The organism is Paucilactobacillus salsurae (genome assembly GCF_054784995.1).
Genome location: NZ_BAAHWX010000003.1, coordinates 1 through 115343 on the forward strand (window position 1 = coordinate 1; position 115343 = coordinate 115343).

96 protein-coding genes, 1 tRNA gene, 1 pseudogene and 1 other annotated feature (1 of these 99 running past the window's edge) are annotated in these 115343 nt (G+C 39.0%); of the genes and pseudogenes, 56 read left to right on the forward strand and 42 right to left on the reverse strand.

Annotation, left to right across the window (positions count from 1 at the left end; translation table 11 throughout):
- Positions 1-147: 147 nt before the first annotated feature.
- From ACYVQZ_RS03645 to ACYVQZ_RS03685, 9 genes are all read right to left on the reverse strand, one after another.
- Positions 148-702, reverse strand: coding sequence for a hypothetical protein (locus ACYVQZ_RS03645; RefSeq protein ID WP_461240041.1), 555 nt, complete (start codon positions 700-702; stop codon positions 148-150).
- Positions 703-892: 190 nt separating this feature from the next.
- Positions 893-1324, reverse strand: a complete 432-nt coding sequence (locus tag ACYVQZ_RS03650) for a hypothetical protein (protein WP_461240042.1) — start codon at positions 1322-1324, stop codon at positions 893-895.
- Positions 1325-1804: 480 nt separating this feature from the next.
- Positions 1805-3325 carry an ABC transporter substrate-binding protein/permease gene (locus ACYVQZ_RS03655; RefSeq protein WP_461240043.1) on the reverse strand — a complete coding sequence of 507 codons (1521 nt, stop codon included), beginning with the start codon at positions 3323-3325 and terminating at the stop codon, positions 1805-1807.
- A 159-nt stretch (positions 3326-3484) separates the two neighbouring features.
- Positions 3485-4786 (reverse strand): ammonium transporter, encoded by a 1302-nt coding sequence (locus tag ACYVQZ_RS03660; RefSeq protein ID WP_461240044.1) that lies wholly within the window; start codon positions 4784-4786, stop codon positions 3485-3487.
- Positions 4787-5020: 234 nt separating this feature from the next.
- Positions 5021-5764 carry an antiholin-like protein LrgB gene (gene lrgB, locus ACYVQZ_RS03665; protein WP_461240045.1) on the reverse strand — a complete coding sequence of 248 codons (744 nt, stop codon included), beginning with the start codon at positions 5762-5764 and terminating at the stop codon, positions 5021-5023.
- 1 nt (position 5765) lies between these two features.
- Positions 5766-6212 (reverse strand): CidA/LrgA family protein, encoded by a 447-nt coding sequence (locus ACYVQZ_RS03670; RefSeq protein WP_461240046.1) that lies wholly within the window; start codon positions 6210-6212, stop codon positions 5766-5768.
- 137 nt (positions 6213-6349) lie between these two features.
- A complete protein-coding gene (locus tag ACYVQZ_RS03675) occupies positions 6350-7060 on the reverse strand; it encodes a LytR/AlgR family response regulator transcription factor (protein ID WP_461240047.1) in 711 nt (236 codons plus the stop codon).
- A 1-nt stretch (position 7061) separates the two neighbouring features.
- Complete coding sequence (locus ACYVQZ_RS03680; RefSeq protein WP_461240288.1) at positions 7062-8804, reverse strand: LytS/YhcK type 5TM receptor domain-containing protein; 1743 nt, start codon at positions 8802-8804, stop codon at positions 7062-7064.
- A gap of 102 nt (positions 8805-8906) precedes the next feature.
- Complete coding sequence (locus ACYVQZ_RS03685) at positions 8907-9533, reverse strand: LVIS_2131 family protein (RefSeq protein WP_461240048.1); 627 nt, start codon at positions 9531-9533, stop codon at positions 8907-8909.
- A 154-nt stretch (positions 9534-9687) separates the two neighbouring features.
- On the opposite strand from ACYVQZ_RS03685, the gene ACYVQZ_RS03690 reads away from it, so the two are divergent.
- From ACYVQZ_RS03690 to ACYVQZ_RS03700, 3 genes are all read left to right on the forward strand, one after another.
- Positions 9688-9873, forward strand: coding sequence for an LBP_cg2779 family protein (locus ACYVQZ_RS03690; protein ID WP_461240049.1), 186 nt, complete (start codon positions 9688-9690; stop codon positions 9871-9873).
- Between the two features lie 246 nt (positions 9874-10119).
- The gene (locus ACYVQZ_RS03695) at positions 10120-11898 is read left to right on the forward strand and encodes a glycerophosphoryl diester phosphodiesterase membrane domain-containing protein (RefSeq protein ID WP_461240050.1); all 1779 of its coding nucleotides are present in this window, start codon (positions 10120-10122) and stop codon (positions 11896-11898) included.
- A 377-nt stretch (positions 11899-12275) separates the two neighbouring features.
- A complete protein-coding gene (locus ACYVQZ_RS03700) occupies positions 12276-14426 on the forward strand; it encodes a LysM peptidoglycan-binding domain-containing protein (protein ID WP_461240051.1) in 2151 nt (716 codons plus the stop codon).
- A 242-nt stretch (positions 14427-14668) separates the two neighbouring features.
- Here the strand turns inward: ACYVQZ_RS03700 and ACYVQZ_RS03705 are convergent, their stop codons facing one another.
- The 3 genes from ACYVQZ_RS03705 to ACYVQZ_RS03715 form a co-directional block, all read right to left on the reverse strand.
- Positions 14669-15883 carry an NAD(P)/FAD-dependent oxidoreductase gene (locus ACYVQZ_RS03705; protein WP_461240052.1) on the reverse strand — a complete coding sequence of 405 codons (1215 nt, stop codon included), beginning with the start codon at positions 15881-15883 and terminating at the stop codon, positions 14669-14671.
- 171 nt (positions 15884-16054) lie between these two features.
- Positions 16055-19759 (reverse strand): helicase-exonuclease AddAB subunit AddA, encoded by a 3705-nt coding sequence (gene addA, locus ACYVQZ_RS03710; protein WP_461240053.1) that lies wholly within the window; start codon positions 19757-19759, stop codon positions 16055-16057.
- Positions 19752-23267, reverse strand: coding sequence for a PD-(D/E)XK nuclease family protein (locus tag ACYVQZ_RS03715; RefSeq protein WP_461240054.1), 3516 nt, complete (start codon positions 23265-23267; stop codon positions 19752-19754). Before ACYVQZ_RS03715 ends, addA begins: the two co-directional genes overlap by 8 nt.
- Before the next feature lie 128 nt (positions 23268-23395).
- Here ACYVQZ_RS03715 and ACYVQZ_RS03720 point away from each other — a divergent pair, with 128 nt between their 5' ends.
- Positions 23396-23917, forward strand: a complete 522-nt coding sequence (locus ACYVQZ_RS03720) for a QueT transporter family protein (protein ID WP_461240055.1) — start codon at positions 23396-23398, stop codon at positions 23915-23917.
- Positions 23918-23985: 68 nt separating this feature from the next.
- On the opposite strand, the gene cls is transcribed toward ACYVQZ_RS03720, so the two are convergent.
- Together cls and ACYVQZ_RS03730 are read right to left on the reverse strand one after the other, a co-directional pair.
- On the reverse strand, positions 23986-25440 hold the full coding sequence (gene cls / locus ACYVQZ_RS03725) for a cardiolipin synthase (protein ID WP_461240056.1): 1455 nt from the start codon (positions 25438-25440) through the stop codon (positions 23986-23988).
- Between the two features lie 232 nt (positions 25441-25672).
- Positions 25673-27253, reverse strand: coding sequence for a helix-turn-helix domain-containing protein (locus tag ACYVQZ_RS03730; RefSeq protein ID WP_461240057.1), 1581 nt, complete (start codon positions 27251-27253; stop codon positions 25673-25675).
- A gap of 121 nt (positions 27254-27374) precedes the next feature.
- Between ACYVQZ_RS03730 and bcaP the strand changes: the two genes are divergently transcribed.
- Entirely contained in the window at positions 27375-28823 is a 1449-nt protein-coding gene (gene bcaP, locus ACYVQZ_RS03735) for a branched-chain amino acid transporter BcaP (protein WP_461240058.1), read from the forward strand.
- A 24-nt stretch (positions 28824-28847) separates the two neighbouring features.
- Here bcaP and ACYVQZ_RS03740 read toward each other — a convergent pair whose 3' ends face one another.
- Positions 28848-29597: a DNA/RNA non-specific endonuclease gene (locus tag ACYVQZ_RS03740; RefSeq protein ID WP_461240059.1), complete on the reverse strand. Its 750-nt coding sequence runs from the start codon at positions 29595-29597 to the stop codon at positions 28848-28850.
- A 332-nt stretch (positions 29598-29929) separates the two neighbouring features.
- Positions 29930-30170, reverse strand: a binding site (T-box leader).
- A gap of 146 nt (positions 30171-30316) precedes the next feature.
- On the opposite strand from ACYVQZ_RS03740, the gene ACYVQZ_RS03745 reads away from it, so the two are divergent.
- From ACYVQZ_RS03745 to ACYVQZ_RS03765, 5 genes are all read left to right on the forward strand, one after another.
- Positions 30317-31036 carry an SDR family oxidoreductase gene (locus ACYVQZ_RS03745; RefSeq protein WP_461240060.1) on the forward strand — a complete coding sequence of 240 codons (720 nt, stop codon included), beginning with the start codon at positions 30317-30319 and terminating at the stop codon, positions 31034-31036.
- 313 nt (positions 31037-31349) lie between these two features.
- On the forward strand, positions 31350-32021 hold the full coding sequence (locus tag ACYVQZ_RS03750) for an MmcQ/YjbR family DNA-binding protein (RefSeq protein ID WP_461240061.1): 672 nt from the start codon (positions 31350-31352) through the stop codon (positions 32019-32021).
- Positions 32022-32046: 25 nt separating this feature from the next.
- Positions 32047-32520 (forward strand): YbaK/EbsC family protein, encoded by a 474-nt coding sequence (locus tag ACYVQZ_RS03755; protein ID WP_461240062.1) that lies wholly within the window; start codon positions 32047-32049, stop codon positions 32518-32520.
- A 171-nt stretch (positions 32521-32691) separates the two neighbouring features.
- Positions 32692-33108, forward strand: coding sequence for a helix-turn-helix domain-containing protein (locus ACYVQZ_RS03760; RefSeq protein ID WP_461240063.1), 417 nt, complete (start codon positions 32692-32694; stop codon positions 33106-33108).
- A 184-nt stretch (positions 33109-33292) separates the two neighbouring features.
- On the forward strand, positions 33293-33847 hold the full coding sequence (locus ACYVQZ_RS03765; RefSeq protein ID WP_461240064.1) for a hypothetical protein: 555 nt from the start codon (positions 33293-33295) through the stop codon (positions 33845-33847).
- A 55-nt stretch (positions 33848-33902) separates the two neighbouring features.
- On the opposite strand, the gene ACYVQZ_RS03770 is transcribed toward ACYVQZ_RS03765, so the two are convergent.
- Complete coding sequence (locus ACYVQZ_RS03770) at positions 33903-35225, reverse strand: C1 family peptidase (protein ID WP_461240065.1); 1323 nt, start codon at positions 35223-35225, stop codon at positions 33903-33905.
- Between the two features lie 103 nt (positions 35226-35328).
- The gene (gene lepB, locus ACYVQZ_RS03775) at positions 35329-35937 is read right to left on the reverse strand and encodes a signal peptidase I (RefSeq protein ID WP_461240066.1); all 609 of its coding nucleotides are present in this window, start codon (positions 35935-35937) and stop codon (positions 35329-35331) included.
- Positions 35938-36084: 147 nt separating this feature from the next.
- On the opposite strand from lepB, the gene ACYVQZ_RS03780 reads away from it, so the two are divergent.
- Both ACYVQZ_RS03780 and ACYVQZ_RS03785 read left to right on the forward strand, forming a co-directional pair.
- On the forward strand, positions 36085-36801 hold the full coding sequence (locus ACYVQZ_RS03780) for an aspartate/glutamate racemase family protein (RefSeq protein WP_461240067.1): 717 nt from the start codon (positions 36085-36087) through the stop codon (positions 36799-36801).
- A 199-nt stretch (positions 36802-37000) separates the two neighbouring features.
- Complete coding sequence (locus tag ACYVQZ_RS03785) at positions 37001-37906, forward strand: YdcF family protein (protein ID WP_461240068.1); 906 nt, start codon at positions 37001-37003, stop codon at positions 37904-37906.
- Positions 37907-37976: 70 nt separating this feature from the next.
- Here the strand turns inward: ACYVQZ_RS03785 and ACYVQZ_RS03790 are convergent, their stop codons facing one another.
- Genes ACYVQZ_RS03790 through murE form a run of 3 tightly spaced genes read right to left on the reverse strand, consistent with a single transcriptional unit; the run spans position 37977 to position 42670 of the window.
- Entirely contained in the window at positions 37977-39218 is a 1242-nt protein-coding gene (locus ACYVQZ_RS03790; RefSeq protein WP_461240069.1) for a carboxylate--amine ligase, read from the reverse strand.
- Positions 39219-39222: 4 nt separating this feature from the next.
- Positions 39223-41121 (reverse strand): asparagine synthase (glutamine-hydrolyzing), encoded by a 1899-nt coding sequence (gene asnB, locus ACYVQZ_RS03795; protein WP_461240070.1) that lies wholly within the window; start codon positions 41119-41121, stop codon positions 39223-39225.
- 40 nt (positions 41122-41161) lie between these two features.
- Positions 41162-42670 carry a UDP-N-acetylmuramyl-tripeptide synthetase gene (murE, locus tag ACYVQZ_RS03800; protein ID WP_461240071.1) on the reverse strand — a complete coding sequence of 503 codons (1509 nt, stop codon included), beginning with the start codon at positions 42668-42670 and terminating at the stop codon, positions 41162-41164.
- Between the two features lie 242 nt (positions 42671-42912).
- Between murE and ACYVQZ_RS03805 the strand changes: the two genes are divergently transcribed.
- Complete coding sequence (locus tag ACYVQZ_RS03805; protein ID WP_461240072.1) at positions 42913-44400, forward strand: UDP-N-acetylmuramoyl-L-alanyl-D-glutamate--2,6-diaminopimelate ligase; 1488 nt, start codon at positions 42913-42915, stop codon at positions 44398-44400.
- Between the two features lie 148 nt (positions 44401-44548).
- The gene (locus ACYVQZ_RS03810) at positions 44549-45799 is read left to right on the forward strand and encodes a dicarboxylate/amino acid:cation symporter (protein WP_461240073.1); all 1251 of its coding nucleotides are present in this window, start codon (positions 44549-44551) and stop codon (positions 45797-45799) included.
- A gap of 94 nt (positions 45800-45893) precedes the next feature.
- Here ACYVQZ_RS03810 and mnmG read toward each other — a convergent pair whose 3' ends face one another.
- The 6 genes from mnmG to rpmH all read right to left on the reverse strand — a co-directional run bounded on the left by mnmG (position 45894) and on the right by rpmH (position 51650).
- Complete coding sequence (gene mnmG, locus ACYVQZ_RS03815; RefSeq protein ID WP_461240074.1) at positions 45894-47822, reverse strand: tRNA uridine-5-carboxymethylaminomethyl(34) synthesis enzyme MnmG; 1929 nt, start codon at positions 47820-47822, stop codon at positions 45894-45896.
- Between the two features lie 19 nt (positions 47823-47841).
- Positions 47842-49230 (reverse strand): tRNA uridine-5-carboxymethylaminomethyl(34) synthesis GTPase MnmE, encoded by a 1389-nt coding sequence (gene mnmE / locus ACYVQZ_RS03820; protein ID WP_461240075.1) that lies wholly within the window; start codon positions 49228-49230, stop codon positions 47842-47844.
- A gap of 147 nt (positions 49231-49377) precedes the next feature.
- Positions 49378-50178, reverse strand: a complete 801-nt coding sequence (jag, locus tag ACYVQZ_RS03825) for an RNA-binding cell elongation regulator Jag/EloR (protein WP_461240076.1) — start codon at positions 50176-50178, stop codon at positions 49378-49380.
- Between the two features lie 89 nt (positions 50179-50267).
- Positions 50268-51101: a membrane protein insertase YidC gene (gene yidC, locus ACYVQZ_RS03830; protein ID WP_461240077.1), complete on the reverse strand. Its 834-nt coding sequence runs from the start codon at positions 51099-51101 to the stop codon at positions 50268-50270.
- A gap of 15 nt (positions 51102-51116) precedes the next feature.
- Positions 51117-51461 carry a ribonuclease P protein component gene (rnpA, locus tag ACYVQZ_RS03835; protein WP_461240078.1) on the reverse strand — a complete coding sequence of 115 codons (345 nt, stop codon included), beginning with the start codon at positions 51459-51461 and terminating at the stop codon, positions 51117-51119.
- Positions 51462-51515: 54 nt separating this feature from the next.
- Positions 51516-51650, reverse strand: coding sequence for a 50S ribosomal protein L34 (rpmH, locus tag ACYVQZ_RS03840; RefSeq protein WP_461240079.1), 135 nt, complete (start codon positions 51648-51650; stop codon positions 51516-51518).
- Positions 51651-52142: 492 nt separating this feature from the next.
- Between rpmH and dnaA the strand changes: the two genes are divergently transcribed.
- The 13 genes from dnaA (at position 52143) to ACYVQZ_RS03905 (ending at position 67707) form a co-directional block, all read left to right on the forward strand.
- Positions 52143-53465: a chromosomal replication initiator protein DnaA gene (gene dnaA / locus ACYVQZ_RS03845; RefSeq protein WP_461240080.1), complete on the forward strand. Its 1323-nt coding sequence runs from the start codon at positions 52143-52145 to the stop codon at positions 53463-53465.
- Positions 53466-53642: 177 nt separating this feature from the next.
- Positions 53643-54782, forward strand: coding sequence for a DNA polymerase III subunit beta (gene dnaN, locus ACYVQZ_RS03850; RefSeq protein ID WP_461240081.1), 1140 nt, complete (start codon positions 53643-53645; stop codon positions 54780-54782).
- A gap of 333 nt (positions 54783-55115) precedes the next feature.
- On the forward strand, positions 55116-55322 hold the full coding sequence (yaaA, locus tag ACYVQZ_RS03855; RefSeq protein WP_461240289.1) for a S4 domain-containing protein YaaA: 207 nt from the start codon (positions 55116-55118) through the stop codon (positions 55320-55322).
- Between the two features lie 8 nt (positions 55323-55330).
- Positions 55331-56449 (forward strand): DNA replication/repair protein RecF, encoded by a 1119-nt coding sequence (gene recF, locus ACYVQZ_RS03860; RefSeq protein WP_461240082.1) that lies wholly within the window; start codon positions 55331-55333, stop codon positions 56447-56449.
- Positions 56450-56451: 2 nt separating this feature from the next.
- On the forward strand, positions 56452-58395 hold the full coding sequence (gene gyrB / locus ACYVQZ_RS03865; RefSeq protein ID WP_461240083.1) for a DNA topoisomerase (ATP-hydrolyzing) subunit B: 1944 nt from the start codon (positions 56452-56454) through the stop codon (positions 58393-58395).
- A gap of 85 nt (positions 58396-58480) precedes the next feature.
- Positions 58481-60964: a DNA gyrase subunit A gene (gyrA, locus tag ACYVQZ_RS03870; RefSeq protein WP_461240290.1), complete on the forward strand. Its 2484-nt coding sequence runs from the start codon at positions 58481-58483 to the stop codon at positions 60962-60964.
- Between the two features lie 189 nt (positions 60965-61153).
- A complete protein-coding gene (rpsF, locus tag ACYVQZ_RS03875; RefSeq protein WP_461240084.1) occupies positions 61154-61450 on the forward strand; it encodes a 30S ribosomal protein S6 in 297 nt (98 codons plus the stop codon).
- Positions 61451-61486: 36 nt separating this feature from the next.
- Positions 61487-62020 carry a single-stranded DNA-binding protein gene (ssb, locus tag ACYVQZ_RS03880; RefSeq protein WP_461240085.1) on the forward strand — a complete coding sequence of 178 codons (534 nt, stop codon included), beginning with the start codon at positions 61487-61489 and terminating at the stop codon, positions 62018-62020.
- Between the two features lie 27 nt (positions 62021-62047).
- Positions 62048-62284 (forward strand): 30S ribosomal protein S18, encoded by a 237-nt coding sequence (gene rpsR / locus ACYVQZ_RS03885; RefSeq protein WP_461240086.1) that lies wholly within the window; start codon positions 62048-62050, stop codon positions 62282-62284.
- A 138-nt stretch (positions 62285-62422) separates the two neighbouring features.
- Positions 62423-64450, forward strand: coding sequence for a DHH family phosphoesterase (locus ACYVQZ_RS03890; RefSeq protein ID WP_461240087.1), 2028 nt, complete (start codon positions 62423-62425; stop codon positions 64448-64450).
- 5 nt (positions 64451-64455) lie between these two features.
- Positions 64456-64908, forward strand: a complete 453-nt coding sequence (gene rplI / locus ACYVQZ_RS03895) for a 50S ribosomal protein L9 (RefSeq protein ID WP_461240088.1) — start codon at positions 64456-64458, stop codon at positions 64906-64908.
- 23 nt (positions 64909-64931) lie between these two features.
- Positions 64932-66308: a replicative DNA helicase gene (gene dnaB, locus ACYVQZ_RS03900; protein ID WP_461240089.1), complete on the forward strand. Its 1377-nt coding sequence runs from the start codon at positions 64932-64934 to the stop codon at positions 66306-66308.
- Between the two features lie 220 nt (positions 66309-66528).
- Positions 66529-67707 (forward strand): MDR family MFS transporter, encoded by a 1179-nt coding sequence (locus ACYVQZ_RS03905; RefSeq protein ID WP_461240090.1) that lies wholly within the window; start codon positions 66529-66531, stop codon positions 67705-67707.
- Positions 67708-67730: 23 nt separating this feature from the next.
- Here the strand turns inward: ACYVQZ_RS03905 and ACYVQZ_RS03910 are convergent, their stop codons facing one another.
- On the reverse strand, positions 67731-70277 hold the full coding sequence (locus ACYVQZ_RS03910; RefSeq protein ID WP_461240091.1) for an ABC transporter permease: 2547 nt from the start codon (positions 70275-70277) through the stop codon (positions 67731-67733).
- A 5-nt stretch (positions 70278-70282) separates the two neighbouring features.
- The gene (locus ACYVQZ_RS03915) at positions 70283-70984 is read right to left on the reverse strand and encodes an ABC transporter ATP-binding protein (protein WP_461240092.1); all 702 of its coding nucleotides are present in this window, start codon (positions 70982-70984) and stop codon (positions 70283-70285) included.
- Positions 70985-71168: 184 nt separating this feature from the next.
- On the opposite strand from ACYVQZ_RS03915, the gene spxB reads away from it, so the two are divergent.
- The 6 genes from spxB (at position 71169) to ACYVQZ_RS03945 (ending at position 78779) form a co-directional block, all read left to right on the forward strand.
- Positions 71169-72914 (forward strand): pyruvate oxidase, encoded by a 1746-nt coding sequence (gene spxB / locus ACYVQZ_RS03920; RefSeq protein WP_461240093.1) that lies wholly within the window; start codon positions 71169-71171, stop codon positions 72912-72914.
- Between the two features lie 20 nt (positions 72915-72934).
- A complete protein-coding gene (locus ACYVQZ_RS03925; RefSeq protein WP_461240094.1) occupies positions 72935-73858 on the forward strand; it encodes an NADP-dependent oxidoreductase in 924 nt (307 codons plus the stop codon).
- Between the two features lie 72 nt (positions 73859-73930).
- The gene (locus ACYVQZ_RS03930; protein ID WP_461240095.1) at positions 73931-74389 is read left to right on the forward strand and encodes an NUDIX hydrolase; all 459 of its coding nucleotides are present in this window, start codon (positions 73931-73933) and stop codon (positions 74387-74389) included.
- A gap of 109 nt (positions 74390-74498) precedes the next feature.
- Positions 74499-75053 (forward strand): PadR family transcriptional regulator, encoded by a 555-nt coding sequence (locus ACYVQZ_RS03935; protein ID WP_461240096.1) that lies wholly within the window; start codon positions 74499-74501, stop codon positions 75051-75053.
- Positions 75043-76605 (forward strand): MFS transporter, encoded by a 1563-nt coding sequence (locus tag ACYVQZ_RS03940; protein ID WP_461240097.1) that lies wholly within the window; start codon positions 75043-75045, stop codon positions 76603-76605. The genes ACYVQZ_RS03935 and ACYVQZ_RS03940 overlap by 11 nt, the downstream gene beginning before the upstream one ends.
- Positions 76606-76706: 101 nt before the next feature.
- Positions 76707-78779 carry a DUF2207 family protein gene (locus ACYVQZ_RS03945; protein ID WP_461240098.1) on the forward strand — a complete coding sequence of 691 codons (2073 nt, stop codon included), beginning with the start codon at positions 76707-76709 and terminating at the stop codon, positions 78777-78779.
- A 104-nt stretch (positions 78780-78883) separates the two neighbouring features.
- Here ACYVQZ_RS03945 and ACYVQZ_RS03950 read toward each other — a convergent pair whose 3' ends face one another.
- Genes ACYVQZ_RS03950 through ACYVQZ_RS03960 form a run of 3 tightly spaced genes read right to left on the reverse strand, consistent with a single transcriptional unit; the run spans position 78884 to position 80264 of the window.
- Complete coding sequence (locus ACYVQZ_RS03950) at positions 78884-79324, reverse strand: GNAT family N-acetyltransferase (protein ID WP_461240099.1); 441 nt, start codon at positions 79322-79324, stop codon at positions 78884-78886.
- Positions 79325-79335: 11 nt separating this feature from the next.
- A complete protein-coding gene (locus ACYVQZ_RS03955; protein WP_461240100.1) occupies positions 79336-79746 on the reverse strand; it encodes a peptide deformylase in 411 nt (136 codons plus the stop codon).
- Between the two features lie 11 nt (positions 79747-79757).
- Positions 79758-80264: a hypothetical protein gene (locus ACYVQZ_RS03960; RefSeq protein ID WP_461240101.1), complete on the reverse strand. Its 507-nt coding sequence runs from the start codon at positions 80262-80264 to the stop codon at positions 79758-79760.
- 138 nt (positions 80265-80402) lie between these two features.
- On the opposite strand from ACYVQZ_RS03960, the gene ACYVQZ_RS03965 reads away from it, so the two are divergent.
- From ACYVQZ_RS03965 to ACYVQZ_RS03975, 3 genes are all read left to right on the forward strand, one after another.
- Positions 80403-80678 carry a hypothetical protein gene (locus ACYVQZ_RS03965; RefSeq protein WP_461240102.1) on the forward strand — a complete coding sequence of 92 codons (276 nt, stop codon included), beginning with the start codon at positions 80403-80405 and terminating at the stop codon, positions 80676-80678.
- Between the two features lie 56 nt (positions 80679-80734).
- Positions 80735-80980, forward strand: a complete 246-nt coding sequence (locus tag ACYVQZ_RS03970; protein WP_461240103.1) for a hypothetical protein — start codon at positions 80735-80737, stop codon at positions 80978-80980.
- A gap of 75 nt (positions 80981-81055) precedes the next feature.
- Positions 81056-81496 carry a hypothetical protein gene (locus ACYVQZ_RS03975; protein ID WP_461240104.1) on the forward strand — a complete coding sequence of 147 codons (441 nt, stop codon included), beginning with the start codon at positions 81056-81058 and terminating at the stop codon, positions 81494-81496.
- 173 nt (positions 81497-81669) lie between these two features.
- On the opposite strand, the gene ACYVQZ_RS03980 is transcribed toward ACYVQZ_RS03975, so the two are convergent.
- Complete coding sequence (locus ACYVQZ_RS03980) at positions 81670-82113, reverse strand: PH domain-containing protein (RefSeq protein WP_461240105.1); 444 nt, start codon at positions 82111-82113, stop codon at positions 81670-81672.
- 160 nt (positions 82114-82273) lie between these two features.
- Positions 82274-82346 (reverse strand) — tRNA-Lys (locus tag ACYVQZ_RS03985).
- A 215-nt stretch (positions 82347-82561) separates the two neighbouring features.
- On the opposite strand from ACYVQZ_RS03985, the gene yycF reads away from it, so the two are divergent.
- From yycF to ACYVQZ_RS04020, 7 genes are all read left to right on the forward strand, one after another.
- Complete coding sequence (gene yycF / locus ACYVQZ_RS03990; RefSeq protein WP_461240106.1) at positions 82562-83263, forward strand: response regulator YycF; 702 nt, start codon at positions 82562-82564, stop codon at positions 83261-83263.
- A 14-nt stretch (positions 83264-83277) separates the two neighbouring features.
- Complete coding sequence (gene walK / locus ACYVQZ_RS03995; protein WP_461240107.1) at positions 83278-85140, forward strand: cell wall metabolism sensor histidine kinase WalK; 1863 nt, start codon at positions 83278-83280, stop codon at positions 85138-85140.
- On the forward strand, positions 85121-86440 hold the full coding sequence (locus tag ACYVQZ_RS04000) for a YycH family regulatory protein (protein WP_461240108.1): 1320 nt from the start codon (positions 85121-85123) through the stop codon (positions 86438-86440). Before walK ends, ACYVQZ_RS04000 begins: the two co-directional genes overlap by 20 nt.
- 18 nt (positions 86441-86458) lie before the next feature.
- Positions 86459-87292: a two-component system regulatory protein YycI gene (locus ACYVQZ_RS04005; RefSeq protein WP_461240109.1), complete on the forward strand. Its 834-nt coding sequence runs from the start codon at positions 86459-86461 to the stop codon at positions 87290-87292.
- Between the two features lie 15 nt (positions 87293-87307).
- Positions 87308-88114 (forward strand): MBL fold metallo-hydrolase, encoded by an 807-nt coding sequence (locus ACYVQZ_RS04010; RefSeq protein WP_461240110.1) that lies wholly within the window; start codon positions 87308-87310, stop codon positions 88112-88114.
- Positions 88115-88212: 98 nt separating this feature from the next.
- Positions 88213-89487 (forward strand): S1C family serine protease, encoded by a 1275-nt coding sequence (locus ACYVQZ_RS04015; protein WP_461240111.1) that lies wholly within the window; start codon positions 88213-88215, stop codon positions 89485-89487.
- 396 nt (positions 89488-89883) lie between these two features.
- Positions 89884-92511: an SEC10/PgrA surface exclusion domain-containing protein gene (locus ACYVQZ_RS04020; RefSeq protein WP_461240112.1), complete on the forward strand. Its 2628-nt coding sequence runs from the start codon at positions 89884-89886 to the stop codon at positions 92509-92511.
- Positions 92512-92664: 153 nt separating this feature from the next.
- Here the strand turns inward: ACYVQZ_RS04020 and ACYVQZ_RS04025 are convergent, their stop codons facing one another.
- Positions 92665-93255, reverse strand: a complete 591-nt coding sequence (locus ACYVQZ_RS04025) for a TMEM175 family protein (RefSeq protein WP_461240113.1) — start codon at positions 93253-93255, stop codon at positions 92665-92667.
- A gap of 527 nt (positions 93256-93782) precedes the next feature.
- Here ACYVQZ_RS04025 and rlmH point away from each other — a divergent pair.
- From rlmH to ACYVQZ_RS04050, 5 genes are all read left to right on the forward strand, one after another.
- Positions 93783-94262: a 23S rRNA (pseudouridine(1915)-N(3))-methyltransferase RlmH gene (rlmH, locus tag ACYVQZ_RS04030; protein ID WP_461240114.1), complete on the forward strand. Its 480-nt coding sequence runs from the start codon at positions 93783-93785 to the stop codon at positions 94260-94262.
- A 256-nt stretch (positions 94263-94518) separates the two neighbouring features.
- The gene (locus ACYVQZ_RS04035) at positions 94519-95424 is read left to right on the forward strand and encodes a restriction endonuclease (RefSeq protein ID WP_461240115.1); all 906 of its coding nucleotides are present in this window, start codon (positions 94519-94521) and stop codon (positions 95422-95424) included.
- A 1-nt stretch (position 95425) separates the two neighbouring features.
- A complete protein-coding gene (locus tag ACYVQZ_RS04040; protein WP_461240116.1) occupies positions 95426-98707 on the forward strand; it encodes a DEAD/DEAH box helicase family protein in 3282 nt (1093 codons plus the stop codon).
- Positions 98707-99729 carry an Eco57I restriction-modification methylase domain-containing protein gene (locus ACYVQZ_RS04045; protein WP_461240117.1) on the forward strand — a complete coding sequence of 341 codons (1023 nt, stop codon included), beginning with the start codon at positions 98707-98709 and terminating at the stop codon, positions 99727-99729. Before ACYVQZ_RS04040 ends, ACYVQZ_RS04045 begins: the two co-directional genes overlap by 1 nt.
- Positions 99730-99995: 266 nt before the next feature.
- Complete coding sequence (locus ACYVQZ_RS04050) at positions 99996-101966, forward strand: DUF262 domain-containing protein (protein WP_461240118.1); 1971 nt, start codon at positions 99996-99998, stop codon at positions 101964-101966.
- Between the two features lie 636 nt (positions 101967-102602).
- On the opposite strand, the pseudogene ACYVQZ_RS04055 reads toward ACYVQZ_RS04050, so the two are convergent.
- Positions 102603-103160, reverse strand: a pseudogene (locus ACYVQZ_RS04055) (NAD(P)H-dependent oxidoreductase); the annotation flags it as partial.
- Positions 103161-103294: 134 nt separating this feature from the next.
- Between ACYVQZ_RS04055 and ACYVQZ_RS04060 the strand changes: the two are divergent.
- The 5 genes from ACYVQZ_RS04060 to ACYVQZ_RS04080 all read left to right on the forward strand — a co-directional run bounded on the left by ACYVQZ_RS04060 (position 103295) and on the right by ACYVQZ_RS04080 (position 107010).
- Positions 103295-103642, forward strand: a complete 348-nt coding sequence (locus ACYVQZ_RS04060) for a winged helix-turn-helix transcriptional regulator (RefSeq protein ID WP_461240119.1) — start codon at positions 103295-103297, stop codon at positions 103640-103642.
- Positions 103643-104073: 431 nt separating this feature from the next.
- A complete protein-coding gene (locus ACYVQZ_RS04065; protein WP_461240120.1) occupies positions 104074-104532 on the forward strand; it encodes a MerR family transcriptional regulator in 459 nt (152 codons plus the stop codon).
- A gap of 56 nt (positions 104533-104588) precedes the next feature.
- On the forward strand, positions 104589-105263 hold the full coding sequence (locus ACYVQZ_RS04070; protein WP_461240121.1) for an NAD(P)-dependent oxidoreductase: 675 nt from the start codon (positions 104589-104591) through the stop codon (positions 105261-105263).
- 127 nt (positions 105264-105390) lie between these two features.
- A complete protein-coding gene (locus ACYVQZ_RS04075; protein WP_461240122.1) occupies positions 105391-106338 on the forward strand; it encodes a DMT family transporter in 948 nt (315 codons plus the stop codon).
- A gap of 12 nt (positions 106339-106350) precedes the next feature.
- Positions 106351-107010: an NAD(P)H-binding protein gene (locus ACYVQZ_RS04080; RefSeq protein WP_461240123.1), complete on the forward strand. Its 660-nt coding sequence runs from the start codon at positions 106351-106353 to the stop codon at positions 107008-107010.
- Between the two features lie 95 nt (positions 107011-107105).
- Here ACYVQZ_RS04080 and ACYVQZ_RS04085 read toward each other — a convergent pair whose 3' ends face one another.
- Positions 107106-107540 (reverse strand): Rrf2 family transcriptional regulator, encoded by a 435-nt coding sequence (locus tag ACYVQZ_RS04085; protein WP_461240124.1) that lies wholly within the window; start codon positions 107538-107540, stop codon positions 107106-107108.
- Positions 107541-107593: 53 nt separating this feature from the next.
- Positions 107594-108460, reverse strand: a complete 867-nt coding sequence (locus tag ACYVQZ_RS04090) for an SDR family oxidoreductase (RefSeq protein ID WP_461240125.1) — start codon at positions 108458-108460, stop codon at positions 107594-107596.
- A 270-nt stretch (positions 108461-108730) separates the two neighbouring features.
- Here ACYVQZ_RS04090 and rsgA point away from each other — a divergent pair, with 270 nt between their 5' ends.
- Both rsgA and nfsA read left to right on the forward strand, forming a co-directional pair.
- Positions 108731-109783: a ribosome small subunit-dependent GTPase A gene (rsgA, locus tag ACYVQZ_RS04095; protein WP_461240126.1), complete on the forward strand. Its 1053-nt coding sequence runs from the start codon at positions 108731-108733 to the stop codon at positions 109781-109783.
- A gap of 204 nt (positions 109784-109987) precedes the next feature.
- Complete coding sequence (gene nfsA, locus ACYVQZ_RS04100) at positions 109988-110728, forward strand: oxygen-insensitive NADPH nitroreductase (protein WP_461240127.1); 741 nt, start codon at positions 109988-109990, stop codon at positions 110726-110728.
- 44 nt (positions 110729-110772) lie between these two features.
- On the opposite strand, the gene ACYVQZ_RS04105 is transcribed toward nfsA, so the two are convergent.
- Both ACYVQZ_RS04105 and ACYVQZ_RS04110 read right to left on the reverse strand, forming a co-directional pair.
- The gene (locus ACYVQZ_RS04105) at positions 110773-111927 is read right to left on the reverse strand and encodes an MFS transporter (protein WP_461240128.1); all 1155 of its coding nucleotides are present in this window, start codon (positions 111925-111927) and stop codon (positions 110773-110775) included.
- 6 nt (positions 111928-111933) lie between these two features.
- Complete coding sequence (locus tag ACYVQZ_RS04110) at positions 111934-112359, reverse strand: MarR family winged helix-turn-helix transcriptional regulator (protein WP_461240129.1); 426 nt, start codon at positions 112357-112359, stop codon at positions 111934-111936.
- 193 nt (positions 112360-112552) lie between these two features.
- Here ACYVQZ_RS04110 and ACYVQZ_RS04115 point away from each other — a divergent pair, with 193 nt between their 5' ends.
- Positions 112553-113047, forward strand: a complete 495-nt coding sequence (locus tag ACYVQZ_RS04115; RefSeq protein ID WP_461240130.1) for a GNAT family N-acetyltransferase — start codon at positions 112553-112555, stop codon at positions 113045-113047.
- Positions 113048-113227: 180 nt separating this feature from the next.
- On the opposite strand, the gene ACYVQZ_RS04120 is transcribed toward ACYVQZ_RS04115, so the two are convergent.
- From ACYVQZ_RS04120 to ACYVQZ_RS04130, 3 genes are all read right to left on the reverse strand, one after another.
- Entirely contained in the window at positions 113228-113794 is a 567-nt protein-coding gene (locus tag ACYVQZ_RS04120) for a TetR/AcrR family transcriptional regulator (RefSeq protein WP_461240131.1), read from the reverse strand.
- A gap of 21 nt (positions 113795-113815) precedes the next feature.
- Positions 113816-114700: an SDR family NAD(P)-dependent oxidoreductase gene (locus ACYVQZ_RS04125; RefSeq protein WP_461240132.1), complete on the reverse strand. Its 885-nt coding sequence runs from the start codon at positions 114698-114700 to the stop codon at positions 113816-113818.
- 337 nt (positions 114701-115037) lie between these two features.
- A protein-coding gene (locus ACYVQZ_RS04130) for an NAD(P)H-dependent oxidoreductase (RefSeq protein ID WP_461240133.1) crosses the window boundary here: on the reverse strand, positions 115038-115343 show its 3' portion. 285 nt of this gene lie beyond the right edge of the window; 306 of the gene's 591 nt are visible here — the last part of the coding sequence; the start codon falls outside the window, past its right edge; its stop codon occupies positions 115038-115040.

The following is a 115343-nucleotide window of genomic DNA, read 5'->3' on the forward strand; positions in this document are numbered from 1 at the left end:
CCTGATTTAATGCTTTCCATGGTTCAAATAAGTTATTAATCACGATTAATGATTTATTTGAGCTGTGGAAGGTAAACGCGGTTCTGAATGTCTCTTAAAACCTGTCTCAAATATTGACTTCAATCCATAATTTAGTCGTAACTTTACTTACTCATCGCTATTCATTTTTTTGTCATATATTTTTTGTAAATTAACAGCTGGTTTTTTTGACGATTTTTTTAACAACCTAGTTAATCTGTTTAATACTTTGATGGCATTTTTCGAATTGGCTTCGCTCTTATTTGTATGGTGATATTCAATTTTTTGAACCTCATAGTCATTATTAAAACTGATCATGACATATTTTGAATATCCCTGTTTAGTTGTGGGGTAATAAACAATTGTCTGCTGTGTCAAATTCCAATGATCACCCGATTTCAATACATTTTCTGAATCAATGTTGCCAACATTCATATTTGCATACATGCCATCGCTGTTTTGAGACGAGTTGATACTGCTTTTAAACTTCTTATTAACCGATTTTGGTAGTGCATAATTATTTAGAGCATAGATTATTGGATAACTTTTGTTATCATGTTTCGTATGTGTAGCATAATAAAATGCATTTTCTGAAATATTTATACCTACATAGATACGGCATCCCACAAACACTAATAAGATAGCAACCACCATCCCAACAGATAATAATAATTTCTTTTTCATTAATGTTTCCTCCGACAAGAATGCTCATCCGGTCTCTTCTATCTTTTACATAGTTTCGTCAATTATTTATCTTCGTATTTTTTATCATATATTCTCTGTAAATTAATGACTGGTTTTTGGGCTGTATCTTTAATCTTTTTCGTAAACTTATCTAAGACATCCAACCCCATTTTTTTATTTTTTCGTTTATTCATTCCGTCACTATAATAAATCTTTGATTGCTTATAATTTTTGTCCATCCAGATTTCAACACCATCAGTATTTTTTTGTAAGTTGGAAAATAAACTGCAACATTATCTGTTAATAGCCATTTGTCGCCATCTTGTAAAACATTACGCGCAGACACATTACCGTCAGACCTCATAAAACCATTTCTTCCTGCTTTTTCGTCACTGTTAATATAACTTGGAAATTCTTGGTCGACTTTATTTGGAAGTCTTTTACGATTTACTTCTCGTAAAACCGGATACTGATTTTTTGAAGTAAGCATATGTGTCGCATAATAAAATGAATTTTTCCCTAAATTATAATTTATATATATTAGTAAACATGCAATAGCCACTATGATTCCTAAGGTGGAAAGCATTATATATTTTAACTTTTTCACAAATGGACTTTTCATTTATGTTTACTCCCAAAAAACTTCTTAATCTTACTGGCAACTTTTTTAACTGATCTCTTTACTTTTTTGGCTACTTTATGTGTATTCCCCAATTATATTTCCCCGTTTTTAGCTGTAATTATGGTTATCGCTCGATAACAACAGATATAATTGTTGCATATTATATATACATTATCAATAGTTAGCACATATAAATAATTGCTTAGGTTAATTACTCTTGTTTTGACAAATCTATATATTTAATTATGCTTAGGGAGACGTTCTTTTGTCATGCACTCTATCATTACAATTAAAGTGCAATTATTTATAATCAAAATATAAAAATACACGTCCAAATAGATTCTATTGTAATCTTTAAAAACGAGAGTCTATCCACTAGTCTGTGGTCTTTCAAAACCATAATAAATACCCCTAAAGTTAAAATGATTTTCATTTTAACTTTAGGGGTATCCCTCATACTAGAAACAACGCTATTTAAATCTAACTTTGTTTAGCATTCATTTTAATTTCATAATGACGCAAGATTCTTGAAATCACAAACGTCAAAATAAAGTACAGGATCATCGTAATCACAATTGGAATAACCCCGCGATACGTATCGGCTTGGACAATTTTTAATTGGTAGATCATGTCAGAAACACCGATAATTGAGACAATTGACGTTTCCTTAATCAGCGAAACAAATTCGTTCCCTAACGCTGGCCAAATATTCTTGATTGCTTGTGGTAACACAACGCTATACATCGTGTCATGGGCTGTTAAGCCTAAACTTCGCGCAGCTTCATGTTGCCCTTTATCAACGGACAAAATCCCCCCACGAATTACTTCACAGACATAGGCGCCACTGTTTAAAGAAACCGCAATAATTCCAGATACAACCGCTGGAATATTGACAATTGCGCCTAATCCAAAGTAGACGAACAAGATTTGGACCATTAGTGGCGTTCCTCGAACAAATTCAACGTAGGCGGTTGCTAACCACTTAAAAGGTTTGAATTTTGCTAAGCGCATAAAGGCTAGTAAAATACCAATCAAGAAACCAGCAACGACAGAAATGGCACTAATACCGATCGTGTATTCAACACCTAAGGCAAAGTACTTCCAGTAATGCCACATTGAAGTGTTGGCAGTGTTAACTTTCATATATGAACCGGCTGTTTTTAAATATCCCGGAATGAGGTTTTGCGATTTAATTTCGCTAATTGACTTGTTCACTTGTGTTCGTAAACTAGTTGATCCCTTGGCTAGGGCAACGACATCATTAGTTTGCGATGACCCTAAATTAAATTTACCGTCAATAGCGACAATATCAGAATCGTTTTCAGCGTAGGCTTTAGCAGTTGGTTCGTCTACCACAACCCCATCTACTTTGTGCGTCTTCAAGGCAATAATCAGGTCAGATACCTGATCCATTCCTTTAACTGTCGCATTTTTAACTTGCTTTTGCGCTAAATTATATGGTAACGAACCAGTTTGGGCACCCATTTTTTTGTCTGTAAAGGATTTACGGTCCTGATAAACCTTCTTATCAGTTTTGTTAATCAAAATATATTGGCCGGCCTTGTAGTATGAATTTGAAAAATCAACACTCTTAGCTCGTTTAGCTGTTGGGTTCACACCAGAAATCACCATATCCACCTTGCCAGTTTCCAGCGCCACTAGTAGTGAATCAAATGTCATTTTTTTAATAACTAATTTGACGCCCATATCCTTGGCAATTTTTTTGGCAATTTGAATATCCATCCCGACAACTTTACCCTTGGCCATAAATTCATATGGTGGGTAATCCGGACTGGTTCCTAAGACAATCGTGCCTTTTTGCTTAATTTTTTGCAGCGAATCGTCTTGTCCTGTCTGGACGTTAGCAGTCGCAGACGAAGAACTCGCTGAACTAGAACTTGATTGGGTCGTAGCAGCTGTCGCCACACTACCTAAAATTGGCGTCACTAAAAATGCACCAATGACCATTAGGCAAATTGCTCGTGTAATTTTTTTAAACATAATAATAGCCTCCGCTTTTTTTCACCGCTTTTAATTATACCTAGTCCTGTTTTTTTATGCAATAAAATCAGCAAAGATGCATATTTTTCTTATGAATAACCCAAATTATCACGAAAAAAAGTGACCATGTTTCCACGGTCACTGCTAAAATTCTATTTTTTATTCTTGATGTCGTTGATTTAATCGTGCTAACTGCCCTTGAAATTCATGTTGGTACTTATGAACATCGGCATCTAAAGCAATTCCGTAGTCCACCGTCTCACCATGTTCTGCGATATCAAGGCCAATCTGTTCTTCGGATTGTGATACCCGCATTTTAACTACCCGCTTGAGCACTACGACAATCACACAAACCATTATTGATACAAAAGCAATTGTCGCGACCGTGGCGATCAACTGAATCAAAAGTAATTGCCAACCACCGCCATAAAAAAGACCATTATGAGCAATCGTTGAATTAACCTTTTTACTTGCCAATAGCCCAGTTGCCAAACTGCCAACAATGCCACTAACGCCGTGACACCCAAAGGCATCCAACGCATCATCTACATGTAATTTCGGTTTTAAAATAGTAATAAAAAAGTAACTCGCACACGTTGCCGCCACACCGATCCAAAACGCACCTGCAATCGTGACAAACCCTGCTGCCGGTGTAATCCCAACTAATCCACACAAAGTGCCCGTGCAGATGCCCACTAAAGTTGGTTTACCCGTCTTAACCACATCAATTAATAACCAGGTGACCATGGCGCTAGCAGTCGCTACTGTCGTTGTGCTTGTCGCCTGTACCGCAATATTATTAATGGCTAATGCACTACCTGCATTAAAACCATACCAACCAATCCATAAAATCGTTGTTCCGAGGAGTACCCAGGGTAAATTATAATGGCCATGATCTCGATCATAATCGATCCGTTTACCCAAGAAAATGGATAACACCAATGCAGTAACGCCCGCGTTGATATGCACTACCGTTCCACCGGCAAAATCTAACGTACCAATTTTAGCAAGCAGGCCACTTGGACTCCATACCATATGCACCATTGGATAATAGATCAAAAGTGACCATAAAATAATAAACCAAAACAAAAAACTAAATCGCATTCGACCAACAATTGCGCCCACAAACAATGCTGGTGTGATGATGGCAAACATCATCTGAAATAACGAATATAACCCAATTGGAATTTTCGTGGCAGTCAGTTGTGTCAAATTAAGGCCGTTCAGAAAAAAATGCTTTAAATTCCCGATAACTCCAACTTCATTGCCACTAAATGACAAGCTATACCCTGCCACAATCCATAACACGATTGCTAATCCACAAATAAAAAAGACAGATAGCATCGTATTAACCACGTTTCTTTGTGAAACTAAACCACCGTAGAAAAATGCTAACCCCGGTGTCATAAAAAGTACCAAAATACTTGAAATTACCAAAAATGATGTGTTTGCGCCATCCATAATCAAGCCCCTTTCTTCTCTCTATGTCAGAAAACATAACATCATTTTTAATTAACTACAAGTATTTTGAGAAAATCAATTCCTATTTTTCGTTTTATTAAGTTAAAACGTTGATTTACTTTGATTTATTTACATGTAATAAAACATTACATACAAAAAAGACCTTCGTTTGACAACGAAAGTCTCTTTGGTTGATACCCATTCTTCACTTTTGTAACAAGGTGAAGCTGCGCGCTACATAATTCCAATGAAGTGAGCAAATGTCGGCACAACCAAGTCAATAACAACACCGATAATAACCACGGCAATTGAGGCCATTGACCCTTCTACAGATCCCATTTCTAAGGCTTTAGCTGAACCAACGGTATGTCCGGCAGTTCCTAAACCAAGACCAGCACCGATCTTTGATTTATCAAGCTTAAAGACTTTAACTAACCAACCACCTAAAGCGTAAATGATAACGGCGTTCAAAATAACGGCCATGGCGGTGATTGAGAAGTTTCCACCAATTGCAGTTGAGATTGGTAATGCGATGGCAGTCGTAGCAGCTTGTGGCAACATTGCGGCTGTGGCAGCAGTATTCAAGCCTAATGCACGTGAGATAAAGTAGATTAAGAATAATGAAATAACTGATCCAATAATTAATGATAATAGAATTTCAAACCAATACTTTTTAACGATATCGTTACGTTTGTACAATGGAACGGCAAACGCAATCGTAGCTGGGTTCAAGAACCAGAAAATAATATCTCCACCTGGCTTGTAGAACTTAGTATAAACGGCAACTGTGGTGGAACCCATCATTTTTGCCATTACGATTAAGACAACAATACCAAGAACCATACCAACGAACAGTGGTTGGAATAAGAAGAATCCTTTGCCAATCTTGAACAACCATTGTCCAAATAAGAATGTGGCTAATGATAGAAAAATCCCGAAAAATGGTTGTGCTAATGCAGCAGTCATTGCAGTTGACATATTATTCCACTCCCCCATCTTCTTCAATGTCTGATTCTGAACGATGACGAATCTTGTTACTAATCGAAATCAATACCCAAGCGGTATAAGCGGTAACAACTAACATAACAACCGTTGAAATAATAACAACAGTAACGATTTGGACCCCTGACTTAGCCATAATATCCAAACTAGTTGCTAACGAAACACCTGAAGGAACGAATAAGAATCCAATCAAACTGATCATGAATCCGGCAAAATTATCGACCCATTCAACCTTGATAATATGAAGTGTTAAAAGTAAATATAATAGCACTAAACCAATAACTGGGGTTGGAACGGGGAAACTCTTTGGAAAGAGTGGCGAAATTAGACTTGAGACAAATAACACCGTGGCAAAAATGCCTAATTGAATTAAAATTGGTGCTGCCTTCTTTTCTTTCTTTACTGCTTCTTTTTGCTTATCCATTAGTAAATCCTCCAATCTTGACTACATTGACCAACGATTCACTAATATTATACGAAATATCAATCAATTAAAGTGCTGTTTTGTAGCTAAATAACCCAATTTTTAGTTGAACAACCCTAGCAAGTGGGTGAAAAACCTCACATTTCTAAAGCAGTTTTCATGTCTGCCACAAACGCTCGCCCGACTGGTACTTTGTCACCATTTGACATGGTTAGCTCGTAAGTATGATTAAAACTGGGTTCTGCTTGACCAACTTTATTTAGATTAACCAAAAAACTACGGTGAGTTTGCATAAATGTCTTTGGATCCATACTCTCCATGAAACTTGTTAGTGTTTGTCTTGTGTGGTAACGCTGCTCTTCAGTCACAATCACCAATTCACCTTGTTCAACGAACACATAGATGATCTCTGCTTTATTGATCACTTTAATTTTATCTTCTTCAGTAACTGAAATTCGAGGATTATTACTGTGAGGTTTACCAACATTCGGATTAATCATCAATCCTTTTTCAATTGCCTCGTCGACACGACTTTGTTCAAAAGGCTTTAAAATGTAGTCTAAGGCATTGGCATTAAATGCATCGAGAGCATACTGATCGTAAGCTGTTGCAAAAATAATACGCGGGCGTGACGATAATTCCTTAAGTTGATTGGCAAGTTCAAGGCCATTTTCATCACCTAATTGGATATCTAAAAACACTAAATCAATGGTTTCTTTAATCAACCAATTTTTGGCTTCACTAATATTTTCAGCCTCAGCAATTTCATCGACGTGTTTGTTTTGTTCTAATAAAAAACTTAATTCTTCGCGTGCTAAAGGTTCATCGTCGACGACTAATACTTTCATTTTATTGCACCTCCTTGAGCGGCAGATAGGTCGTCACAATTGTTCCATCATCATTAGAAATAAACTTAAGGGCGCTATCTTCACCATACAAGCCAACCAAGCGTTGATTTAGGTTTTGTAGCGCCGTACCACTACCTGCCTCAGAATCAACTTGTTGTTTACCAAGTTGCAATAATTTTGTTCGTTCAATACCGATTCCATTATCAATCACTTGAATTTTCAAACGACCATTCTGGCCCTCAACGTTGATCTTAACTTGGTTTCCTGTTTTTTTACCTACGAAAGCATGTTTAATGGCGTTTTCCACCAGTACTTGAATAGTAAACGGCGGTAATAAAACACGGTCGTTAACGCGACTTTCAAAATCAATTTCATATTTATCTGGAAAACGAGTTTGTTCCAAAACTAAGTATGCATTCACGTGCTCACGCTCTTGGCGAAGTGTGATTTCAGTTTCACGAACACCCATCAAATTTGAACGAAAATACGTGCTTAATTGAAGTAACAATCCACGTGCCTGTTCACTATTTTTACGCATCATAGCAGAAATCGTATTTATCGCATTGAAAAAAAAGTGTGGGTTAATTTGTGCTTGTAACGATTTAATTTCAGCATCCTTGACTAGTTTTGATTGAGTCTCTGCTGCCCCCAAAGCAATTTGGCTTGAAAAAATAGAGGCTAGCCCTTGAGCTAATTGTTCTTCAACTGGCGTTAACTCACCAGCATCCGTATAATACATTTTCAGCGTTCCAACAACGGCGCCGTCAACATGCAACGGGATTACTACCGCTGCTGCCAATGGACACTTAGGATTGGAGCATCCAATTTCTGCCTTACTGTGCGCAATCTTAATTTGATTAGTCGCAATTGCCTCTTGTGATAATCGCGTTACCATAGCATTCCTGGCAACATGGTGATCACTACCTGCCCCAACATGTGCCAGAATTTCTGTTTGTGACGTTAAGCTAATTGCAGAAAAATTCGTATATTTTTTAATAATTTCAGCCACCGTGGTCGCTGACTCTGTGTTTAAGCCCGAACGAAAATAAGGGAGCGTGCGATCTGCCAATTCCAAAACATCATGCGTTTGCATTGCTTTGGTTTCTTCTTCCTGGCTCAATGTCATTTGAATAATTTTCAAAAAGATATACGTTCCCACCGCATTAATAGTAATCATTGGAATTGCAATGAATTTAACCAGGACCCACCCGGTTGGACTAAATAAGAGAATAAACAGCATTTGGACCGTTTCCATTAACAAACCAACAACTGTTCCCTGCATCGGATTCATAATTAACATTTTTTTACGACTACTATCATCTTTAAATGCCACACCGGACAATGCCCCAATGATAATAGAACTTGGAATGTAAAAGAGGGCAGAAGCGCCACCTTGTAACACCCGGTGTGCACCAGCAATTAAACCAACAACACTGCCGACATATGGGCCACCAATAATGCCTGAAACTGTCACCGCTAATAGTCGTGTATTCGCAATCGAATACTGTGACGGAATATTTAACAAAATTCCCGTTGAAATTAAATGATTATTTTGGTCAATTTCAATCCCTGTTAAATTGGAAATAATAGCAAAAAAACCAAACAAAAAAATAAGTTGAACCTTGCTACCATGTGTATGGTTATCAAATAATAATTTACGAAATGGCCGCACATTCACCATCAAAAACGCTAAGATAATCACAATTCCCACTCGTTCTAGCATGAGCAGTGATAAATTTAGCATTTGCATTAAAATTCACCTGCATTTCTCATTTTCTTATCATCTAAAATATCATCTGAAAATAAAAATAGCTAGCTTTTTTACGCTAGCTACTTTTTATTTTATTTATTTTTGATAGATAAATTGTCCCGACGGAATGCGAATTAACGTATAGCGATTGGCAACATGTCCACCTCTAACCCCTAAACCATTCAAAAATGTAGGTTTGTATCGGGTCGTCATGACTGCCACAAACGCCTTACCATTTTTTTGATCTTGTTTCTTCAACTGTTGTTTATTCCATGGGTAAACAGATGCCGCAGCATTTACAGGATTGACACCAGCCGCAATGGTTGCACTGTGGCCACTAACAGTGTACTTATTACTGTCTGACCAATAAGTATATGACGCAACTGGTTTTTCACCACCAGAAGCACGATCAACTTTAGTGTAGTAGAAGTCCCCCTTAATTGGGGTAATGACCAATGGTTTGTATTCCGTTTTAATCGCAATTTGTTGGTGATCGTTCATGTTCACGTCTCTAAAGAATGACAAATAAGCCATCCCCGCCAGTGCGGCAAACGAAATTGCCAATAAAATAATATAAGTAATCATATTTTTCCAGGCAAATGCTTTTTTTGTTTTGACGATTAACATCAACTGTTTAACTCGAATATAGTGAATCACATAGATTAAAAAGGCGATCGCAATCAACCAAAGTAAAATCCCAATAAAATTCCAACCAGTGAACATGTTGTGTACTCCCATCTCAAATCATTTCTATTGATTATGCCATAAATCCGTTGAAAAATCTCACGTCCTAACTTACCTATCTATTTTAACTAAAAAAAGATACAATAGGAATAAATAATTGTTTTGTTTAACAAAATCTAAAGGAGCGAGTATTTTGGATGATTTAAGTAAATTAGCACAAGAAATTATTGCTTTCGAAAAAAAGAAACATTTAACAGACAACGACATCGCATTCGGCAGCCAACTATCAGTAGAACGCGTGCATAACATTAAATCAATGGAAAGCGCTCCTAGTGACGATGAAGTTCGGTTGTTGAGGAGATTTATGAAAAACTCATAGAGTGCGGAGAGCAGCCGGTTAGACCACGAGGAGCACGTTTCAGCAACAGAACAGTAACAAAAAGAATAAAAACCTTAAAAAAACGACCCAAAAATTCTAAAAAAAATAGAATTTCGGGTCGTTTCTTCTATTTACTAAACCGTTATCTAATGCACTAACAGTACTAATTATCCTATATACGCCCGCCAATCTGTTTGTTACAATCAAGCAGAAAACCTCACTAAACTTTACAAAGGAAGTTATCTTTTGACTCATTTTCACCTCACTAATCGCATTTGGCACCAATTTCGACAAAACTGGGTCCCTTATTCCCTGCTCATTTTCGGTACAAATCTTGTCATTTCATTAATTGTCATTCCACTATTAAATTGGTTAGTCGAGGCGGCACTCAAACTCGGCCACATTGATTACGTTTCTTATAATAATCTTAACGTCCTTGTTCAACATCCAATCGTTTCACTGCTGTTGTTTGGTTTGCTTGTCATTGCCTTACTCTTAGTGTATTGGCAATTCTCGTTTATCATGCGTGGCATCTATCAGATTAACGTCCAGGGTCATTTACGTCCTGGCGTAGTTTTCTTGCAAACTATTCATCAGCGTCTAGAACTTTCAATCACATCATTTTTCTTTTTTCTCGGTTATTTTGTATTAGTATTGCCATTTGCCGGAATCGGCTTTCATACCGCTTTATTGGCTAAAGTAAAAATACCGGCCTTTGTTTTATCCGATCTAATTACTAAACCATGGGCTGCCGTTACTATAGCAATTACTTACATTATCGTTTTGTACCTTGGACTTCGTCTACTTTTCGTATTACCTAAATTGGTAATTAAAAAATTTCCAGTTAAACAAGCCATCCGTGACACTTGGAACCAAACGAAGGGGCATATCATTAGCCTGTTTCTAGATATTTTAGTTTTATCACTGTGCATTGCACTGATTACAATCATTTCCTATGTTTTAATCATCGCTGGGCAAACCTTGTTTGATCATTATTTAATTAAAGCATCATTTCTATTGGCGGTCATTAACCTGGCATTAATTCAGTTTGTGACACAAATGATGGTGATTTTTTCAACCTTTGGCATCATGTCAATTTTATTAACGGAAGTGAAAGTCACTCCCGTTGAACCTCAATTACTTCGCCACCGCCGTTTTTCTCGAACGCTCACCGTTATTGCACTGGGCGCAGTGGCTATCGGCTTTGCGACTTTCAATGCCATTTATCTAAAAGGCATGCTGGTCACCCGACCACTCGAAATTTCACACCGTGGGGTCGATAATGGAAACGGCGTTCAAAATACGCTCCAGTCACTACGCAAAACCAGTCGTGAACATCCCGACCTCATCGAAATGGATCTTCACGAAACTAAAGATCATCAATTTGTGGTCATGCATGATGAGAACCTTAAAAAATTAACTGGTGTTAATAAGGCCCCATATCAACTCACTTTGGCACAATTGAAACGATTAACGGCTCATGAAAATGGCTATCATGCCAAAGTTACGTCATTTGACGACTACCTTCATACCGCCATTAAGCTTCATCAACGGCTATTGATTGAAATTAAAACCACGCCTCACGATTCCAGCAATATGCTCCAATTATTTGTAAACCGCTATGGTACTACATTGTTAACTCATCACGAACAAGTACACTCATTAGACTACCACGTCATTACAGGACTGAAACGTACAGACCCAAAGCAGTTTGTCAGCTTTATTTTGCCTTATAATTTAGCCTTTCCGCATACCAAAGCTAATGCCTACACCATGGAAGCTACAACGCTCAATGATAGCTTCGTAGATCAATCACAAAGCAGGCGGCAAAAAGTTTACGCCTGGACAGTTAACAATGATCAGGAGATGCAATCGATGTTATTTAACAATGTTAACGGCATTATCACAGATCAACTTGGCGAACTACAACAGACAGTCAGTGATAATATGAACCATCCCAGTTACGCAACACGGTTGGTAGATTACGTCATTGATTTACCGACAACAAATATGCCTTTAAATTAACGCACACAAAAGTGGTTAGTAAAAAAATTACTAACCACTTTGTTTTTGCTATACACAACTTTCTCCAACAAAAAAATTCTTAAATTTAATAATTATAAAGCTACCAATCTGTTACTTTCATTAAAACACTGTCATCAATTTCATTAACATTTCGCTATTTTTATAGAAAATTGCACCACGGATTGTTACTTTTTGTCACAAAAATTAAACTAATTTGTATTGTGCAAGGTGTTGACATAACGGCATTATGATGATATCGTGATATTAAATCTTAATAATCTTAGTTAAATTTTAAGAATTATAACTATTTCTTTAAAAGCCTATAGATATGAGCTGTGAAGATTATTAATACAAAAAATAAGGGAGCGTTTATCATTATGAAGAAAAGCAATCAAGTGATTGATCATACCTTACATTACAAGATGTATAAGCAAGGTCGTAAATGGGTTTTCGCCAGTGTTGCCGCTTTTTCAATCGGCTTAGGAGTTGCTGGTGTCTCTGCCCATGCAGATAGCCAACCAAATAAGTCTGACAAGGAAAGCAGTACAACTAACGATGCTGCTACGGATTCAAGTGCAACCACCGCTGTCCTTTCAGCTACCTCATCAAGTGCCACTGCTACAATTGATACTGTCAGTGATGCTGCAAATACTTCAAGTGCTGCCGACAGTGCTAATAGTAGTGCAGCCGATGAAACGGCTTCTGCTGCCAGTGCAGTATCAGCTGTAACCAGCGAAGTTGCTCAAGAAAGTGCTGTTGCCGCAACCAGTGCCAATAGTGCACCAGCCAGCCAAGCAAGTGCTGCTTCGTCAACCGCAACCAGTGCTACTCCAGCATCTTCATCAAGTGCCACATCAAGCTCAGCAGTGTCTTCATCAGCTGCACAATCAGTTAACGTCATTACGATCAACTCAGACGATGCTAGCGCCTTAGCTGCTGCTAAGCAAGAAGCTGCCGCTAATTATGCTGCTACCGGTCAAACACAAAAGATCGTTGCTGTGGCTGCCTCAGCCAGTGCCACACAACCAAAATTTAGTTCAAACGCTTCACTTCAAGCCTTCATTGAAAGTGTCCAAGCTGGCGCTATTAATGGCTGGAAGAAGTATGGTGTCTTACCATCTATCACAGTAGCTCAAGCCATTCTTGAAAGTGGTTGGGGAAAATCTTCATTATCAGTTCAAGCTCATAACCTCTTTGGGATTAAGGGCAGTTATAACGGCAACAGCGTCAACTACCCAACGCAAGAATACATTAACGGCCGTTACGTCACGATTTACGATGCTTTTAGAGCTTATTCTAATAACTCACAAAGTGTTGAAGACCACGGTAACTTCCTATATGTTAACTCACGTTACCATAACTTATTAGGCCAAACCAACTACGTAACAGTTGCTAACATGCTTCATTCAGACGGTTATGCAACAGCACCAAACTACGCTAGTTCATTAATTAATATCGTTCAGACATACAATTTGACGCAATTAGATCAAATTGCGTTCGCCGGTGCGAGCGTTAACACAAGTAATACTGGCTCTGGCAGTTCAACCAGTACAAACATTAGTGGGTCTACCTACTATACCGTTAAGAGCGGTGACACCCTTTCTGGGATTGCTAACAAGTACAGCACAAGTGCTGCTACTTTGGCTTCAATTAACGGCATTAGTAACCCTAACAAAATTTATATTGGTCAAAATATCTTAGTTAGCAAGGGGAGCTCATCTTCAAGTAGTGCCTCAAACACAAATAAGACGACTACAACGACAACACCATCAAAAACTACTTCAACTGCTACTTATACAGTTAAAAGTGGTGATACACTATCTGCCATTGCCAACAGTCATAGCACTAGTGTTTCAGCTTTAACTTCACTCAATAAGATCAGTAATCCAAACAAAATCTATGTTGGCCAAGTATTGAAACTAAAGGCTGCTTCAACCTCTTCAACAACTACGAAGCCAACCACTACAACATCAACAACAAGTTCAAGTAGTGCTTCATACACAGTTAAGAGTGGTGATACCCTTTCAGCTATTGCGAATAAATTGGGTACTTCTGTAGCTAACTTAGTTAAAGTCAACAACATTAGCAATGCCAACTTAATCATGGTGGGTCAGGTTTTGAAAACTACTAGTACATCGGTTTCTTCTGCTAAAACTGTGCAGATAACGACAAGTACTAAGACTACTTCAAACACCAAGTCAGCTGGTTCATATACAGTTAAGAGTGGTGATTCATTATCATCAATTGCGGCTAAATATGGCACTAGCTATTCAACATTGGCTTCTATTAATGGCATTGCCAATCCTAACAAGATTTATGTTGGACAAACCATTAAATTAGCTGGTGGCTCAAGCTCAGCAACAACAAAGGCTACCTCAACAAACGCTGCCGGTTCATATACAGTTAAGAGCGGTGATTCATTGTCAGCAATCGCTGCTAAGTTTGGTACTAGCTATTCAGCTTTAGCAAGTAAGAATGGAATTGCTAATCCTAATAAGATTTATGTTGGACAAGTGATTAAGTTCTAATTTAGTGAATAAATTTAAACAACCACTCCATTGTTGAGTGGTTGTTTTTTTATCACTTATATTAAAAGGCAAGCTATTCAATCAAAAGAATAGCTTGCCTTTTTTCTTTTTTATTGCTGAAACGTGCTCCGAGCACCCAGACCATTCCGGTTAACCCGCTAAAAGCAAAATCCCAAGTTCAGGGATTTCACTTTTAGCACGTTAATCCTCGTGGTCTACCCGGGCGCTCTCCGCACTCTATTTTAATGCCAAATATCAAACCGACCATGCTTCAAGATACCCTTAACACCATTATCAAAGAATAATGAGCGGTCTGTGATGACCTTCTTCATTGCTGAAGCTGGGTAACCCTTTAATTTGACGTCCTTGCCGCCCATTAAGACTTGGCCAATTGCTTGGGTTCTTCCTAATGATGCAACTGTTCCTAATGAATGGAAGGCAAATGGAACACTTGAGCCGCCTTTTGCTAAGTTAGCAACGTTTTGAGCTGCTTGGGCAGCAGACTTCAATGCGATTTGAGCTGTTGTTGGCCATGGACGATCATTTTCAGGGTTCATGATTGCGGCCACATCCCCAGCAACAAAGGCTTCTGGATGTTCTTCACTTAAACTTAAGTCTTCGCGAGGAATTACACGTCCACGACGAGCACTAAATTGTGGATCGTCCATAACGTGACTACCACTAACACCGACTGTCCAAATAATGGTGTTAGCATTTAATTCTTGGGTTTCATCGTCTTTATCGTAGACCACTTTTCCAGGTTCAACACCGGAAATCTTAGCGCCTAAAACAAATTGAACACCATTGCGTTTCAAGTAGTCAACGGCAAAGTCAGCTAGACCTTGATCAAACATTGGTAAGATATTGGTTGCTGCTTCAGCACAATATAATTCCACGTTTGGCGTGTCATACATCTTAGCCCATTTCTTTGTTGAATGAATTAATTCTCCTAATAATTCGATTCCAGTAAAGCCGGCACCACAAACGACAACTTTTAAGTCGTTAGGATCTTGTGATTCTTGGAAACGTTGAATTTGAGCTTCAATATGTGCAGAAACTGCCTTAGCTTGTTCCAAATTAGTTAATGGGAGCGCATTTTCTTCAGCGCCCTTAATGCCAAAGGTTTCTGATCTGAATCCTAACCCGATGATGACATAATCATAGGTTAAAGGTTCACTATCATTTTTTAATGCGATTTCTTTTTTATCTAAATCGATACCAGTCACAGTATCTTGAACGTATTTAACACGTGAAGGTTTCGCTACTTCAGAAACATCAAATGAAATTTCTTCGGGCTTTGTTGTCCCGGCAGCCACTTCATGAATGTTTGTTTTTTCTGTATGCACTCTTGTGTCACTTACTAACACTAATTGTGCGTCCTTTGGTGCTTGTTCCAATAAAACTTTGATAGCACGCATACCTGCGTAGCCACCACCTAAAACAACTATTTTTGCCATGTCGCGATGCTCCTTTTTTAGTATATTGAATCCGCTTACTCAAGTATCATTCTACACGAACAATCCTGTTATGACAACGAAATGCCGTTATTTTTTAATTAATTATTTATCGAAAGATAAGAACGAATTGAAATTATTTTGTATTTTTTTCACAAGCATTGGTTAATTCATCTAATCTAGCTCAACTAAACGTTTTATCGCCATTAAATAAAGGTACTTATGACCGACTTTGTGATTAGTCATTTTTTGTAAAGCTTGCGTGTATAAGTTCACTTGTCCACGGTACTTACTAATCACTTGATTAACATCATTTTGTGGTGTAATTCGATCTGTCTTATAATCAACCAATTGAATTTCTTGGTCCGTTTCTAGATAACCATCAATAATTCCGTGAATCAAAACTTTTTCTTGATCAGTTTCAATTTCTTTAAATAGTTGATTTCCATTTAAGAGCATCGAAAATGGGATTTCTCGATGCCACTGAGTTGGATTTGCCAAAATTGATTGGCCTAAAGTAGTTTCAAAGAAGGCAAGCACGTCTTCGACATTAATTCGCTCTGCAATGGCCGGTGAAATTAATTTGGCTGCGGTCAACCGCGCAATTGTTTGATTAATTTGTTGGACATCTGGTTGGGTGGTGACATCAATCATCTGTAAAACCAGATGAGTGGCCGTTCCAATTGCTGTGGGACTGGGTGCTATTTCTTCTTGTAAAAACTGCGGTTGGGCAAATTCTTGATTTAAATAACGGCCTGTTTGCTTAGCTTCCGGTGCAAATGTCAGCTGTCCCAGTTGGGTATTATCTGGATCTTCAAACAATCGTTTAATTTCTGAAACAGACTGATAAGCTGTCGTTTTAGTGGCGGCCACGTGTTGGTAATTAAACGTTAAAATCTGCTGAATGGCCTGTTTAACATTTGCCGGTAACTCATCTGTATTCGCCGTTAAAATCTCTTTCGTATTCATGACAGTTTCATCTTGAGCAGCTTGATTTCCGGCAAGGTCTTCAGGTGTGACCCAGCGCATGTCAAACTTAGTTTCATCGCCTTGTAAAACGGTTGAATAAACGCCATCTGATAAATCTGTTTGCTCAAATTGTTGATGCCGAATCAAGCTCATGCCAATCCAATCCATAAAATTATTGGTAGTTAATCGTACTTGATCGGGAAGTGTTAATTGCTCACTTTGAAAGGCCTTTTCCCATTTGGCAAATGCCTTTTGCCGATCTGGATACGCACCAGTAATGATTAATCGTTGCTCCGCACGCGTGAGCGCTACATATAAAAGCCGCATTTGTTCGGCTTTGATCTTTTGATCGACCGTGTTAATTAACACCTGTTTTGGTAAAGTTGGAATTTTGATCCGATCACGATTCAAATAAGTAATCCCAAGACCTTCATGTGCATCAAGAAGATAGTCTTGTCGTAATTGCGTTAAGTTAAACGCATGCGTGGCATTCATTAAAAAGACAACCGGGAATTCTAGTCCTTTACTGCCATGAATAGTCATAACAGAGACCGTATTATTATCTTGTTGGATGGGTGCTTGACCTAAATCTTGATCTTGTTGTTGCATTTGTTCAATGAAGCGCACGAATTGAAATAGGCCCTTAAAACTACTTTGTTCATAGTCGTAGGCACGTTGATACAAGGCGTGTAAATTAGCTTGTCGTTGTTGACCTCCCGGCATCCCGCCGACATAATCTAAAAAGCCAGTTTCTTCATAAATGGTCCAAATCAAGTTCACCAGTTGGTTTTGTGTAGCCAGTGTTTGAAAAGTTTTTAATTGCTGTAAAAAATGATCTATTTTTGAAAAAACAGTCTGCCCAAATGTGTCACCTTCAGCTAGTTGTGGTGATGCTTGGAACTGTTTGAGCGCTTGATAATAGTCATCCGTCTTATCTTGAATGCGGAGGTAAGCTAATTGATTTTCATCTAAACCGACCATCGGCGAACGCAACACCGCCACCAGTGGAATATCTTGATATGGATTATCAATTACTTTCAAAAGCGCCATCATGATGCGTACTTCTGTGGCTTGAAAATAATTTTGGGCGTCGCTAACCGTAACTGGAATATTCAAACGAGCAAACTGATCCACAATCAAATTATTATTGTTGCGTGTCGGTGCCAAAATGGTAATGTCACCGTATTCTACCGGCCGGTGCTCGCCTGTTTGGCGATCGTAAATCAGTTCTTGGTTTTGAACCATTTGTAAAATACGTTGCCCGATCATCTGTACTTCGCCGGCATTTTTATCCGCCACATCAAAAGTTAGGTTTTCAGCGTCTAAATCGTCATCAGTTTGACCCTCGTACAATAAAATTTCTGCTGGGAAATTATCTTCACTAGGATAATCCGTCGCACCATATTGCAGATGGGCAGCCTCATCATAAGCCATTTCACCAACTTTTTGATCCATTAATTGTTCAAAAATGAGATTCGTAAATGCGGTCACGTTTTTCATGGACCGGAAATTTTCGGCTAAAATAATGGCTTGACCATCCGTATTTTGTGCTTGGCGATAGGTTTGATATTTGTGTAAAAACAGCCGTGGATCCGCCTGCCGAAATTGATAAATCGACTGTTTCACATCACCCACCATAAACATATTGCCAGGATCAAGTTGAACGATTTTTTGCAAGATGCTTTCCTGCAACTGGTTCGTATCTTGATATTCATCCACCATCACTTCACGATACTGTTGCTGTAAGTGCGCTAGAACCGCTTGACCATCTTCAGACTGATTATTCAAAATTGCTAACGCAAAATGCTCCAGATCACTAAAATCAAGTACATGGCGGCGCCGCTTTTCAGCTTGGTATGCTTCTTGATAAGCACTAGTAAATGTCACTAATTCCTGAATAACAGCTTGTGCCTCAGCCATCACCGTGAGTGTTTGTTGTTCCGGTAGACTAAAGTAATTTTGTAGGTCTTGTAAACTCGCTTTGCTGCTATCTCGTAACGCTTTGATATTGGTATAAATTGGTTTTAATTCTTCATCTCTTGGACCCGTCATTCTGGCAAAATTTAGTGCTAATAACTGTTCGCGAATGGTATCAAATGCCCCCGTTTGAACAGTTGTCATTAATTGCTGAGCCTGAGCTAATTCATCTTTTAATACGCCAACTAATTTTTGAAATTTATCCCCAACAGCAAGGTTAATGGCTGTCTGCAAATCATTTTCAACTTGTTGAATCACTGAAACCAGCATGGGTTGCAGTTCATCTGTAAAAATCGGAAGTTCTGTAATGGCATGATTGCCCACTTCATAATGATTAGCCAGTGTTTGCATCCACTGCTGTGGATCTGGGGTGGCGGTTGCAAAACGATCCAAATCATTCACGATGTCGACCAGTCCTTGATCACCACGATCATTCGAAAAATTTTGAACGAGTTGTTCGAAAGCAGGATTATTGAGCGAATAGAATTGTTCAGCTGTATCTTGAAAAACTTCGTCCCGCAATAATAGTTGTTCTGCTTGATCCGTTAATAGTCGAAATTGAGGATCCAAATCAATTAAATAATAATATCGTTTGATTAGACTCAAGCAAAATGCATGTAACGTGCTGATATTGGCCACACCTAGTAAGTTAATTTGCCGTTTTAATCGTTTTTTTGTGGTCTCATTAACTGCCGGATTTTTGATTTGTTGGCGCAGTGCTTTAGCAATTCGATCGTGCATCCCTTTCGCCGCGGCATCGGTAAACGTCACAATCAGAAGTTGGTCAACATCCACGCCTTCTAAAATTTCTTGAATCACTCGTTCAACCAAGACCGACGTCTTACCAGAACCGGCAGAAGCAGAAACCAAGATATTATGATGGCGCTCACTAATTGCTTGTTGCTGTTGTGGCGTGTAGTTTGTTTTAGTCATCTTGGTCTCCTTTCAATAAATTAAAGACGTCTTTTTCCGAGAGTGATTTCAATTGATGATAATTATTTTCCGGTAGCATTGCATCAAATTGAAAAATATCTTTAAACGGTGAATATTGCAATGCGGTGGTCGTTTGATTCCATTTAGCTGGATTCAATTGATCGGCACCACTAAAAATTTGGGTGGCCGCATTTTTAATCCGTTCTAGATTGCGTTGCATTAATAACGCCAGGTTTTCTTGGGTATATAAATGACCACCGCTGGTTTTTTTATAACCCGTTTTACCTTCTTTAAAGGGATACAAAAGTGATGTTGATTGTGTTTGTAAATGTGCATCTAAGTTTTCAAGTAAATCTGGCTGTGCTAACAAAATACCCTGGTATTCATTAGCCAACAATTGGACGCTTTCTAGCTGATTATCAGCTTTTTGCAAATCAGCCAGGTTGATTTTGGGATTATTGATATGCATGTAGAGGGCACCACCAAGTTGACCGTCGGGTGTACCTCCCAGTTGTTGCCAATTGAGCTTCACTGCATTTAAATACGTCAACATCTGCATTGCAATACCGTAATACGCATCCGTAATATCAAATTTCTTGTTGCCTGATTTGTAATCCACCACACTCAAGTAATGGGTCTTGTCAGTCGTCAATTGATCGATGCGATCAATTTTCCCTCGAACTCGTACTTGTCGGCCACCTGGTAAATCAAAGACTAGTGGTTGCAAGCCACTTTGATCTTGGACCTGGCCAAATAAGACTTCTGTTTGCATGGGTCGCATCTTGGTGTACTTACTTTGCTTGGCCAGAGTTGTCCCCATTGCATGAATTGTCTGCGTTAATTGCCGACCAATGTATTGCATTCGTGCCGAACTCGCTAAAATCATAAATTGCGGCGCACTAGCTACTTGATCCACAACTTGATCGATTAATTGCGATAGCTCACTCTCGCTAAACTCGCTCATATCTTTACCACTGGCGTTGATTTGTTTAACCAGTTGATCTAGTGACGCATGGAAAAATTCACCCGTATTGGCAGGTGACAGTTCAAACATGTCACGTTCTTTTAGTTTCAGACCAAATTTCAAGAAATAGGCATATTCATTTTCGTAGAATTCTTCTAGTTTTGAGACCGACGTATTGATGGCATTGCCATACAAACCGGTAACAATTTCTGGTTTTAATGGCACAGGAATATTGGTGTAATCCAGACTTTGCCAAGCAGCTATCAATCGCTTGTTAACGTTAGCCATTGCACTCAACTGTTGATAAACAAACCGCCAATTTGTTGGTAATATGGTTTGTTGATCTTTACTCTGTCGGCCAATTTGAATCAAATAACTAATGGTCGCTTGCGGTGCACTAATATAAGCCGCAATTTTATCATCATGAACATCTGGCGATTGATGATATTGGGTGACTGAAAGATCAAAATACCGTTGTAAGGCTGTTACATATGGAGACAGATCCAATTCATTACCGTTATTATCCAATCGTGGAGCGGAAATAATTAATCGTTGTTGGCCACTCATAAATCCCAAATAATTTAAAAATGGATCGCTAGCCAGTTGTTCCATGCGATTACTTGGTAAAAATTGATTATCAGCTAATTGTGGGGTCAACTGTTCTTTATCTGGGTCAGTTAGAAGTCCACTTTCAGCCGGTAAGTCTGGCATAACGGCGTCTGTCGCACCAATCACAAAAACAACTTTACGATTATTATTTTGTACAATTCCCGTTTCAGAAATTGTCACTTGATCCATTGTTGATGGAATTTGTGAATACGTGGCACTGGCAAAGCCTGTTTGTAAAATCGTTTGAAAATCGTCAACATTAAATGTTTGATCACCCAAGATATTGACGTATTCATCGAGCAATCCACAAAAAGTCTGCCAAACTTGCTGCTGTTGTCCAGTTTCGTCTTCAGTTTGGGCCAAGGTTTCTAAAACATGTTGATTTACCAAAAATTGATATAAGATCGTCGCCGCTTGTTGCCCCGTCGTTGCCTGTTCTAAGGCTGTAAAAAACGGTGGTAAATTATCCTTCACAAAATGACGAATCAGATTAATTTTTTGCGTTTCTCGTTCAACTTTATCAGTTTGAATGCCAATGTCTGATTGTGAGAATTGATAATATTGCCAATCTTTTTCACGTAACCAATCATCACCATGCAAGCCCGTTTTCAACAACCAATTTTCTGTCACAGACAAGGCATCTTTATAGTCTTCTAGACTCATCTGTTCGCCATCAATTTCAGGTAGTAATAATTGTGTTTTCAGCAAGCGCATCATGTCAGCGTAGCGATAATAATGTTTCTGCACCTCAAATAACGCATTAATCAATTCCACCAACGGATGATCATCCATTTGTTTTTCATGATCATTAAAAATTGGAATGTTATTCTGGGCAAAAATCGGTTCCAGTCCTGCATGATATAAATCTAAGTGACGCGTTAAGATTAAGAAATCACGGTAACGGTACTTCCCGCTAGCGACCAGTTGGTGAATTTGCCGCGCTACTTGGGTTAATTCGGTTAACCGATTATCCGTAGTGAATACTTGTAAATTAGCACGCGTAGTTAATTCCTGTGGTTGAATTTGGGCCATTTTCGTATCGGCAATCATAAAGCGATCAACGGCTGCGAGTTCCGGACTCGTTCGATCTTGTTTGGCATACTGATCGACGACTAATTTCACCTGATGCGCTTTAGCATCTTGAAATAAACGATGATAAAGTTTGCCCGATTCAAAAAACAAATCATTTTGATCTGGCATTTGTTGTTGGTATGGCTGATCTAACACCACCGAAACATACACGTTTTGGGCGTGACAAATAAGAGCAGACACAATGGCCTGTTCACTAGCTGTAAATGATGAAAAACGATCCAGATAAAAATGCATTTGGCTCAAATCATGTTGGTTCAGATATGTGGCTAGTTGCGCATAAACATCAGTATTACCAATATAACGGCCGATTAATTGCTGCTCATATAGCGGATAAATGACATTGAGATCTTGTAATTTAGCGTTCAAGTCGCTATTTTCATCAACTTGACTAGCTAAGTTTTTTAAATCATCAGCACTGATATTGGCTTGCCGTAGCTCTTCTAATTGCCGGGTGATTTGATTAATAAACCCTGGTTGATTAATCTCCCCAGCAAATAAGCGCAGTTGTCCTTGGTGTTGTTTCAAAATACTAAGCACCAGCATGTTAAGTCCTGTCGTACTAATTTTTGGAACTTGATAGGCTGCCGTATTTTTTAAGAGATACCATGCTAACCGGCTAAATGAAAACACTTGCAGTTTTGATTGGGTATAGCCACTAACTTCTTGATTGGTCTTGTGCGCCAATGCTTCTAAAACTTGAATTTCGGTTTCAAATTTAATGTGGTTGGGCACTAAATAAAAAAATTGATCATTGGGGTTTTGTTGCATGTCTGCTGCCATTTGATCAACAAGTTTTGCTTGGTGATCTTTAGCCGCTGTTCCTAAAATAAATCCTAAACTCATGGTGCACCCCCAGTTGAAATATCGTTAGTAAAATTATAACACGTTGCCCGGTTGCGATTATGGATATAAAGCGGTATTCTATTATGGCGTTAAAAAACTAAATACAGCAAAGGAAGGAATTTATTAACATGAATTCTAAGACTCATTTTTTTGGCATCCAAAACGTTGCTGATCTAGCAAAAGTTGCGGTTGTTGCTGCACTCTATGTCGTTGTTACGATAGTCTTGGCACCCTTTAGCTTCGGCGCATATCAACTGCGTTTGTCAGAAACATTTAATCATCTGGCATTATTTAACAAACGATATGTGATTGCCGTTACGCTGGGCGTTGCCATTGCTAATATTGCATCTCCACTGGGCGTGATTGATATTGTTTGGGGTAGTTTCCAAACATTTGTCATGCTTGCACTTGTTCGATTCTTGACTAAGCACGTTTCTAATCTCGCCGTGAAAATGGTGATTGCCATCTTAGTCACAACTTTCATGATGTGGATGATTGCTCTTGAACTAGCAATCGTTGGTAATCATGCCTTTTGGCCTACTTTTTGGGCAGCTTGGTTATCGACTGGCGTCGGTGAACTTTTATCAATGAGTGTTGGTGCCATTTTGGTTTATCTGATTAATCAAAAATTAGATCTATCAAAACTTTAAGATCATCATCGTAAACAACAAGATATAACAAGGACGAAGCTAATAATAGCTTCGTCCTTCTTTATTGATTATAAAATTGGTGATAATAAACGTGAAAATGTCTGTTTAAACCGTAACCACAACGATTGTTCGCTGAACTTTTGCGTTGTCATTTCAATACTTTGTTTCATATCAGCTTCAAAGATTTTCTCCAAATCATTCGTCACTTTCGGATCATAAATGAACGTATTAATTTCGAAATTTAACTTAAAACTACGAAAGTCCATATTCGCTGAACCAACCGAGGCCATTTTACCATCGACGACCATTGTTTTAGCGTGAATAAAGCCATTCGTGTAGAAATAAATTTTTATGCCTTCATGGGCCAGCTGTTTGGCATAATACTGCGTTGCGCGATACACAAACGCATGATCAGGCATATTGGGGACCATAATGCGGACATCTACGCCTGATAAAGCCGCGACACGCAATGCATCCAGCACACTGTCATCGGGAATTAAATAAGGTGACTGAATCCATAAATTATGACGCGCAGAGTTGATGAGTTTCAAATACCCAAGCTTAATTTTTTCCATATCATTATCCGGGCCACTCGCCACAATCTGTAAACTCGTTTCACCCTTAACATGATTGATGGGAAAATATTGACGATAATTGGTGATTTTATTGCGTGAAATAGTTGCATTCCAGTCACGAATAAAGCGTTGTTGCAGTGAAAAAACACCACCGCCGACAATTCTTAAGTGTGTATCGCGCCAGTGACCAAATTTCTCTGAGCGGCCTAAATATTGATCACCAATATTAAAACCACCTACGTAACCAATGCGACCATCAACGACCACAATCTTACGGTGATCACGGAAGTTCAACCGAAAATCCATAAAATTAGAATGAGTCCCCAAGAATGGTTCAGCATGTCCGCCATTTTCACGCAGCGTATTAAAGAAACTACGCTTGGTTCCCATTGATCCCCAAGAATCGTAGATCACACGAACTTCCACACCAGATTTTGCTTTGCGTTCCAATAAATGCAAAATCTCGTTGCCAATTTTGTCATTGTAAAAAGTATAAAACTCAATGTGCACACTAGCGGTTGCAGCTTCGATATCTTCAAGCATGTCATGAAATAAGGCGTTACCTTCTGTAAAAATTTTGATGCGATTTTGGCGCGTTAAAAACGCATGATCGGCATTTTGAAAGAGTGTCACCATCCCCTTGGCCGCAGAAGTAATATCATCAGCATCTGTATGCATCTGACTAAGTTCTTTTTTCTGTGCGGTCAGTGCTTCACTTAATTCCAAACGCTGCTCATTTTGAATTTTTGCTAATCGTTTGTGTGGTAGTTTACGGCCTAAAAATGCGTAGGCAATAAACCCACCGACAGGAATAAAGACGAGCACTAATAACCATGCCCATGTTGCAGCAATATCGCGTTTTTCTCTAAAAACAGTAAAAAACGCAATCACCGCATTGATGATAATAATCCAATAAATAATTGTTTTAACCAATTCCCAACTCAGCATTAGTTTCCCCTTTTAAATCCTCATTTGATTCCATCATACAAGACTTCATTTGATTTAGAAACAAGTTCGTTTGAGAGTGTTGTATAATGAAAAATAAAAAATTAAGGTGATTATATGTTAACGACTCCCAATTTGCTTCTGGGCCAAATTCACGCATTTCGTGTTTTATTTCGCGAAAATCCGGGTTTAGCTCTGATTATTCTCTTAATATTGATTGCACTAGCCTTTTACTTTAATCAGCGACGTTAAGCAACAAGGCAAATTGAAGATTTTGAGCGACCTGTGGATCATTGAGATCCACATCCAAAATGACTTGCGCCTTTTTGAGACGATACAAAACGGTATTACGGTGCAAAAACATGCTTTTAGCAGTCTGCGAAACTTGTTGACCAAAATAAAAATAACGTTTCAGTGTTTCTAACAGCTCTTGTGCTTCGTCCTGGTGTTCATAATTTAGTAGTGCATCCAGCTGGGCATGATAAAAAGTTTGCGCTTCATCACTTGGAATCAATGAAACTAATTCATTCACCAGCTTGGGCTGGTAGCGGGACACGCTGTGCTGCGGGTCTTGCAGGCTTGTCCGATTAGCTTCCTGCGCCTCTTGAAAAATTTGTTTTAAATTGCCTAATAACTCATAACTTTGACTATACCCAACAACGAAGCGAAACGTTGTTGGGATTTTTTCTTGGATAAATTGTTGCAAAGCTGAAACAACATGCTGGGCGTTTTCAGTTTCATCAATTAGCAACACTAGTTGCTGGTGCCAAGAAAATACTTGCACTGTTTGCGCGGTAAATTCATTAATAAACCACATCACTAGTTGTTGTACTTGATCTAATAACTGATAGTGAACCATTCTGTTAGGATCATCGGTGACGACGTCGGTAATTGCACACACAAATTTAGTTGTCGGTGCAATACTCATGTCTGACAAACGATGCTCAAGCAAATCTTGCGATATGCCCCCATCTAGGACACTTAAAAAGAAGCCTGAACGATTGCGAAAATTACTTTCATTGACCATATCAATGCGGCTATTAACAAAACTCATTGTATTCATAATCAACTGTCGTAAAATGACAACGTATTCATTTTGATCATCATAATTTTGAATTCCCACAAACGCTTTATTTTCTTTATAAGCCGGAAATAGGGGAAACAACGTAAATGAATAATCGTCTGCATCAACCGTCATTTCTTCTTCTAGTTGAAAATAATTGATACCACTATTCCTGAAGAAGCTCGTTAAAAGATCCTGCTGATTAATCAGTGCGCGAGATGTAAAGATTGCCTTAAAATGACTGTCTAACAAAATAATTGGTGTACCCATAATTTGAGCACCAAGTTCTAAAACGCGATTTACATCATGTGTATCGAGCACTAAATCAGCCAACCGTTGATTATTTTGAATGACTTGGCGTAACTGCAATGTATGATAGTTGATCATTGCCTCAAAAAAAAGTTGCATACCATCACTAAATGAAGGCATTTGAGGCATCACAATAATGGGTAGTGCCAATTGCTGAGCTAACCGCTGAACCGTTTGCGTCATGTATTGCATTTGATTGGGCATAATTGCCAAACCAGCCGCATTTGTATCCGCCAATTGGTGCAACAGTAGCTGCAATTGATGACTGCTCTGAATTAAGTTTTGATTATCCAAAATGTACAGCATCGCTGGTTGATGATAACGACCAATGATTTGAGTTTCAATTGTTTGGACTGTTTCAATGGTGCGACTCGCCCCGACTTGACCTGCTAAAATTGTCATGCCAGCCAAATCTGGTTCGCTTAATAATTCTTCAATTGTCATTTTTTACCCTTTCAATGTGCATAATGCATATGAATTCTATCTTTTTTGTCGTTTTGCATAATGATTAAATTTTGATTATAGAATACACTAAAAGCGACCACTTGAAAAGGAGGGCACTTGAATGGATCTCTTAAGAAAAAAAGATCTCACCACGATGATTACGAGTAGTTACACTAGCCCACTGAAAAAAGAACTTACGACATTTGATTTAACGATGCTTGGCATCGGCGCCATTATTGGAACGGGAATTTTTGTACTGACCGGTACTGGTGCACTCACAGCCGGCCCCGGACTCATGTTTTCATTTGTCATTGCTGCGATGGCATGCTTATTCGCCTCGTTATGTTATGCCGAATTTTCTTCACTTGTGCCTGTGGCTGGTTCTGCCTATACCTATTCCTACACAACGCTCGGTGAAATTATTGCTTTTATTATCGGTTGGGATCTGATGCTTGAATATTTACTAACTGTATCAACCGTGTCGGCTGGTTGGTCAGGTTACTTTCAGTCCCTACTAGCTGGTTTCGGTCTTAATTTGCCAAAGGTCCTCACTGCCGCCCCGGGCTCTTTACCAAACGGTGGTATCTCTTACTTTAATCTACCAGCATTTGCCATTATTATTGTCATCACCGGTCTAATTTCGATTGGCGTGAAGGAAACCAAGCGAGTAAATAATGTGATGGTGATCGTCAAAATTGCAGTCGTACTGTTGTTCATTGCGGTTGCCGTCAAATACGTCAAACCTAGCAATTGGTCACCAATGATGCCTTTTGGCTTTCATGGGGTCTTTACTGCCGCTTCAACTGTTTTCTTTGCCTTTATTGGGTTTGATGCCATTTCATCGTCCGCCGAAGAAACAATTAATCCTTCGAAAACAATTCCACGAGCAATGCTTCTATCACTTGGTATCTGTACCATTTTATATGTTGTTGTCACAGCAATTATGACAGGTGTTGTTCATTATCCTTTATTTGCAAACTTCATTGATCGTCCTGTTTCAGCAGTGCTCAAATTATCGGGACAAAACTGGATGGCGGGGATTGTTGATCTGGGAGCCATCCTCGGAATGAGTACCGTCATGTTAGTCATGTTATATGGACAAACACGGATTACGTTCTCCATGTCACGTGACGGCTTGATGCCACCTATTTTCAGTAAAGTTAATGAAAAAACGGGCACACCAATGATTGCCACCTGGTTATTTGGTAGCATTGCCGCCATTATTGGTGGCTTTATTCCTCTGGCTGAACTTGCTGAACTGGTTAACATCGGTACGCTAACTGCTTTTGTTTTAGTCTCATACTCAGTGATGCGTTTGCGAAAAACCAAACCAGACGTCAAACGAGCTTTTAAAACACCATGGGTGCCGTTTGTTCCCATTATGGCCATTTTAAGTTGTTTGTTTTTAATTGCTAATTTAAAGCCGCTAACGTGGATTCGTTTTGTGGTTTGGCTTGCCATTGGTATGGTAATTTACTTCAGTTACTCCGCTAAACATTCTAAAGTTGGTATCGAAGAATTGACTAAAGATGCCTACGTTGTCAAAAAAGAAATTGATACGAAACGTTAAAAAAATGATCTAGCTTTTGCTAGATCATTTTTGCTCTATTCGACTTGTCCCATCATTGTAGTTAAGTGTCACGCCTTTTTGTACATTAAAAATATAAATATTAAAGCTAATCTTTGGCGTTTCTACTGATTGTGCCATCATATGCACGCCACGGGCCAACAGTTCATGATCACGAAAGACCGGTTGCACTTCATAACGCACATGATGATTGGTATCGCGAATATAATCAGCAATTTGGTTCTCATATACTTCCATTCCCGGTGAATTAAGACTCTGCGTGCCAGTCATTAAATTCTTTGGATTATTATTTTGCCCAGTTAATTGGTATCCCAATAAGTGGCTCCGATTGTAAATCCACAGCGTTTCCCCATCAACTGTGACTTGTTTATTATGCCAACCAGTTGGGTCTACATATAATGGATCACGTTTTTGCGTGGGCATTAAGTCACGACCCAGCATTGCATTTGCAGTCCCAACCCGATTTTGAGAATCTAAATCATGATACGATTGCCAGCTACCGTGAGCGACGCTTAAATCTTGTTTTGAAAATGTTGGCTTATTATGGTGCACCTGGATAATCTGCAGACCTTTATAATCTAGTTTTGCCAGCTGTGCTTCAGACACCGATTCTTTTGTTCGTGTGGTTTGCGTTGTTCGCTGTCCTTGGTCATTATCGTGATCAAATTGGGTGTACAATCCGCCCGCGACAATGATGAGTGAAGCAATTACCGAAATCACTGAAATCTTTTGTCTGCGCCGTCTACGTCTTGCCATTAAATTGTTCCTCCCAGATTAATGCTCATTATATTGTAGCAAACTTCAGCGCAATCAAAAAATCCAACTCCTGACTAAAGAGTTGGATTGGCTTAATGATGTCTATGTGCTACTTGGTATGTTGGAACTATGTGTTGAAATCTTACTTCATTAAAACTATGTGTTTTCCTATATGTGTGTGGTGAGAAATTGATGCTATGTGTTTGGTTATTGCCCACTTGTTTAAACTATTAATCTGACTAATGTCAGAAATGTCCGATTTCATCGCCACCACCTCTTTTTTGATTTATTTGGATAAAAAAACGCCCTATCATAACTTATCGCTAAGTTATTGATAGGACGGAGTGACCGTGTTACCACCTAAATTTACTAATTCATCGCTGAATTAGTCTTAACGCGTACAAACATACGCTGGCACTGTAATGGGTGCACCCAATTTGTTTTACTAGACGGACAGTCGTTCAAGCAATCACTCAAGGACGATGTTCACTTTCATAATTACGATTCCATCTCACCACACTGGAACTCTCTGACTAAATTATGAAACCTACTGTTTCCTCTCAACGTGTTTAATTTTCTCATCCAAATTTAATTATGTTGCCATCTTAATCTCATTTTGTGATAATGTCAACATCTTTTTTAAATTTTACTAGAAAACTATTTTTAAAATGTTTATGATAAATGCATCTTATTTATTACTTAAAGGAAGTCGCCAATCAATGTCAATTTCACAACAAAAAATTTTAATTATCGGTGGAACGTCAGGGTTTGGTTTTGAAATTGCCAGACAAAGCTTACAACAGAAGGCTAATGTAACCATCACTGGCCGTCATCAGGAGACTTTGACCCAAGCAGTGACAACTTTAAGTCAGTTTGGTACTGTGGCCGGAACATGTCTCGATGCTCACGATGAATACTCAATTACTCACTTTTTTGCTGATCAAGAAAAATTTGATCATATTATTTCAATGCTTGGTGGTGCCATGGGTGGTGGCTTTCTAGATAATACCAATGAGGCAATCAAAACGGCCATTGAAACGAAATTTTACTTAGACTTATATCTCGCTAAAAGTGCCCCAGCCCATCTGGCTGATAATGGCAGTTTAATCCTCACTAGTGGAGCTGGTCGCCGCTATGACCAGGCCGCGGGTGCCATAATTGGTAATCAAGCTATTAATGGCTTGGTTCAAGGGCTAGCTTTAGAACTGGCACCTAGGTTACGCGTAAACTCTGTTGCCCCCACTTGGACACCAACAAAATTATGGCGAGATGTTGATCAAGATCAACTTACCGCGCTAAAAAAACAACAGGCAGCTGCCAGTCCACTACAACGACTTTCATCTCCTACGGAAGTTGCCAAAACCTATCTTTTCTTGATGGATTGCACCTTCATTACTGGTCAAACAATTACTGTCGATGGTGGATCGACACTTCGTTAATAAATTATTAATAAATACTAATCGTTCTTATTAACAAAGTACTAAATTTAGCTTACTTTCGTCATATTTTCTTCACAACTTATGGTTATTATAAAATCATACCTAACAAACCTCTTTCATATACTCCTCCAAGTTATGAAAAGTAAGCTGCAACTACAAACGGCTTATGATGAACTCACTCCTTAAAAAAATCGCTTAGCCCACCCAAGCTAAGCGATTTTTTTGTGTTTGGTACTTGTGAAACCACAACTGTACAACTTCTATGTTTTCGCGTATATTAATGGCAATCATTATTTTAAAAAGCTGGTGTATTATGAATTCTTTCGACCAATCTCTATTTAAAAATAAATTGCCTAATAACAAGGCACTCATTAATTATGGCTTTAAACTTACAAACAAAAACTATCAATACCAGACAACTTTACCAACTAGTAATTTTAAAGTTGATATCACCATTGATGCAAAAAATGCTATCTCTGTTCAGCTCACAGACCCAGTTTCTAAAGATCCCTACGTTTTACATACAGTTGAAGGTGCTTCGGGTGATTTTATAAACAACGTTCGTTCTGAGCTTCATGAAGTTTTAACTGATATTGTGAATCACTGCTTCGATGCCGCGATTTTTAAAGCACCTCAAACAAAGCGATTAATTGACCAAATTAATTCGACTTATCAAGTCGAATTAGAATTTTTATGGAAAAAGTTCCCAAATAACGCGGTTTACCGCCGTGCCGATACTCATAAGTGGTTCGGTGCCATTCTGACAACCTCTACAACTAAATTAGGACTTGAAAAAGATCAACAAGTTGAGATTATTGATCTTCGGGCACCAGTTGCTGAACTTCCAGACTTACTAACAACCCCACATTTTTACCCTGGTTATCACATGAATAAAAAACATTGGTACTCGATTATTTTAGATGACTCACTATCAGATGAAAAAGTGATGAAAAGAGTCGCAGCAAGTTTTTCACTAGCCACCTAAATTTTAAAAGAAAGAAGCTGATCAAATGTCATTTACAAAAGTACAAACTTACCTTAAAGAATTAGGTCTCGAGGACCGTATCAAAGTGTTAGATTCTTCCAGCGCCACCGTTGAAGATGCCGCTGCCGCAATCGGGTGTGAGCCCGAACATATTGCAAAAAGTATGTCATTTCTAGTTAACGATAATCCGTTGTTGGTAGTTTTCGCCGGCGATGCGCGTGTTGACAATCGCAAATTTAAACAAGAATTTATCAAAAAACCAAAAATGATTTCTGCAGATCAAGTTGAAAAATATATCGGCCATAAACCAGGTGGCGTTTGTCCATTTGCCTTAAATGACGGTGTTCCCGTTTATTTAGATAATTCCCTGAAACGGTTTGAAACGGTTTATCCAGCAGCAGGTGACGCTCATAGTGTCGTTAAATTATCCTTAGCAGAATTAGAAACTGCTTCACATCCCCAAAAATGGGTTGATGTCGGTAAAGATTGGCAAGAGTAATCACTATATTCGTTCCCATCAAAACAAAATAGTGAATGCATATGAATGCTGTTATATCAGTATTTGCAACTCTCAGTTGCGCAAATGCAACGTTCAATTGAGCAACAAGTGCTAGCATGCAACTGGTCAACTCGCTTTAATGAGACTAACAACGATAAAGGAGATTTCATCATGACAAATTACGAAACCAAATTTTCGCAGCAGTTAGTCAATTTGCGAAAAGAACGGCACTTATCTCAAGAAGAATTAGCACAAAAACTTTATTTAACACGACAATCCATTTCAAAGTGGGAAAATGGAGATTCAGTTCCCGATATGAATAACTTGGTTCAACTAGCTGAAATCCTAGATGTTAGCTTAGATGAATTGGTCCTCGGCATTACACCCAAACAGAGTATGAAAGCCAACCAACTGTTTTCGAAACTGTTAGAACAAGACGAAGCTGATAAGGACTGGCATCAAAATCACCGTTGGCGTGAATGGCAGTACAAACCAATTAACAATGGTTGGGAGTGGTTGGCTCGCTACTGGTGGATTATCTTTGCATTAATTGGAATGATTTCAGCATTATTTTTTCATAAATGGTAAAGCTAAAGCGATTCTCTTTTTTGAGAACCGCTTTATTGATTATTTCTTAAATTTCTCTCATATAAATCCGGTAAACTTTTGTAAAAACGCATTTCAGTGTATACTACCAAAGGTGTAATTATTTAAATTTCGGTGGTCAAACGACTACAATCAAAGATGTAAAACTCATTTTGAGGTGATTTTTTTGAACAACAAACCTGAACCAAATACGCGAATGGCGCGCTATGATCAACCAAAACCGAAGAAAAAAAGTAAGTTATTTAAACGTAATGAGAATAAGCAAGCACCAAAACCCGGCAAAAAGGGCCCTAAACAGCCAAAAAAACGCCGTAAATTACGAATTGTGATCTTTTCTTTACTTGCCTTGTTAGTGGTCATGATTATTATTTTTGCGGTTAAACAGCACGATCCTGTGGATACTAATGACAATGATACGACTGTTTCTTCCAGTTCTTCTAGTCATAAGCATAAGAAGTCTAGTAGTTCTTCTGATGAAGATGATACTGACTATCAGTCACAGTATAGTACAAATGCCAACACAGCCCAGACAAATCCGGACACTGGTGGGAATAATAATACCGCTACACAGAATCCGAATGACAATCAAAATCAAGATACCAACAATGCTAACAATAAAACCAGTGAAGATCAAAAAGCACCAAGTACTGGTAGTCAAGGAACTACATCAAGTGGTAACGGTGCCCAAGCACCTCAACCAAATGCATCTGGATCCAATTAACTAAAAAAGAACGGTTTTAACTAAATAAAGTTAAAACCGTTCTTTTTTATAATTCTCACGCCAAAGAATCCCAAGCAGGCAATACCGTAGGTTTCGATTCACTAACCTGCTGTAATTGATCACTCAAATACTTCTTATTCACAACAACCTCATAAGTAAAATCATCAAACCAATCATTACTCATCACAAAATAGCCTTTTTCACCATTCGCCTCACCCCAGCTGTTCTCAATCTTCCAACGGTTAGGTTCGCCGTCAACTAGATTGACTCCAGTAATGGTCATGGAGTGAGTCACTTCTGCCTGTCGATACTCTAGACGTTGCGCTTTTGTCATAGTTAAATCTACACCCAACAAACTACCTTGATCAAAGAGTTTTGAGTCTAATAAACCTCGTTTTCGATCCATTTGCTGCAAGACATCATTCCCAAACCAGACCGTCTGTCCATCTTGTAATTGGGAAAGAGTTGTCTGCTTCAAGACATCCATTTCAACGTTCAAAAATTGAATTGGCAATCCGCCCGCCACATTATCTTGACTAGGCAGTGAATACAATTGATTGTAATCGTGATCCGGTGCATTCGTTACCACCACATAATCACTGAGATTCATCTCAAAATAATCTTGATAGAATTGTTGTGGGGTTAAATCACCAACACGATGTGCCTTCTGATCGTCATCTTGATATTCAAGATCAAAGGTTTGTATGGGTTGGCCAAACGCATAAACAGCTAATTGATAAATTTCACTGACCATGTATTCTTTAATTGCCATTATTTCAGCATCTTGCGCGCCATTTTGAACCATTTCACGTAATTGCATAGCATCCTTGCGCAGTAATAAATTCATGACGTGGTCAATTTCTGTTGTGTCATTGGTGTTATAAGTTTCAGGCATGGCGTAAGATGGCACAACCCCATACTTTTGCACAAGACTGGCAGCCATCTGCCATTGCCCACCGTCTGTGCCAGCCATGCTTAAATAAAATTCAACCTCGCGATCATCCACGGGACGATCAGCCGTATTTAAAATGTTCTGCAAAAAAGTATTGGCGCGCTCGACACGATCCCAAAAGAACAAATAATTTTGCGACAATTCAAAATCGGCAACATTGTGTTTTTGGGCAAATTCATGACGTAATGTATTTAAGGTCGCAAACAACCAGCAACGCCCACTGTGTTTTTGATTGGTGACCTTCCCTGTTTTGACTTCCAGTGAAAAGACCCGATTGAGTCGTTGACTCGCTGTTTGATCTTCACTGCTAGCATTAATCCCATTTTTCATCACGGCACGACTAATGACAGCAGCGTCTGTTCGCTTATCATAGTCTGCTTGAAATTGATTAATTAATTCTGGTGTAATTTCTTGGTTAAAATTCATGTTTGCCCTCCATATCAGTTAAATCATTATTTCTATTCTAGCAGGAAATACAGGTTAACAAAAAGCATTTACCTTACTGGTAAATGCTTTAATTTGATTTAATTTAGTTCTCGAAATAACTCTTCCATTCTGTATTAACATTATTGCGTTTTGTTTTGTCGCGATTCCAGAATGGTACTTTGACAACGCCCAGAATTTTCTTCTTCGGAACAAAGCCCCAATAACGACCATCATTAGAAACACTCCGGTGATCTCCAAGCACAAAGTATTCGCCACTTGGCACTTTCTTAGCACCGGCATTTTTTTGCCACTGATTTTGTAGTGACACACTTTGCATCGTCCAATTACCGGTTCCTGTGCTTCGTTCAGTACCCGAAATATAGTTTTGCTTAACTTTCTTGCCATTGACATAGAGATTGCCGTTTTTTGAAGATACTGTATCTCCTGGCAAGGCAATTACACGCTTGACGTAGTCTGTTTTCTTTTGTGTAGCGCCAGGATCAACACCAAAAGCGTCAAAAACCACCACACTGCCGCGATGGATCGTTGATTGTTTATACACAAAAACCCGTTCGTTATTTTCAAGGTTGGGTTGCATGGATGGTCCATCAACACGTACTAATTGAAATACGAATGTTTTGACAAGTAACGCCACTAACAAACCTAAAGCAATTGGTACAATCCAACTCATGATTTCTTTCAATGCTTTCATAAGTCCACTCCAATTTCTTTTCCTAATATAATTGATTCAATTGTAATACAAGTACTTTGATATTCAAACAATTATATTTTTCATTAACGAATCTTCATCTTTTTTGGTATGATGTTCATATCATTAGCCGGAAAGGAACGTTTATCAATGCAACAATTTTTTACTGTTCTGGGTGGCATGGGTTCTCTTGCCACAGAAAGTTATGTCCGCTTATTAAACGAATTAACACCAACTACTAAAGATCAAGATTATTTAAATTATCTCGTAGTTAATCATGCCACTGTTCCAGACCGTTCCGCTTATATTTTAGATCATAACACCATCGATCCTTTACCAGCATTGCTGGAGGATATTGAACAACAAAGTCAATTGCACCCGGCTTTTTTTGTGCTAGCTTGTAACTCAGCTCATTATTTTTATGACGTTTTGCAACAAGCTACTGAAATACCAATCCTACATATGCCCAAACTGGCAATTGAAGAAATTAGCCATCTGAAACCAGCTGCTAAACGTGTTGGTGTTTTAGGAACCCCTGGTACAATTAAGATCGGTCTGTATAATCAACTCATCGAAGATCATGGTTACGTGTTGGTCACGCCCAGTGAAACAATTATTGCAGATACTGAGGATCTAATTTTTACGGACATTAAACAAAACGGTCATGTAAATCCACAAAAATATCATACACTTCTGCATAAAATGGTTGAAGATATGCACTGCGACATTGTAGTTTTGGGATGCACTGAATTGTCACTTGCACAAGAACAGGCACCTAACCATGATTTTCCCATCATAGATGCCCAAGCAATTTTAGTGCAACATTCTATCACTCGTGCATTACAACTACGTCAAAGGCTTAATTAGTTTTTTATTGACGTATTTAGAGAAAGGATTCAATTAGATAATGATCCCGCAACTTTTAACAATCAGTTCCTGGGGGCTCGCTCTTGTGTTTGGATTCATCTTTATGATGAGCTATCACCAGGAAAAAAGGCGCTTAATTAATGGTATTTTTTTCAATTTATTTTTATTTAGTACACTTACTGCCATTGCCTTTTCTATTTTGCAAAGTAATAATAAAATACTGATTTTTAGCTTATTTGCACTTCTCATTATTTTATTTATCATCATTCTTGCATTCTACTTATTACAATCGCTTCTCCTACTCTGGAATGCTTGGATTGTTTGGCACAAAGAAAGTCACTCACTCGCAAATATGCTGACATTAGTCTTAGGCCTTGCCGTACTTTTGATACCCATCATTAGCAACCTCTTTGCAAATTATCTACCAAAATCTCTTTTTATTTGGATAAATTCATTTTCTTACCTGCTTATCTTTTATGTTCTGTTTTGGTTTTACAATTATCTAACAATGCTAGTTATTTACCAATTCAACCGACCAAAATTTAATCAAGATTTTATTATCGTGTTAGGGAGTGGATTGTTAAATGGTAGCGAAGTGCCTCCTCTTTTACAGGCCCGCATTAATCGCGCACTTCAATTTCAACAAAAGCAATTACAAAAAAACGGAAAACCGGCAACAATCATCTTTTCAGGGGGACAAGGCGCTGATGAGACACTTCCCGAAGGACAAGCAATGCTGCAATACGCGCTTCATCAGGGACTTTCTCCAGTGTTCGGGGTTGCTGAGACTAAATCCAAAACAACACTAGAAAATATGCAATTTTCAAAACGATTAATTGATCAATCAAAAATTGCTAGCCCAAATGTCATTTTTGTCACAAATAATTACCATACCTTTCGAGCGAGTTTGTTCGCAAAACAAGTAGGTTTAGCTGCAGATGGTATTGGCGCAAGAACAGCTAAATTTTTCTTACCCAACGCCGTTATTCGCGAATATATTGCGATTTTTGTCCGTCAAAAAAAATGGCATTTTGTGGCGATCTGCCTTTTATTAATTGTTTCAGTATCACTAAGTATTCTGGAAACTTATTTTGTTGGACAATAGTATCTAACTATATTTTAGCTTTTTGAGATATCAAAAGGATCATCAGTATAATACTGATGACCCTTTTTTCTTAAACTTTTTCTTTAAAGTTTTTCACAAACGATTTTGCATAATTATGATCGATGTATTTTTCCATTACGAGGCGTTTGAGATTCCAATCAGCTGCATAATGAAATGTAGTACCATATCTTTTTTCATTAATTAATTTAACTGCTTCTTGTTTCGCCTCATTATTTTTTGCGTACTTCTTAAATGTTGCTTTACCAACGCCTAGCCAAAGTTGGTATTTTTCCGAATCTTTATTGGCATAGATCGTTGGTTGATCTTTTAACGTTTGGGTGATGTAATCTTCAACTGGGTACGAAGCTAAATTATAGCCATTCAGTGTCACAAAGAAACTACTTCGTCCTTGTCGAGGATTCAAATCAAAAACTTTATAAGTTTGATCACGCGAATCAAACTTTAAATCAAAATTGACAAATCCTGTAAATCCGACTTTTTCTAAAAAGTTTTGAATATTATCATAAATTTCCTGATTATATTCCGGCATAATTGCAACATAGTTACCGACTGCTGTTGGGGCCGGATCTTCCAATAGTGGGTGTCCCAAACACATCATCTTAACTTTATGATACTGGTCAACATAGACGTTGATTGTTCTCATATTACTATCGTCACCTGGAATGTAGTCTTGTAAAATCATGTCTCCTTGGTACGGACTAGTATCATAGATTTGCGTTAACACTGTCTTAAGACGAGCTTCGTCATCAATGATATAAGCCTTTTCGTAGCCTTCAAAATTCCCTTTGTGCCACTCTACTGCATCGGCCGCTTTCAACGCCACCGGGTAGCCAAATGGAGATTTGAAGTTGTGATAGTCGGAGTCTCGATTGACAATTTCTGTTTTGGGATATGGCATTCCCACTCTTTCACAAACCTGATAAAAGCTTTCCTTATCAGTTAATTCAGCTACCATATCATAATTGGCATATGGACATATAAAGTGTTCAGACAATGCGTCATAATTTTTAGAAACCAGCTCTGTATAATCATCACCACAGCTAATTAGTAGCAACGCAATCCCTTTTTCTTCATATGGTTCGGCAATTTTAAGCAGTGTGGGGGCAAAAATAGCAGGGTCTTGAAAATTATCCACAAAATGCGTTTCAAGAATTGCAGAAAATCTTGTTGGTGCTAATTCTGCCATTGCATAACACTGTGACTTAACACCATATTTTTCATGCAATGCTCTGGCCATGCCATATGCATTAAAGTCACTACCTAAAATAATGGGAACAAATTGTTGCGTCATTGTATCACTCCTTAACAAATTCTGTTTCTGGGATTGTAATTTTTTCTAATAAATTCTCTTCAACATCCTCAGGAAAATACACCGCATACCAAATAATAAAGGTATAAATACTGAATAACTTTTGCATGCTCGATTGACCGGCGCGATGTTTATCTAATACTTCCATCAGATAATCAGCATTAAAGAATTTTTTGGCTGTCGCACTAGTGAAAGTTGTTTTCAAAATATCGTAGTATTTATCTTCTTTCATCCAGTTTGCTAATGGAGATGGAAAGCCCATTTTTTCTTTTTCGGCCACTTCTTTTGGCAGGCTTTCTTGCGCAGCTTGACGAAAGGCATACTTAGTTTCAGTGCCATTAAAGCGTGTATTAACTGGCAAGGTATGGGCAAACTTAGCTACTTCTTTATCAACCAGTGGCATCCGAACCTCTAATGAATTGGCCATACTCATGCGGTCTGCCTTATGCAGAATATCATATGGCAACCAGGTATTAATATCGAAATACTCCATTTGCGTTTTTTCATCCAGATCCTTCACGTTATCAAACAAGTATTTGGTCATTTTGCCACTATCAACAACCATATTAGGATCATTAAATAGTTTTTTTCGTTCATCTTCGTTATAGACATAGTTAACACGGTAATACCGTTCACTAATTGGTTGCGCTCCTCGAAGCAAAAATTTTCGACCATGAAAACGTGGCAGTGGTTTTACTAATGCCGCCAGAGCACTTCTAATAAATCCAGGCACCATTTTTTGATATTTATGGAAGGTATCTCCCTCAAGATACGTATTATAACCACCAAAAAATTCGTCAGCTCCTTCACCCGATAAGGCTACTTTGACGTGTCTGCTGGTTGCTTTAGTAAGAAAATAAAGTTGGATAGCAGACGGATTGGAAAGTGGTTCATCCATGTAATACATCACCTTAGGAATACTACTAAAATAGTCATCTTCAGTAATTTTAATTTGTGTATTTTTTTGATGAATCGTTTTAGCAAACTTCGTTGACCAATCTAGTTCACTATATTTTGAATTATCAAATCCTAGTGAAAATGACTGGATATCTTTAATTTTACTGGCCTCATTTAATACATAGCTGGAATCCACACCACTTGAAAGAAAACTACCAACTTCCACATCCGCGATCATATGTGCATCTACAGATTCGTGTACCAAATTTTTGATTGTCTCACTTGCTTCTTCCGGCGTTTCCTGCGAATTGATTTCATATTTAAATTGATAATACCGTTCATGAGTTAAATTTTTAGTTTTGATGTCATAAAACATGTATTCACCAGGAAGCAACTTATAGACATGTTTAAATAAGGTCTCTCGTCCTGGAATGAATTCAAAGCTCATGTGATATGGCAATAATTTCAAATTAAATTCTTTTTTAAATTTAGGATTGTCCAAAAATGCTTTAATTTCAGAACCATACATAAACGTTTGACCATCGTCATAATAATAAAATGGCTTCATGCCGAAATGATCACGTGCCGCAAATATTTTTTGTTCGCTTCGGTCATAAATTGCAAACGCAAACATCCCTCTAACGTGCTCTAACAATTTTTCATGCCAGGCATCATAACCATGCAATAAAACCTCAGAATCAACGTTAGTTCTGAAAACATAACCAAGGTCTTCTAAATCTTTTCGGACTTCTTTAAAATTATAAATCTCTCCATTAAAGGTTAAGACAGTCGTTTGTTCATCATTAGCCATTGGCTGTTTGCCATGTGCCAAATCAATGATCGATAATCGCCTAAAACCCATTAACACATTATCATCTTTGAAATACGCCTCATCATCTGGTCCTCGGTGTTTAATTCGATTCGCCATTTTAACAATTATATTATCATCCAAATCTGAATGATTAATGCATCCTACAAAACCACACATATAACTATTTCCCCTTCATTTATACCTAGTATTTAATTTCCTAATTAATTGTCTCTTCAACGACAGTCGCGTCACCCTTGTACGGATATAACTTGCCGTTTAACTTTTGTGATTGGTCTTCACCCTTGCCTGCAATCACAACCGCATCCAATGGATGATTAACCATTTTCAGAGCCTCTTTGATTGCTTGCTCACGGTCTTCAATAAAACTAATACGAACATTTGGATTTTCGATAGCTCCAGCAATGTCATGTGCAATAGCTGCTGGTTTTTCCGTATCTGCATCGTCAGTTGTCAAAACAGCAACATCTGCGTAGTTAGAAATTGCCTTACCTAATCCAAATCTCCGATTTAAGCCTTTTTTGCCGGTACTTCCTGTTACAACGACTACTTGGCCATTCGGATGTTCTTCACGTACTGTTTTCAATAGGCGATTCAAACTGTCAAAATTATGAGCATAATCCACATAAATTTGTACACCATCTGTCCGGGTAAATTCTTCCATACGTCCTGGCACTGTTGTTTGTTTGATTCCCGCAACACACTGACTAATGGATGCACCTAACTGCAAACATGCTGTAACTGCCGCTGCCGCATCTTCTTCATTGAAATCACCATCTAGCTTGGTATCAAATGCCGTTTGCTGTGATTCTTGATCAATATTAAATGCATAACGTTTAACATGCTGCAGCACAACGTCGGCATTTTCTTGTCGACCATAAGAAATGACTGGCACTTCTTTTTGTTGACATACCGCACTCAAAAAAGAAAAATATTTTGAATCATGATTGATTACCATCTTCTTTGCATGATCGATGATCTGCCGTTTGCAGAAAAGATAGTCATCGAAGCTAGGATGTTCAATTGCGCTGATATGGTCAGGAGAAATATTCAAAAACACGCCAACTTCAAATGGCACGCCATAAACACGATGTTTTTTAAAAGCTTGAGATGACGCTTCCATCACAAGATGTGTCATATGGTTATCTAGTGCCTGCCTCATCATCTTGAAAAGCTCTAATGATTCTGGCGTTGATAGTTGAGATTTAAAATAGTTTTTTCCATCTAAGGTGGTATCCACCGTTGAGAGCAACGCCACCTTTTGATCGGTGACCTGGTCTAAAATATTCTTTGCGAAATAAGCGGTAGTTGTTTTCCCTTTTGTTCCAGTGATACCTAGTATTGTTAACTGCTGTTCAGGATGTCCATAAAAAGCACTTGCTAACACAGCCATTGCAATTTGTACATCAGTCACGATAATGCCAACAACCTCTTCATCAACTGTATCCACTGTTTTTTGTGAAACGTAAAATCTCACACCTTTTTTAATGGCTTGTTCTAAATAAACATCTTTGAAATTAATTCCCTTACAAAAAAATAAGGTCTCTTTCTGCTGTTCAACTTTTTGAGAATTATATTCTAAGTCATCAATTGAAACATCAGCAAATTTTGCACTGTAATCGTAATACCATTTATCAGCTACTTGGAATTCTTTTAGTAAATCATACTGTTTCAATATTTTTTCAATGTCATAGATCGAAAAAGACATTTTAATTGTCCCTCCAAATAGTTTAAGTTCGTTGCAATTCATTAATATTCTATCACCAAACTTATGACTGTCCTACACAAATAGGTAAAGTTAGTCAGATTATTGAAAAAAATTACCATGTTCCCACCAAACTTTAATATTACTTAATAAAATGACACTATATTTTCATAGTTTATTCCATATTTAATTCACATTCTCATACTAGAGTTACTTCATTACCTTATATGAAAGGGTGAATGAATATGTACTTTAGTCAATTAACAAATCTTATTCCGATGAAACCGACTTTGGCAAATGAACTTACGCGCCATAACCAAAAAATTCAAAATGTGACAAGTGACATTCGTAAAATCATTCCTGGCAGTTGTTTTGTCGCCATCAAAGGTTTTACTTTTGATGGCCATCAGCATCTTGATGAAGCCGTTAAAAAAGGTGCCATTGTTCTGATAGTTGATCAACCTGTTAAAGAAAAGTATATTGTACCAATAATTCGCGTCACAAATTCCAAGAAGACATTCGCACAACTGGTTACTTGTTTTTTTGGAAATCCTAGTAAAGATCTTTTTATGGTTGGTGTTACAGGTACAAATGGAAAAACGACAGTCACTAATCTTGTAAAAACTATTTTAACTGACCACCACGTTGCCACAGGCCTGATCGGTACAATTGGTAATGAATTAGGTAACAAAAATGTGAAAAGCATTAATACAACTCCTGACGTCGGCACTATTCAATCCTCACTAGCTTTGTTAAAAGAACAGCAGTATCAAGCTTGCGCCATGGAAGTTTCTTCAATTGGTTTGGAGCAAGGTCGAACCTGGGGAACCGATTTTGATGTGGCCGTATTCACAAATTTAACAGAAGATCATTTAGATTATCATAAAACAATGGAAAACTACTTTGATGCTAAATCTCTTCTATTTTCTCAGTTAGGAAATAACTATACTAGCAATGGATGGCCCAAAACGGCAGTTATTAATATTGATGACTCATATGGTCGCCGATTACTAAATAAAACCTCTGCCTATACCATTACTTACGCAATTGATAATCCAAGTGCTTTATTAAATGCCAAAAATATTAAAATGAATCCTAATCATACAGACTTTGATATTATATTTGACCATCAAGAATACCATGTGAAAACTAAACTAGTCGGTAAATTTAATGTCTACAACGTCTTAGCAGCATTTGGTGTTGGTATTGCATACCATCTGCAACCCCAGGAAATAATTTCTTCACTAACAAAAGCAACTTCAGTCACTGGTCGTTTTCAAAGCATTAGCAATGATAGTGGCATAACAGCAATTGTTGACTATGCTCATACGCCAGATGGACTTAAACAAGTTTTAAAAACTATAGATACACTACACCATCATCGTGTCTTTTGTGTTGTCGGTGCAGGCGGTAATCGTGATAATAATAAGCGGCACATAATGGGTGAAATTGCACTTGCTAATGCAACAAACGTGATCTTCACCTCAGACAATCCCCGAACCGAAAATCCACAAACCATTATTGAAGATCTTACCAAAACACTCCCCAAGCAAGCCGATTATGAAAGTATTGTGGATCGAAAAACAGCAATTGAATCCGCCTTAACTCAGGCTCAAAAAGGGGATGTTGTTCTGGTAGCCGGTAAAGGTCACGAAGATTACCAAATTATTGGTACAACTAAACACCATTTCAGTGATATCGAAATTATTAATAATTTTCTTAAAAAAAGATGAGATAATAGTTTTAATTCAACAGTCTTTTAATTGATGAGTACTGACAGATCCTTATTGACGAATGAATCATTATCGATTATCCTTTAATGCAATATCTTTAATGTTTTTCTCATTTTTTGATATAGATAAATAGTTAGGAGACTGGAGAATGATTAAGTTTTGGAAAAATTACCGCGGCACAATATTTCTGTTCTGCGGATTGATCTTAGGTGGTTTAGCTGGTGCGCTTTGGGGTACAAAAGTAAACGTGGTCAAACCATTTGGTGATCTTTTTTTAAATCTCATGTATATGATTTTAATTCCTTTAGTTTTCTTCAGTATCTCCTCAGCAATTGCCAACATGACAGAAATGAAACGATTAGGCAAAATTTTAGTTACCACCTTGATTGTCTTTTTAGCAACTTCGTTAGTTGCTGCAATTTTAGGCTATGTTGCCGTAGTTATTTTCCGACCAATTAATAATGTCGACATGGCTAGTGTCAAACATCTCATGGGTAACGTTAAAGGCGCTAGCAGTCACATTTCTGGTCTTCAACAATTAGTGAACACTTTTACGGTTGATGACTTTGACAAAATTTTATCAAAAGATCATATGCTACCTTTAATTGTCGTGTCAATTTTAACCGGAATTGCCACATCAACAGCTGGTGAAATTGGTCGTCCGTTTGCTAAAGTCCTTTCTTCTGCCAATGTGGTCACAATGACGATCGTTAAATATATTATGTACTATGCCCCAGTTGGATTGGGCTGTTTTTTCGCAACTGTGATTGGTAGCCTTGGATCAGAGATGGTGGGAACCTATCTACGGACATTACTTGTCTATATCGGTTTTTCTGCTTTCTACTTCTTCGTGGTCATGAGTGGCTATGCTCTGGTCGCTGGCGGCAAACAAGGGTTTAAGATTTTCTGGAAAAACATTAGTGGTCCTGCCATTACAGCAATTGCCACAAGTTCATCTGCCGCAACCATCCCCGTAAACTTACAATACACAAAACGCATGGGTGTTACAGATGATATCGCCGAAACAGTGATTCCTCTGGGTGCTAACACGCATAAGGATGGCTCAGTTGTTGGTGGTATCTTGAAAGCCACGTTCTTATTCGTCTTATTTGGCCGTAATATCACCACCCCTGAAAATGCCTTCCTCATTATTTGTGTCGGCTTCTTAGTTGGCGTGGTCATGAGTGCCATTCCTGGTGGTGGTTTCGTGGCTGAAACAGTGATTATTACTGTCTTCGGTTTCCCAATGGCCGCCTTGCCATTGATTTTAATTATTAGTGAAATTATTGATATTCCTGCAACATTATTAAACTCTTCAAGTAATACGAGTGCCGGCATGTTGGTTGCCCGCTTTGTTGAAGGAAAAGATTGGTTGAAAAATTATTTATCAGCCAAATAGTGCTTTAATTGTTAACAAAAGAGAACTTTGACCAATATCGTCAAAGTTCTCTTTTTTGTTATGGCAAATTAATCTAAATCAGCTCTAAAATGAACTACCCAGCTTCTTCTGCACTACCAACCTTAGCAATCCGCCCTTGTTGAATGTAAACACTCAAAATGGCAATGTCAGCAGGATTAACCCCACTAATTCTTGATGCTTGGGCAATTGTTTCTGGTTGAATTTTCTTTAATTTTTGATGAGCTTCAGTTGCCAGACCGTCGATGGCGTCGTAATCAATTCGCTCTGGAATTTTCTTTGCTTCCATCTTCTTTAAACGATCCACTTTTTGCTCAGCTTTTTTGATATAACCGGCATACTTCACTTGTATCTCGATTTGTTCAATAATGCGATGATCCAGTTCGTGTTCGGGGGCAGGAATAAACTGCAATAAATCAGCGTAAGTCACTTCGGGACGACGCAAAAACTCACTGGCGATCACACCATCTTTTAATGGCTTCTCACCCCGTTTTTCAACAAACGCATTAATTTCTGCAGATGGCTTGATACGAATACTATCTAAACGTTGCTCTTCAGCTTCAATTTTAGCTTTTTTAGTTAAAAAGGCTTGATAACGATCTTCATCAATCAATCCCAATTCGTAACCCTTCTGAGTTAAACGTAAATCAGCATTATCATGTCTTAAAATCAAACGATATTCGGCTCGACTCGTCAACAGACGATAGGGTTCCTTGGTTCCCTTGGTGACAAGATCATCAATCATCACACCAATGTAGGCATCTGAACGCTTCAACGTAAATTGGCCGCGATCTAAAGCACGCAACCCAGCATTGATACCAGCAATCAAACCTTGTCCAGCTGCTTCTTCGTAGCCAGATGTGCCGTTTGTTTGGCCGGCGGTGTACAAATTCTTGATTCGTTTTGTTTCTAATGTTGGTCGTAATTGATAAGGGGCAACGACGTCGTATTCAATCGCATAGCCTGGACGCATCATTTCTGCGTTTTCGAGGCCCTTAATTGAATGAACAACTTGTTGTTGAATTTCTTCTGGTAATGACGTTGAAAGGCCTTGGACATACCATTCTTCAGTCCGGCGACCTTCTGGTTCCAAGAACAATTGATGGCGTGGCTTGTCAGCAAACCGCACGATTTTATCTTCAATTGAAGGGCAATAACGTGGTCCGACACCCTCAATGGTTCCAGAAAACATGGGTGCACGATCTAAGTTTTCGCGAATCAAACTATGCGTACCTTCGTTGGTATACGTTAACCAACAAGATAACTGCTCTGATAGTGGCAGATACTTGCTATCGGGCGTTTCAAAACTAAAATGATTAGGTTCTTCATCACCCGGTTGTTCTTCTGTTTCATCGTAATTAATGGTTGTACCATCCACACGTGGCGGTGTTCCTGTCTTAAAGCGTTCCAAATCAAAGCCGAGTTCTTCCAAATTCTCTGACAACTTTGTGGCAGTTTGTGAGTTATTGGGACCAGATTCGTATTGCAATTCACCAATAATAATCTTGCCGCGTGCCGCCGTTCCGACGGTTAATACGACACTTTTAGCGCTGTAATGTGCGCCTGTATTGGTAACAACCCCAACACATTTGCCATCTTCAACTAAGAGTTGATCAACTGTTGCTTGACGCAGCGTTAAATTAGGTTCTTGTTCCAGTGTCTTTTTCATTTGTTCGTGGTAAGAATACTTATCAGCCTGTGCTCGTAATGCCCGCACAGCGGGTCCTTTGCCTGTATTTAACATTCTCATCTGTACGTAGGTTTGATCAATATTTTTACCCATTTGACCACCTAATGCATCGATTTCCCGTACAACGATGCCTTTAGCTGGACCGCCAATTGATGGATTACATGGCATAAAGGCCACCATGTCTAAACTAATGGTAACTAATAACGTTTTATTGCCCATTCGTGCAGCAGCAAGGGCTGCTTCGCTACCGGCATGACCGGCGCCAACGACAATAACGTCATAATCAGAACCTTGATATGGTAATGCTTGATTCATTTCTCAAACTCCTCACTAATTACTTTCCTAAACAAAATTGACTAAACAATTGATCTAATAATTCGTCCTGATAGCTATCACCGGTAATTTCGCCGAGTAGGTCCCAGCAGCGCGTCATATCGATTTGGACTAGGTCAACAGGCATGTTAGCCTTGATTCCTGCTAGAACATCATTTAAAGCATCTTTCGCTTGATTTAACAGGCCAATGTGCCGTGCATTTGTAACCATGACACTATTTTGATTACTTTCAATACCTTCATTAAAGAATAAATGGTTAATGCGTGTTGATAATTGATCCATCCCCGCGTTATTAACAATGGACGTTTCAATCAATTGATTTTGATCAACGTATTCATGTAATACGTCAACGTTTAACTGGTTCGGTAAATCAGTCTTATTTAAAATCACAATGCGCGGCATGTCTTTAGTAGCCTCAATTAAGGCTAAATCCTCATCCGTTAATGGTTGTGAACTATCTAAGAGAAGCAATACTAAATCAGCGGTTTCAAGTGCTTGACGACTCCGTTCGACCCCAATTTTTTCAATTTGGTCATCTGTTTCGCGAATTCCGGCTGTATCGATTAACTTTAATGGCACGCCATTGACATTAACGTACTCTTCAATCACATCTCGAGTAGTACCGGCAATATTAGTCACGATGGCCTTATCTTCATTTAATAACCGATTTAACAGGCTTGATTTACCAACGTTCGGCCGACCAATAATAGCAGTTGCAATACCATCACGTAAAACTTTACCTTGTTGCGCGGTTTTTAGAACTTCTTCAATGCGTTGCTTAACCTCGGTTGCCTTTTCTTGCAATAACTTAGTTGTCATCGTTTCAACGTCATCATATTCTGGATAATCAATGTTAACCTCAACTTGCGCCAGCACTTCGAGAATATCTTGGCGTAAATGCTTGATTAAACGCGATAAATTACCGTCTAATTGATTCAATGCAACTTTCATCGATTTATCAGTCTTAGCCCGGATTAAATCCATCACTGCTTCAGCTTGAGATAAATCAATGCGCCCATTTAAAAAGGCCCGTTTTGTATATTCCCCTGGTTCTGCCAGCCGAGCACCATGACTTAATACCAATTGTAAAATCTTATTAGTCGCCACTAAACCACCATGACAATTAATTTCAATGATATCTTCTCGTGTATACGTTTTAGGTGCTCGCATCACGGACACCATGACTTCATCAATTTCAGAATTGGTCTGTGGATCAATCACGTGACCATAGTTAATCGTGTGGCTGGCTACTTTAGCAAGGTCCTTGCCATGAAAAACTTTTTTAGCCACATCAATTGCGTCCTCGCCACTAATGCGAACAATTGAAATACCACCCTCACCCACTGGCGTTGAAATTGCGGCAATTGTATCGAATTCTGTTACTGCCATGATTGTGCTCCTCTCAATATTTTTCCACAAAAAAAGTGCCACTCCGCGCCTGACAATTGTCAAAACGGGAATAAAGCACTTTCACTACTTTACTCGATCTATTCAAATCCTAGTCATTTTAAAATGAACCTTTGTAAATGTCAACTATTAAATCTCGCTGGCGGGCGCAATCACAATACTTCGTTTCGGTTCTTGCCCCTTTGAATAAGTTCTAACAAACTTATTATCAGCTAAAATATTATGAATCTGTTTACGCTCTTGTGCTGGCATGGGATCAAGGTAGACGGCTTGATGCGAGGCAATCACTTCACGCGCGGTTTGTTTAGCTAAATTGGAAACAATTTCTTGGCGTTTTTCACGATAACCATCACTATCAAGGGTAACTCTAACATGTTGAAAACCATGTTGGTTTAAAAAGACTAATGCCATTTCTTGAAGCGCATTAATCACCCGACCATGGTGACCAATGACCAACCCTTGCGTATCTGTTTTTAAATTAATATCAATAGCGTGATCATTTGTGGTGACTTCTAACGTGGTATCAATGCCCATCACGGTTAAAATATCACCCAGATATGCTTCTAGTTGTTCACCCGCAATTTGGATTTTCTTCACATTTTGTTCGTGGCGTTGCCGCCGTTGTAGGTCTGATAATCCAGCTTGCTCATCATCTTCTAAAACTGAATCTGTTTCCACACTTCCTAAATTATTCAATTCATCTTTATCATGATGGATTTTATCCAATAATTCCGGATGTAAAAGTGCCCCGCCTGAATGCTGTGGCAAAATAGACGTTACTTCCACCTCAGCTTCTTTTTTATTAAGTCCTAATAATCCTTTTTTGGGACTACTAATCACTTCAATATTTGCTTCGTCTCGTGTTAAATGAAGGGTTTTTAATCCATTTTCAATTGCTTGGGCGATTGTTTCACCAGTAAATAGCGGCATATGTCCTTAACCTCTTTCAATAATCTTTACATATATTATGCTTTTTTTTACAAAAAAAGCAATCAGTGCTTTAACTGATTGCTCATCACTTATTTACGTTTACTACGAACGGCGCGGCGTTTAGCCTTTTCAATGGCCTTACGTTTCGCTTTTTCAGCTGCCTGTTTTTCAGCACGTTCACGATTAATCACAAATGGATTTTGAATCACTAATGTTTGCCCCGCTTGGAAAGCGTTGGTAACCACCCAATATAGTGAAATCGCTGATGATAAGTTCAAGGCCATGAAGAAAATCATGATTGGCATGAACCACGTCATCGAAGTCGTCATCATATTTTTCTCAGGTTGAGAAGCCATTGACAACCATGAACTAATAAAAGTAAAGACGGCTGCTAAAATTGGCAAAATGAAATATGGATCTGGATGTCCTAATTTTAACCACAAAAATGAACCTGCCCGCAAGACGTGTGTGCGCCAAATAGCTGCATACAACGCATAGATAACGGGTAATTGGACTAACATTGGCAACATTGAAGCAAACGGATTAACGCCAGCTTCGGCATATAATTTACGCTGCTCTTCTTGTAAAGTCCGCACAGTATCCATATCTTTTGATGAATACTTTTTTTGCAAAGCCTTTAATTGCGGCTGCAATTCTTGTGTTTTACGCATTGCCCGTGTTTGATAAACCATTAATGGTAAAATAATGATTCGCACGATAATGGTAAAGATGATAATTCCCATCCCATAACCACCAAACGTATGGGAAAGCCAGATAATGGCCCGCGAGAAATTATAAACAATCCAATGATCCCAAATGCCAGTACTGTGACTATTAACTGGTTTGTTGGAACATGCCGCTAAAAATAGCACTAATGATAAAACACTAACAATTGTTAGAATTTTTTTGAGATGCTTTTTCACTCTTTCGTCCTCACTTTAATTTTCATCAAACAGGTTAGCTAGTTTCATGACATGAGTTAACTGCTGTTTGGTTTCCGCCATACTCATTTTTCTGGCACTTGGTCTAGCAATGACCAAAAAATCACATTGAGACTTAATTTGTGGTTTTAGTTCTAAAATTGATTGCCGAATTCGGCGCTTCACCCAATTACGATTAACCGCATTGCCAATTTTCTTACCAACTGAAATCCCAACACGAAAATGTTTTTGCCCCGTCTTTTCCATTACATAGATAATGAACTTACGATTGGCAACTGAATTGTGTGTCTCAAACACTTGTTGAAACTCACTTTCCTTTTTAACCCGGTATGATTTTCGCATTTACTGTTCTCTCCAAAACTTTTCAGAAAAAAAGACCACTGTTCATCAGCGGCCTTATGCAGACAATACTTTTCTGCCTTTTTGACGTCTACGTGCTAATACCTTGCGGCCATTGCTTGTACTCATACGCTTACGGAAGCCATGAACACGTGAACGATGGCGTTTCTTTGGTTGAAATGTGCGTTTCATAATTTAGCACCTCCTATTTAGATATTATTTTCTTTTCTATAGTCGAAAAGTTCATCTTTTCAAACAATACCCTACTATCTTAGCATAGAGTCCGCCAATAATAAATACCCAAAAAACGAAAAAAATTTTTTAATTATCCACAAAATTTTAAGAATATTCCACAGCGTTGTGTACAAAAAGAATTCAATTTGAATCTTTCCACAGCTTTTTCCCGTGTTTTTACACATATCTACAGCCTGTTTATAAAGTTATCCACACATCCTTGTTTGCCTGTGGAAAAGTTTGCAAAATGCCGTCATTATTGCTTTTGATTCCCACAGGAATTTGTGGATAACTGTAAAATTCCTTAATATTTCAGGTGTTTTTCACACCTTGTGGATAATTTACACACAGCGTTGTGTAATATTACAAATTTGTTTCAACAACCCTGTGGAAAACTCTGCTTTTGCATGCTAAACTATTTGGAGTAGTTTTAATTAGGAGGAGTCGCTCGTGACTGATTTACAGACACTTTGGGATACTATTAAAGAATCTTTTAAGAATGATGTATCCGACGTTACATATGATAATTTAATTGCACCGGCGAAAGCTATTTCACTCGCCAACAATCAATTAACTATCGAATTACCAACCAAGTTCCACCAAGATTACTGGCGCGATTCACTCACCAAAAAGCTGGATCAATACGTTTTTGATGCCACAGCAGAAAAAATTGAGCCCCGCTATATTTTAGAAACCGATGAAACGTTCGCAACAGGTCCATCAATGCCCGTTAAGCCATCATTCAAAGTTAATACCGCATTGAACCCCCGGTACACCTTTGATTCATTTGTGATCGGTAAAGGCAACCAAATGGCCCATGCAGCCGCATTAGTCGTTTCTGAAGAACCCGGCAAGATGTACAACCCGCTCTTCTTTTATGGAGGCGTTGGCCTTGGCAAAACGCATTTAATGCATGCAATAGGTAATAAATTAATTGCTGCAAATCCGAGTATTCGCGTTAAGTACGTCACTAGCGAAGCATTTACAAATGACTTTATCAATGCCATTCAAACTGGGACACAGGAACAATTTCGTCAGGAATATCGCAATTTAGATCTTCTATTAGTTGATGATATCCAGTTCTTTGCGGATAAGGAAGGAACCCAAGAAGAGTTCTTCCATACATTTAATGCATTGTATGAAGAAAATAAACAAATCGTTCTAACTTCTGATCGCTTACCTAACGAAATTCCTAAGTTGCAAGACCGACTGGTTTCACGCTTTAAATGGGGCTTATCAGTTGATATTACACCACCAGATTTGGAAACGCGGATTGCTATTTTACGCAGTAAGGCACAAGCCGATGAAATCGATATTCCAACCGATACGTTAACCTATATTGCCGGTCAAATTGATTCCAACGTCCGTGAACTGGAAGGCGCTTTGTCTCGTGTTCAAGCATTTTCGCGATTGAATAAGACACCAATTACCACAAGTCTTGCCTCTGATGCGCTAAAGGGCCTAAAACTATCAGGCGGTAGTAGTATTCTAACCATTCCGTTAATTCAAACGCGCGTTGCCGAATATTATCACATCACCGAAAGCGATCTAAAAGGCAAAAAACGGGTGAAGCAAATCGTGGTTCCACGCCAGGTAGCCATGTACCTTGCCCGTGAACTCACCGATACATCATTACCCAAAATTGGTTCTGAATTTGGTGGCAAAGATCACACAACTGTCTTGCACTCAATTGAAAAAATTGAACTAGAACTAAAAACAGATGCCGATTTGCAAGAAGATGTGCAAAACCTTAAAATGGATTTAAAACCTTAGCTGTGGAAAACTATTGAAATCTACTATGAGTTATCCACAAGTTATCCACAGGACACTTTCCGTAGTTTTATTAGGTGCAGCGTTGTTTTCCACTCAATACACAGGGCCTACTACTACGACTTTATCTTTATTTAATTAAAGTAATACAATTCCAACCAAACAGGAGAGACTTCAGTTATGAAATTTTCGATTAACAGATCCGCTTTTATTAGTGAATTAAATAATGTCTTACGGGCAATTTCTTCTAAAACCACGATTCCAATCTTAACGGGACTTAAAGTAACCGTTAGTGATGAAGACATCAGGTTAACAGGTAGTGACGCTGATATCACAATCGAAACGGTGTTGGCAATGACAGATGATAAATTTGATTTGCACATTGAAAACACAGGGGCCATCGTGTTACCTGCACGTTTCTTTAGTGAAATCATTAAAAAGCTGCCTGATAAAGAAGTAACAATTGAAGTTAGTGATGGTTTCCAAGCTGAAATTACATCAGGAAGTGCTTCATTTACGATTAATGGGCAAGATGCGAATAACTATCCTCATTTACCAGAAATTGAAGCTGCTGATGCGATTACACTGAATGCTGACGTTTTTAAAGAAATTATTGGTCAAACAGTGTTAGCTGTTTCAACCCAAGAAAGTCGGCCTATTTTAACGGGTGTCCATGTTCTCTTAGATGACACACAACTCACGGCTGTTGCAACTGATAGCCATCGGTTAGCACAACGTAAAATTACGTTGCCAAAAGCGAGTGGACATTCGTATGATGTCATTATTCCTGGTAAAAGTTTGACGGAATTATCACGAATGATTGATGACTCACAAGATGAAATCCAAATGCGGATTGCTGAAAATCAGGTTCTTTTCTTATTTGGTGACACAATGTTTTATTCACGGTTACTGGAAGGAAATTATCCTGAAACAAACCGCTTAATTCCAGAAACTTCTGACACGACTATTCAAATTAATGCGTCACAATTATTGGCAGCGATTGAACGGGCTTCCTTGTTATCACATGAAAGTCGTAATAACGTGGTTAAATTAAGCCTCGATACAGACACTAAGGCTGCCAAGTTAAGTGGTAATTCACCTGATGTCGGTAATGTTGAAGAAGAAATTAATGGCGAAACGCTTAATGGGGCAGATCTAGAAATTTCATTTAACCCTGACTATATGAAAGATGCACTACGCTCATTTGGTCAAACTGATATCACAATTTCATTTACATCAGCGTTACGACCATTTACTTTGGTGCCAACGCAAGATCAAGAAAACTTCGTCCAATTAATCACGCCGGTTCGAACATTCTAGGCTGTGATGTAAATTAAAATAATTGAGAAGACATTCAAAAAAGAAACCAAATAATGGTTTCTTTTTTTTGTTTTTATTGAAAAAATTTTTTCTAAAACGTTCAGTTGCTTTATTACTCAGCTTAATCAGATTTTAAACCCCTAAATCAAAATAAAACGCGAAAATTGAAAAATAAAGCCAGTTGCCCTTTTTTTGATACACGGTACTACAAAAGGATAAAAAAGCTTAAAACGGCAAAATGAGCCATATAGCGTTGTTTTTCTTCATTTATAACGGTATAATGGAAAGGTACAAATAAAAGTAGGTGATGATGTGTCTGAACCAAAAATTGTCATGATTGACAGACCCTTTATTACATTAGGGCAGTTACTAAAAGAAGAAGATATTATCCCTTCAGGCGGAGCAGCAAAGTGGTTTTTGGCTGAAAATACCGTACAGATCAATGGCGAAGTTGATCAAAGAAGAGGAAAGAAGCTATATCCAGACGATGTAGTCGATATTCAAACAGTCGGACAATTTAAAATTGCAACACCAAAGTAGGACGAAAAATGATTTTAAAAGAATTGCAGTTGAAAAATTTTCGCAACTACAAACAGTTATCAGTTGATTTTGCACCGGGCGTCAATGTCTTAATTGGCGAAAATGCGCAGGGTAAGACCAACTTATTAGAGGCAATCTATGTTTTAGCGTTAACGCGCAGTCATCGGAGTGCTAATGATCGCGAATTGATTGGGTGGCAAAGTAGTGAAGCCAGCGTCAGCGGGCGGGTCAAAAAACAAGTTGATGAAGTGCCGTTAGAGCTTCAGTTTAGTAAAAATGGCAAACAGGCCAAGGTTAATCACCTTGAACAAGCCCGTTTGTCACAGTATGTTGGGCAATTCAATGTCATCTTGTTTGCACCAGAAGACCTGTCGCTTGTTAAAGGTGCACCAACATTGCGGCGGCATTTTATGGATATGGAATTTGGCCAGATGAGTAGCAAATATTTATATAACTCAGGCCAATATCGCCAGATTTTAAAACAGCGTAATCAGTACTTAAAACAACTACAGACACATAAAGCTCATGATCGTGTGTTACTTCAGGTTTTGTCGGATCAATTGGCCGCATACGGCGCTGAGGTTATGGTTGCGCGGGCAGAATTTTTGGTCAAACTTGAGCATTGGGCGAACGAAGTCCATCAAGTTATTTCTAATCAACAAGAACAGCTCACATTTCGGTATGTCAATCAACTGAAGAATAATGAGGAACTAACTGTTGATGGGGTTTACAAAGAACTCATGGAACTATATGCCAAAAATGAAACGCGAGAAATTGAACAAGGATCCACACAATACGGGCCACAACGTGATGATTTACATTTTTTAGTCAATGATAAAAATGTCCAGACATATGGCTCACAAGGCCAACAGCGCACGACTGCGTTATCCGTGAAGTTAGCCGAAATTGATTTGATGAAGGAGCAGACAGGCGAGTATCCAGTCTTGTTACTCGATGATGTGCTTTCAGAATTGGATGACACCAGGCAAACGCAATTATTAGCGGCAATTCAAGATAAAGTCCAAACATTTTTAACCACGACGAGTTTAAGTGGAATTGCACGACAACTCATTAACGAACCAGCAATTTTTAATATCGCAAATGGAACACTTTCAAGGGAGGAATAGCTGTGAGCGACCAAGAAGAAACAAAAGAACAACAGGCACGCGAATATGATGCCAGCCAGATTCAGGTGCTAGAAGGCCTAGAAGCTGTTAGAAAACGGCCCGGAATGTATATCGGAACCACCACGTCACAAGGACTCCATCATTTAGTATGGGAAATTGTCGATAATGGTATTGATGAGGCTCTTGCTGGGTTTAGTGATGAAATTAACGTAGTCGTTGAAAAAGACAATAGTATTACCGTGACTGATAACGGTCGTGGAATTCCAGTTGATATTCAAAAGAAAACTGGTAAACCAGCATTGGAAACTGTCTTTACAATCTTGCATGCCGGTGGAAAATTCGGTGGCGGCGGATATAAAGTTTCTGGTGGTCTTCATGGTGTCGGAGCATCAGTTGTTAACGCCTTATCAACTGAACTTGATGCACGCGTTATTCGTGATGGTAAAGAATACTACATTGATTTCGAACGTGGCCATGTCAAAACACCAATGAAGGTCATTGGTACACGGCCAGAGCATGAACACGGCACGATTGTGCATTTCTTGCCGGATCCAGAAATTTTCCGTGAAACAACCACGTACGATATTAAAATTTTAACCACTCGTATTCGTGAACTAGCATTCTTAAACAAAGGTTTGCGAATTACGATTGAAGATAAACGACCAGCGACACCAACCAAGGAAGAATTTCATTATGAAGGTGGAATTCGGCATTACGTGGAATATTTGAATGAAAATAAAGATGTCTTATTTGACCCACCAATTTACGTCGAAGGCCAAGAAAAGGGCATTACCGTTGAAGTTTCTTTACAATATACGGATGATTTTCACAATAATTTGATGACTTTCACCAATAATATTCACACGTATGAAGGTGGAACGCACGAAACTGGGTTTAAGACCGCATTGACCCGTGTCATCAATGATTATGGTCGCAAAAATGGTATCTTGAAGGCCAACGATGATGCTTTATCCGGAGAAGATGTTCGTGAAGGTTTAACTGCCGTTGTTTCTATAAAGCATCCAGATCCACAATTTGAAGGTCAAACCAAGACTAAATTGGGAAACTCAGATGCACGTACAGCAACTGACCATCTCTTCTCTGAAACATTTAATCGCTTCATGATGGAAAATCCAGACGTGGCACGCAAGATTGTTGATAAAGGGATCTTGGCTTCTAAAGCCCGGGTTGCTGCCAAACGTGCTCGTGAAGTGACACGAAAGAAGAGTGGCCTTGAAATTAGTAATTTACCTGGTAAGTTAGCCGATAATACTAGTAAAGATCCTGAAATTTCAGAATTATTTATTGTCGAGGGTGATTCTGCCGGTGGTTCAGCTAAACAGGGACGCTCACGGTTAACACAAGCCATTTTGCCAATTCGTGGTAAGATTTTGAACGTTGAAAAAGCTAGTTTAGATAAGATTCTAGCTAATGAAGAAATTCGATCACTCTTTACAGCCATGGGTACAGGTTTTGGTGATGAATTTGATATTTCCAAAGCTAATTATCATAAATTAATCATCATGACGGATGCCGATGTCGATGGTGCTCATATTCGGACACTCTTGTTAACCTTGTTCTATCGCTTTATGCGACCAATTGTCGATGCTGGCTATGTCTACATTGCTCAGCCACCGCTGTATCAAGTGCGCCAAGGTAAGTTCGTGCGCTACATTGATTCTGATGAAGAATTAGAGCAAGTGGTAACGTCATTGCAACCTTCACCAAAACCAGTTATTCAACGATACAAAGGACTGGGTGAAATGGATGCAGAACAACTATGGGAAACAACCATGGATCCAGAAAATCGTCGCTTGTTGCGCGTCAACACTGATGATGCAATTGAAGCAGACAAAACATTTTCAATGTTGATGGGTGATAAAGTGTTACCACGCCGAAACTTCATCGAAGAAAATGCTACCTACGTTGAAAATCTAGACTTATAAAAACGAGTTCACTTTTTAAGGAGGAGTCGCATTGGCAAACGAAGAGTTACCAAGTCGAATTACAGATGTCAATTTGACTAAAGAAATGCGGACATCATTTTTAGACTACGCGATGAGTGTTATTGTCTCGCGGGCCTTGCCTGATGTTCGTGATGGGTTAAAGCCAGTTCACCGCCGGATTTTATATGGGATGAGTGAATTAGGTGTGACACCCGATAAACCGTACAAGAAATCTGCCAGAATTGTTGGGGATGTCATGGGAAAATTCCATCCACATGGTGATTCAGCTATTTATGAATCAATGGTGCGGATGGCACAAGATTTTAGTTATCGCTACATGCTTGTCGACGGCCACGGAAACTTTGGTTCCGTCGATGGTGATGGCGCCGCTGCGATGCGGTATACCGAAGCCAAAATGAGTAAAATTGCGGTAGAAATGTTGCGTGATATCAACAAAGATACTGTTGATTTTATGGACAACTATGATGGAACTGAAAAAGAACCTGTCGTTTTACCATCTCGTTTTCCTAACTTATTGGTTAACGGAGCGACAGGGATCGCGGTTGGGATGGCCACTAATATTCCAACCCATAATCTAGCTGAAGTGATTAGTGCCATCCATATTTTGATGGATAATCCTGATGCAACCACCGCAGATCTGATGGAAGCAGTTCCCGGACCTGATTTTCCAACTGGCGCAATTGTCATGGGTAAATCTGGGATTCGTAAGGCTTATGAAACGGGTCGTGGGACGGTTACAATCCGTGCCAAAGTTGATATTGAAGAACAAAAAAATGGTAAGCAACGTATTATCGTTACTGAAATTCCATACATGGTTAACAAAGCTAAATTGATTGAACGAATCGCTGAATTGGCTCGTGATAAACGAATCGAAGGCGTTACAGATATCAATGATGAATCAGACCGTGATGGAATGCGGATTGTGATTGATGTCCGCCGCGATACCAGTGCTGAAGTCCTACTTAACAACTTGTACAAGATGACGTTGTTGCAAACATCATATAGTTTCAATATGTTGGCAATCGTCAATGGCACACCGCGTGTCTTGAGTTTGAAAGAAATTCTCCAATATTATTTGGAACATCAAGAACACGTGGTTCGTCGCCGGACTGAGTTTGAACTGAAAAAGGCTCAAGCACGGGCCCATATTCTCGAAGGTTTACGGATTGCCTTAGACCATATTGATGCCATCATCAGTATTATTCGCGGCTCACAAACTAGTGACATTGCTAAGCAACAATTGATGGCTAATTACGGCTTATCAGATCGCCAAGCGCAAGCTATTTTGGACATGCGCTTGGTTCGTCTGACCGGTTTGGAACGCGAAAAGATTGAAAACGAATATAATGGCTTGATGGATGATATTGCCGATTATAAAGATATTTTGGCCAATAAAGATCGTATCAACAAGATCATTTATGACGAATTATTAGAAATTCAATCTAAATTTGGTGACAAACGTCGGACTGAATTACAAGTCGGCGATGTAACCAACATTGAAGATGAAGATTTGATCGAAGAAGAAGACGTGATTGTGTCATTAACCCATAACGGGTATATCAAGCGTTTGCCAATTGATGAATTCAAAGCGCAACATCGTGGTGGCCGTGGCGTGCAAGGAATGGGTGTTCATGATGATGATTTCATCGAACAGTTGATTTCAACGTCAACACATGATGTCCTATTATTCTTCACGAGTGCTGGTAAAGTCTTCAGAATGAAAGGCTATGAAGTTCCTGAATATGGACGAACAGCCAAAGGAATTCCAATTATTAACTTATTAGGCATTGGGTCAGATGAAAAAATTTCAGCTGTCATTAATGTTTCACGTGAAAACGACGATCATGATAAAGACTTATTCTTTACGACATTGAATGGTCGTGTGAAACGAACAGCCGTTGCTGAATTTGAAAATATTCGAAGCAATGGTTTGAAGGCAATTACGCTTAAAGATGATGACGAATTAATTGGTGTTTCAATCGTGGCTAACGATCAAAACATGATTATTGGAACTCATCTGGGTTATGCCGTTAGCTTTAAAGCTCAAGACGTGCGTTCAATGGGACGTTCAGCTGCCGGGGTTCGTGGAATCCGTCTGCGTGATCACGATTACGTGATTGGCGTTGATATCTTAGCACCTGACAGTAATGTCTTTATCATTAGTGAACGTGGATTTGGTAAGCAAACACCTGCTGATCAATATCCAATCAAAGGTCGTGGTGGTAAGGGAATTAAGACCGCTAATGTTTCCGAGAAGAACGGACCATTAGTTGGGTTAACCACCGTTACTGGCGACGAAGATATTATGCTGGTGACTGATAAAGGCGTTATTATTCGCTTTGGTGTTGAGACCGTTTCTCAAACTGGACGAGCTACATTAGGAGTTCACTTGATCAGGATGGCAGACGACACTAAGGTTGCAACAATGGCCAAAGTCGACAAAGAAGAAGATGAACCAGAAGAAACCACTGCAGCAGATAATGCGGCTGAAACCAATTCAGCAGGACCATCTGCACAGACGGATACTGATTCAACTGACGAAAATTAATTAAAATAAAAATCCTAAGATTGCGTATTTATTAAATGTATCGCAACTTAGGATTTTTGTTTTGCGTCCTTGTTTTATCTGTAGTAGCATGCTATAATTTTTGTTTGTGAGTATACGTTGAATACGTCTGCTCTCCTTGCTTCTTTCATGAGGAAAGGGGCCAAAGTCCATAAGGAGGTGTAACAGTTAATGGAACCAACAAAATATGAAATCACATATATTATCCGTCCAGATCTTGAAGAATCAGCTAAGAGCGATTTAGTTGACCGTTTCGACAAGATTTTGACTGACAATGGTGCAACGATTGTTGATTCAAAAGACTGGTCAAGCCGTCGTTTTGCATACGAAATTGGTGGTTACAATGAAGGAATCTACCATATCGTTAATATGACAGCGACAGATGACCAAGCTTTAAATGAATTCGATCGTTTATCAAAGTTCAGTGACGACATTTTACGTCACATGATCGTCAAACGCGAAGATTAAGACACTATTTTTAATTTTAGAAAGGAGTAATCATTTATGATTAATCGGACAACACTTGTTGGACGCTTGACCAGAGATCCCGAGTTGCGATACACAACGAGCGGGACTGCCGTTGCAACATTTACTGTTGCTGTAAATCGTCAGTTTACCAACCAAGCTGGTGAACGGGAAGCAGATTTTATTAGCTGTGTTATTTGGCGTAAATCTGCGGAAAACTTTACCAATTTTACGCATAAAGGTTCTTTGGTGGGTATTGATGGTCGTATTCAAACACGAAATTACGAAAATCAACAAGGTCAACGTGTTTATGTGACAGAAGTTGTAGTTGAGAACTTCTCACTACTTGAACCTAAGTCACAAAACCAAAACCGCAATAACAATGCGTCAAACTTCAATAATGATCAATCAATGAATGCTCCTCAATCATCTAACCCTGAAAACCCATTTGGGGCACCAGCAGCAAATAACAATGCACAAAGCAATGCTGATAATTCTAACAGTAATGCAAGTGATCCATTTGCTAGTAATGGTGAACCAATTGATATTTCGGATGATGATTTACCGTTCTAACGTTAATTGTCAGAGGAGGGAAATTCAATGGCTCAACAAAGAAGAGGCGGACGCCGTCGTCGTAAAGTAGATTTTATCGCTGCAAATCATATCGAATATATCGATTATAAAGATACTGATTTATTGAAGCGATTTGTCTCAGAACGAGGCAAGATCTTGCCACGTCGAGTTACTGGAACAAGTGCTAAGAACCAACGTCGTTTAACGATTGCTATTAAACGCGCACGTATCATGGGTCTCTTACCATTCGTTGCAGAAGACTAATTCTAATCGAATAAAAATTATATGCATATCAACGCAGTTTAGTTATTAACTAGACTGCGTTTTAATTTGTCTGTTTAAATGTGATAAAATAGACTTACTATATGCTAACAATTGGCTACAGAAAATAGGCGGAGAATTATGAAACGATTTTTTGAGAGGGAAAATTTACCATTCTTTTTACGTAATCCCAATTTACGTTGGATTGCGCTCTTTTTGTTTGTTGTTTCAGCACTAGGGATTGTCTTTTCGATGCTGATCAGCTGGGTCTTTGGGGTCATCATGCTGATTTTGGTTGGCATTGGCCTTGTTTTTGTGTTGAATTCACTACAAGAAGTCGTTTCCGACACGAACGAATACATTTCCGATTTAACCTATCGCATTAATCGTGGTGAACAAGAAGCATTGGCTCGGATGCCAGTTGGTGTGATCTTATTCAACGACAAACAAGAAATTGAATGGATTAATCCGTATATGGCAACATATTTTGTTGATCAACAAGTGATTGGCAAATCGCTCACAGAAGTGGCACCAGAGCTTGCTACGGCTTTAGCTGACAATAAAGAATCAGTTGATCCGGTCACCATTAAATGGCAAGATAATCAGTTTACAGCATTGATTCAACAACCTTTCAATACGGTTTATTTAATGGATATTACCCATTATGCTCAAATTGACGAACGCTATGAAAATGAGCAAGTCATTTTTGGTAACATTTATTTAGATAACTATGCTGAAATCACCTCATCAATGAATGATTCAGAAGTTTCTAATTTGCATAATTATGTGACGTCTCAAATTAGTGATTGGGCCAATCAGTACAATTTGTTTATGAAAGTTTTAGATGACGATGATTATCTGATCATTGGACATCAACGAGCATTAGACGAAATTGAACGCGATAAGTTTAATATTCTAGATGTGATTCGTGAACAAACCTCGAAGCAAAATTCACCCGTAACACTCAGTATTGGCGTGGCTTATGGGGATGTTAATTTAAATCGGTTAGCTGATCTAGCGCAAAGTAACTTAGATTTGGCCCTTGGTCGTGGTGGTGATCAGGTCGTTGTTAAAGCTGAAGATCAACAAGCTCGGTTCTATGGTGGGAAGACTAACCCAATGGAAAAACGGACACGAGTTCGTGCTCGCATGATTAGCCAAGCCTTACAAGAACTCATGAATGGCTCTGATCAAATTTTTGTTCAAGGACACCGTGTCCCTGATATGGATTCGATTGGTGCTTGTTTAGGAATTCGGCGCATTGCTAAGATGAACGGTCACGAATGTTGGATTGTGCTCGATGAAGATCATTTACATTCTGATATTTTGCGCTTGTTGCACGAAATTGATGGATATCAAGACATTAAAGACCATATCATTACGCCACAAGAGGTCCTTGAAAAAGCGACCGATCAAAGTTTATTAATTATGGTTGACCATTCTAAACCAAGTATCTCAATGTCTGAAGACTTATTCACGCGTCTACAAAATAAAGTCATGATTATTGATCATCATCGTCGCGGAGAAGAGTTCCCAGATAACCCTATTCTGGTGTATATTGAACCATATGCTTCATCAACATGTGAGTTAATTACTGAAATGTTTGAGTATCAATCCCGCGACAGTGAACCAATCAATAAGATTGAAGCAACTGCGATGTTAACTGGTATTCAGGTGGATACGAAGTCCTTCACATTACGTGCTGGAACGAGAACCTTTGATGCTGCTAGTTATCTTCGAGCTGCGGGAGCCGATGGCCTATTAATTCAACAATTTATGAAAGAAAATGTTGATAGCTATCTACAACGCAATCACTTAATCGCGACTGTGTCATTTATTAACAATAACATGGCGCTGTGTGCTGGTGAAGATACGCAAGTGTATGATTCAGTAACAGCTGCGCAAACCGCCGATTCGCTCTTACAAATGGACGGGATTGACGCCTCGTTTGTCATTACGTTACGTGATGATGATCGTGTTGGTATTTCTGCCCGCTCGATGGGAGATTACAACGTTCAAGTCATCATGGAACAAATGGGTGGTGGCGGTCACTTATCAAATGCAGCTACGCAAATTGCTGATAAGACGGTATCAGAAGTTAAACAAGACTTAGTCGACCTATTACAAAAAGAACAAAATGATGAAACCAAAGAAACTACTGAGGAGTGAATCAAATGAAAGTTATTTTTACACAAGATGTCAGAGGACGCGGCAAACGCGGCGAGGTAAAGGAAGTCCCAGATGGCTTTGCGCAAAACTTTTTGATTAAACAAGGTAAAGCTAAGGAAGCTACCAAAGCAGCTATGAGCCAACTAAAAGGGCAACAAAAAGCAGAAGCAAAGAAACAAGCTGATGAACTCGCTCAAGCACAAGAATTGAAACAAGTTCTAGAAGATGATAAAACAGTTGTTGAACTAAAAGCTAAAGCAGGGACAGATGGGCGCTTATTTGGCTCAATTCCAAGTAAGCAAATTGCACAAGCACTCAATGATCAATTCAATTTGAAAATTGATAAGCGTAAAATTGAACTGGCAGAACCAATCCGTGTCATGGGTTACACGAACGTACCAGTTAAACTATTCCCACAAGTAACAGCGACTATTCGTGTGCACGTTGCTGAAAAATAATTAGGTTAGAGGACAATGTCGATATGAATAACGATGTGATCAATGATCAAACACCACCACAAAATATTGAGGCAGAAAAATCCATTTTGGGTTCTGTCTTATTTAGTGGTGATGCGTTGGTTGAAGCAATGGAATATGTGACAGCGCAAGATTTTTATCGACGGGCGCATCAAATCATCTTTCAAAAGATGGTGGACTTAAACGACAGAGATATTAATATTGATGTTGTGACACTATCAGATGAGTTACGCAATAGCGATCAATTAGAAGATGTCGGCGGTATCAGCTATCTGGCTGAATTGGCAGAAGCAGTGCCGACAGCGGCTAATGTGGTTTACTATGCCAAAATTGTCCAAGAAAAATCACTGTTACGCCGTTTAATTAAAACAGCAACAGATATTGTCACGCGGAGTTATTCCGGTGACGATGACGTTTCTAGTCTGCTAGATGAAGCAGAACGTGAGATTTTAAATGTTTCTGAAACCAAGAACCAAGAAGGGTTTCGCGCTATTAAAGACGTGTTAAACCAAACTTTTGAAGAAATTGATAAACTAGCTAAAAATGGCTCTGACGTTACGGGGCTATCGACTGGTTATCCACAATTAGATAAAATGACGACCGGCCTACATTCTGATGAATTAATGATTTTGGCAGCTCGTCCAGCTGTTGGTAAAACTGCCTTTGCATTGAATATTGCGCAAAATGTCGGAACGAAAACAGATGAAACGGTCGTTATTTTCAGTTTGGAAATGAGCGCTGAATCACTGGTTAACCGGATGTTGTGTGCAGAAGGTAGTATTGACGCTAACCACTTACGAACAGGTCAGTTAAGTGAAGAAGAATGGCGTAATTTAGTGATTGCGATGGGTAGTTTGTCAAAGGCGAAGATCTTTATTGACGACACACCAGGTATTCGAGTTGCTGAAATTCGTGCTAAATGCCGTCGTTTATATAAAGAACAAGGTGGTTTAGGATTAATTCTAATTGATTATTTACAATTGATTGAAGGAACTAATCATGAAAATCGGCAACAAGAAGTTTCTGATATTTCACGGCAATTGAAGAAGTTAGCCAAAGAGCTAAGTGTACCTGTCATTGCCTTATCGCAATTGTCACGTGGTGTGGAACAACGTCAAGATAAGCGACCAGTTCTTTCAGACATCCGTGAATCAGGATCAATTGAACAAGACGCCGATATTGTTGCATTTTTGTACCGTGACGATTACTATGAACGTGATAACGATGATACGGAAAACCAACAGGACCCACGAGATGATGATCAAAACGTGGGCGAAGTGGAAGTCATCATCGAAAAAAACAGAAGCGGTCCGCGTGGGACTGTGAAATTGTTATTTGTGAAGTCTTATAATAAATTTTCTTCGATTTCTTATATGGAGTAGAGTGCGGAGAGCGACGGGTTGTTTCTGAGGATTAACGGAATAATTATTAAATCCCTGGTTTTGGGATTTGATAATTATTGTGTTAACCGGAAGAAGCAGTCGCTCGGAGCACGTTTCAGCAATAAAAGAATTAACGACAAAAAAACAAAAAAGGCCAAAGGCACCCAGCCCAGCGGTCTTTTGTTATCTAAACAAGTATTAAACCCAAACAGGAGATCCAATGAAACGAGAAATAAAATTACGCTGGTTAATCTTTGGTGCCTTCCTAAGTAGTATTGGTACCAGCTTTATCTGGCCGTTAACAACGATCTACTTGCACAACGAACTGCACAAATCACTAACCGTGATTGGGGTAGTTTTATTAGGCTACTCTGGTACAAACGTTGTTGGAAGTTACTTGGGCGGTATTTTATTTGATAAAATTAATCCACGTAAATTAATTATTTGGGGTATTTTAATCGATACTGTGGCAATGGCGACGCTGATTTTTATTAACCATTGGCCTGCATATCCACTATTGCTTGGCATAGTTGGCTTCTTTAATGGTTGGTTAACGACATTAGTAAACTCGTTAGGAACATTAATTGTCAGCAAAGATGGCCGTTATGTCTTTAATATGCTATATTTTGCGGCTAATTTAGGAATTGTGATTGGAACCTCGGTCGTTGGTTTTCTTTATAACGGTAGTGTCGCAATCATGTTTGCCATTACGGCAGTTTTGTACCTGTTGTATTTAATTGTGGCCATTTTACACTATTATGTGGATACCACCGCAATTCGGAAAAAGAGTAAAGCGCAGACTGGCAAGATTAAAATTAATTCTGCCAATATGATGATCATGTGGACGCTATTTATTTCCCTGGGAATAATTTGGATCATGTATGAACAATGGGTCAGCAATATGTCTGTGTATGTCACTGATATGGGCATTTCAATGCCATTGTACAGTTTTTTATGGACCATTAATGCCGGTTTAATTGTTGTGATTCAGGCATTATTGAGTTGGTTAGGGCATCACATCAAAAATATTTACCATCAAGTTTATGTTGGTGTATTTTTCTGCGCACTATCCTTTTTCATCTTAATTTTTGCCCATAGTTATCCCATGTTTGTTTTAGCCATGGTCGTCTTGACAATCGGTGAAGCGACGGCGTTTCCATCGATGCCAGCCATTGTTAATGATTTATCACCAGTTGAAGTTAAAGGAAAATATCAAGGCTTAACCAATGCATTTTCATCAATCGGAAAAGCCCTCGGACCACTTTTTGGTGGACTAATCATCGAGGGCTTCTCCTATCGAACACTATTTATTACTTGTAGTGCTTCAATTGTGATTGTGGATGTCTTGATTTTACTGGTAGTCAGTTTGAAAGCAAAACAAGTTAAATTTTATCGCTAAACAACCTATTCAGGGTTGTTTTTTTATTCATTAGATTTTAAGGCATCAATCATGTTAATTTGGCGCAATTTATGATGAGTGACCAACATGACAATCAACGTAAAAATCACCATTAATAGAGTGGAAAATAGGTAACCCTGCCAACTGATAATAATTGGGAAAATAACCAGGGGCGTGGATGCTTGTTTTAAGATAAATGCCAGCAATCCCCTGCCAATGCCATAACCTAAAACGATGCCAATCACCGTTAAAATGACATTTTCACGAACCACATAGGTTGTTACTTCACGGTCGTAAAAACCAAGCACTTTGATGGTTGATAGTTCGCGAACGCGTTCGGAAATATTGATGTTAGTTAAATTATATAAAACAACAAACGACAAAACGCCTGATAATAAAATAAAAATTAAAACAATTGAGTTCATAGACTGCGACATGGTGTGGACGCTGGTGATTTGTGCGGATGAGAAGCTAGTGCCTTGAGCATCCCCGTGACTCAGCAGCTGTTTAGCGAGTTGATTTTGTTGGGATTTAGTCATGTGTTTTAAACGAACTAGCAGCGTGTTCACAGGCGCTTTAGTCTTAAAGGCAGTTTGGTAGGCCTGGGGACTCATATAGGCAAAAACGCCCATATAATTTGGTGCTACGGCTTTAATTTTCAAATGTGCTGTTTTACCCGCAGTTGTTGTTAATGTTAGTGAATCGCCAGTTTTAACCTTAAGTTGATCCGCGATCTTTTGACTGATAATGATGCCATTTTTGGGTAATTTTTGACCAAGATTAACGTATTTTTGGAATGCCTGCGGCTGTTGCGGTGTATATACATGAACGTCGCTAACATGCTGGCCGTGTTTTTTGACAGTGCCAGTTGTTGCATTAATTTGAGCTGCACTTTGGTAGTGCGCATTGGTTTTTAGTACTTGTTGCGCCTCAGTAGCTTGGTTACTGTGATTGAGCGCGACGGTCGCATCGTAATGAGTGACCTCACTAAATTGTTTGTCAGCAGTGCCGCTAATTGAATCACGTAACCCAAAGCCTGTGAGCAGAAGTGCGGTGCCGCCAGCAATACCGATAATGGTCATGATGACTCGACTTTTATAACGAAAGAGGTTACGATAGGAAACTTTTTGATTAAAACTCAATTTTTGCCATAACGGCGTGATTTTTTCGAGAAAAATTCGCTTAGCAGATTTAGGGGCCCGTGGTCGCATTAAAGCGGCTGGTTTTTCATGTAATTGTTGAATAGTCACAATGACAGCAGCACCAACTGTTGCCAACAACGAAAAGACAATGGCAATGGCAAAAATTGACCACATAAATGGCACGTCCGAGATCAGTGGAATACTCATTTGATACAGACTGATTACCAGTTGCGGCAGGGTTAGATTACCGATGATCCCACCTGCCAGTGCGCCGATTAGGCCGGCGAGCAAGGCATAGGTGATAAAGTTTTTGGCAATGGTTGTTTTCGCATAGCCAAGTGCTTTGAAAGTACCAATCTGTTGGCGTGATTCTTCGACCATTCTGGTGATAGTGGTGAACGTAATTAAGGCTGCAATCAAAAAGAAGAAGACGGGGAAAACATTCGCAATTGCGGCAATTCGGTCTGAAGAGTCACCAAAATCGGAGAACCCTGGTAAGTCAGAGCGCGTTTGCCAGGTGTAGGTCGTGGTTAATTTCTTTTTGGCAGCTGATAATTGTGCTTGTTGGGCAGTAAGCTGCTTTTTTTGTGCACTGGCTAGGTTAGGATCAAGCTGTATCTGATTTGCATTGAATTGCTGTTTAGCCTGTGTTAATTGCGCCTGTTGCTCGCGAAGTGGTTGTTGTAAAGCCTGGTCACGATCTTTAGCACGGGTTTTAAAAACGGCTTTCAGTTTAGTAATTTTGTGATCGACTGCGTTTTGGTATTGGTGACTGTAAGTATTCATTTTTTGCAATGAAGCAAAGCGAATATTTAACAAAGTCGCACTGGGTAAATTGAGTTGGTTACTAGGCAGATAAGCAAAAAATCTAACGGTTCCATCCCCGACGTTAGCAACCCCACGACTAGCATAATCAATATAAGCCGGTGAATCGGCAAAGCCAACGACCGTATAAGTCTGTTGTTTTAAATCAGCAGATTTTTTAAAAGTGAATTGATCACCCAAATGATAGCCATAATCTTTTTTGGCAAGTTGATCTAAGACGATTTGATGGTCGGTTTTTGGTAAATGACCACTGCGTAATTTCAGTTTGTTTTGAGTGGTCTGTGGTTGATAACCATACAAGGCGACAACACTATCATTTTTACCACCGATAGCGTATTTAAACTTTATGGCTTCAGCTTTGGCACCCGCAACTTTTTGTGCTGTTTTGACATCGGTCTTATCAAAGCCAGTCGTTGACAGAAGCTGGACGTCACTGAGATGTTGCTGCTTAACCGTAGTGTCTAGTGAATCATTTAATCCGGGGCCAGCAGCTTTGACACCCACGAAAATGAGGGTCCCTAGTAATATAATGAGGATAATGGCGATAAAGCGGCCTAAATTGTCTTTAATATCGCGCCACATATTTTTAGTCATTGGTTTCATAACAATCACCACTCAATATCTTCAATTGGTAACGGATGAGCATTGTCTTCAATCGAACGAATTTTGGCGTCATTGATATGAATGACCCGGTCAGCCATTTTAGCGAGTTCAGCATTATGCGTAATAATGAGAACAGTTTTATGATCCCGCCGGCTAGCGTTTTGAAGTAAGGTTAAGACTTGTTTACCCGTTTCATAATCCAGTGCGCCAGTGGGTTCATCACACAATAATAGTTTGGGATTTTTTGCTAAAGCACGGGCAATCGCCACACGTTGTTGTTCACCACCAGATAATTGTGATGGGAAATTATTTAAGCGTTCACCAAGTCCCACATCAATTAAAGTTTGTTTAGCATCCAGAGCATCATTAACAATGGAATTAGCCATCTCGACATTCTCAAGCGCCGTTAAATTTGGAATTAAATTATAAAATTGAAACACAAAACCAACCGCATTGCGGCGGTATTGTGTCAGTTCCCGTTCGTTAAATTGGGCAATATCGACACCATCCACGATGACTTGGCCGCTTGTCGGAGTATCCATGCCGCCTAAGATATTAAGAACAGTTGATTTACCCGCACCACTAGGTCCTAAAAAGACCGTTAATTGGCCTTCTTCACAGTTAAAGGTTAACTCATGATTGGCAATAATTTGCGTTTCGCCCATTTGATAGCGTTTGGATTCATTTTTGACTTCGATATAACTCATATTAGCCTCCGCCATTGTTCATTTTAATATAGATTATGCGAGTTATTTTTGGAGAAAACAACTGTTAAATTGGATTTGGAAAGGGTTTCAAAAAAGTTGAACAAAATGCTTGCTTATTTTTTGTAAGTGAATTAAAGTAGACCTGTTTGAAAAAAAGATACAAGTTTGAAGGAGGAAATTTTTCATGAGTACAATTAATGCGGCAGATGCAATGATTAAAGTTTTAGAGGATTGGGGCGTTGATCATATCTTTGGGTTACCAGGTGGTTCTTTTGACTCAACGATGAATGCGCTACACGATCGTCAAAGTACAATGAAATATATTCAAGTGCGTCACGAAGAAACAGGTGCGATTGCTGCTTCTGGTGAAGCAAAATTAACTGGTAAGATTGCGGTAACATTTGGTTCAGCTGGCCCAGGGGCTGCTCACCTATTAAATGGTCTCTACGATGCTAAGCATGACCATGCACCAGTTCTTGCTTTGGTTGGTCAAGTACCAACAAGTGCGATGAATACTGATTTCTTCCAAGAACTCAATGAAAATCCAATGTTTGAAGATGTTTCAGTTTATAACCGTACAGTCATGACTGCAGAACAATTACCATTGGTTGTTGATCAAGCAATTCGCCAAGCCTACGAGCATTCTGGTGTTGCTGTGGTTACTATTCCTAAGGATTTGGGTTGGGCAGAAATTGAAGACAACTATGTTTCAGATGCCAACAATTTTGTGACAACTAATAACTATCAATTACCTGATAGTGATGCAGTAAAGAAGGCTGTTGAAATTTTAACCAATGCCAAAAAGCCATTGATCTACTTTGGTTTAGGTGCCAAAAATGCTGCTAAGGAATTGAAGCAATTATCTGATCAATTAAAGATTCCAATGATGTCATCTGCACTTGCTAAGGGTGTGATTGGTGACGATGACGAAGCTTACATGGTCAGCGCTGGTCGTGTCGCTACTAAGCCTGGTGTCGATGCTGCTTCAAACGCCGATGCTGTGTTATTTATCGGAACTAACATGCCATTTGCACCATTCTTTATTAGCCCAAACGCTAAGTTCATTCAAGTTGATGTTAAACCAACTAATATGGGTAAGCGTCACAAGGTTGACGTTGGTATTTTGGCAGATGCTAAGACTACTTTGCAAGCTATGATTGATGCTAGTCAACCAGTTGCTTCACGTCCATTTTATGATGCCTTAGTAGCTGACAAGAAGAACTGGAACGAATGGTTAACGAAGTTTGTTGACGAAGACAAGACACCACTTAATGTTGATTCTGTGATTGATCAAATTAACCGCATTGCCAAAGACGATGCAATTTTCTCAGTTGATGTTGGTAACGTGACAATTGACGCCGTTCGTCTCTTGAAGATGAAGCCAAGTCAAAAATTCACCACATCTGGCTGGTACGCAACCATGGGCTATGGTTTACCAACTGCTATTGGTGCCAAAGCCGCTTATCCTGATCGCCAAGTCTTTTCAATCAGTGGTGATGGTGGTTATGCCATGAATATGCAAGATATTTTGACACAGGTTAAATATCACCAACCAATCATTAACGTTGTGTTAACCAATGAATCACTAGGCTTTATCGAAGCTGAACAAGATGATACTGGTCAGGCACATTCAGGAATTGATTTAATTGATGCTAACTTTGGGGATGCTTCAACTGCTTTAGGTGCTAAAGGTTATGAAGTTCATACTTTAGCTGAATTGAAGCAAGCCTTTGATGAAGCACAACATGCTGATGGTCCTGTTGTGATCGATGTTAAGATTGCTAACGATCGCCCATTACCAGTTGAACAACTTGTTTTGGAAACAGATGCTAACCATACTCAAGCAGATGTTGATCAATTTACTAAGACGTACCGCACAGAAGGCTTAAGCCCTATTAGTCATTTTCTGAAGGAATTTAATGTAGAATAGGCTTTATAGGAGGTGGACTGATGAAAGCATTTGGATATCAGCAATTTGGTGGTCCAGAGGTGTTTCGCGACATTGAAACACCAGATCTTCAAATTGAAAAAGACAATCAGGTCCTCATTGAAACACTTGCAGTTGGTTTGAATAATTTTGAACGTAGTCAGCGAGCTGGAACATTTGGTGGGAAACTACCCATTATTCCGGGTCGAGATGTTGTCGGTCGAGTTGTTGAAGTTGGTGCTGGTGTGACAAGTGTTGGCTCTGGTGATATCGTGATTGCCAGTGCACCTCATGCGTATGCGCCGATGGTTCGTGCGATTGAACCAAATGTGGTGTTAAAGCCACAGAATGTTTCTGTTGAACAGGCGGCCACGATTGTTACTTCTGGAATTGCAGCCTATAACGCAGTCAGCGAATTTACCCACGTTCGCCGTGGTGACCATGTTTTAGTCAATGGCGCGACGGGTGGCGTTGGTTCGATTGCGGCACAAGTTGCCAAAAAATTAGGTGCGTTTGTTATCGGAACCGGGTCTTCGAAAAATAAAGACGTGCTAGATGAACTCAATTTAGATGCCATTGGCTTTTATGATCAAGAAGATATTGCGGCAAAATTTGCTAACCAGGCTGATGTGGTGATTAATGCTGCATTGAATGGTAACAATGATCAATTAATCGGTGCCGCTATTAAAGATGGCGGGCGAGCCGCTTCAGTGGGAACAAAAGTTGATTTAAGTGCCAAGCCGGATGCTGTTTTTGAACACATTCGACCACTCGATAGCGCCCATAATCATATGGCCCTTGAAGCGCTTGCTAAAATGTTGGATCATGATGAATTATTGGTTCGCGTCTTTAAGACGCTGCCATTAACGCTTGATGGTGTGACGCAAGGCCATCGGTTATTAGAAACCAAACATGCGCCTGGCCGAATCATTTTAATCAAAGAATAATTGTAAAACGTATCTTAGGATAACTAAGGTACGTTTTTTGTTTGTGCTAAAATGTGACTGAGGTGATTCAACATGGCAGATTATGTTCATGAAGTACGTCGCTTAGTGGGGCATAAACCGATGATTATGTGCACGGCAGCGGGTGTACTAGTCAATAATCAAAATGAAGTTTTATTGAATGAACGCGTCGATACGCATAATTGGAGTTTACCGGGCGGCTTTTTAGAATATGGTGAAACATTCGCTCAGGCGTGCGTGCGCGAATATAAAGAAGATAGTGGCTTAGATGTTGAAATTATAGATCGAATCGATATTTTTGATCAGGGTGAAATTCATTATCCGAACGGTGATATTGTACAGTCAATTAGTGGATTGTTTCATGTGAAACAAACTGGTGGTGAATTATTAGCTAGTCAAACAGATGAGACAATTAGTGTGGCCTACTGGCCGTTTGACCAGTTACCACCGTTATTGAATCAGCAGACCAAAGATATGCTGGCTGCAGCACAAACATTTTTAGCACAGAAATAGTTTTGAAAACACGTTTCCAAACGAAACGTGTTTTTTTATTGATTAAAGGTTGCAAGATATGTCAAAAAGACCTATAATTTATCAGTCGCTACGACCTACGGAGGAAAAGATGTACGAATTATTAATTCTATCAATGCTAGCTTCACGAGATATGTCCGGATACAAGTTGCGAGTTGTACTTGGTAACACCTTAGTTCCAAGACGGGCTATTTCTAATGGGGTCATGTATCCACTGTTAAACAAGTTAGCACAGGATGGGTATATTACGTTACGTGAAGAAACGGATGGCAAACGCAGTAAAAAAATTGCGCATTTAACGGATGCGGGATTAGTTCGATTAAAAGAGTTAATGAAAGCACCAGTTGCTAATGATTCAAAACGTGAGTCTAATTTCCGATTTAAATTGCGTGGCATGGAAGTGTTGAGCCGTGAAGAACAGGTTGAAATTTTGGCGGACTATGAAGTGGCGACGCTGGAAGATTTAAATGCCTACCGTACGAGTAAAAAGCACTTAAGTGAACGCCAAGATGATCCAGCAAGACCATTTTTACAATGGAGTATTCGCTCACTGGAGTTGAGTATTTCGATGTGTCAGGCCAAATTGCAATGGATCGGCAAACAACAAATGAGATTAGAAAAGGATATTACAAGTAATGAAAAATAAAACAAGTTCAGCCAAGCAGTGGATTGCACTGACGGCGATGGGACTAGGCGTCTTTATGGGTCTTCTAGATGTCACCGTTGTCAACGTGGCCCTGCCAACAATGGTGCGTGAATTTAATACCACTTTCACCAATTTACAGTGGGTATTAAATGCATATACGTTAGTTTATGCAGTTACTTTGATGATTATGTCAAAGTTAGGAGATATGTACGGACGTAAAAAGATCTTTTTAGGATCATTAATTTTGTTTGTGATTGCGTCGGCAATTAACGGCATGGCCTCTAGTTTGCTTGTGTTAGATATTGGTCGTGGTGTGCAAGCAATTGGTGGGGCAGGGATGATGTCCTTATCGATGGCGCTCGTGGCGTCTAACTTTAAAGGTAAAGACCGTGGCCTTGCGTTAGGTATTTTGGGGTCAATTATTGGAATGTCATCTGCTTCTGGTCCCTTAATTGGCGGCTATTTAGTGGAACACTTTGGTTGGCCGGCGATTTTTTATGTCAACGTACCATTTGGTATTGTGGCAGTGATTCTGACGGTGATTTATGTCAAAGAAACGCCAAGTTATGGAAAAAATCAACGAATCGATTTGCTGGGGATGGCACTTTCAGCTGCCGGATTATTTGCAATTATTTACGGGTTAATTGTTAAAGAAAGTCATTCACATTGGCAATGGACAGATCCACGAATTGCCGGCTGGTTAGTTGGTGGCTTAGTTGTATTGATCTTGTTCGTGATTGTTGAAATGAAGATTAAAAATCCGATGATGAACGTTAACATGTTTAAACAACGTCATTTTATCGGAACTGTGATTATTGCATTTACGCTGGGGTCCGGCATTTATTCATTTAATACGTTTTTAACAGCATTAATGCAAAATTATATTGGTTATAGCGCCGTGCAAACAGGGGTACGACAATTAACGATTAGTATTTGGTCGCTGATTTTAGGACCCGTGGTCGGAATTTTGAGTGCACGGTATTCGAAAAAATGGATGATGAGTGGCAGTTTATTAATTGGTGCAATTGGCTTCATGCTGATTGCCTATGTCATCGATCCGCAAGTCACATTTGCACAACTATGGCCCGGCATGGTGTTGATGGGGATTACCAATGGGATGGTTAATCCATTGTTAAACACTGTCGGGATGGAAGGGGTTAATCCACAGGAAATGGGGATGGCTTCTGGGTTGTTGAACGTGTTTCGGCAATTAGGAACGACTGTTGGTGTGGTTGGTTTAGGGTTGATTCAAGATACTCAATATGAAAACTATTTGAATCATAATTTGAGCCAAGTTAATATGCCACATTCAGTGATGACGCAATTAAAAGAGGTATTAGTGAATGCGGGTCCTTTTTCGGGGCATTCAATTGCATTTTCGAAACGATTGAGCGAAGCACCATTTGCTAGTGAGTTCCAAAAAATTGTGGTGCACGCTTACGATAATGGCATGAGTGCAGTAGCAATCACGTCATCGATACTTGTATTAATTGGCTGTTTAGCAGCCGTGTTATTATTGAGGAATCGATATGAATCTAAAGATGTTCAATAGACGAGAAGAACTGCGGAAGTAGTTCTTTTTTTAATAAGTAATGCAGGTCTGATATTTATATTGTATGATAATATCATCGAATCATATTGGGAGAAATGAGCATGCGAAAAGAAAAAAACATGATCTGGTGGTGTATCATGCTATGTGTTGCTGTAGCGATTGGATTGATGGTGGTGCGTGTTGCTATATTGATAGTGGGGCAAACCGATGCTAAGAACTACAAAATTAACCAACTCACCATTAATGCGAAAATAGATAAAACAGGCGGTGCGTGGGTTACGGAAAGTGTCCGATATACATTTGATGGTGACTATAACGGTGTGTATATCGTGCAAGATACGAATGATCTTGGAAAAATGTCAAATTTATCGGTCAAGATTGATGGACAAACAGCCAATCGTAGCAGCTATGCCACAAATGGCGATAGCGGTTATTATAAAATAAGTCATAATAAAGATGGAGAGGGGCATAATAAAAAGGGCTATGAACGAATTAAAATTTATAACGTTATGAATTCTGGTCAAATGGATGTGCAATGCCGATTTTATTTATCAAAAGTGGCCAAGCGTTATCGCGATACAGGAGAAATTAATTGGAAGCCAATTGGTTCGAACTGGGACCGCCTTTTACAGCGTGCAAAGATAACAATTACTTTGCCACAAGCTGCAAAACCGATAAAAAGCTGGTTTCATAGTCCTGAGGGTGGAAAACAGAGTATTAACCAACGAACTGCGACAATCACCGCCACAGGAAAACATATTTCAAGGTATATGGAATTACACATGTTATTTGCAAAATCAGCAATTAATCAGGCGCCAAAACATGACACCAATCGTGTTAAGCAAGCGTTGAAAATTGAAAAACGTGTTTCTGATTGGCAAAATTTTAGAATGTTTTTAGTGTACCTTTTTAAGAATAATTGGTTGGTTGCAGTGGTGATCGCACTTTTGCCAATTTTATTTTTAATCCCGTTGTACCTTAAGTGGCAAGACAAATTTGTTCGACAAGATCTAGATGCAGAAAAATTGCATCGCTTTGATTTGCCAGAAATTGAACCAGCATTAGCAAGTGCTTGGTATGAATATGAGCAAAATGGTGACAATTTTGATACGCGGGTCTTCATTACATTTTTGATTGATTGCCAAAGCAATGGGTTAATCAAACTGAAACATGAAGACAAGTATTTCGAAATTATTAAAACCACGCAAGAAGCCATTGATCCATTTGTAGATTATTTAATCGATAAAGTCGGTGATCATCATAAGGTTTCAATGAAACAATTGAAAAAATATGGCGAAACAAATAGCGAGGCAAAGGCGTTGTCAAAAAAGTGGAAACATTTTAATAAGCAGTGGATAACGCAAATTAGGCATGACCGCAATATTAATCCGAAGTATGAAAAATTTCAAAGTAACCTGTCTTTGATTGGACTTTTGTGGGAGTTTTTTGGATCGATACCAGTAATATCGATGGTGGGTTATTTCTACATGGCCTTAGTTTGGTGGGAAGCCATCATTTTGGTCTTCTTGATTTGGGGATTCTTATTAAGTGTTTACTTTTATTGGATCCCAATTATTATTTATCCGGTAAAATGGATTTCAAAATCATGGGGTGACAAGATTGATCAGTGGAAAAAAACCACACCGCTGTACACTCGAATATTCTTTTGTTTTTCGATGGTATATGTAGCGTTAATTATATTTAATTTACACGAAATTAATTGGTTGCTTATAAGTAGCTTGGTGGCATTACTTGTTGGAACAGGCATTATTGTTGGTTTTGATTGGTGGATTAAGAAAACATTTACGGTTTATACAAAGAAAGGCTATCAAACATATTTGCAAGTGCGTCAATTTAAGCAAATGTTGCACGATATTGCTGATTTTGATCAAAGTCAGTTACCAGATCATATTTTGTGGGGCCAGTACTTAACCTATGCGATAGGTTTGGGTGAAGCGAAGCGGTTAAATAGGCAATTACAATCGAAATTTGGTGCTGGAGCTGTGACTGATGCAATGCTGCAACAATTAGATATAGATGATGACTATTGGTTGTATGGCGGATTTACAACGTTTACAGCGTCATTTAATAGTGGACTAGCTGGTGGCACGACTGGACCAGGTGGTGGCTCTTCCGGTGGAGCCGGTGGTGGTTCTGGTGGCGGTGCCTTTTAAAAATAACTGCCAGCAAGTCCTTGAAAAATTGAAACAATTTAAAAGTAGCTCTGATAAAAAGTATTTTTCTACTTTCTATCAGAGCTATTCTTATACTTTTGTGATCAAAATACTTTTTGTAAAGTTTGGCAAGGGACATCATCTTCCAAATAAAGCTCTGAAATAGGTTCGTAGCCCAATGATTCATAAAACCCCTTAGCTGTTAATTCTGAATGAATAATGGCCTGTTTAAAATCCTGTTGTCGAGCGATTTTTTCTAATCCGGCAATAACTTGACTACCAAGGTGTTGCCCACGGTATTGTTTCAAAGTTGCAATACGGGTGAATTTTGCTGTGGCTTCATGGGCAACTAGAAAACGACCGGTCGCAATGGGCATTGTACCGTCAAATAACAACACGTACATTGTGCCATCTACGTCCAGTTCATCAAATTCATCGTCGATGGCTAATCCTCGTTCTAAGACGAACACAGACATCCGGACAAAACTCGCAGCTGCTCTGTGCCAATTCTGGTTGCCAATCACTAAGTTGTAGTTGTTACTCATGATGATTACTCCTAAATTAAAATACCGTTGCAATGATCAATCTCATGTTGGATGATTTGCGCTGTGAATTCTGCAAAGGGTTGCGTATGGGCGGTGAAGTTGGCATCTTGGTATGAAACTTCAATTGTTTTAAAACGCTTGGTTTGGCGTTCGCCTGGTAGAGATAAGCAGCCTTCAGAAGTATCATATGGACCACTTTTGGAAATAATCTTTGGATTAATCATAGGAAAGTTAATTGGTCCTGCACTCACAGCGATAATGTCAACGCTTTGGCCAATCATATTGGCTGCCATACCGACACAATTTGCCTGATTTGCTTGAAGCGTGTCGAGTAGGTCGGTAATGATTGGTGCATCCATTTTGGTAGCTGGACGAGATTTAGCTGATAAGCTCTGTTGGTCGTGGTTGATAGGACGAATCATGCGTATACTCCTTACTTTTTTAAATAAACATTTAAATCTGGGTTATCTTTATCTGATTTGGTTATCATATGTGAGCCTGCAAAAACTTCCACATTGGGAAATGTGTGATCAGTGTGATTAAGTGCATAACTACCGATTAGAGCGCCCATTGAATTGTAGTAGCCTATAGTCATACGTTTTTTAGTTGCAAGTGACTCATCACACCAGAGTTGAATATTTGTTATTTTTCCCTCTTTATCGAAATTAACTTTTTGTTTGATGGCTAATGGATACTGACCGGAACTCATCAGCTCTTTGAATTTTAGTTTAGCACGCGCGTTGTAGTTATTTTTTGTTTGCGTAATTTGTAGCTCACGTTGTTCTGCTTTTCTATTGTTGATGAAAGTTCCTGTGGAAATAATGAATAAACTGATAATTATACTAAGAGTAGCAAACAGTATTTTTTGTTTTAATGGTTTACGAGTCAGCGCAATAATTATGCCTAGAATTAGCACGATGAGACTGATGAAATAGTACATAAAGATCCTCCTGCATAGTTTAGGAAAGATTATATTTGCCGTGAAATTGGTAATATCTTCGATTATACTATAAGAAAAGTTAGTAACTAATTAAATCATATTTTCGAACAACTTTACAGGTAAAATGAGGAGATAAAGATGCTGAAATTTGACATTGAAGTTAAGTTTAGAGGGCAGACTGAACGTTTATTTTGGGATGATAAGATTAAAAGCACTTCAACTGAATTGTTAAAGGATTTAAAAGAGAGATTACATTATCATTTTCCGGTAGTCGTAACTATCCCGGGTGGAGTTGATTACACAGATGATGTGAATGATATGCAAAATGTGTACAATGCGATAGGGTTTATCTACTCGGATATTAAGATAAAAAAAGCACTGCCAGATGATTTCGATCCAAATGTCATTTATTGAATGTAAATAATGTGAATTAATAAAAGATGGCATACAAAGATTGGGGGATTGTGATTATGAGTAGTGATGTTCAACGATTGTCTGACGAAGTAGAAAAAATCGAAAAAACATATGAGAATCATTTTGGTGTACCATTTCCCACTCAAATTGTCGGATGGTGGGAACCCTTAGGTATTGAGCAACATCTCGATCAGTGGCAAGCGGGAATCAAACGAATGCGGGCTGATGTGGAAAAAGCGATTATAACTAATACGCCTATAAAAGAAATACCTGATGAATTATGGAAAACAATGGTATTTTAATTTCAGAAAAAAATATATTGGTAAGCGTTTGTTTTATTGTATGTATTTTAAATTAATTATTGAGGAGAATTTATTATGAAAAAATCATTAACCACTGCAGTTGTTCTTGTTGCGGCACTTTCATTGGCTGCTTGTGGAAATAGTAGTTCAAAAAAAGCAGATAACTCTTCGAAGGATTCGAGTAGTTTGACTGCTAAAAAGAAAGCTGACGCAAAAAAAGCATCTATCAAAAAAGCCAAAGCAGAATCTGAAAACAAAGCTAAATCTTCATCATTAGTTGCTAGTTCAAGTAAATCTACCAACTACAATTCACAAGACGAAAATTCCTCTAGTTCACAAAATACTGGAATTAATATGGATCCTAATACGTTAACTGGCTTTTTAAATAAGTATGGAGAATCACCTGCTGCCTATAAAATGGATCATGAGGGGATGACAGCTGAACAAGCACTTGCTGCAACTCCTGACGACATGGAGACTTCTGGTGAATTACAAACGGAGCATAGTCCACAATAAGGAATAGTACTAATCAAATAACCTCTCGTTCTAATTGAACGGGAGGTTATTGTTTTGTTCTTGACTATACTTCATCAGTAACGATTTGTGCGTCTATAAGCAGATTGTTTTGAGACATCTGAATTAAAGATATTAGATAAAGACTATGATAACTGGATAAGGATTCAAATTTTTTAAGAGTTTATGGTTTCTCTGTTTTTCAAAGTAAGCTTGCCTAAATAACGATAAAGAGGCAAAATATCTACTTTTTTTGGAAATTCAAACTTATGTTTTTTTAGTTCTTCTTTATGGGGCTTTAAATAAATGTTTTCTAAATAAGTAATTTCAATTTCACTATCATCAATGCCAAAACCGGCAGTTTCAATCTCTACATCTACAATAGTATTCAAGTGAATGGATTTGTATGATGTTTTTCGTCCGGTTGCACCCTGTTTATCAACAAAAATAATACGATATGAAGTAAAAATAAGTGCATCGCGAATCAATTGGAACCCCATAGTAATTTCTTCGTTGTCGAATAAATATGCTCCATACTCTTCTGTTAGTTCAGGTACTGTTTTTTCAGAATAGTTACCTAGTGCTCCTTGTACAATATTAGTGAATAATTTATTTGGCATAATGAAATCCCCCGTTAGTATAGCGAAGTTTTATGTCTTTAGCGTTGTTGGACACGTTTAATTATACTATATAGAGGAGTTATAAAGTAATTTATCTAAAGAAAAAACCTGTAACCACGGTGTTTATACTACTGCGTGACTACAGGTTAGTTATGATTGATGGGCAGTCAGGGGATCGAACCCTGGACCCACGGATTAAGAGTCCGTTGCTCTGCCAGCTGAGCTAACTGCCCATTACTAATCGACTTAAATATACTATCACAATCTTAAAACCTTAGTCAACACTGTTTTACTAAATATGCTAAAAAACAGGTGTTTTCAAGGTATCAGTTGCATATTGCTGGTCAAAAGTTGTGATGTGGTATAATGTACTTACTTTGAGCGTGGCTCATGATGCGCAGATAGTTTTAACTATCGTAATTATTGTCCTTGCAGGAGGAATTGTTCAATGAAAAAAATTTTGGTTGTCGATGACGAAAAACCAATTTCAGATATCATCAAATTTAATCTAACTAAAGAAGGCTACGCCGTTGTGGTTGCTTATGACGGTGAAGAAGCACTTGAAAAAGTTGAAGAAGAAAAACCAGATTTAATTATTCTAGATTTAATGCTGCCTAAAGTTGATGGGCTCGAAGTGGCTAAGCGTGTGCGCGCGAACCACACGACGCCTATCATTATGGTAACAGCTAAAGATTCTGAATTAGACAAGGTGTTAGGCCTAGAATTAGGGGCCGACGACTATGTTACCAAGCCATTTTCAAACCGTGAGTTAGTCGCCCGTGTTAAGGCCAATTTACGTCGCCAAGAATCTGTTGAATCAGCAGAACCAGATGAAAATGCTGATATCGAAGTCGGCGATTTAACCATCCATCCAGATGCTTACACCGTTTCTAAACGTGGTGACAATATTGATTTAACTCACCGTGAATTCGAATTACTTCATTATTTAGCACAACATATTGGTCAAGTCATGACTCGTGAACATTTACTGCAAACTGTTTGGGGTTATGATTACTTCGGTGATGTCCGTACGGTTGATGTGACGGTTCGTCGTCTCCGTGAAAAAATTGAAGACAATCCAAGTCATCCATCCTGGTTGATTACTAGACGTGGAGTAGGATATTACCTAAATAATCCGGAAAATGATTAGGAGCACATCAGGTTTTGAATAGCAAAATTAAATTTTTCCAATCGATATACTTTAAAATCGCCCTAGTGTTTGCGCTAATGTTGATCATTACGCTCGAAGTTGTTGGGGCGGTTTTTGTGCGTCAATTGGAACATCAAAACTTAGAAACTTTCAAACAACAAATACAGTTGCCTTCCTACGTGGACAACTCGCTTTCAGACCAGTTGTCACGTTCTAGTACTAAAAAGGCTAATAAACAAATCCGTCAAATTTTGTCTGACGTCAATAACACCAACATTACTGAAATTCGGGTGGTTGATAACAAGGGCATCGTGCGTGGAACTAGTGACGTGAACGACCAAACGATCGTTGGTCAAAAAACAACGAATGAAAACGTCAAAAACGTTATTTATAACAACCGCTCCTACAGCGGTAATACCTATGATGACAACAATAATAATCGGTATTATGAATCGATTGTGCCGTTACTAAATTCAAACGGTAATAGTAATAATGTCGTGGGCGCGCTCTACATTCGAGCGAGCTTAGAGAGTGTTTACTCTAATATTAATTCCATCACGTTGATCTACCTATTCGCCGCATTGGTTGCCATTGTTTTAGGATTATTCATGGCAATTCTTATTTCCCGGGCAATAACACGACCGATTGATGAAATGAAGAAACAGACCATGCGCATTGCCCGTGGAGACTTCTCTGGGCAAGTGAACGTTTATGGAAATGATGAGTTAGGCCAATTGGCTGGAGCCGTCAATAACCTGTCGGTGCGGGTTGAAGAAGCTCAAGATTCTACTGAAGCTGAACGTCGACGACTCGATGGCGTTTTGACGCACATGTTTGATGGTGTGATTGCAACTGATCGCCGTGGCAATGTGACGATTATTAATGATACCGCCGCTAATCTGTTAGATATGACACCAGAAGAAGCGCATGGTAAGTCCATTCTCGATGTGCTAGAAATCCGTACCAAATACACAATTCGTGAATTGTTAGATAACGAAGATGAAATTATTCTTGATTTTTCTAACGATAACAACGAATTAATTTTACATGCCTATTTTTCACTGATTCAACGTGAATCAGGTTTTATTAGTGGGCTAGTTTGTGTGCTCCATGATATTACTGAACAACAAAAGATTGATAGTGACCGTAAAGAATTCGTTTCTAATGTTTCACATGAATTGAGAACGCCACTAACAACAGTTCGTAGCTACGTGGAAACGCTAAACGACGGGGCTTGGCAAGATCCTGAGATTGCGCCACAATTCCTCAAGGTGGTTCAGGACGAAACGGAACGAATGATTCGTATGATTAACGATCTGCTCAGCTTATCAAGAATGGATTCAGGAACCTCGAAACTAAATCTCGAATATGTAAACTTAAATGAATTATTCAATTACATTTTAAATCGTTTTGATATGATTCTAAAAAGTGATGATCAACCTGACAAGAAATACACAATTGATCGGATTTTCACCAAAAAGGACCTATGGGTCGAACTCGATACCGATAAGTTTACCCAAGTGGTTGATAATTTAATGAACAATGCTGTGAAATATTCCCCAGATGGTGGCGTCATCACAGCCCGGTTACTAGAAACCCATAATCACGTGATTCTCAGCGTTTCAGACCAAGGGTTGGGAATTCCACGTGCTGATTTACCACACGTCTTTGATCGATTCTTCCGTGTTGATAAGGCCCGTTCGAGACAACAAGGTGGTACAGGGCTTGGATTGGCGATTTCCAAGGAAGTCATTAGTCTATTAGGTGGTCAAATTTGGGTCGATAGTGTTGAAGGTAAAGGTTCAACCTTCTACATTTCATTGCCATATGTACCATATGAAGGAGATGAATGGGACGATGATCCACAAGATTCGTGATAACTGGTTACCAATATGTTTAACAATTGTCGTTGTGATCAGTCTGGTCTTGTCCTGGTTAATTTGGACCAATCCATCTCGTTATGAACGACAACATGCCGATCAGGCCGCTACGTCTACTAGTCAGTTGACCAATAAAACAATTGGGGACGTTTATTTGCCGACCCAAATTGTGCGTACGAAAGCTGATGGCTCACAACAGCTGCTTTACGCACAAAAAACAAACTTGGCATTGGCGATGAAGGAAAATCTGAGTAAGTGGGACCTTGGGCACGCCGTCAAATTGAGTAGCAAGAACAAAACGCGTTACATGAAGTACGTGCAACAAGCTAACGCATTGATGATGAATTACCCAGAAAACGTGTCAACGCAGATTTTTAACACAACCTTTGATCAGTCAGTTAATAGTAATCAGGTCAAACGTTTCAGCCGCATTATTGTGCCACTTAAGAGCACGACTCATATTTACTTGCTGGACGATAAAACCTTCACGATTTACCGGGTGAACGTTAAAAAGCACGCGCAACTCGATAAACTACAAAAGTTAGTTTCACAACATGAAAAACATCTTGATGTGAAAGTTAGCATGCTAAATAATAACGTGATGTTGATGTTTCCTAAACAAATTTCTATGCCAACATACAGTTATTTGTTAAATAAACAAACGGGCAATAGTTTTATTACTACGTTGATGGATAGTTCGAATTCATCGTCAGTGGACGTTAATAAGAGCGGTAATCTGACGACTTATACCGATGGCTCTAGTCAACGAATGGTGGTTAATAATAAACTCGGTACCGTAGCGTATGAAAACTTCTTAGATAGTAAAAAGAACATTAATTCGCAAAACAGTCTTCTAAACAATAGTTTTACGCAATTAACTAAAATTGGGGTACCACTGGAAAATATTCGCTATGATAGCTCGGACCTAGGTCAAAAAACCGTGACTTATCGCGGCTATGTTGAAAGTTTCCCAATCTTCAATCAAACTGAGTATGGTGCGATTCGAATCAAGTTCTTACGTGATGGTGGTCAACAATATAACTTCTCACTCTTTAGTTTGCAGGTCCCTGTCCCTAATGAAAATAATAAAGTGACATTACCAGCTACTTCAACGATGCTCACACAGCTTACGAATGCCGGTGTCAAAACTAAACAAATTAAGCGCATTCGGTTAGCCTATGAATGGCAAACCAATCAAGAATCAAACAAGGTCTTAGATTTAAAGCCAACTTACTATGTTTACTACCAAGGTGAATGGCAAAATTATCACGATTTACTCGGTGATACCCAACATTAGTGAAAGGAGGATCAAATCATGAACTTTAAACGCATTCAATGGATTTTCTTGATTGCCTTTTTAGCGATCGATATCTTTTTATTGGTTTCATTTACATCCAATACAAAATTTGAAACCACCACGGATCGTAGTAGTAACAACGAAACAGCTGCTTTACGTGAAATGAAAGATGATTCGATTACGGTTGGGCACTTGTCGAATAAAAGCGCAACGGGTTATTATATCTCTAGTAGCGACAATGATCAGTTACAAAAGTATACAGGCCAATTAAAAAATCAAGACGATCATTATAGCAATGGTTCAATTACGAGTACGTTTAGCCGGCCAGTGATGATTAATAAACAGAATCCAGATTCATCGATCCAAAAGAAGATTTTAAGTGACAACGGCCGGGTCATCTTTGGTTCTCGCTACACTTATAATGCGGATTTGAGTAAGGAAGAAGAAAACACCATTGTGTACACTCAAAAGGGCCCCGATCATAGTATTCTTTCCAGTGACGGTCAAATTCGGTTCAGCGTCGCAAATGGCAATCAAGTGACGGGCTATACGCAAACATATCTCAATAAAGTCACACCGCTACGTGAAAAGGAAACCACCATTAGCCAGAAGAAAGCCGTTATTTGGCTCTATCAGCATAATGAAATTGCTAATAATTCCAAGGTTAAATGGACGCAACTTGGATACACGAAGTTTCTAACTTTGAAAGGGCATAACGTCTACATTCCAACTTGGCAAATTGGGATTCAAACAAAAGGGGCCGATGGTGTTCAGGTAAAACGAATCAATGCCTTTACAGGAACGTTAATCAAGACTGATTCAAATATCAGTGGGGAAAACAGTAGTCAATAAGAGGAGTTAATCAGTTTGGCAGACGCAGATCAATTACAATATAGTATTTTAGCCAGTGGCAGCACTGGTAATGTTACATATTTAGAAACATCGGGGCATAAAATTTTAATTGATGCTGGCTTGAGTGGCAAGAAAATTGCAGGCTTAATGAAACAAATCGGCCGTGATTTAGCGGATGTGGACTCATTATTTGTCACGCATGAACATAGCGATCATGTCCAGGGTGTCGGTGTGCTTGCACGTAAATACGGGCTGGATGTGTATGCGAATGAAGGCACATGGGGTGCCATGCAAAAAAAGGTCGGTGACATTCCGGTAGAACAAAAACACATTTTTGCTCCTGGTAAAGTGCTCAGCCTAGGCGATATGGATGTGGAAAGTTTTTCAGTTTCACACGATGCTGCGCAACCACAATTTTACCAAGTTCACCATGATGGTAAAGCCTTTTGTGTACTCACAGATACGGGTTACGTGTCGGAACGAGTTGCGAAAACGATTGAAGATGCCGATGCCTATTTGATGGAATGCAATCATGATATGGAAATGTTACGCATGGGATCTTATTCTTGGTCATTAAAGCAACGGATATTAGGTGATGAAGGTCACTTGTCTAACGAAGATGGTGCTAATGCCATGATGAGTGTCATTGGCAATGATACAAAGCAGATTTACTTAGGACACCGCAGTCAGGAAAATAACATGCGCTCCCTCGCTCATTTAACAGTTACGACCATGCTCAAGGAACATGACTTGGGTGTGGAACATGATTTTCATCTACACGACACAGAACCCGATGCGCCCACGAAGTTATCAGTATTATAAACTTTACGTGAACTATGCAGATCTTTCACATAAATTTCATAAATTATCGTTATGATTGTTTCATGTGAAACAGTTAAAAATAGGGGGAACTGTGAACGATGGAAAATAATAATGAAGAAAAACAACCCAAAAAGTTCAATGGTGGCAATTGGTGGAAAATTGCTTTGATTGCACTAGTGGCTGGACTGCTTGGCGGCGGTATTACTTATGGAACAGGCGAGTTGATTAGTGGTGGTTTTGCAACGAATTCAACATCTGTGCCAATTGGTTCAAATAAAGCCGGTGGTACGAAAGTTAACCAGAGTAATGTCAAAGGTTCTAGTCAATCAACGAAGGCCTTTAAATCCGTTAAGGGTGCTGTTGTTTCCGTAATTAACTTACAAGCTGCGGGCAGTAGCAGTAAGTCAGGCCTTAGCATTTTTGGCCAAAAGAACGGTTCATCTTCTTCCAGTGATAGTTCAAATAGCTCTCTAGAAGCCGCAAGTGAAGGTTCCGGTGTGATTTATAAGAAGAACGGCAATACTGCCTATGTTGTAACTAACAACCATGTGGTTTCTGGTTCTTCAGCACTAGAAGTCATTTTGAGTAATGGTAAAAAGGTGAAAGCTAACAAGGTCGGAACTGATTCAACAACTGACTTGGCTGTTTTAAAGATTAATGCTGCTGACGTAAAGACAGTAGCCAGCTTTGGCAATTCAGATCAAATTGAAGCAGGACAAAGTGTGTTGGCAATTGGTTCACCACTTGGCTCTGATTACGCAACGTCTGTCACTGAAGGAATTATTTCTGCCAAGAAACGAACAGTTTCAGTGCAGGATAATTCGGGTAATACAACTGCGAGTGCTTCAGTTATCCAAACCGATGCGGCTATCAACCCTGGTAACTCAGGCGGCCCATTGATTAACCTTGCTGGTCAGGTTGTTGGAATTAACTCAATGAAGTTATCTTCTGATGAAGAAGGCACCAGTGTTGAAGGTATGGGCTTCTCGATTCCAAGTAATGAAGTGGTGACTGTGATTAATCAACTTGTTAAAAATGGTAAAATCACACGACCGGCGCTCGGTATTGAGCTCGTTAACTTGGATAATATTTCAGCTGCTCAACAAAAATCAGTCTTGAAGTTGCCATCAAGTGTCACTGACGGAATTGTCGTGATGAAGATTATGGGTACTTCTGCGGCTGGGGATGCTGGTTTGAAGAAGTATGATGTGATTACCGAATTAGATGGTCAAAAGATTACTGATGAGGCCAAACTTAAAGAAGTACTTTATAAGCAAAAGGTTGGCGATAAGGTTTCTGTTAAGTATTATCGTGATGGTAGTTTGAAGACTGGGGCAATTAAGTTGACTGAGAATACTGATTCGCTTAATTAAAATAAAATAATGATAAAAGCGTAGCCAGCGGCTACGCTTTTTGTTTGCTTTTATTGTATAGTTAAGATTTTAATTTGTTTTTAATAATTTCTAATACACTATTAATATTATTTTATTTTAAATTGACATGAATGCATAATTTCAGTATTATCAAGATGTTTCCAACTTAATATAATATCATGCTAATTTTGGCATTTGGTGTAAACGCTTTAAAAATTACATAATATTGTATAAAGCGAAGTTAGAGTTTATCCGATTTAGTTAGTTTTGAATTTAGATAGAAAATTGTACTAAACAAAATTTAGAGATTTAAATTAAAAGTATTTAATTAATTTCTATGCGTTTGTACAAAGCATTTTGGATGAGTATATTCATTTTTTCGGGGGAAGTTAAATTATGAAGAAGAATGTTAAAGTTTTAACTGGTGTTGCTGTTGCAGGTGCTACTTTAGGTTTAGGTGCTAACGCAGTTCACGCTGATGAAGTTCAAGCTACTAGTGTTGAACCAAATGCAACTAGTCAAGTTCCCGCAAGTTCCGCTACGGAACAACAAACAATTGATAGTGCTCAAGCACAAGTCGATTCAGCTGCAAGTGTTGTTTCAACAGATTCAGCTGCAGCAAGTGACGCAAAAGCAACTTTAGATCAGGCCAATAAAGATGTTGCCAATGCAAGTCAAACTGCTGATGCTGCATCTCAAAATGTTACAGATGCTCAAAAGAATGTTGACACTGCTCAAGCTGCAAAAAATTCGGCTACACCTGAAAATATTGCAAAAGCTAGTGATGCTGTAAATACTCAATCAACTGCAACTAATGCTGCTAGTGATTCAGTTAGCACAGCTAAGTCAGCTGCAAGTGATGCATCTAAAGATGTTTCAACTGCTAAGTCTGCTTTAGATAAAGCTAATTCAGATGTTACAGCTGAACAAGGCAATGTTAATGCAAAGCAAGGTGCTGTTGATTCTGCTCAAAAAATTTTAGATGGAACTGATGAAGGTAAAGTTGTTGATGCTAATAATAAAGCTCAGGACCAAGTTAAGTCTGACCAATCTAGTTTAGATAAAGCTAATGCAAATCAAACAAGTGTTCAAGGCACAGTTGATTCAGCCAAATCTGACTTAGATACTGCTAATACAGCAGTCACAGATGCATCTAAGAATGTTGATTCAGCTAATAGTGCTGTAACTTCTGCTCAAAATAAAGTTAATACTGATCAAGCTGCAGTAGATGCTACTCAATCGCAAGTTGATGATGTTAATGATAAGTTGAGTTCAATTAACACTATCGTATTGCCTGATGGTTACAATATGAAATCTTATAATGATTATTATGCTGGTAAAATGACAAGTGATGAATTTAGCACAATCTTTGATAATCCTCAAGCTATTAAAGATAATGTGTTCAAGCATAATAAAACTGACCAAGCTGAAAAGATTACCGATTTGAACAACTTGAGTTTAGCTCAACGCACTGAATTGACTCAATTTGTTGGTGGTTTAATTAACCAAGTCCGAGCACAATATGGAACTTTACCTGTCTCAATTTCAAATACTATGTTGAGTTTTGCTGATGATGTCGCTAATGGTTATACGTCAGATAATTGGGACATCATGCAAAAAGATGATCATGATGTCGCTCAAGTTACAACTGCAGCTTCTAAATATGGTTTAGATGATGGTGGAAACTATTATGAATCAGCTGGTGCAGGTTATCTTGAAGTTGCTTTGTCGAATAACGGAGTCCATGATTGGAGTGATTTCTCTAATGTCACAATGGATGATGTTAAACAAGCTTATTACATTATGATTCTTGATATGTTATTTAATGATGCACAGTCTGCTCGTGGTCATATGCATGATTTATTAGCTGATGACACTCCTTCAACTAATGAAATTTACAAGAACGATCCTAGTGGACAAGTCACAGCTGATTACATTGGTGTTGATATTGACGCTTTAGGTCAACCACATATTGAAACTACTTACAATACAATGGTTAAAGATCATAATAAATTCGATTCATCAACTATTGCAATTCCAGCCAATGATGCTGTTAGTTTGTCTAAGCAATTGAATACTTTGAACTCAACATTGAGTGGACAAAAAGCCGCATTAGCAAGTTCTACTTCATCACTGAACACTGCTAAGACGAATGTTACAAATGCTAAGAATGCTTTGGCTAGTGCTCAAACGAACCAAGCTAATAAACAATCAGCTTATGGTACTGCAACTACTAATCTTGCCACTGCTAAGAAAGCTGTTACAAATGCAACTAATAAATTGGCTACAGATACAGCTACTGCAGTTGAAACTCAAAAAGCTGTTGACAGTTTATCTGCTGATGTGAAAACCAAGCAAGCCAACTTACAAGCTGCTAAAGATGCTTTAGCTAGCGAGCAAGGTGTCATGGATGGATTGAAAGCAGTCGCAGCTGACAAAGATGCTGATGTTACTGCAGCTCAACAGAAATTGGAAGATGCCAATAAAGCTGTGGCAGATGCACAAAATGCATTGACTGCCGAACAAACTAAGCTAGATTCCTTGAAACAACAATTAAGCAACTTACAAGGTGCCGACTCTGTTTTGGCTCAAGCCAAGGAAAAATTGGCATCAGCACAATCTGCTTACGATACTGCCAAGGCTAATTTAGAATCTGCAACTGCTGATCAAGCAACTGCACAAACTGCTTATGACGATGCTGCTAAGACGCTCTCAGACGCTCAACAAGCTTATAACACACTTAAGAGTATGTTAGACGCTCTTAAAACTAAGCAAGCAACCCGTCTTGTCGTTGAAGCTGAACAAGCTAAAATGGCTCGTGAGAAAGGTGCAGAAATCAGTGGAAATAATGAAAAAACAGTTAAACTGACTGCTAATAATGTTAAGATCCAAAATGGACAGTATGGGCCTAAACATTTACCTCAAACAAATGAAGAATCAGAATCTGTATTAGTTGGGTTTGGTTTACTTTTGGGTATGTTAGGTTTAGGTGGAATTTTGCTCAATCGTAAACGTCAATTTTAATGAACTATTTTTGCACGCTAGCTCAAAAATAAACTAATTAAATGCCAAAATGAAAAAAGTGATCAATCCTAAAGATTGACCGCTTTTTTTAGTTACATTATAAAAAACACAAATTTGTGTTTGAGTAATGGTGAAGTGCAAGGTATGTTCTATCTATAATTGATTTTTTGAACGGTAAGTCTTATTGTCCTGCCAATCTCCCAAAGTCGGACGAAAAACGTAAACAACAATAATCAGAGAACCAGCTATTAAAACAACGTATGGTAGAAAGAAACTAAGAACTGTACCAACTACCTGAACAATTAATGTAAATCTGATACCAATTGGTTTAATAACGTGTGCAGGAAAGTTTGCATCAGCCTTTTTGCACATACGTTGAAGATTCAATAGTAACGTAGTCCAACCAAACTGAATTATCATGAAAACGGCCTGTGGAACAAAATGGGTCGGATGCTCGGCAACCCAAGCAGTTGTGACTGGCACCAGTGAAAGCCATAAAATTAGTGCCATGTTTGCAATAAACAGACCATAAGTAACATGATGCAGTTTTTCGAACAGGAAATGGTGACTCGCCCATAGATTAGTTAGGCCAATGAAGCTGATCACGTAGGCTAGTAGTGGTATAAATAATTTAGTCAGAGCAGGAAAAGTGAACGAACTTGGTGCGTGAATTTCTAATACCATAATAGTCATGATGATTGCTAAAATAGCGTCCGTAAATGCTTCTAATCGTTGTTTATTCATAGTAGTAGCCTCGTTTAAGATAATAGCATTAGTATACACTAACCTTAGAATAAAAATGAATACGAACATTGTATATATAAATGCACCGAAATTTAGGTAAAATGTCCAGAGTTTTCCGAACGAAAATTGCGTGTTATTTTTAAGTAGTTCAGCACCCAATTTGCAAGGAATTTTTTTATGCACATTTAGCTTGTGGAAAACCTTGTGGATAGTTTCTGGTATAATTATTAAAAAAGAGTAAAGCCCGATATATCACTTTACAGACCAGTTCAAAAAGTTATCCACAGGCATTGGTATAATCTGTGGATAATGTGAATAACTAGAAAAGCGAACAGCTATAACTGTTGATATGTCAAGCTTCCATCACGTGGTTAACGAACAGACGTTTTTTTGTACAATTGTGGATAAATCTTTTTATAAAAAAACGATGTCAATAGAGTGCCGAAACTTTTTGAAGAAATTTTGAAGGAATTTTTAAGTTAGCCTGTGGATAACTCTGTGGAAAACTTGTTGAAAGGTGTCAATTTATGAACATCAAAATTATCGGTGTTGGAAAGTTAAAAGAAAAGTATTTTAAAGCTGGAATTGCGGAATATGCGAAACGATTAGGACGGTTTTGTAAGTTTGAAATTGTGGAAGTTTCTGACGAAAAGGCACCGGAGTCGTTAAGTCAGTCTGAAATGGATGATGTAATGGCAAAAGAAGGGCAGCGCATTTTAGACAAAATAAAAGATCGCGAGTACGTTTATGCACTTGCAATCAAGGGTAAGGAGCGTTCATCTGAAGAATTCGCCAAGGAAATTGAAGAGTTAACGACTTATGGACATTCGGATATTACGTTTGTGATTGGTGGGTCCTTGGGGATGGCGCCAGAGGTATTGAAACGTGCTGATACGCAAATTTCGTTTGGGCGGTTTACCTTACCACATCAGTTGATGAGATTGGTGTTGACGGAACAAATTTATCGGGCTTTTATGATTAATGAGGGTAGTCCGTATCATAAGTGAAGAGGTTAATTAAATTGGTTGTAGTTGGAGAATTCACGTATGAATCATATGCAAATCAATGATCGGAGATGCACATACTTTACTGTAGGATAAGATTTTATTTTAGAAAATGTGCTCATTGATGGTTCAATATTGATAAAATGTGTATAAGCGTTCAATCGACCAATTGTAATGGACCAGTTTAAAAACGATAACTATTCGATATGTTTGGAAGCATATAAATGATAATGTTTATGATGAGGACGGTGACAATTTAATGACTGAACAACAAGAACCAAAATCGGGTGACGTTTCAGAAAACGCCATTCGTGAAAGTATGCCTGGCGTCTTCGATATTCTGTTGATTGATCGAACGAAGTCTACTGTCAAAAAGACCCATAATATTATATGGGCGAATGATAATTACATTCAATACGATGCCAAGGCTTACGCTCCAGAAGCCCAGATCAAGCCAGAACTGGTTACTGGCGTAATGAACAATATTATTATGCCTCGTGTACTGAAATCTTATGAGTTGCAAAAGGAGCGTACTAAGGCTAAGGCAGAGGTGTTTACACCAACTTGGGTCGTTAAAAAGCAAAATGATGCAGTTGATAAAAACTATGTTTACGATGATCTTGAAACGTACACGAACCGGACTTGGTTGGAGATCACCTGTGGCGAGGCGCCTTACATGGTGAGCCGCTATGATATGGATACTGGCAATGAGATTCCGCTGTCAGATCGCGTCGGCTTTGTTGATCGCAAGCTTCGTCGCATCAATGATGAAACTTATGAACAAGGTATGTGGCAAGTACTCGTTGAGGCCGCGTATAAGGCCAGCTATGGTTTTGAGTGGAGCGGTGATTCTTTGCTCTTAGCGCGAGAGAACTTGCTTTACACGTATCGAGATTATTTTGTGGCGAAGTGGGGCATTGAACCAAACACAGAACAGTTGAAGACCATTGCTGAAATTATTAGCTATAATGTTTTCCAGATGGACGGTTTGAAGTTCATTATCCCGTTGAGTGAAAAGCGTATCGAAGTGGTTCAACAGCAAATATCATTGTTTGATGATCCTGAAAATACACCGGAAGAATGGTTTACTAAGCGTGGTAAGCGAGTCAAGGTTATGAATTGGGAGAAGAACAAAATGGAATTCTTTGATAAAGGAGTCGCGTGATATGACTGATAAAACTAAAATAAAGACGACAAAAGTAGTTTATCCGCAGATTTATGCGTATACATTGCCACAAATTGCCGAAGACAACGGGTGGATCAAGATAGGATACACAGAACGTCAAGACGTTGATATGCGAATTCGTGAACAGACACATACGGCTGCGATTCGGTTGAATGCAAATAAGCTATGGTCTGAACCCGCCAAGTATTCTCAGGGTGAAGGCTGGTTTAATGACAAGAAACTACATAAATACTTAACTTCACAAAAAGATGTTAAACGACGATTGAACACCGAATGGTTTTATTACGATGGGACACCTGAACGTGCACATAAGGACTTTGAGGATTTCCGTGATTGCAAATTCAATCAGTCCAAAGGCATTTCCGAGTATACATTGCGTGTAGAGCAACAAGCTGCTGTTGATCTAACGGCTACTTATGCCATAGGTCATGTTGGTGGGGAGTTTTTATGGAATGCCAAGCCGCGCTTTGGTAAAACATTGACAACCTATGACTTAGCTCGGAAGTTGAACGCGGAGACTGTGCTGGTTGTGACGAACCGGCCAGCGATTGCCAATTCGTGGTTTGATGATTTCGAGAAATTTATTGCGTGGCAAACTGACTACGCGTTTGTGTCTACTACTGATTCCCTCAAGGAACGTCCAACTATGAGCCGCGACGAGTATATGGCTCAGTTAGACAATGGTAAACAGCGGATGATTGCTTTTATTTCGTTGCAAGATATCAAAGGTGCAATTCCATTTGGTGGGAGCGATGACAAGCTGAAGTGGGTCAAAGACTTGCATTGGGATTTACTGGTAATTGATGAGTCCCACGAAGGAGCTGACACATTCAAAGCTGATGTTGCCTTTGATAATATTCAACGCGATTTTACGTTAAATTTGTCTGGAACACCATTTAAGGCTGTTGCTAAAAGAACGTTCAGTGATGATCAAATCTTCAACTGGACTTACGCCGATGAACAAAGCGCCAAAGAAAATTGGCCAGTCGATGATGAAGAGCACAACCCTTATCGTAAATTACCGCGCCTAAATCTGTTTTCGTACCAAATGAGCCGGATGATCACGGATGAGGTTGATACCGGAGCACAAATTGACGGCAAAAGCGAAGACTATGCGTTTGATCTGAACGAGTTCTTTTTGACAAATGAGTCTGGCAAATTCATTCATGAAGATGATGTTCTCAGTTGGCTTCATAGTCTATGGAAAAATGACGGCTATCCATTCTCAAATGATGAGCTACGCAACGAACTAAAGCATACTTTTTGGATTCTTAACCGTGTTGCCAGTGCTAAGGCGCTTGAGAAGTTAATTAAGAGTACGGATGTTTTTGACGACTATGAGGTGGTAATTGCCGCTGGTGATGGTCGGACGGATGACGATCAAGTACGAAATGTTCGCTCTTTAGATAAAGTTCGCAAAGCTATTGCAGAACATGACAAGACAATCACACTATCTGTTGGGCAATTGACCACCGGTGTAACGGTTCCGGAATGGACTGGGGTTTTAATGCTGTCAAATATGAAATCGCCTAGCTTGTACATGCAAGCCGCGTTCCGGTCTCAAAATCCTTGGACATATACCGAGAACGGTATCCGTAAGGAAAAGGCCAATGCCTATGTATTTGACTTTGCACCTGAACGGACGTTGACAATTTATGATGATTTCGCTAATGATTTGTCCGGTGAAACCACAAATGGCGGTGGTACGACTGAAAAACGTAAGGAGAACCTTAAGACGCTGCTAAATTTCTTCCCAGTCATTGCTGAAGATACTGAAGGTAAGATGGTTGGGCTTGACGTCAACCAAGTATTGACAATTCCAAGGAGCATTAAGGCTAAGGAAGTTGTTAAGCGCGGATTTATGTCTAATTTTCTGTTCCAGAATATTGGTGGTATTTTCGCATCATCTGAAGCTCGTGAGATCCTGGAGCAAATGCCAGCGGTTCCTGAAGGTAAGACAGTTCCTAATCAGAATTCTGATCCGGTCGATACAAAAAAAGTTCAAGTCGATGAACAAGGGAATGCCGTTGTTGAACCAGACAGGATTGACAAGGCTGTTGAGCATCACTTCGGTGAAAAGATTTATGCTGAAGTCGAGTCTGCCGCTGAAGATATCGACGTTGACGATAGTTCGTGTACTGCTAAGAATGTTGCTGATACGTTCCGTGAACAGACGATTGACAGTATGAAAAGCCTTGCCAGAGACAACGGATTGACCATTAAAGCCGCTGAGACGGTTACGAAACAAGGCGCAAATGTCATTGCCCGTGCAGTGGAAAGGGTTCAAAAACAAGCCGTGATCATGGCTAATGAGGCTCAAGTTGAGTATCAAACGAAGGTACAAGAGGCTGAACACGATCCGTCTATGGAAGACGCTGCAAAACGTCAATTTACTGAAACGGCTAAGCGGGAGTGGAAACAAAAGCAACAGCAGATCCGAGATGGTTTGCAGAAGGATGTTGTGACAACCGTCGTTAACAATTCCAAAGAGATCATTCAATCGTCAACGGAGACTTTGCTAAAAAAGGCTGAAGACAAGAAGAAGAACACAGTCGAAGATGATATTCGTTCCCGACTTCGTGGATTTGCCCGGACTATCCCCGCATTCTTGATGGCTTATGGTACCGAAGACACTACACTGGGTAATTTTGACACCACACTCAACGAGGAAGTCTTCCAAGAAGTAACGGGTATCACATTGAGTCAATTTCGTAAGTTGCGCGATGATTTTCAATTCTTTGATCCTATCGTTTTCAATGAATCTTGCTCGGAGTTCGTGCATAAACGGTACGAACTAGCGAATTATTTTGACGACACATATGACGACGATATTTTCGACTACATTCCGCCGCAAAAAACCAATCAAATTTTCACGCCAAAGAAAGTCGTCAAGATGATGATCGATAAGCTAGAGGAAGAAACGCCTGATATTTTCGAAAGTCCAGACAAGACCTTTGTCGACTTGTATATTAAATCGGGACTTTATCTAACGGAAATCGTTAAACGGCTGTATGAAGGTTTGGCTGATCAAATTCCTGATGAGCATGAACGTATTCAGCATATTCTGGAACACCAAATCTATGGTTTTGCGCCTTCGGAGATTATTTACAACATTGCACGTAACTTTATTTTCGGATTTGATGCTAGTGCAGATGATATTGACAACTCACACATTGTTTGTTTCGACACCACATCTTATGCGATGGGTGATGGTGATTTTGAAGCTAAGTGTGATGAATTGTTTAGAAAGGAGATCCAGTAATGAAATTTGATGTAGTAGTGGGTAATCCGCCTTATCAAGAAAGTGATGGCGGATCTAAAGCAAGTGCAATGCCTGTATATCACTATTTTGTTGATCTCGGACTAAAAATAGCTCAGCAGACTTGTTTAATCATGCCTAGTCGTTGGTATGTCGGTGGCAAAGGGCTCAATGATTTTCGGAACCAAATGCTTCATTCTCCAAACATGAAAACATTGATTGACTTTCCAAATCCGGTAGATGTTTTTCCAGGTACAAATATTCGTGGTGGTGTCTGCGTTCTATTACTTGATAAACAGTACGATAGTGATAAGTTTTTAACCCGTGTCGAGACGTATGTAAATGGTAAAGTTATCTCTGACACCAAACGCCATCTTGCTGCTAGGGGGTTGGATGTGTTTATCCGTGACAATAAGGCATTGGAGATTATTGACAAGGTTACTGCAGTTTCGGGAACAGATTCGATGGATGAACATATTTCGCCACGTAAACCATTTGGATTGAGTGGAACGTTTGTACAGGATGAGAAATTTAAAAAATTCGCTGCTGACCTATCAAGTCCAATTAGATGTTATGGTAAAGATGTAGTAGGGTTTACGAATCGAAGCAATGTTCTTACCCATTCAGAATGGATTGACTCATGGAAGGTTCTTACGGCTCGTGCAAATAATATTGGTACAGAATTAAATGATGATAATTTGAACACTATTATTGCTGAACCAGGATCAGCATGTACCGAGACATATATTCTACTGGGTGTCGACCTTAATCTTACAGAGAATTCAGCTCACAATTTAGCTAAGTATACCAAGACAAAATTCGTTCGCTATATGCATAGTTTAGCTAAATCAAGCCATGATGCTGCGCGTCAAACTTATCGATACGTACCAATCCAGGACTTTTCTGATGAATCTGATATTGATTGGAATGATAGCGTTGAGAATATCGATCAATCGTTGTTCAAAAAGTATAACCTTTCAAATGAAAATATCGGTATAATCATTTCAAAAATCAAATCTATGTAAGAAAAAATACCCGTCCGACCGTGTCTAGTAGCTTAGAATGTTATCTACAGCGCGGTGGCAAACAAATTATGCAACCAAGTCTATGGGTTTGTCCCAATACGGATTATTTACTTGATTGCCACTACCTACATTTTTAATTTTGATAAAGAGTTGAAAGATTCTCTAATGGAGAGGTACTTTAGGCAAATCGATGCGGCAAAATAAATACGCGCAAGAAGGAACACTGCAAGATGTAGTTTAACGTGAATTTAGGGAGGAGCAACAGCATGAAAGCAGATAGTATACACTTATTCGATTTTTTAGGAAGTGGGAAAACTATCTTTGAGATTCCTGTTTTCCAACGAAATTACGAGTGGGACAAAGATCAATGTGAGCAATTGTTTAGAGATTTGACTGTTGCCGCACGAACGGACACTGATCATTTTATTGGGGCCATTGTTTATGTTACCGAAACTGGTAATAAGATGAGCCACATTTACCGCATCATTGATGGTCAGCAACGACTCACTAGTCTAACTTTGTTGTTGAAGGCACTATCAAATGCTGACGAACAAGATCGAGATGAAATTGAAGAAGAGTATTTAACCAATAAGTATCTGGATGATAACAACCACTTGAAGTTAAAGCCAGTTGAACATGATTATGAAGCATTTAATTCCGTCATGAACGATATGACTGGTTTTAATAAACCGTCCAAGGTCATCGACAACTACAACTTTTTCCGTAAACTGATTAATGATGACGACATTAGTAGTGATAAACTATATGAAGCGATGAACCACTTTAATATGGTATATATTGAGTTAAGTAGTGATTCTAATGAAGAAAATCCCCAAGTCATTTTTGAAAGCCTGAATTCCACCGGTGTTTCATTGTCACCATCAGATTTAGTACGGAACTTCCTTTTGATGAAAATTGATTCACAGCAGCAGGCAGAGCTCTATAAGAAATATTGGGTTAAAATTGAGCGGATGTTTGCTACCCCAACTTTTGCAGAGTTCATTCGTCATTATCTGGTTGTAAAAACACATACATCTGTTAAAAAAAATGGAGTATATGGCAGCTATAAGGACTATTGTATTTCCCAAGAATTAAGCTCTGAAGAGGCATTATCTGATCTATTTAAGTTTGCAAACTACTATGATCATATCCTGAATTATCAATCTAGTGATAGGAAATTTGACAAAATTCTAGAGCACATCAATGTAATGGATAGTAAGGTGGTATTTCCATACTTAATGCTATTAATGAATTTGGTTGATCTAGGACAAATTAGTCAAGACGAAGCTACTAAGTTAGCGCACGTTTTGGAAAGCTACTTATTTAGAATAAAGGCTTGCCAATTGCCAACAAATCGTATGAACAAAAAGGTTGTGGGGCTTTGTGATCTATCCAAGGAGGATGGCAATTTGAGGCTTCGGTTGCTTCGATTACTAAAAACGAGTTTTCCAGATGATCGTAAATTATCAGATAGTTTGATGGAAGTGGACCTTTACCACCAGAGAAACCACCTGGCTAAATTATCTCTAGTAATTCTGGAAGAACATCGGACGAGGGAAACAATTAACTTTGATGATGCCCAGGTTGAACATATTATGCCCCAACGTCTTAGTGCTGAATGGCGTCTTCAAGTTTCTAATGCTGACAAAGTCAAAGAACAATATGGTGGCACACTGGGTAATTTAACGCTTACTAAATATAATCAAGAAATGAGCAATAAGCCTTATAGTGAAAAGAAAAAATTTTACAAGGACTCAAATGTTTCGCTTACAAGGGAAGTTTCTGAAAATTATGGCCAATGGGGAAAGAATGATATTACTGATCGTACTGAAGAATTAACGAAAGAATTAATTCAAATTTTCCCCGTGCCAAATATTAAAGAAGTCAGTGAGGAAGAAATTACTGGCGAGTACACGATTGATCAGACTACTGATGTCACAGGTAAAAAACCAATTCAAATAACAATTAGTGAGAATGAATATCCAGTAAAAACTTGGAGGCAGATGCTAGTAACTTTCCTAAACGACATTTGGAACAAAGACAGCTTTAACTTCGATCGTGTCAGAGAAAATCGTCAATTGGGGCGAATGCTCTTTAGACCTGGAAATGTACCAGAAAAATTGGAGAATGGTACAGTGGTTGAAACTAATTTCTCCGCCACTGTTATTCTGGCTATCATTGCTAAAATCTCTGAAATCTGTAATATAACTGATCAGGTTTCTTACGCTGTAAAGTAAGTACAGAAGTTTTTTGATTTAGAGATAGGAGATATATGATAGCTAATAGGATTGAAAAATTAGGGTTCCAAGAATTTATTAATACAATTAAGAAGTTATTGCTAAATGAGGAAACATGTAACACTTTGATTTGTGGATAGGTTTGATGATGACAACTTGCCATTAACCGTTGAATATCTAGAGAAATTAAAGAAATTTGATGACGAAATCGCTGTTACTGGAAACATAACTGTTCCTCATGAAAGAGAATTTCCGAAAAAGGGTCTCCCCGGGACAATATTTCAAAATTGAATTTAAATGATTCATTTAATACCAATGTGTTGATTGTTAATTTCTTACAAATGATGCACACCATGCAAAGATTCGTGTTTGTGAAACGACTTGTAGCTTAATAATCATGACTCGTCTGTATGGAGGAAGTGGCTAACAAACAAACTTAAATTTCTAATAGATATTCTGACTTTGATATAAATGATTGAAAGGACCATAACCGCCGTGAAAGCAGTTGTGGTCCTTTATTTTTACATGCAAGGAGATAAGGTATAAGTGCAAATGTAGGATATAGTGTAGTGTCTAATTAACCGAAGGGTTGTCCGTTTTTGCTGAAAGGTTTGTGAATTAGGTATTGCAGCTTGCCTAGTCATTTTGCCCATCGCGATAAAGTTCGGGCAAGTCCATCAAGAACCGTTTGCGAATCGCATCTGTGGTCAGATTGACTTTTCCGAAGTGGATCCAGTTAGTTTTGGCAGGATCGATGCCGATATCAGCAAAAGTTCGATCAATCAAGTTACTCTGGATCGGGTCGCCAGATTCGTGCCGCAGGTAATCTTTTGTGATGGTTGCAGTGGTGATGACGGTCGTTTGATTGATGTACGTCAGCAAACCGTGCCACTCAGGGTCCTCAACATAAGCGAAGTTTTTCAACATTACTTTGTCAAAGAAACCTTTGAGTTCAGCGGGGATATTGTGCCACCAGATCGGCGTGATAAAAATCAACTCATCGGATTGTTGAATGAGTTGCTGATAAGTTCTAACCAGTGGGTAAGGTGTCTCGCCACGACTAAAAAGCCGTAGCTCTTCAGCGGAATAGCGCGGATCAAAGTCGTCTTTGTAGAGATCAATCACTTGATAAGCTTGATGCTCGACATCAAAATATTCAGTCAGTCGCGTTAAAATGGCGTGGTTGAAGCTCTTGGGATAAGGATGAACCTAGATGATCGTTTTCAATTGGTGATCCTCCTTTTGGTCGATGAATCTAGTTTATGGTATGCTTGACGCGAGCACAAGTGCGGTAATAAAAGTGTGGTATTAACCTAAAGGAGAGTGCTATGGCAGATATTGATTACATCAAAGAACACCGCTTAGCCGATACTGGTTTTGCGTACACCATGCGGCTGATCGGTGGCAAGTATAAAATGCAGGTGCTGTATGCGCTGGAACTCAATCATAAACCGAGCCGCTATAACGAACTCAAGCGACTATTGACACCAATTTCATTTAAGACTTTGACCAATACCTTACGTGAGCTGGAAAACGACGATTTAATCGTTCGCAAAGCTTACCCACAGGTCCCACCGAAAGTTGAGTATTCGCTGTCGGCGCGCGGTGAATCGTTGATCCCGGTGATGGACGACATTTGTTATTGGGGTGAGAACCAGGTGTCGCGGGAGCAATAGGACCAAAAGCAGTGAGCTGATCAGGCGCTGCTGAAGAAGACAAAAAAGACTCTCTCGCCATCATCAAAGCGTGGATTTCCGAAATTCGTGACACCAAGAGATTTGGTAAAAAACAAATCAGGTACGAAGGTCATTTAATGAAAGATTGGTATGAAAAAACATAGCCAAATTTGTCAAAACACCAAGTATATATTATCAATTTGATATACTAGTATCTGCCCAGTGGTCGTTTGGTGACTGGGCTATTTTTGTGAAGGCAATGAAAATGAAAGGGATGAATGATATGCAAGTCCGTTTCATAAGCGATGAAATTTTTGTGAAAAAGTGTGATTGAAATTGTTCCAGTATTTTCCTTACCAGACTAATTGATATTATATAATTATGCGTAACGGTCCTGTCCCCAGTTCCGCCATGTAAGAAAGGACGAATAAATGGATAATAAAACCACATACAGCATCGGTGACGTTGCAAAAAGATTAGGCCTCACGGTTCAGGCAATCCGCTATTATGATGCAGAAGGGTTGTTACCTTTGTTAAAACGCGATGAAGGCGGTCGACGCATGTTTACAGAAGATGACATCAGAACTTTGCAGATGATTCTAGACTTACGTGATGCAGGCGTATCCATCAAAGATAGTGCTAAGTTTGAAGGTTGGCGGTTGCAAGGCGATCGGACATTACAAGACCGCGCTGATTTTTTGAATGAACATGAGCAGGAATTGCAGTCACGCATTGATAGTCTCAAAGCATCAATGGCCCATTTGCATTTTAAACAGTGGTATTATGAAACAGCATTAAAGGCAGGCACTGAACAAATTCATTTGGTCGGTGATACAAAGGAAATAAACCAAGCGACTTTTGATGACTATGCGAAACTACAAAAAGATTAACTCCTTGACCTCTAGTGAACTATAGGGTCTATGCTGTGATCTGAGGAGGTTGCAGTATGAAAATCATGATTATTGGTGTATTTGGCCGTGCTGGACGTGCAATTTATCGAGAAGCCCAGCGCCGTGGGCATGAAGTAGTCGGCGTCGCACATCGTCGTCATAAACATCCAGTGGTGGATCAATTGTTGCTAAAAGATATTAGTTCACTGACTAAACACGATGTTGACGGTTTCGATGCAGTGATTGATGCCGTGGGCGCATGGTCTCCACAAACTGAGGTCGTGCACACCCTTGGTTTGGCACATGTGATTTCGTTATTACAAAAAACAAAAACGCGCTATTTAAAAGTTGGCGGTGCCAATACACTTTATACGGATTCAGCACATCGGCATCAACTCCAAGAATACCGACGTTATTATCCTCGATATATGCAAGATCTTTGCCTGGCACATAGCATCGGATTACAACAACTCAAAGATAGTCACGATGTCTTGTGGACTTACGTCACGCCACCGTTTAATTTTGATCCTGAAGGAAGTGCAACGGGGCACTATCAGGTGACTGGAAATGAGTATTTTCCTACGCCAGATCCAAGCGATGGGCAAAATGATTACATCAGCTATACTGACTATGCTAAAGGGATGGTCGATATTGTTGAGAATCATCAATACATTGGTCAACAGATCACTTTGTATTCAGGAAATAATCCAGAACCCAATAAACGTTATTGAATTTCAAAAAATCTCGCTGCTTGTCGGCGGGATTTTTTTAATAAATTATGCTTGACCTATAGTTCACTATAGGCTGTATTATAGTGCCTGCACTGTAAAGTGAAAGTTAAATTATTGGAGGGATAGCGTGGTATTCTTAGCTTTGGTACCCATATTCATGGGTGCTGGATTGGCAACGCAAACGGCGATCAATTCAAAACTTCGTCAGTCTGTTGGCTCATCCTATTTGGCCTCGGCCATTTCGTTTATGATCGGCATGTTATTTTTATTCATCTTAGGCCGATTGTTTGGTCAACCTTTACTACCTTCAACAAGCTTTGTGACCACGCAACCTTGGTGGATATGGCTTGGTGGGGTCTTTGGCGTAATCGGTTTAACGGGAAATATTGTATTGTTTGGGAAGCTAGGTAGTATCCAAGCTTCCGTGTTACCGATCTTAGGACAGATCATCATGGGTATTATAATAGATCAATTTGCTTTATTTGGTTCCCCAAGGCAAAGTTTGACTTGGTTGAAATTATTCGGCGTGACATTGCTCGTGATTGGTGTTTTTATCACTATTGGTGTCTTTAGCCAAACAGCTCCACTGGCGAAGCAAACAATTGCCAAAATGCACGTTAAACATCAACTGATTTATCAGATTTTCGGCGTGATTGCTGGGATGTTAATGGCATCGCAAACGGCAATCAATGGGCATTTAGGGACGATGTTAGGCTCAACGCTACAAGCGGCAACAATTTCATTTATCATTGGGTTTATTCTATTGTTCTTGGTCAATTGTGCCACTCACATCAGCTTTAATCCGATTCATAATGCCTTGATCGCTACGAAGCGTTATTGGTGGTTATGGTTGGGTGGTGTGATCGGTGGGGCATACATTTTATGTAGTGCTTGGCTGGTTCCCATGCTAGGAACTGGACAAGTAGTGATTTTAGCGTTATTTGGACAGTTATTATTTAGTGCGATCGTGGAACATATGGGGTTGTTTGATTCATTTGCTGTGCCAATCGCGCGTGAAAAAATTATTGGTTTGATTGTGATGTTTATCAGTGTGGTGGGAATCCACTTCGTTTAAAGGAGAATTTTAATGACTAAAAATGTTTTGATTCTAGGTGCTAGTGGTTCAATCGCAAAAATTGTGGTCCAAAATTTACTTCCAAAAGTCGGTAACGACATTTCGAATTTAACGTTATTGGTACGAAATCCGCAAAAATTGGTGCAATTCGACCTATCTAAGCCTGGAGTAAAAGTCGTACAAGCAGATGTGTTAGATACTGATCGTTTAGCTACAATTATGACTGATCAGTCGCTGGTTTATGGTAATTTGTATGGTGCTGATCTTGGTAAACAGGCTGTTTCAGTGGTTAAGGCAATGCAACAAGCCCAAGTACATCGTTTGATTTGGATTTCAGCAAATGGGGTTTACGATGAAATTCCAGGAGCTTATGGCCGTTGGAATCGGGACATGTTAGGCAGTACGTTGACTGCATATACGGATGCAACGCAAGTAGTTGAAGCTAGCCAATTGGATTACACGTTGATTCGGCCGGCCTGGTTTCAAGATGTGACAGAAATTGATTATGAGATGACCTTCAAAGGAGAGCCTTTCAAAGGGACCGAAATTTCTCGAAAGAGTGTGGCAGATCTAGTTGAAAAGTTAATCGATGATCCTGAACAGTTAATTGGAGAATCGGTTGGCGTTAGCAAACCCAATACTGATGGACCGGCTCCACGTTGGTATCGGTAAAAATAAATAACAACAAAGTCCCCATTGAATTGTTTCGAATTCAATGAGGGCTTTTATTTAAAACTGTATTTTTCTCATATCTATGGCTATTTTAATCAACGTTTTTTTGCCTGTTCGCGAATCAAAAGATCTGAAATAATGTCAGCAAGGGTATGCTTAGCCATGCTGGCTTCGGCATCTTGTTGCACATCTGCATAGATGTCATTGAGGGTCTCTTGAATATTACCACCAACAATACACGAAGGATTGGTCTTTTCATCAATGTGCAGTAAATTACGAGTGTCTTCAACTGCGCCAAAGATGTCGAGTAATGTAATATCATCTGGATCCTTTGCTAAAACAGGAGCCACTTTACCAGGTTGTGTATTAAGTAGACCAGCCTTAACCAGCTTTGCCATCAGTTGGCGTACGACGCTTTGATTTGCTTCAACACTATTCGCAATTGCAGCACTAGATAAATCACCATCTGCATAGATATTGACGAAAGCAAGAATATGAACAGCATTGCTTAGTTTATGAGAATATTTCATGATTACACTTCATTTTCCTTTCAAATTTCATTATGTAATAAAGAATGATTGAGTTAGTTCTCGGCATGATAGTTATGTTGCAAGAAATCTAGCATGTTTTCGGGTTGAGTTCCTGTGAGTGTGTGATAGTCACTTGTAGTTTGATCGAACAATCCCAAGGCACCAGCAGCGTACATGCTTGCCAGTTCTTCGCCATCACCTTCTGCTGCATAAATTTGACCAAACGCTTGTATGGTCACAGGCACATAACCAATTTCGTGCCCCGTAACCTTGGTCATGATTTGACCCAATTCAGGCATTGTCAGACTCTTTTCTTGCGTTAAGGTGTAAATCTGACCGCGATCACGAAGCTCAGGTTGAGTGGCAAGTGCAGCAATTGCTTTAGCACTGTCGTTTAATGTAATGAAACTCATTGCTTTGTCGCCAACAGGGTAAATTAAGGCCTGACGTTCAATTAACTCTGGCAGGTACGGTACCAGTGGATCGGCGTATAAAGAATTTTTAGCAATGGCATAGTGTAGACCACTGCTGGCAAGTTTGCGAGGGGCATAGGCATAATATGGTGACATCGTGAATGGATTGTTTTCCTGGTCGGCGTAGAAACTAACGAAAACTACTGATTTTACCTTTGCTTGTTTGAGTGCTTTGATTGAATTTTCAAACTCAGTGATTCGCTGTAAAACATCGTAGGTTTTACTAGGAATGTAGATTACTACGTCTTGATTTGAAAAAGCTTGAGTCATACGCGCAACGTCTAAGTAGTCGATAGGGACAACGTTGATGCCTTGGTTACTTAATGATGTAGCTTTTGCTGGTGTGTGAACGGCAGCTGTTAAGTTGTCGGGTTCGACTATGGACAGAAGATTTTCCACAACTTTTTGACCAAGATGGCCAGTGGCTCCGGTAATAAGATATTTCATAATTAATTCTCCTTGAAATTGGTGAGCTAGTATGCGAATTGTTAAATTTTAGTAACTTGAACGGCCATGTTGTTTTAAAAATAACATGTTGTTTTAATATTAACATCAAATGTTATTTATGCAAGATAATTTTTGATATAATGTTTTTAACACCGGTAGTCCATACCGGTTCAGAAAGGAAGACAGTTTATGTTGAACATTGTATTAGGCGCTGCAAGTCACTGGAGGGCTATGCACGCATAGTCCTCTCGCCATTACGAGGACAAAATAATGAAACTATCTGAATATGGAAACACTAATAATACTGCAGTTACAGGTTTAACTTTGGCACGAGTTACGGCCCTCAGCCACCAGCAATATACTTTGGTTTGTGATGCTGGTAAGTATTTTGCGCAAGTTGCTGGCCGGATTGTCAATATGGCAGTGGATGCCACTGATTTTCCGACAGTTGGAGATTGGGTGCAGGTCCGATTACCACAGAATCCACAAGATAAAGCAACGATTGAACGAATTTGTGACCGCCACAGCATTTTTTTACGTAAAGCTGCTGGTCGGCGGTTTGACGCGCAATTAATAGCTGCTAATGTTGACTGGTTATTGCTGTGTATGGCACTAGATGCTAACTTTAACATCCGTCGTTTAGAACGTTATTTGGCAGTCGCTAATGCTTCAGGTGCGCAAACTGCCGTGGTTTTAACGAAGGCGGATACGACAACAACGCTTGTTGATCAGATTGCTGAGGTTAAGTCAGTTGTGCCCGACACTCCGGTAATTGTTTGTGATAGTACAGCAACTGGTATTGATGCTTTGACCGCATTTATGAGTTCTGGAGCGACATATGCCTTTTTAGGGTCATCTGGGGTAGGTAAAACCACCTTGATTAACCGATTATTAGGTGAAGAGACCTATGCCACAAAAGAAGTCCGATCTAGTGATGCTCATGGAAGACACACGACGACAGCGCGTCAACTGCTACGACTGCCCAATGGAAGTATCGTGATAGATACACCGGGGATGCGTGAGTTAGGTCTGCTTGATGCTGACATTACGGCTACATTCAGTGACATTGAAGCATTGGCTGAGCAATGTCGGTTTAATGACTGTACGCACACTAATGAACCAGGATGTGCTGTTCAACGAGCTGTGACTGATGGTATCCTGGATGCTTCACGCTTAGCGAATTATCAGAAATTGAAAACTGAACAGGCAACTAATAATGGATTACGCGGGAAGGCCCGCGAGAACGCAAAAATTACGCGCATGTTTGGTAGTAAGAAATTAATGCAACAAAAGATGAAAGCTGCGCGACATAAGCGTGGGTAAATTTATATACACCGATATTGATAATCTTAGTCAATATCGGTGTTTTGTTTTCAATAATTTTTTGTATGGTTCGAGATAATAGTGAAACTTTACGCCCTAGCGCGTTAATATAGTTACGAGAAATTTAAGGTTGTGTTACTCTTATCTCGATAAATTGGAAAATATAGCTAATATTTTTTGCGAAAATTAAAAAGGGGAGTTAACGTGAATCAAACTTTAACAACAATTCGTCAGCATGTATCAGTGAGATCCTTTACATCAGAAAAGCTCACACAAGATGAAATTAAAACGTTAGTAACAACTGCTCAAACAGCATCTACTTCAAGTTACCAACAAGCTTATTCAATTATTGGTATTACTGATGATGAGGTAAAGAGTAAAATAGCAGACTATGCTGGTAATCAATCTTTTATCAAAAGAGCGCCACAATTGTTTATTTTTGTGGCCGATTTACATCGTAACTACGAAGTTGCTAAACATTTAGGAATTGATCTTGCAAAGACAGTTGAAGGAATTGATGGAACGATTACAGGAGCCATTGATGCGGCCCTTGCAGCTCAGAATATGGTCATTGCCGCCGAATCAATGGGATTAGGTGCTTGTTACATTGGTGGCGTACGAGATGGCATTGAACAAATCTCAACATTGTTAGAAATTCCGAATTATGCGTATCCAGTTTTTGGCCTAGTGATTGGTCACCCAAAGCATAAAAATGATCTTAAACCAAGACTTCCGTTTGAAGGTATTTATACAACCAATAAATACTTTGATGATGAGTCAGAAACAATCAAGAAATATAATGAAGCGACTCAATTGTATTATCAACAACGCTCAGGAACAAAATCTAATCGAACTTGGGCCAGTACTGTGATGAAAGGGTTGTACAACCGCCCGCGCGCATTTATGAAAGACTTTCTGAATAAACATGGTTTAGCAAAATCTTGATTCAATAAAAAAACTCGTTCAGCTGAAAATGCTGAACGAGTTTTTTAGGATAATAGGCGCCGACTGGCAAAATAAACAATCACGATGATTGGCATCGTCACCGCCATGACTGGGTAGAGCCAGGCCCATGAAAAGAGCGCCGTAATCACACCGGCAATCATTGGTCCACCTGACATGCCAAGGTCCACGCCAATGTAAAAGGTACTATTTGCTAAGCCCTGATCTGATTCTGGTACCAGTGTTAATGCCTTGGCTTGGCAAATTGAGAACATTAAACCATAACCACCAGCAAAACCAAAAGCACCCAGTAACAACATGAACCAGTTTCTTAAGTCAGTTAATCCAATTAAACCTAATAGGTTGAACCCTAAACATAACCAAATGAATTTATTAAACGGAACGCGATCAAACGCATCCCGCAGTACGGTCCGCATGATGATTAAAATAACGGCATAAACTGGAAAAAACATACCCGCAGGAACTGCAAAGTGGCGATGAGCAATGTAACTCACAATGTAAGATTCAGTGGCAAAATAGGGCAATGAAAATAACATTAAAATTGCTGCTACAGGAACGACTTTCGGTTGCACTAACTGGAATTTTTTCTTGGTGGTTGCTTGTGGCTTCGTCTTACTAGGAAGACCACGATTACCGACAAATTGGATGACAATCAACATGATCATACTAAATCCAGATGCCACCCAAAAAACACTTTGGTAACTGTAATTTTGATACAAATAGACACTAATTGCTGGACCAACAGCCATTCCTAGTGCACTTGCTAAACCATAAATTCCCATTCCGGAGCCAATCCGATCGGCCGGCAGTAAGGCTGCCATCCAGGTGGCCATGCAAACGGAACACAATGTGTAACCGAGGCCATTGATGACACGAAAAAGGATAATTAATGCGATATTAGTTGTAAATGTATATCCCAAACTAGCCACTAAAATGAACACACCACCCGCAAGTGTGATGTAGTACTTAGAAATGAGATCGGTTAAGTTTCCAGCCAGTGGTCGTAGTACTAGTGCCGTTAAATTCATACCTCCGGCAATTACACCAGCTAAAATACCACTAGCACCAATGTTAGTTGAAAAACCAGCAATAATTGGATTAATCAACATGGGACTCATTAAATAAAAGAAACTTGCTGCTAAAACTAATATCACATCTTTAGTATATAAACGCGTTTTCACGCACAGTCATTTCCTCTCTAAATTATCATTAGCGCGTCGTGCTAATGCCAAAAATTGTTGCTGTTCTGTAGGCGTAAAGCCAGCAAAAAGTTCTTCACTAATTTGCCAACCGCGCTTACTTAGCTGAGCATATTTGTTCAACCCTAGTGGTGTTACCTCAACTAGTTTGGAGCGACCATCATTTGGATTTGATTCTAATGTCACTACCCCAGCGGTCATCATGCGCTGAACAATCACCCGTGCAGTTTGATGAGTAATACCTTGATAATCCTTAAACATTGCAATAGTTGAATGAGAATGTTCAACAAAGTATTTCAAAGCATCCCATTGGTCAGTGGTTAAATTCACATCTTTAAGATGTAAACTTCTTCTTTGTTTGAGCCTACGCGCTAGTTGTAATAATTGTCGTGCAATCATATCATCGTTTACCATCTAATCACCTCGCGAACAAAGTATACAGCATACTGTATATTTTCGTAAGGAAAAGTTTTGCTTTTGAGAAATTCTTTTAGATGATTCATTAAGATTGGAAGTCCATTTTGTAAATATAGAAGAGTGAAGTACACTTTGATTAATAAGAGTGTATGATTTTTACTAATCGATACAAATGTGGGAGGCCGTTATAATGTTTAAAATTATCCCTGCAAGTCCCAATACTGATTTTCATGCCGTTGCACAACTATATTATGATACTTGGCAGGACGCATATCGCGGGTTAGTTCCACAAGCCTATCTTGATTCATTAACACCAGAGACATGGCATCCAGAGGAACATCAAAAAACGACGCTTTTGGCAACGATGTATGATCGAATCGTTGGCGTTTGCAGTTTTGGTGCTGCGCGAGATAGCGCGTATCAGGGAATAGGAGAATTACGTTCCCTTTATGTTCATCCGGTGGCACAACATCTCGGTATCGGTCGCGCATTACTGCAAGGTGCTTTATCAAGATTAGCAGGACAGTACCAAAGTTTTTATTTGGTGGTATTAGAGAAAAATGTTAGAGCAATAGCACTTTATGAATCAGAAGGTTTTAAAATCACTACTAATAGAAAAACGCAACAAACGCCTTTTGGTGCTCTACAAGAGATTGTGTTGGTCAAAGGTGATTATTTTATTTAGTTTATTTGACTGTCTTTATTTATAATGAAAATCAAATTCACTACAAATCACCAATAGTTAAATTATGTTTTTGTCGTAGGCTTAAAATTAAAATGGCAGCCGGTATGAGCGATAAATGACTTAATTTAGACGTTAAACAAAATAGACACATGCCTATTAAAGGTATGTGTCTGTTATTATTTAGCGCTTTAATGCTTTGACCACGATGTCAATAGACTGGTTAATAGTTACTGCATCGACTTTCTTGTTAGCTGTTTGCATTACCAGTAGCGGTACAGTGGCAAAGCTTTCCATAATTACTTCTGGTGCATCAATGAAGTCAGGAGCCGAGGTAATACGTTGATACAATTTAACTAACGGACCAGCTGCTACTTGGCCATATGCACGAGCCGTAGAATCTAAGAGCTCTTGGTTCGTCCACAAAGCAGAGATGAAATGGGATTCTTTTGGATATTTTTGGGCTTGTGTGATTGAATAGTGGAGCATCGCACGCAGTTGTGCTTCGACATCATTACCAGCAGCAGTAATTATGCCAGCCAATCCCTTATGCAGATCACCTTTGACTTCTTCATACAAACGACTAAGCATATCTGTTTTATCTTGATAGTTGAGATAAATAGTCGCAGGACTAACCCCTGCATGTTTGGCAACTTTGGCGGTGGTTAAATTAGTGAAGCCATCTGTTTGGCACAAATCGATGACCGCGTCTTTTATTGCTTTTCTTTTATTCTCGTCTTTTGTTCTCATAGCATAACCTTAACTAATTAATCAGTTTTCGTCAATCCAGGGTTGCAGTTTTTTCATGCAATAGTTCCATAGAGCTAATTCCTTAGCAGGAGAATATTCACCTGTTGCAGGTTGAACTTGTCGTTTCTTATTGTCGAAAAATTTACCACTAACACCTTTCACATTGTCGGCGGAAGCAAGATATACATTGGTAACTGCGCCTTGTTCTGGTGTGGCGACATGGAAGGTTTTTCCGATTGCAACCGCGACTTTATAAACTAAATTAACCCAAAAGCCGTTATCACTATCCTGACCAAAGTTAGTGGTCGCCATACCAGGATGGGAGACATTGACGGTGATATTACTAATACCAGCTTGTTGAAGTTGAGCCGCAAGATGTTGTGTGTTCCAGATGACAAATAGTTTACTGATACCATAGCGTACCTGACCGGAAGCGACATGTTCTAGATTCAGATCTGTCATATCAGGATGCGCAATACGATGGGTACCAGATGACATATTAATAATTCTACCGTCAGAAGAATGACGCAACTTTGGTAACAGTAATTCGGTTAGTAGTAATGGTGCCATCACATTTAAAGCCATAGTACCTTCAATACCATTCACAGTTTCGAAGCGCTGAGCATCGAGAACTGCGCCGGCGTTGTTGATCAAGACGTCAAGATGATCATGATTGTCATTGAAATTGTTGACCATATCCTTGATTGCTTGGAACGAAAATAGATCTGCAATTAGATAACTTACTTTTTGATTACCTGTTGCTTGTTTGATTTCAGATACGACATGTTGCGCTTTTTGTTCATTGCGTCCATGAATAATGATTTCATGACCTTTTTCAGCCAATTTTTGAGCGGTGACTTTACCGATGCCATCAGTAGCACCTGTGATTAAAATTAATTTTGACATAGTTTTATCTTTTCCTTTGTGTATTGAGTGAGAGTTGTTTTTTAAAAAGTGCATCTGCGATTAATATTGATTTTGGTTACATATATTTCCTCCCATAACTGACTAATCAGTCTTTTAAAATTAAAAATAAATGACGAGGGTTACTCGTCAAATTACAACAAAACAATGATACTGGGGTCATTAATGATTTTATAATAAACTAAATAGTCAGTTATAGTCAAGCGTTTTTATTATTTTAAAAAAAATGTCTCAAAAAGATCGTCTCCAGTTTAAAATGATTAAATGATGTAAATTTAGAAAAAAACGTCCTCAGACTAAAAATGTCTGAAGACTTTTTTTAATTTTGTGCACCAATGCGGGTAGCCTGTTGTAACCAAATTTTGCGTTTCTGATCGGAACTTTTCTTGACCATACTGCAGTTTAACCACTTAACAGATTTCAAACCCATTTTTTTTAAAGTGCCACGCAGTAGTGCACGCTGAATGGCATTCCCAAAAATCCAACGATATAAGACTTTAGGAGTATTCATTGTGGTAATGACAGTAGTGGATTGCAGCTGAGGCAATAAGGAACGCATACCCGTACCACTAGTAGTGTAATCAAAAGTTTCACCTGGAAAGATCACTTTATCGATAAAACCCTT

What these genes read in the sequence shown, in the direction of transcription:
- ACYVQZ_RS03645 (WP_461240041.1), bottom strand. Translation starts at nt 702, where the DNA reads ATGAAAAAGAAATTATTATTATCTGTTGGGATGGTGGTTGCTATCTTA.
- ACYVQZ_RS03650 (WP_461240042.1), bottom strand. Translation starts at nt 1,324, where the DNA reads ATGAAAAGTCCATTTGTGAAAAAGTTAAAATATATAATGCTTTCCACC.
- ACYVQZ_RS03655 (WP_461240043.1), bottom strand. Translation starts at nt 3,325, where the DNA reads ATGTTTAAAAAAATTACACGAGCAATTTGCCTAATGGTCATTGGTGCA.
- ACYVQZ_RS03660 (WP_461240044.1), bottom strand. Translation starts at nt 4,786, where the DNA reads ATGGATGGCGCAAACACATCATTTTTGGTAATTTCAAGTATTTTGGTA.
- lrgB (WP_461240045.1), bottom strand. Translation starts at nt 5,764, where the DNA reads ATGTCAACTGCAATGACTGCTGCATTAGCACAACCATTTTTCGGGATT.
- ACYVQZ_RS03670 (WP_461240046.1), bottom strand. Translation starts at nt 6,212, where the DNA reads ATGGATAAGCAAAAAGAAGCAGTAAAGAAAGAAAAGAAGGCAGCACCA.
- ACYVQZ_RS03675 (WP_461240047.1), bottom strand. Translation starts at nt 7,060, where the DNA reads ATGAAAGTATTAGTCGTCGACGATGAACCTTTAGCACGCGAAGAATTA.
- ACYVQZ_RS03680 (WP_461240288.1), bottom strand. Translation starts at nt 8,804, where the DNA reads ATGCTAAATTTATCACTGCTCATGCTAGAACGAGTGGGAATTGTGATT.
- ACYVQZ_RS03685 (WP_461240048.1), bottom strand. Translation starts at nt 9,533, where the DNA reads ATGTTCACTGGTTGGAATTTTATTGGGATTTTACTTTGGTTGATTGCG.
- ACYVQZ_RS03700 (WP_461240051.1), top strand. Translation starts at nt 12,276, where the DNA reads ATGAAGAAAAGCAATCAAGTGATTGATCATACCTTACATTACAAGATG.
- ACYVQZ_RS03705 (WP_461240052.1), bottom strand. Translation starts at nt 15,883, where the DNA reads ATGGCAAAAATAGTTGTTTTAGGTGGTGGCTACGCAGGTATGCGTGCT.
- addA (WP_461240053.1), bottom strand. Translation starts at nt 19,759, where the DNA reads ATGACTAAAACAAACTACACGCCACAACAGCAACAAGCAATTAGTGAG.
- ACYVQZ_RS03715 (WP_461240054.1), bottom strand. Translation starts at nt 23,267, where the DNA reads ATGAGTTTAGGATTTATTTTAGGAACAGCGGCTAAAGATCACCAAGCA.
- ACYVQZ_RS03720 (WP_461240055.1), top strand. Translation starts at nt 23,396, where the DNA reads ATGAATTCTAAGACTCATTTTTTTGGCATCCAAAACGTTGCTGATCTA.
- cls (WP_461240056.1), bottom strand. Translation starts at nt 25,440, where the DNA reads ATGCTGAGTTGGGAATTGGTTAAAACAATTATTTATTGGATTATTATC.
- ACYVQZ_RS03730 (WP_461240057.1), bottom strand. Translation starts at nt 27,253, where the DNA reads ATGACAATTGAAGAATTATTAAGCGAACCAGATTTGGCTGGCATGACA.
- bcaP (WP_461240058.1), top strand. Translation starts at nt 27,375, where the DNA reads ATGGATCTCTTAAGAAAAAAAGATCTCACCACGATGATTACGAGTAGT.
- ACYVQZ_RS03740 (WP_461240059.1), bottom strand. Translation starts at nt 29,597, where the DNA reads ATGGCAAGACGTAGACGGCGCAGACAAAAGATTTCAGTGATTTCGGTA.
- ACYVQZ_RS03745 (WP_461240060.1), top strand. Translation starts at nt 30,317, where the DNA reads ATGTCAATTTCACAACAAAAAATTTTAATTATCGGTGGAACGTCAGGG.
- ACYVQZ_RS03750 (WP_461240061.1), top strand. Translation starts at nt 31,350, where the DNA reads ATGAATTCTTTCGACCAATCTCTATTTAAAAATAAATTGCCTAATAAC.
- ACYVQZ_RS03755 (WP_461240062.1), top strand. Translation starts at nt 32,047, where the DNA reads ATGTCATTTACAAAAGTACAAACTTACCTTAAAGAATTAGGTCTCGAG.
- ACYVQZ_RS03760 (WP_461240063.1), top strand. Translation starts at nt 32,692, where the DNA reads ATGACAAATTACGAAACCAAATTTTCGCAGCAGTTAGTCAATTTGCGA.
- ACYVQZ_RS03770 (WP_461240065.1), bottom strand. Translation starts at nt 35,225, where the DNA reads ATGAATTTTAACCAAGAAATTACACCAGAATTAATTAATCAATTTCAA.
- lepB (WP_461240066.1), bottom strand. Translation starts at nt 35,937, where the DNA reads ATGAAAGCATTGAAAGAAATCATGAGTTGGATTGTACCAATTGCTTTA.
- ACYVQZ_RS03780 (WP_461240067.1), top strand. Translation starts at nt 36,085, where the DNA reads ATGCAACAATTTTTTACTGTTCTGGGTGGCATGGGTTCTCTTGCCACA.
- ACYVQZ_RS03790 (WP_461240069.1), bottom strand. Translation starts at nt 39,218, where the DNA reads ATGACGCAACAATTTGTTCCCATTATTTTAGGTAGTGACTTTAATGCA.
- asnB (WP_461240070.1), bottom strand. Translation starts at nt 41,121, where the DNA reads ATGTGTGGTTTTGTAGGATGCATTAATCATTCAGATTTGGATGATAAT.
- murE (WP_461240071.1), bottom strand. Translation starts at nt 42,670, where the DNA reads ATGTCTTTTTCGATCTATGACATTGAAAAAATATTGAAACAGTATGAT.
- ACYVQZ_RS03805 (WP_461240072.1), top strand. Translation starts at nt 42,913, where the DNA reads ATGTACTTTAGTCAATTAACAAATCTTATTCCGATGAAACCGACTTTG.
- ACYVQZ_RS03810 (WP_461240073.1), top strand. Translation starts at nt 44,549, where the DNA reads ATGATTAAGTTTTGGAAAAATTACCGCGGCACAATATTTCTGTTCTGC.
- mnmG (WP_461240074.1), bottom strand. Translation starts at nt 47,822, where the DNA reads ATGAATCAAGCATTACCATATCAAGGTTCTGATTATGACGTTATTGTC.
- mnmE (WP_461240075.1), bottom strand. Translation starts at nt 49,230, where the DNA reads ATGGCAGTAACAGAATTCGATACAATTGCCGCAATTTCAACGCCAGTG.
- jag (WP_461240076.1), bottom strand. Translation starts at nt 50,178, where the DNA reads ATGCCGCTATTTACTGGTGAAACAATCGCCCAAGCAATTGAAAATGGA.
- rnpA (WP_461240078.1), bottom strand. Translation starts at nt 51,461, where the DNA reads ATGCGAAAATCATACCGGGTTAAAAAGGAAAGTGAGTTTCAACAAGTG.
- rpmH (WP_461240079.1), bottom strand. Translation starts at nt 51,650, where the DNA reads ATGAAACGCACATTTCAACCAAAGAAACGCCATCGTTCACGTGTTCAT.
- dnaN (WP_461240081.1), top strand. Translation starts at nt 53,643, where the DNA reads ATGAAATTTTCGATTAACAGATCCGCTTTTATTAGTGAATTAAATAAT.
- yaaA (WP_461240289.1), top strand. Translation starts at nt 55,116, where the DNA reads ATGATTGACAGACCCTTTATTACATTAGGGCAGTTACTAAAAGAAGAA.
- recF (WP_461240082.1), top strand. Translation starts at nt 55,331, where the DNA reads ATGATTTTAAAAGAATTGCAGTTGAAAAATTTTCGCAACTACAAACAG.
- gyrA (WP_461240290.1), top strand. Translation starts at nt 58,481, where the DNA reads ATGCGGACATCATTTTTAGACTACGCGATGAGTGTTATTGTCTCGCGG.
- rpsF (WP_461240084.1), top strand. Translation starts at nt 61,154, where the DNA reads ATGGAACCAACAAAATATGAAATCACATATATTATCCGTCCAGATCTT.
- ssb (WP_461240085.1), top strand. Translation starts at nt 61,487, where the DNA reads ATGATTAATCGGACAACACTTGTTGGACGCTTGACCAGAGATCCCGAG.
- rpsR (WP_461240086.1), top strand. Translation starts at nt 62,048, where the DNA reads ATGGCTCAACAAAGAAGAGGCGGACGCCGTCGTCGTAAAGTAGATTTT.
- ACYVQZ_RS03890 (WP_461240087.1), top strand. Translation starts at nt 62,423, where the DNA reads ATGAAACGATTTTTTGAGAGGGAAAATTTACCATTCTTTTTACGTAAT.
- rplI (WP_461240088.1), top strand. Translation starts at nt 64,456, where the DNA reads ATGAAAGTTATTTTTACACAAGATGTCAGAGGACGCGGCAAACGCGGC.
- dnaB (WP_461240089.1), top strand. Translation starts at nt 64,932, where the DNA reads ATGAATAACGATGTGATCAATGATCAAACACCACCACAAAATATTGAG.
- ACYVQZ_RS03905 (WP_461240090.1), top strand. Translation starts at nt 66,529, where the DNA reads ATGAAACGAGAAATAAAATTACGCTGGTTAATCTTTGGTGCCTTCCTA.
- ACYVQZ_RS03910 (WP_461240091.1), bottom strand. Translation starts at nt 70,277, where the DNA reads ATGAAACCAATGACTAAAAATATGTGGCGCGATATTAAAGACAATTTA.
- ACYVQZ_RS03915 (WP_461240092.1), bottom strand. Translation starts at nt 70,984, where the DNA reads ATGAGTTATATCGAAGTCAAAAATGAATCCAAACGCTATCAAATGGGC.
- spxB (WP_461240093.1), top strand. Translation starts at nt 71,169, where the DNA reads ATGAGTACAATTAATGCGGCAGATGCAATGATTAAAGTTTTAGAGGAT.
- ACYVQZ_RS03925 (WP_461240094.1), top strand. Translation starts at nt 72,935, where the DNA reads ATGAAAGCATTTGGATATCAGCAATTTGGTGGTCCAGAGGTGTTTCGC.
- ACYVQZ_RS03930 (WP_461240095.1), top strand. Translation starts at nt 73,931, where the DNA reads ATGGCAGATTATGTTCATGAAGTACGTCGCTTAGTGGGGCATAAACCG.
- ACYVQZ_RS03935 (WP_461240096.1), top strand. Translation starts at nt 74,499, where the DNA reads ATGTACGAATTATTAATTCTATCAATGCTAGCTTCACGAGATATGTCC.
- ACYVQZ_RS03940 (WP_461240097.1), top strand. Translation starts at nt 75,043, where the DNA reads ATGAAAAATAAAACAAGTTCAGCCAAGCAGTGGATTGCACTGACGGCG.
- ACYVQZ_RS03945 (WP_461240098.1), top strand. Translation starts at nt 76,707, where the DNA reads ATGCGAAAAGAAAAAAACATGATCTGGTGGTGTATCATGCTATGTGTT.
- ACYVQZ_RS03950 (WP_461240099.1), bottom strand. Translation starts at nt 79,324, where the DNA reads ATGAGTAACAACTACAACTTAGTGATTGGCAACCAGAATTGGCACAGA.
- ACYVQZ_RS03955 (WP_461240100.1), bottom strand. Translation starts at nt 79,746, where the DNA reads ATGATTCGTCCTATCAACCACGACCAACAGAGCTTATCAGCTAAATCT.
- ACYVQZ_RS03960 (WP_461240101.1), bottom strand. Translation starts at nt 80,264, where the DNA reads ATGTACTATTTCATCAGTCTCATCGTGCTAATTCTAGGCATAATTATT.
- ACYVQZ_RS03965 (WP_461240102.1), top strand. Translation starts at nt 80,403, where the DNA reads ATGCTGAAATTTGACATTGAAGTTAAGTTTAGAGGGCAGACTGAACGT.
- ACYVQZ_RS03970 (WP_461240103.1), top strand. Translation starts at nt 80,735, where the DNA reads ATGAGTAGTGATGTTCAACGATTGTCTGACGAAGTAGAAAAAATCGAA.
- ACYVQZ_RS03975 (WP_461240104.1), top strand. Translation starts at nt 81,056, where the DNA reads ATGAAAAAATCATTAACCACTGCAGTTGTTCTTGTTGCGGCACTTTCA.
- ACYVQZ_RS03980 (WP_461240105.1), bottom strand. Translation starts at nt 82,113, where the DNA reads ATGCCAAATAAATTATTCACTAATATTGTACAAGGAGCACTAGGTAAC.
- yycF (WP_461240106.1), top strand. Translation starts at nt 82,562, where the DNA reads ATGAAAAAAATTTTGGTTGTCGATGACGAAAAACCAATTTCAGATATC.
- ACYVQZ_RS04000 (WP_461240108.1), top strand. Translation starts at nt 85,121, where the DNA reads ATGATCCACAAGATTCGTGATAACTGGTTACCAATATGTTTAACAATT.
- ACYVQZ_RS04005 (WP_461240109.1), top strand. Translation starts at nt 86,459, where the DNA reads ATGAACTTTAAACGCATTCAATGGATTTTCTTGATTGCCTTTTTAGCG.
- ACYVQZ_RS04015 (WP_461240111.1), top strand. Translation starts at nt 88,213, where the DNA reads ATGGAAAATAATAATGAAGAAAAACAACCCAAAAAGTTCAATGGTGGC.
- ACYVQZ_RS04020 (WP_461240112.1), top strand. Translation starts at nt 89,884, where the DNA reads ATGAAGAAGAATGTTAAAGTTTTAACTGGTGTTGCTGTTGCAGGTGCT.
- ACYVQZ_RS04025 (WP_461240113.1), bottom strand. Translation starts at nt 93,255, where the DNA reads ATGAATAAACAACGATTAGAAGCATTTACGGACGCTATTTTAGCAATC.
- rlmH (WP_461240114.1), top strand. Translation starts at nt 93,783, where the DNA reads ATGAACATCAAAATTATCGGTGTTGGAAAGTTAAAAGAAAAGTATTTT.
- ACYVQZ_RS04035 (WP_461240115.1), top strand. Translation starts at nt 94,519, where the DNA reads ATGACTGAACAACAAGAACCAAAATCGGGTGACGTTTCAGAAAACGCC.
- ACYVQZ_RS04040 (WP_461240116.1), top strand. Translation starts at nt 95,426, where the DNA reads ATGACTGATAAAACTAAAATAAAGACGACAAAAGTAGTTTATCCGCAG.
- ACYVQZ_RS04045 (WP_461240117.1), top strand. Translation starts at nt 98,707, where the DNA reads ATGAAATTTGATGTAGTAGTGGGTAATCCGCCTTATCAAGAAAGTGAT.
- ACYVQZ_RS04050 (WP_461240118.1), top strand. Translation starts at nt 99,996, where the DNA reads ATGAAAGCAGATAGTATACACTTATTCGATTTTTTAGGAAGTGGGAAA.
- ACYVQZ_RS04060 (WP_461240119.1), top strand. Translation starts at nt 103,295, where the DNA reads ATGGCAGATATTGATTACATCAAAGAACACCGCTTAGCCGATACTGGT.
- ACYVQZ_RS04065 (WP_461240120.1), top strand. Translation starts at nt 104,074, where the DNA reads ATGGATAATAAAACCACATACAGCATCGGTGACGTTGCAAAAAGATTA.
- ACYVQZ_RS04070 (WP_461240121.1), top strand. Translation starts at nt 104,589, where the DNA reads ATGAAAATCATGATTATTGGTGTATTTGGCCGTGCTGGACGTGCAATT.
- ACYVQZ_RS04080 (WP_461240123.1), top strand. Translation starts at nt 106,351, where the DNA reads ATGACTAAAAATGTTTTGATTCTAGGTGCTAGTGGTTCAATCGCAAAA.
- ACYVQZ_RS04085 (WP_461240124.1), bottom strand. Translation starts at nt 107,540, where the DNA reads ATGAAATATTCTCATAAACTAAGCAATGCTGTTCATATTCTTGCTTTC.
- ACYVQZ_RS04090 (WP_461240125.1), bottom strand. Translation starts at nt 108,460, where the DNA reads ATGAAATATCTTATTACCGGAGCCACTGGCCATCTTGGTCAAAAAGTT.
- rsgA (WP_461240126.1), top strand. Translation starts at nt 108,731, where the DNA reads ATGAAACTATCTGAATATGGAAACACTAATAATACTGCAGTTACAGGT.
- ACYVQZ_RS04110 (WP_461240129.1), bottom strand. Translation starts at nt 112,359, where the DNA reads ATGGTAAACGATGATATGATTGCACGACAATTATTACAACTAGCGCGT.
- ACYVQZ_RS04115 (WP_461240130.1), top strand. Translation starts at nt 112,553, where the DNA reads ATGTTTAAAATTATCCCTGCAAGTCCCAATACTGATTTTCATGCCGTT.
- ACYVQZ_RS04120 (WP_461240131.1), bottom strand. Translation starts at nt 113,794, where the DNA reads ATGAGAACAAAAGACGAGAATAAAAGAAAAGCAATAAAAGACGCGGTC.
- ACYVQZ_RS04125 (WP_461240132.1), bottom strand. Translation starts at nt 114,700, where the DNA reads ATGTCAAAATTAATTTTAATCACAGGTGCTACTGATGGCATCGGTAAA.